The following is a 115,343-nucleotide window of genomic DNA, read 5'->3' as shown; positions in this document are numbered from 1 at the left end:
AAACTTTCACCCAGATTTGTTCGCGTCCTAAAAGCTCACTGGAGAAGGCGGGACTGGCTGGCTCTAGGCCGCTTGGCGCACATGAAGTCCTGGGAGCCAAGCGACCTAGGACTTCAGTAGACAGGCGAGTGGTAATCTCCTTGCCGGCTGCGGCGACCACCGCAGACCGACAAGAGATGAAGACGTGCCCCAGCCAGTCCAGGCACCGCCTTCGCAAGCGAGCCCGCGCCACCCAACAACACCTCAACAACACCCCACCCCTCAAAAAATAAGCTACCAAACTTCTTACAAGACAGCATCATAAGGCTACCAAACTTCTTACAAGACAGCATCATAAGGCTACCAAACTTCTTACAAGACAGCATCATAAGGCTAGCAAACTTGACTTTTTGTGGTATGCTTATTGATACGAAAAACTGATGGAATGGAATGAGGAACGCCTATGAAGCAAGAAGCTAAACGTAATACGACCCACTTGTCGCGCTATGTGCCAGACCTTGAGCCGGAAGCACTCCAGGCTCAATTGAAGATTGACCATGCGCCGGTTCGTCTATCGATGAATGAAAATGTCTACGGCCCATCGCCCAAAGTGGCTGAAGCCATCCAGGCATGGACGGGCGCCCATGCCCACCGTTACCCGGATACGCGCTTGACTCAACTGCGCGAGGCGCTGGCGACTTATCACGGCGTAGATCCAGATGCTCTGGTGTTCACCAACGGCTTGGACGAGATGATTCAAATCTTGCCGCGTACTTATATAGAACCGGGCGATGAAGTTCTGGTCCATACGCCAACTTTCCCGGAATATGCCAGCCAAGCGCGCGTCGATGGCGCAAGCATTATCGAGGTGCCGGACAAGCAACTTGCGGTAGATTGGCCGGGCATGAAGGCTGCCATTAGTGAGCGCACCAAGTTAATTTACTTATGTAACCCGAATAATCCGACCGGTAATATGGAGCCCTTGGACCAAATTGAAGCCTTTCTGGATCAAGTTCCAGCCAACATCCTGGTCGTTCTGGACGAGGCTTACTTCCAATATAGTGGTCTAGCGGAGAGTCAGTCGGGCGTGTCACTTTTTCCTGACTACCCGAATCTGATGATTATGCGCACCTTCTCGAAAGCCTATGGCCTGGCGAATATTCGCTGTGGTTATACGGTTTTACATCCGCAGGCGGCTGAAATTGTTGATGCCACGCGCACACCCTTCAACGTGTCGGGCTTAACTGAAATTGCAGCTCTCGCTGGTTTCCAGGACCATGATTATCTTGCGGAAATTGTCGAGGCGAACCGCCAGGAGCGTGAGTTGTGGCTGGCTTTCTTTGAGGAGCTGGGCCTGACTCATTATCCAAGTTATACGAACTTTGTGATGTTTGAAGTCGACGACGCAACTACTTTAATCAGAATATTCCGTCAAGCCGGTTATATGGTCAGCACCCATAGCTTCCCGAACTGGATTCGTCTAACGATTCCAGAAGCAGGCGATGGTGCCCGCCTACGGACACTGATGCGACAAGCCCTCTCGTAAGCGAGGGTTTTTTGTGTTAGAATAATGAACGAGAAAATATTCCCATAAGTTGTGTTGAAATATTTTGTGAGGATGTTGAAAAAAGATTTGGGCGTTAGCTACAAGTCACAAGAAATAGGTGAAGAGATTGAAATATTTGGCGATCGATAGTTCCACAAAGGCTTTGAGTTTGGCCTTGCTTGAGGACTCTGAAGTTGTTGCTGAAAATACGTTGCTAGCGGCGCAACAACACGGCGTCCTATTAGTACCAGCGGTGGCTCAATTGATGGAACAATTAAATTGGAAAACGAGTGACCTGGACGGCTTGATTACCGGGATTGGACCAGGCTCTTATACAGGTTTACGTGTAGGAGTGACTTTCGCGAAAACATGGGCGAACTCTAAAAAGCTGCCATTATATACCGTGTCTTCGCTCGCCTTGATGGCAGCGGCGGCGATTGATACGCAAGTCGACACACTGATACCGGTAATGGATGCAAGACGTTTGTCAGCCTACACGGCGGTTTACACGGCACGTGAGGGGCAACTGGAAGTCGTTGTGCCGGATGCTCATGTTGATTGGCGTGAGTGGTTACATGAGGTTGGAGAACAGCTGGGTGAGCATGTTGTCTTGGTGGGTGATGCCATCGATGAGTTTGTTGAAGCCTTTTTGGAGGAATTTCCTGACAAGAAGGTTCAAAAGTTAGATGATTGGTCTACTTGGCCACATGCTAGTAAGGCCCTATTGTGTCCGTGGTCTCGTGTGAGTGAGGCGACGTTGTTGGCGCCGAATTATGCGCATGCGACGTTGGCGGAGCGTGAGTGGGCGCAGAAAAATAATACGACTATTGCGAGTGAAGGCGATCATGAAGAATTTATTGAACATTTTACGTAATCAGGAAGTTTATCAAATGGCGACACAGGCGGTGCATTCTTTGAATTATGAGTTGACGGGTGAGGCGGCGCGTAAGGCGTCTGATGGTGTGAAGCATCCTGTTATGGCGCGGATTGCGGCTAAGTTGGAGGGTGAGTCGGATGTGCGTCTGGCGCGTGAGGGTGAGTCGGATTATGTGATTCATTTGCGTGTGGCGACGGCGGCCGATATTGAGGCGATTACTGCTTTGGAGTTGGTCGGTTATGATGGTTATTTGGCTTGGGAGCAGGAGGATTTTGAGCGTGATTGGCGGACGAATCCTTATGCGGTCTATTTGTTGTTGGAGCATCATTCGGTAAATGATGAGGATGTGGCTTTGGTTGGTATGGTCACTGGGCGTTTTCTGGCCAAGAAGGCGCATGTGTCGCATTTGATTGTGCATCCTGATTTTCAAGGGCATGGTCTGGGCAGTTATTTATTGAACCAGTGGTTGACTTTGGCCAAGGACGAGAAGATTCGTCAGGCGAGTTTAGAGGTGCGTGAGTCGAATTTGACGGCGCAGATGTTGTATATGAAGCATGGTTTCACGGTGTCGCAGAAGAAGTATAATTATTATTACAATAATAACGAGACGGCGCTGTTGATGGTCAGGCCATTGAATTAGCGAGTGTGTGCTTGGAATGTTGAAGGAGAGGGGGCTGAGGAAATGAGTGGAACAGAACGTAATCGTGGTCGTGACCTGGAGCGTGAGGCGCTGGAGGAGACGGTATTGAATGTGAAGGTGGTTCCTTTTAGGGGAATCGAGTTGCCGCAAGTCCTGCGCTCACAGATAATTGTGGCCAATGAGGCGACGTTTGCTTGGTCAACGGCGATGAGTGAGGCGGATTTCGCCAACGCGCAGTCTGAGTATTATGTGATGGTGCGTGATCGTGATGAGCTGCTGGCTTATGTCAGCCTCCATCATATTCTGGATGAGGCCACGATTAACACGGTCTTTGTTGAGCCGTCTTGGCGTCAATTGGGACTGGGGCTGCATTTGTTTAACTTTGTCTTGGACCAGTTGGCGGCGCGCGACATTTTAAATTTATTTTTGGAAGTGCGGGCGAAGAATGTGCCAGCGCGTGCCTTGTACAGGGCGGCTGGTTTTGAAGAATTGGTCGTACGTCAAGGCTACTACGAGGACCCGGCCGATGATGCGGTGATTATGCAGAAGCATTTGGCGGGTGCTGGTCAGGGTGCTGGTGCGGGTGTTGTGGAGAGCGACGAAGGCCTAGAGGGCGTGAAGCAAAATCAAGAAAGAGGTGCTGGCGATGAGTCAGATTCTAGCGATTGAATCGAGCTGTGACGAAACGAGTGTCGCAGTCATTGAAAATGGTTCGCTCATAAAATCGAATATTGTGGCGTCACAAATAAAGAGCCACATGCGTTTTGGGGGCGTTGTGCCGGAAGTGGCTAGTCGTCACCACGTTGAACAAATCACGCAAGTCATCGACAAGGCCCTGGTCGGAGCTGGCTTGACCAGTGTGGACGATGTCGACGCGATTGCGGTGACGCAAGGGCCAGGACTTGTGGGGGCTTTATTGGTCGGCTTGACGGCTGCCAAAACTTTGGCTTTTGTCCACGACAAACCCTTGATTCCCGTCAACCACCTGGCTGGTCATATTTACGCAAGCCAGCTGATTCAGCCACTGAAGTTTCCTTTGCTGGCGCTGATTGCTAGCGGTGGACATACGGAACTGGTTTACATGCCGGAGGATGGCGTCTTCGAAGTCATCGGCGAGACCCAAGATGATGCGGTCGGTGAAGCTTATGACAAAATAGGGCGCATGTTGGATCTGCCTTATCCAGCGGGGAAACACATGGATCAACTAGCTCAAGAAGGTAGTGAAAGCTATCAGATCCCACGCGCAATGTTGCATGAAGATAACTTGGACTTTAGCTTTTCAGGAATGAAGAGTGCAGTCATGAACCTGATCCATAACGCTCGCCAACGTGGCGAAACAGTGGTACCAAAGGACTTGGCGACTTCATTCCAGAACGCTGTTGTGGAAGTATTAGTCGAAAAGACGGTTCGTGCGTTGAAGGAATACGGTGGGGATGTTGCTGGTGAATCTGCTAGTTCTGCTGGTTCTGCTGGTTCTGCTGGTTCTGCTGGTTCTGATAGAGGTTCGGGCGTGCTGCCTGTGCGTCAGTTCGTTCTAGCGGGCGGCGTGGCGGCCAATTCAGGTTTACGCGAAGGCTTGACCTCGCGTCTAGCCGCTGACTTTCCTGAACTAGAAGTGTTGATTCCACCTTTATCACTGTGTGGCGACAACGCCGCTATGATTGGAGCAGCCTCTCACCATCTATATAAAGAGAAAAAGTTTAGTGATTTAATGATTAACGCCAAACCAGGCCTGATGTTATAAAAAAGACTGTAGAAGCCGCCCTTGGGCGGCTTTTTATATTTGGGAAGGTGAGGTGAGTATGGCGAAAGAAAAAGGCGTCCGACCTGGGTGGCCGGACGATTAGGGGTGACGGTGTCCGACCTGAGCGGCTGGACGATTAGGGGTGACGGTGTCCGACTTGTGCGGCCGGACGATTAGAGGGAAGGCGTCGGATTTAGGTTGCTGGATGATGTGAGGGGGCCGACTTGTCCGGCTGGCCGATTTGAGGTGAGGGTGCTTTTGTATAATCGTCACGAAACGTAGTGAAGTGACACCTTTATGTTTTGTGGGCGCTGTATTTACTTCTATAGGGGGTTTGTTTGGAACAACCTCTTGCTTGAAGAGATAAAGGCGTCCGACCTAGTCGGCCGGACGATTATAAGAAAGATCTTTGCTTTTGTATAATCGTCACGAAACGTAGTGAAGTGACACCTTTATGTTTTTCTAGATGAAATGAATTTACACTTAGCCAAGTGGTGGCTACTAACCATTCTAATTGTTCCACTTAGACTTTGAGTGGTCACGTTAAAGGTTTAATTGTCCCACTCAGACTTTGAGTGGTCACGTTAATGGTTTAATTATCCCACTCATATCTCGAGTGGGACAATTAAATCTAAAACATCACCTAATAGGTGTAATATCAAGAGGGATTATCAAGAACATTACCTTAATTCCAGACATTCCCATCATATTTCTCCCGAAACCATTCTAATTGTCCCACTCAGAGTTTGAGTGGGCACGTTAAAGTTTTAATTGTTCCACTCACATCTCGAGTGGAACAATTAAACCTAAAACATCACCTAATAGGTGTGTCATCAAGAGGCATCATTAAGGAAATCACCTGAATTCCAGACATTTCCATCATATTTCCCCCCAAAACCATTCTAATTGTTCCACTCAAACTTTGAGTGGGCACGTTAAAGTTTTAATTGTTCCACTCACATCTCGAGTGGAACAATTAAACCTAAAACATCACCTAATAGGTGTGTCATCAAGAGGCATCATTAAGGAAATCACCTGAATTCCAGACATTTCCATCATATTTCCCCCAAAAACCATTCTAATTGTTCCACTCATATCTCGAGTGGTCACGTTAAAGGTTTAATTATCCCACTCATATCTCGAGTGGTCACGTTAAAGGTTTAATTATCCCACTCATATCTCGAGTGGGACAATTAAACTTAAAACATCACCTAATAGGTGTAATATCAAGAGGGATTATCAAGAACATTACCTGAATTCCAGACATTCCCATCATATTTCTCCCGAAACCCTTCTAATTGTTCCACTCAGACTTTGAGTGGTCACGTTAAAGGTTTAATTGTCCCACTCATATCTCGAGTGGGATAATTAAACCTAAAACATCACCTAATAGGTGTGTCATCAAGAGGCATCATTAAAGAAATCACCTGAATTCCAGACATTTCCCTCATGTTTCCCCCAAAAACCATTCTAATTGTCCCACTCAGACTTTGAGTGGTCACGTTAAACGTTTAATTGTCCCACTCAGATCTCGAGTGGGACAATTAAAACGACACGAACCCTAATACAAGAATGATAACTAACACAAGACCATTATTTTCCTCTACGAGGTGCTCGAATAGGCACGGTTCCATAAGGCTGACGGAAATATGGATTGATGTAGGCTGCATACTTCCCGCGGCTACTCATCTTGTAGCGGGCACCTAGAATTTGGCGAATGGTTTTACGAGGCACCTGTCCAGCCAAAAACCACTCGATGTCTGCGACCGTCACGACAGGAGCATCGTGGAATATCTTGCAATAATCCTCGACCGCGTGCCAGATGGCCTCTCCCTTACTAAACCGATAACGCCCACATGGACACTCGAGCGACCGTTGGGTCACCAGCAGGTGGCAGCCGCCACACTCTGGACACAACAGACCTGTTTCGAGCCGCGCCAAATGGGCATCCTCAACACGCGGGGCCCAATACTTGCTCTGACTCTCCAAAGTCAGCAAGCGACTGGCCGCCCACTGAGCCCCGACACTCCCCCGGCCGTGACGACTGCCATAGGCAGCCGCTGATTCTTTCTGCAAGTCTTGCAAGGTTCGCATCACATGCGCGCGAGGGATGCAGCCAAAAGCAGCTGTATCGTCCACCGATACCAACTGATCCGAATTCATGAACATCAACATACCTTCCACAGGCAGATCCAAACCTACCCGCTTGGTCAAAGCGCGCAGACGATCCATCGAAGACTGGAAGGCCGCCAACGGATTACTCTTGGCCTCGTTCCCGCCAAAGTATGCACGCCCTTGAGCATAAGAGAAATCCACCCGATAATACTTCGCATTCAAATTATAAATGCGGTGATGCGTAATTAATAGCACATCACACTCGACCTGCTGGTCCAGCCAAACATTACGCCCGACCCAAGCCTCCTCACCAAACGCTGACTTCACCATCTCCAATAACTCAGCCTCGCCGCGCGCGCCACACTCTTCCAGACCCAACTTGAACAACTCGTCCTCACTCAAAGCCCCACGACGTGCCATCGCACGATACCAATACAAATTTCCGGTCATATATTGTCCTCCTTTTTACCATCTATCTATAAATACGTAAAAAGAGACCCAATCTCACTTTAAAAATTTATTAAATTTTGAAAATATTGCAAATACTTTTCCGGCCTGTTAAACTATTCATATGAATAATTAATCATAAGTAGGTGAAAACAATGGAGAAACTGCATAAAATCAAGGAGGCCAGCCGGATATTCAAAGTATTAGCCGACCCGACCCGCCTGGCGATCTTGCGATTACTTGAAGGCAAGGAGCTTAATGTGACGGCGATTTCCGAAGGACTCGAGATGGAACAATCCGCCATCTCCCATCAACTGAAAACACTCAAAGATGCCCGCCTGGTCAAAGCGCGCCGTGATGGCAAGAGTATGATTTATAGCCAACTCGATGGGCACGTCTACGAAATCCTGGCCCAAATGTTCACGCACGTAGAGGAGAAAGACTGCGACTAGACTAATAGCCACAGCCAATACCCACCCAAGACCTAACATGATATAATGCTGAGTGAAGATAAACAGAGGAGACAACCACATGATACTACTACAAGCTAACCAAGTGAGCCGACGTTTTGCAGACGCGACCCTCTATGAGAACGTGTCCTTTAGCATCCAAACGAATGACCGCATTGCGCTCGTTGGACGAAACGGTACCGGCAAATCTACCTTAATTAAACAAATCATGGGCGAGGAGCCCCTATCAGACGGCGCACTGTCACGCGCGAAAGGCCTCAAAGTCGGCTACCTAGAACAACACGTGGCCATCGACTCAGACCGGACCATCTGGGCGGAAATGTTAAACGTCTTTGATGACACACTGCGCCTAAGGGACCAGGCCCAGAAGGCGGCCGAACAATTGGCCCAAGAAGCTGAGAATACCGACTCGCCAGCTTACGAGGCGGCCTTGGAGCGCTATGACCAACTACAAGAGCGCCTTAAAGATAAGAATGCCTATGCGATCGAATCGGAAATCCGCACGGTTCTACATGGCTTCCGCTTCTATGAAGAAGATTATGAGCGTCCCGTTCAATCCCTATCGGGCGGCCAGAAGACCCGCCTGGCCTTAGCGCAAATCCTCTTAATGGATTATGACCTCTTGATATTAGACGAGCCGACCAACCACCTCGACATGGAAACGCTGGCTTGGCTAGAGACATACCTATTAGGTTACAAGGGTGCGCTCCTTATCGTATCGCATGACCGCTACTTCCTAGATAAGGTGGCTAAAGAAGTCATCGAGCTGCGCCATCATACACTACACATTTATAAAGGAAACTATTCCTATTATCTGAAAGAAAAAGAGGCCCGCTTGGAACAAGAATTCAAGCTTTATGCGCGTCAACAAGATGAAATTGCAAAACTTGAAGACTATGTCCGCCGCAATCTGGCCCGCGCCTCGACCACCAAGATGGCTCAAAGCCGCCGCAAGCGACTTGAGAAAATGGACCGCCTCGAGCGTCCTAAACAAGACGCCAAAGCGCCGCGCATCCAGTTCTCAGCCCGCAAGGATTCAGGCGAACGCGTGCTAGCTGCCGACCAACTAGCCATCGGTTATCCAAACGACAAGGCACCTATCGCGACAAACATCAACATGGACTTGCGTCGCCAAGAAGCGATCGCCATCGTTGGCCCAAACGGGGTTGGCAAGACGACCTTCCTCAAGACACTTCTGGGCCGCCTAGCTCCCAAAGCCGGCGATGTTACGACGGGCACCGGCGTCGAAGTCGGCTACTACGAGCAGAATGTGAACACACTGGACCCGACCCTGACGGTCTTGGAAACATTGTGGCAGGCCCACGATACGACTGATGAGTGGATTGTCAGGAGTATCCTTGGCAGCTTCTTGTTCAGTGGTGAAACTGTGGAGAAAAAAGTGTCCATGTTGAGTGGTGGCGAAAAAGCACGCTTGAGTTTGGCGCTGTTGGCGACTGAGCATGACAACACTCTGCTTTTGGACGAGCCGACCAACCATTTGGACATCGACAGCAAGGAGGTGCTCGAGGAAGCACTGATTGAGTACGACGGCACCTTGCTGTTTGTGTCGCATGACCGCTATTTTATCAACCGGATCGCGACGCAGGTGCTGGAAATCGCGCCCGATCAGGCCACCCTCTACCTCGGCGACTACGATTATTACCTGGCCAAAAAAGAGGAACTCGCGCAAATTGCCGAAATGACTCAGGGGACAAAAGGGCCTTCGCAAGCTGGCGACAAAGCCAGTGCAACTTCTGCCAGTGTTGACTCTTCCACAGGGGGCAAGGCGCAGTTGAGCTATGCCGCCACCAAGCAATTGGCGCGCGAACACCGAAAGCTAAGCCAAGCCGTGGACAAAGCTTGGGACGCCAACGAGCAACTGGATGCCCAGATTGCGAGCCTCCATCAGTCGCTTGCACAAGCGGCCGAGGCCAACGATCAAGTCCAACTGGCCGATCTCCACGATGACTTGAAGGCCGTCGAAGAAGACCAACTCCTCGCTTTAGATGCCTGGGAGAGCGCTTCCCTCGAGTTGGAAGCCTTCCTAGAAGACCACCCGGAGTTAGATAAATAAAAGTTTGATGATTTACCCTGCAAAAGCCCTCAAATCCAAGGATTCGAGGGCTTTTTGTCTAGTTAAGAATAAAGTGCTTATTTTAACGTGACGACTCACTGTTTGAGTTAGCACGTTAGATAGGTAACGAGTCGACCAACTGTTGGGTTAGCACGTTAGATAGGTTAACGAGTCGACCAACTGGCGAGTTGACACATTAAAGGATGATTACGAGAGGGCTTCTAGTAAAACATGATGTTTTGTAATCCCTCGATATAAAAGAAAATCTCTACCCACCAAAATATAAAGGAGTCACTCCATTGCATTTCGTGACAATCATAAAGCCACCGCTCTTAATCTAATCGTTCGACTCGCCAGAGTAGGACTCCTTTATCTCTTCTTGCAATCGCCGGCCTAACAAGTCGGCTTGGATCGTCTATCTCTCCTTTATCCTTTTCTTCTTGAAAGCTCTGTCTTAACAAGTAAGGTGGCTTATCAAGCCAATTAAAAAACAGCCTTTTTCTAAAGGTTGTGGGCGTTTCCCTACTAGATATAATGTTAATGGTTGTCGTCTTCATCGTAGCCGAGACGTTCGGAGGCGTCGTGGGCGGCTTCTTTCATAATTTTGATGAATTGTTCAAGCTTGCCTTTGTTGACGCGTGATAAGGGGCCGACAACTGTGATGGCACAAGCAATCTTGCCTGACATATCCCGGACTGGTACGGCAATCGAATAGTTATTCTTGGTGATTTCTTCGATACTCATCGCATAACCTTGACGGCGTACTTTTTCAAGTTCCTTCTTGAACTTGATGGGGTTAGTAATCGTGTGCTCGGTGTAAGCCTTGACACCATCTTCGAACATTTGATCAATCACCTCAGGGTCTGCCTCTGCCAAGATGACTTTTCCGGAGCTGGCTGCGTAAGCAGCATTATGGGCACCGACAGAAGTTAGAATGTTGGAATAGTAGGGGCCAGTGTTTTTGTTGAGATAGATAACATCTTGTCCCTCTAAAACCGCTACGTGTGCACTCTCACCGGTTTGAAGGACGATATTATTTAAAACGGGTGCGACTTCACGGTACAATTCGTTCGTGCTTGTCAAGGCGCCTCCTAAAGTTAAAACGGAGTAGCCGAGACGGTAGCCAGCCGTTTCAGTGTCTGGTGCTAGAAAGTCTTCTGATACTAAGGTGCTGATTAGGCGACTGACAGTTGATTTTGACACACCGAGCTCTTCGGCTAGATCACTGACTCGCTTAACTGGTTGTGTGGTTGTAAAGCTCTTCAAAATTTTTAGCGCATTTTTAACAGATGATAATTGACCCGACCTTTTTTCACTCATCTAAATTCCTCCTACGATCTAATTTACTAACCATACAGGCAAGACTTACAAGCGACATACTCAAGCGACTTACTCAAGTGACATATTATAGTAGCTTTACCTTCCACACGATCTTTACAAGTCATGCCCGAAAGCTAGCCGACCCCTCACTTTTCCTAGACTTTAGCGAGGTGCCAAGGTTGCGAGCTATGTGTTGGAGGGCGTATCTTGCTTCTAGCGAAACAAATGGGGAGCCCTATTTTGCCATGAAAGGAAGCGGTTTCTTTGTTAGAATACGCTTTCATGTTAACATTATTTGCGTATGTTGTAAATGTTATTTGTTTGTTGCGTCTATCGCAACAAATGGGTGCATCGGCTTTTGGGATGGGTTATTATGTAGTTGTAGCCAAGAGGTAACGCTTACAAGTTGTAAGTTGTGAAGGCCTCTGATTGAAAGGAGCATATCATGTCGAAAGTTTATGAACCTTATGTGGTTAAGTTGGCACATCACTTGTGTGAGGCCTTTAATCAGCAGGAGGGTGTGTCGCCAGTAGTTTCAGAGCATCCGGCTTTAACAGTCAAGGAGGCTTATGACATTCAATTATATAATATCAATGCTCAGCTAGCTGATGGAAAAACGATTGTTGGTAAAAAAATCGGTTTGACTTCTAAAGCGATGCAGGAGTCATTAGGCGTGGACGAGCCAGATTATGGTCACTTGTTAAATGATATGGTGATTACAAAAGAGTCGCCAGTTATTTATTCGGATCAAGTCTTACAACCTAGAGTTGAGGGTGAGTTAGCTTTTATCTTGAAGGAAGATTTAGTTGGACCTAACGTCACAGTTGAAGAGGTGCTTGCTGCTACTGAGAGTATTGTCGCAGCCATCGAGATTGTGGATAGTCGTGTCAAAGATTGGCAAATTACGTTACGTGATACAGTGGCTGACAATGGGTCATCTGCTTACTATATTCTAGGTGACAAGGCGTTTTCTCCGGCTGAGTTAGATCGTGTCGGCGTGAAGATGCAATTGTTCAAGAATGGCGCCTTCATTAACGAAGGGGATGGTTCAGCAGTTCTAGGCGATCCAGCTTACTGTGTGGCTTGGTTAGCTAACAAGTTACATCAATTTGATATTAGTCTTAAAAAAGGCGAAGTCATTCTAGCCGGTGCGTTATCAGCGGCAATCCCAGCAGAAATCGGGGATGAGTTTGAAGTTAAGTTTACAGAAGGTTTAGGTAACGTCAGCATTAAATTTGAAGAAAGGTAGAGTGAGTGAATTTGTCGAGAAAAGTTACAGCAGCAATTATCGGCCCTGGTAATATCGGTTCTGACTTAATGATGAAGTTGTTAAGATCAGATGTCATTCAACCTATCGCGATGATCGGCGTTTCAGATGATTCACGCGGTATGAAAATGGCCAGAGAAAATGGCCTAACGACAGTGCCAACTGGCATTGATGGTATTAAAGATTTAGAAGTGATTCCTGAATTAATATTCGATGCAACATCAGCTTATGCGCATGAGTATAATGCAGCGGTCGCAAAAGAATTAGGCAGTCGCATGTTTGACTTAACACCCGCCGCAATTGGTCCTTTCGTTTCACCAACGGTTAACCTTGAGGAACATATCGATGCAGAAAACGTCAACATGATTACATGTGGGGGGCAAGCAACGACACCAATCATCTCAGCAATTTCTGATGTGGCTCCGGTTGAATACGCTGAAATTGTCGCAACAATTTCAAGTAAATCAGCTGGTCCTGGAACGCGTGCTAACATTGATGAGTTTACTGAAACAACTGCTAAGGCGATTGAAGAAGTCGGTGGAGCTAAAAAAGGGAAAGCGATTATTATCTTGAACCCGGCTGAACCACCCATCTTAATGCGTGATACGATTTATACTTTGATCGAAGGCGAGTTCGAAGAAGCAGCCGTTATCGCTTCCGTAGAAAAACGCGCTAAAGAAATCCAAGCCATTGTACCGGGGTATCGTTTAAGAACAGCGCCAATTATTGATGGTCAATTGGTAACAGTCTTTGTTGAAGTAGAAGGCGCAGGCGATTACTTGCCAGTCTACTCAGGAAACTTAGATATCATGACTGCTTCTGCAGTGGGTGTTGCCGAACGTGTTGCTCGAGAAATATTAAAAAAAGAAGCATAGGAGGTGCACAAAAGAATGACTAAAAAAGTAACAGTACTAGAAGTTGCCTTACGTGATGGTTCCCATGCGGTGCGCCACCAATATACGCTCGATCAAGTAACATCGATTGTTAAAGGCCTAAATGATGCCAAAGTGCCTTACATTGAAGTCTCACATGGTGACGGTATCGGCGGATCATCTGTTCAATACGGTTTTTCACATACTTACGATATTGACTTAATTAAAGCGGCTAAAGAAGTTGCCGATTATTCCAAAATATCTGTACTCTTATTACCAGGTATTGGAACGGTTGAAGATTTGAAATTGGCGCGCGCAGCCGGTGCCGATATGGTCCGCGTTGCCACTCACTCAACGGAGGCAGATGTTTCAGCTCAACATATTAAGTACGCTAAAGAAGTACTTGGTATGGAAGTGGTTGGTTTTCTAATGATGGCTCATATGACAACGCCAGAGCGTTTAGTTGAAGAAGCCTTAAAAATGCAAAGTTATGGCGCGGACATTATTTATGTCACAGACTCAGCCGGTGCGATGTTACCTGGCGGTGTAACAGAACGTGTGACAGCTTTAGTTGCTGCACTAGATGTACCCGTTGGCTTCCATGCGCATAACAACTTGGGATTAGCGATCGGTAATACGTTAGCAGCGATTGATGCTGGTGCAAGTTTTGTCGATGGCAGTGTCAGAGCTTTAGGTGCAGGTGCAGGTAACACACAAACAGAAGTTTTAGTGGCGGCTTTAGATAAAGCTGGTATCGAAACAGGCGTAGATGTTTACGGCATTATGGATGTGGCAGAAGATTTAGTGGCACCTATTATGGAATCACCACAAATCGTTGACCGTGACAATATTGTCTTAGGTTATGCCGGCGTCTACTCAAGCTTTAGATTGTTCGCTCAAAGAGCAGGTAAGAAATACGATTTAGAGCCACGCGATATTCTGACTGAATTAGGCCGCATTGGTGTGGTCGGTGGCCAAGAAGATATGGTGGTGGATGTGGCAGCCAGAATGGCTGACGAACGCGACCAAGTTTAAAAGCTTGCCGTTCACCAAAAAGCTCGGTCATTAAAATGATTTGAGCATAGACAAGGCACGTCCTGTTGAAGAGGCAAGTTGCGTAAACTGGACGCGTCCTGTCAATTAGGATAGTTCCATAAACTAGGACTCGTCCCATAACCGGGACGCGACCCACCAAACCAGACGAGTCCACTCATCACAACGCCCATCAACAGGCGTCCGTCACACACCTCAAAATTTAATAGTCTAGAAATCGTCCCCGGGCGATTTCACTAAACTTAAGAATGAAAGCGGTCTTATCACCGCATTTAAACGAATGACTCACCGTATTTAAACGAATTTCCAGTTTAAAGGAGTTGATCAACGCTTCAAGCAAGGGTGTCAGTTGCTCAAGGTCTGTAATATCCTATTTTGTGAAAAAGGTTGCCCCCAATCAACCTGTAAAAAAATAAAAACTTATTTAAGAGGAGAAATTTAAAATGACAGAAACTTACGTAGAAAAATTCCGTGATGTCCATCAATTAGCCCATGCTGAGTTATACACACCGGTGATCGATAAGTCGGTAGAATTCTTTACTGAAATCTTAGGGATGACAGTGGTTCATGAGGAAAATGGTTCAGTTTACTTGCGTGCATACGAAGATACTTACAAATACTCTTTAATTTTAACACCTCACCATGAAGCAGGTATGAAACATACAGCTTTTCGTACATATTCACCACAAGCGTTAGAGCGTCGTGTTGAAGCTTTAGAAGCTGCTGGTGTAAAAGGTGAATGGATTGAAGAGAGCTATGGTCACGGCCGTGCTTACCAATTCGACGATTTAGATGGTCACCGTTTAGAATTATTCTGGGAAGTTGAGCGTTATGAAGCGCCTGAACATTTATCTTCTCAATTACGTAACCGTGCACAACGTCGTCCATTAAGAGGGGTACCAGTACGTCGTATTGACCACGTAAACTTCTTAACAAACGAAGCAAACGTTCCGAAGAACGCACAATTCTATGTAGACAAATTAGGCTTTAACATCCGTGAAGGCGTTAAGAAACCTGATGGCGACTTCTTTGCAACTTGGTTATCAGTTTCGCCATTAGTTCACGAAGTGGCATTGATGGGTGACGCGTTAAACGGTAGCGGTCGTTTCCACCACTTGGCATTCTGGTATGGTATGCCTCAACACTTAGATGACTTATCAGATGTATGTAAAGAGTACGGTATTCCAATTGAAGCTGGTCCGTTAAAACACGGTGTTTCTCAAGCTTTATGTATGTATGTGATTGAGCCAGGCGGAAACCGTATCGAGTTATTCGGTGACTCAGGTTACTTAATCTTGGATCCAGACAAACCAACGGTTGAATGGCCTGCAGAAGATACTGAATTAGCGATCATTTGGTACGGTGGTCGTTTACCTGAAACTTATTTCCGTCACGGAACGCCAGCGATCAAAGATGAAACAGATGACTTGAACGTTTACTTCGAGCCAGTATCAAACAAGATTTCTCAAGCCAAAGATGCTGAGCAAAAAGAGATGGTTGAGCGTATGACGCAAAGCTAATTTGAACACCCTGTACATATAAATGATTTGCTCTATTAAGCATCATTTAATGTGATGGCCCGAGTCTGAGCATTTGCTTGGACTTTTGGCCATTAAACCAACATATTAACACATCACTATAACAAAATAGGACAAATAATAAGACGGTGTTCCGCTAGACGGGAATCTCACTGAAACATTATAAGATGTCCCGTATAATGAATATATCAAGCCTTAAGGAGGAATTTTAATCATGAGTAGACCAGAAATTGGTAAAAGTGTTAAAACAGGTAAATTTACAACGAACTATCTAGAAGTTGGTGAAAACGTAGGTGGCGTTCCATTACTTTTCATTCACGGTTCAGGCCCAGGTGTTTCAGCTTACGCTAACTGGCGTTTAGTGTTGCCACTTGTTGAAGAAACAAACCATGCCTATGCCATGGACATGATTGGTTTCGGTTATTCTGACAAACCAACGGGTGACGAAGTGGATTACGGTATCGACTTATGGACACAACAAATCGTTGACTTCATCGATGCCATCGGTGCAGACAAAGTAAACTTAGTAGGGAACTCTTTCGGTGGATCATTAGCCTTCTCAGTGGCTTTGAAATACCCAGAAAAAGTTAACAAAATTATCACAATGGGTGCAATGGGTACCCAAGGCGATATCCCTTACGGTCTAAATGAAGTTTGGGGCTACCAAGGAACGAAAGAACATATGGGCGAGTTAATCGACTTGTTTACATTCGACAAGACATTTGCTTCGGAAGAATTAACACAAGTTCGTTACGAAGCTTCAATGGAACCAGGATTCCACGAAGCCTTCAGTTCAATGTTTCCACACCCTCGTCAAGCATCTGTGGATGATCTATCATTCCCAGACGAAGACTTCAAGACGATTCAACATAAGACCTTATTAGTTCACGGACGTGAAGATAAAGTCGTTCCCGTTGAAAACTCGTTACGTTTAATCCACTTAATTCCTAACGCAGAGTTACATATCTTTGGCGGCTGTGGACACTGGACTCAAATCGAGAAGTCACAAGAATTTGCTGACCTAGTAAACAACTTCGCAGGTCGCGAGTAATTTAAAAGATTATACGAGCAATAGTGGACCATCCTTCGGGATGGTCTTTTTGTTTTATCGTGGGGTGTTGGTAGATGAAGTTGTTTAGATGAAGTTGGATGGTAATGGGTGCTTGTTAGGGGGAGTTTGGTTAGAAGGTGTAAAAAGATGGGGTCACTGTAGAAGCCGGCCCGGGCAATGCGAGAGGCACGCCTTCATCTCTTTCATAGTCAGCCGTCTTACTTGGCTACTGAATTCCTAGGTCGCTGTGCTTTCAGGACCTCATGTGGGCCAAGTGGCCTGATACTCGTATTGCCCAAGCCGGCTTCTACAGTGACCTGCTACTATACGCCACTTAAAGAATGATGTTAGGATGGACGGTGCTAGTGGATGATTAAAATTGACGGTGTAATCTGTGTGTTGTTAGCTAGGCAGCTGCTTTAATCGATAGGTATGGATGATGGCAATAAGGGATACTAACTATATAGTAGGGATGGAAATTAGCGGCAGTGAAAGTAGGATAAATGTCAGCGTGCAGAAAAGCGCTGCTTGTATAAAGCGATATAAACCTCCGTCCGATTCGGCCGGACGATTATATAAGAGCCGGTGGTTTTGTAAAATCGGCATGTCACTAAATGGAAGGCTGTCTTAGCGCTTTAATCAGTGAAAGAGTCACTCTATCTTATAATAGAAAGAACATCTAATTGTGGCGCTCGGATTTCCAGTGGTCATGTTAAAACTCTCATTGGGCGATTCAACTCCTCAGTAGTCACCTTAAAAGCTAACCATCCTAGACAACTTCTGACTGAGACAATCATTACCACCATCCTCTCTACTGAAAATTTACTTATCCATCACAAAGAAAGCACCTTCAAAGTTTTAGTTGACACCCGTCATCTGCTTGGAAATAAAAAAACAAGTCCGTTTAAAAGAAATATTTTGTAAAAAAAATCATCGAAAACGCTATTAAAATAAACACTATAAAGTAAACTAATGAAAATTCGTGAAGACCGGCAACTGATTTTTTTAGTGGCTTGCTGCCAACGATTCAACTGAATTGCCCAAAAAATCTTAAAAAAGCGGTTAATGTTCGTCTTTCTGCCTAAGTAAGAAGCCAGGCTTAATCTCAATACGTCGATAATAGTCTCGAGTCCACTTGAAGTCTATAAGCTTGACTAATGCCATTATTAACATTCATTAAGTAGAAAAGTTTTTAGAATACTACTACAATGTACTTGTAAGCGTTTATCAAAGAAGTTTTTTGAGACTGTTTTAGTCAGAAGTGACTCCTTAATGACATGCTAATGATTCGTATCCACTAAAAGGCAACTCAAGTTGTCAGGGGGGATTCACTAGACTTTATTAAGGAAGCATGCAACCGATTGAAACTCATACATGATCTTTTGATCAACCCAAGTAAGACCCGTCGCACCGTTACTTTAGTTTTAGCATGAGACCGTGTCACCCGTGCCCCTAATCACGAGGTGAGACAGTAACCAGTGCTAAGAAGCAGTTTTTAGAGCGCCAGTTAGACTAACTTGCGTTTCATCTAGTTACACCACAAAAAATATATCAACATATAAGCTAAAGGAGCTAGAAAACATGTCAACGAAATCAGAATTAGTTCAAGAATTATACCCAGAAGATTTATTCCACTATGCAGAGTTATTATCTGAAGGTGAAGTAGAAGTATTAGCGGCAGCTCGTAAAGTAATCGAAGCTGAAATTAAACCAGTTATCAATGAGCACTGGGAAAAAGCAGACTTCCCATTTGAAGCATTCTACAAATTAGCTGATGTAGGCATCATGAACAACCCTAAATTATACGTTGGTCGTGAAGGCGAACGCAAACCAAGCGAAATTTATACAGCTTTCCTATACTTAGAATTAGCCCGTGCTGATGCGTCAATCGCAACCTTCTTCACAGTACATGGTGGTTTAGGATACAACACAATCTTACTAGGTGGAAACGAACGTCAAATCGAAGAGTTTGCTCCAAAAGTAGCTAACTTCGAATGGCAAACATGTTTCGGATTAACTGAACCTGATTCAGGATCTGATATCGCTGGTGGATTATCAACAACTGCAGAACGTAAAGGCGACACATGGGTATTAAACGGAGCGAAACGTTGGATCGGTGGAGCTGATACAGCTGACATTATCCCAATCTTTGCACGTGACGTTGAAGATAACCGCATCAAATGTTTCATGGTCCGTAAAGGAGCAGCAGGTTATCACGCTGAGCCAATCAAGCATAAAGCATCATTACGTGCGATCCGTAACGGCCATATCACTTTAGAAAACGTTGAAGTACCAGAAGCAGACCGCTTAGCAAACATCAACGGCTTTAAAGATGTAGCAAGAATCTTAGTATACACTCGTACAGACGTCGCACATATCGCTATGGGTATTACAAACGGTGCATTCATTGCAGCTTTAAACTACACGAAAGAGCGTACACAATTCGGACGCCCAATCGCCCAATTCCAAATCGTTCAAGAAAAATTAGCACGCATGCAAGCGAATGCCATTTCAACATTAGGCTACTCAGTACGCGTTGCTCAATTACAAGAAGAAGGCCGCGAATTAATGCTAAACTCTTCATTAGCTAAAATGCAAAACTCACTAATGATGCGTGAAACAGTCGCATTAGCACGTGAAGTAGTCGGAGGAAACGGAATTACACTGGAAACAGACGTAGCCCGCTTCTTCGCAGATGCTGAAGCAATCTACACATACGAAGGAACACACGAAGTTAACGCCCTAATCATCGGCCGCGAAATCACTGGCTTAGGCGCATTCGTATAAAATAATCGAACGTTAAACAATTTGCCGCAGACCTAACCGTCTGCGGTTTTTTTTGACAAGACTGTTAATCTTAAGGAAATAGACATCCTAATAACCTCCACAAAAACACCCCAAACAACCCAACCTCAAAAATATCACCTCATTGACACCATACAGTAAGCAAGACGAGAATAACAACATCCCCCAGTTTCCAACCTTCTAACATTAAAAGCCTGAAAAACATGACAATTCACTATTCCAACTGACTATACAGCAAAGATGTAGTATAATTACTCTGTATAAGGACTACTTAACGCAGGAGATAGATAATTTTATATAGGAATTGAAAGGAGCAATACTTCCATGTCAATGGATATCACCCAAATGAACTATTTGATCAATATTGTGGAATGCGGTTGTAACTTATCGCTGGCAGCCAAGAAAATCCACATCAGCCAATCAGCGCTGAGTCAATTTGTATCAAATTTTGAGAATAGCGAGGAAGTTTTGTTATTCAACCGTAAGAATGGTCGATTAGAGGGCCTAACGGAAAGTGGCGAAAGAATTTTTCGTTTCGCACAAGAGATTGTTAATAAGGCGCAAGAGATGGAAGAAATTATCCAAAGAGAGTCATCACGTCAAAAGGGGACCATCCGTATCGGTTTACCATCATTGATTCTGCGTGTGTATTTCTCAAACTTTTTCCCAAACTTTTCAATCGAGAACCCGGATATCTCACTTGAAGTAACAGAAGCCGGCAGTCAGGTATTAAGAACGCTCTTATTAAATGACGACATTGATTACGCGATTATTATCGAGCCAACCAACTTAGACTTGAAATCCTTTGAACAACATGTCATCCAATTAGATGAAATGGCCGCTTTTATGGATATCAATCACCCGCTAGCCAGTAAAGAACAACTCGAATGGAAAGATTTAGATGGCTATCAATTAGCTACCTTTAGTAAAACGTTTACTACCCATCAGATTATTTCGGAAAAAATTCAGAAAACGAAAACTAAATCCGACATTGTTTACACGTCGGATTCTTGGGACTACTTAATTGAATCGACTCGTGGCAACGAAGTTGTCACTATTTTGCCTAAACCAGTGGATCAATATATCGATCGCAATGAATTCAAAGTCCTACAATTTCGTGACTTTGTACCCTTTAACTTTACACTTGTGCGTCCACACAATAAGAAATATGGTTCCATGGAAACAGAAGTCTACGAAAGAATTCTGAGATACTTCTACGAACCGGTTCAATAAAAGAAACAGAGCTGACTCTCAAGGGTCAGCTTTTTTATAACATAACAACCGTTGTAAGCGCTATAAATAAGCTGGAAGTCAATCCTTTTATACAACGAAACTCTATTAACTTAACTTATAGAGGTGTTAATTAACAGCTATTTCTATTTCACCCCGATGTCCATTAAAATAAGGACTGTAAACGCTTCGCATAAAATTGAAAATTCGAATTGGAGGAAATTATTGTGACAGAAGTTGTCATCGTAGCAGCACGTCGTTCACCACTAGGTTCTTTTGGAGGATCACTTAAAGGTATTTCAGCAGTTGATTTAGGTGCAACTGTATTGAGAGAGACATTGAAGGATATTAACTTAGACCCTAAAGAAGTAAACGAAGTAATCTTGGGTAACGTTCTAAGCGCAGGCTTAGGTCAAAACGTTGCAAGACAAGTAAGTATCAATGCAGGTCTTCCACAAGAAGTCCCAGCATTAACAATCAATAAAGTATGTGGTTCAGGACTGAAAACAATTATGTTAGGTGCACAATCAATTATGACTGGCGACAACGAAGTCGTAGTCGTTGGTGGAACTGAAAACATGAGCCGTTCAGGTTTCGTATCGAACGACGCACGTTGGGGCGCTCGTATGGGTAACTCAGAAATGGTTGATACAATGCTTAAAGATGGTTTAACAGATGCATTCTCAGGAATCCACATGGGAATTACAGCTGAAAACATCGCTGAAAAATTTGGTTTCACTCGTGAACAACAAGATGAATTAGCAGCAGGCAGCCAACAAAAAGCTGAAGCAGCGGTTAAATCTGGTCGTTTCAAAGAAGAAATCGTTCCAATCGAAATTCCACAACGTCGTGGCGAGCCAGTTATCTTTGATACTGACGAATTCCCACGTTTTGGTACAACTGTCGATACATTAGGTAAATTACGTCCAGCTTTCAAAAAAGACGGTACAGTAACATCAGGTAACGCATCAGGAATCAACGATGGTGCGGCAATCTTAGTTTTAATGTCTAAAGAAAAAGCTGAAGCATTAAACATGACACCTATCGCAACAATCGCTTCTTATGCAAGTAGTGGTGTTGATCCTAAGATCATGGGTACTGGACCAATTCCTTCAACTAAAAAAGCTCTTGCTAAAGCAGGCATGACAGTTGACGACTTAGAATTAGTTGAAGCTAACGAAGCTTTCGCAGCTCAAGCTTTATCAGTGGTTCAAGAATTAGGCTTAAACATGGAAACAGTTAACGTTAACGGTGGCGCGATTGCCCTAGGACACCCAATCGGTGCATCTGGTGCGCGTGTTGCAGTCACATTATTACACGAAATGGTTAAACGCGATTCTAAAACTGGTCTAGCAACATTATGTATCGGTGGCGGACAAGGCGTATCATTAATCGTTAAACGTTAAGTTTAATTGGGTGGCATGACCATCCATTTGAAAAGCACTGGATGTCCAACCCTAACCCTCAGAAAGGAAGATTTATATGACGGCTGACTATCAAGCCCTCTTACAACAAGTACGTGATTATGCCAAAAGTGAACTTGCGGACGTTGCCCAATATTTTGACAGCACGGAAGAATTTCCACAAACACAGCTAGATAAATTTTTAGAACTTGATATCTTCCGTCTCCTTCTTAATGAGGAAGATCAGGGTGATAGTTTGCACGCTTTTATGGAAATTATTCGATTGGTTTCTAAGGAATTTGCAGCGATGGCAAGTATTCTTTTAACGCAAGGTACGTATGCGATTTGGCCATTGCATCGTTACGGAACGAAACGACAGAAAGACGCTTACTTAGAAAAACTCGTTTCAGGTGAGATACTTGGCGGTTTTGCAAAACACGAAGCACAAGACGAAGGTGACCTAAACTTAATGCAAACGACCGCGATTGAAACATCGAGTGGTTGGATCATCAATGGTGAAAAAGAAACAGTCTCGAACGCAACTCAAGCGTCCCTGATTTTTGTGGTCGCTAAAGCTCGCAAATTAAACGGCGATGAAAGCATCGGCCTTTTCCTTGTGGAAACCAATCAGCCGGGAGTCGAAATTGGCGCACCTACTGAGAAAATGGGGATTCGCGCGCTTCCAGTCGCACCTGTCGTTTTCAAAGACGTTAAAGTCGATAAAGACGCAGTCTTAGGTGGTTTATTAGCGGGTAAAGAGCAAGTCGAGAATATTTTTACAAAAATTAAATTAGCAATCGCTATGCAAGCCTTGGGAATTTCTCAAGGGGCTCTTGAAAAAGGGTTGCACTATGCGAGTTTAAACCGAAACTTCGGGAAGCGTCTGATTGACATTGAGAACACACAATTAATTTTAGCGGAAGCTAAAGCTAAGACATTCTCAAACTGTACGATGTTAGAACATGTGATTTTAAAGCATGCTGACGATCCGATTCAAGTCGCTATGGCTAAACTGGCTGCTTCAGAAACAGCGAGTGAAGTTACAGAGGCAATCATTTCTGTCACAGGTGGCTACGGCTACATGCGCAACAATGATATTGAACGGTTTGTCCGTGATGCAAAAGTGACTAGCATTTATGGTGGCTCATCAACCTCCCAGAAAAAATTAATTGCCAAACCTTGGCTTAACAACTATTAGGAGTGAATATTCGTGAGTATTAATAAAGTAATGGTTATCGGTTCAGGACAAATGGGTAGCGGAATCGCCCAAGTTCTAGCACAAGCTGGTTATACAGTCGTTTTAAACGACATCAAACAAGCTTTCGTTGAAGGCGGCTTAGGTAAAATTGTTAAGCAATTAGACCGTGCAGTAGAAAAAGGTCGTATGACTTCAGAAGACGCCCAAGCAACTAAAGCACGTATCTCAACATCTGTTGACTATGCAGATGCAAGCGACGTGGACTTAGTGATTGAAGCAGCAACTGAAAACCGTGATATCAAATTAAGCATTTTCAAACAATTAGATGACATCACACCTGCCCATGCTATCTTAGCTTCAAACACTTCATCATTATCAATTACAGAAATCGCTGCAGCGACGAACCGTCCAAACCAAGTCGTTGGTTTACACTTCTTCAACCCAGTACCTGTAATGAAATTGATTGAAATCAACGTTGGTTTAACAACTGATGAAGCGACTGTTGCAGCAATGCGCGAAGTTGGCGATAAATTAGGTAAAACTTTAGTAGAAGTTAAAGATGCCCCTGGATTTGTTGTTAACCGTATCTTAATTCCAATGATTAACGAAGCAATTATTGTGTTAAACGAAGGCATCTCAACAGCTGCTGAAATTGACGAAGCAATGAAAGCGGGAGCTAACCACCCAATGGGACCGCTAGCTTTAGCAGATTTAATCGGTTTAGACACTGTTTTAGCCATCATGAACGTATTATATGAAGGTTACAGCGATTCTAAATACCGTCCCGCTCAACTATTGAAGAAAAAAGTTGAAGCAGGTCACTTAGGCCGTAAAACAGGCCACGGTTTCTTCGAGTATTAATCACAGAAAAGGGAGACGATGATTATGACAGAATTTAATACAGTCTTACTAGAGAATAATGCAGGGATCGCGACTTTAACGATCAACCAACCAAAATCTTTAAACGCACTTAGCTCAGAAGTACTTTCAGATATTTCTGCAGCTGTTGATGCCGTCGCAGCTGACACATCAGCTCGCGTACTGGTTATCACCGGTGCTGGCGACAAAGCGTTCGTAGCGGGCGCTAACATCAAAGAAATGTTACCTTTATCTGCTGAAGAAGGCGAAGCCTTATCTAAGTTAGGTAACGATACTTTCTCAAAAATAGCCAACTTAGCCATCCCGTCAATCGCAGCAGTTAATGGCTTTGCTTTAGGTGGCGGTTCGGAATTAGCCTTATCAGCTGATATCCGTATCGGTTCAACAGCAGCTCGTTTAGGCCAACCAGAAGTTGGTTTAGGCATTATCCCAGGTTTCGGTGGTACACAACGTTTAAGCCGTATCGTAGGTATCGCTAAAGCTAAAGAACTTATCTACACAGGTAAAGTAATCAAAGCTGACGAAGCCTTAAGTATCGGTCTATTAAACCAAGTGGTTGAAGTGGAAGAATTAGCTGAAACAGTTGAGAAGCTGGCTAAAGCCATTATGAAACAAGCACCAAACTCAGTGGCAGCTTCAAAAGAAGCCATCGATAAAGGAATCGAAATGCCTTTAGCAGATGCGTTAACTTTAGAGGCCAAATACTTCGGTGAGCAATTCGCACACGAGAACCAAACAATTGGGATGACTGCTTTCGTAGAAAAAGGTAAACCAGAATTTAAATAAGAATCACACAGGCTGTGACATCCGGACAAATCCCTTGTCACAGCTATTTTTATGTCTTGTTTTAACTTCACTAACTATTTAATCCTATTTTGATAGGGTTGAAAAGATCTTGTGAAATATGCGTTATTTGAGCGTTTATCAAGGCACTTAAATGAAAGTGCTTACTAACTTATTGAGGTGAATATAAATGGAATTATTAGGATCAATCGGCGTTCTAGTCGGAATTTTCATGATCATCTTCCTTGCAGTTAAGGAAATGAACATTATTTTAGCAGCACCTTTGGCGACATTATTCGTCATCGCCTTCAACCAAATGGACCCCATTACAACTTTATTGGGCACTGAAAAATTACAATTTATGGGCGCATTAGGTAACTACGTGATGAGTTACTTCGCCGTCTTCTTACTCGGTTCAATTTTAGCTGAGTTAATGAAAGCCAGTGGAGCAACAGTTTCCATCGCGGACTACATCTTATCCAAAGTAGGCCATGATAATCCTTACCGTGTAATGGTCGCTATCTTTGCGATTGCTTCGATTCTAACTTACGGCGGAATCAGTTTATTCGTTGCCATGTTCGCGATTATTCCATTAGCGCGTGACCTATTTAAGAAATTAGATATTTCATGGAGCTTAATCCAAACACCTGTTTGGTTAGGAATCGCAACAATTACAATGACAATGTTACCAGGAACACCGGCTATTCAAAACGTTATTCCAATTCAATACTTAGGCACCTCTTTAACAGCAGCCGCTATTCCATCTATCTTGGGTGCGATCGCAACGACAATTTGGGGTCTATGGTATATGAAGTTCATCTTAAACCGTTCAATCGCCAAAGGTGAAACGTATGCAACGCATACAAATGAAGAAGAAGTCGTTGTATTAGACCGTGAGTTACCTTCATTTGCGGCTTCAATCACTCCTTTAGCAGTGTTAGTAACGATTGCCATTTTAGGTTCAGTGTTCGGTAACGCCTTCTGGAAAACAAACGTTATCTATTTCGCATTAATCGTAGGTATTCTATTAGCGATTGTTTTATTCCGTAACTTCGTTCCGAAAACAATGCAATCATTAAGCCTTGGTGCTCAAGGATCGATCGGACCACTATTCTCGACTGCTTCAGCGGTAGCGTTTGGTGCAGTTGTAATGGCAGCTCCAGGCTTCGTCTTATTCTCTGAATTATTATTAGGCATCCCTGGTGGACCAGAAGTACAATTAACAGTATTAACGGCAGCAATGTCAGGGATCACTGGGTCAACGTCAGGTGCTTTAGGAATCGTATTACCTACTTATGGTCAATACTTCGTAGACGCTGGGATGCATCCAGAAATGGTTCACCGGATTGCTTCAGTTGCCGCCAACATCTTAACAGACGTTCCTCACGGTGGTGCGGTTATTACGTTCTTAACTTTAACTAAATTAAACTACAAGAATGGTTTCAAAGACCTATTCACAGTGGTTACAATTGGTGCCATCATTTCAGTTATCGTGATCATCGCTTCAGGCGCTATCCTTTACTAAACAGTAGCACCCAACTAAACACCAAACGGACGGGGCGCATGCTCCGTCTGTTTTGGAATAAACGGCTGGGAGGACGGTGGGACAGTGAGATGGCGGTAGGTGGTAGGGTAATTAGTAGGTTTGGTGGTTTGGAGAGGGCTGGGAGGGTGTGTGAAGGCGGCGCAATGAGTTGAAGTGTAGTGGCTTGAAGTAAAGTGGATTGAAGGGGCGCGTAGAGGATGGGCCAATAGGTCTGTTGGTTCCTGGCTATAGGATATAATGGAGTCGCGGGCAGTGGCTTAGCTTTTTCGCTAGCCTGTAACCCTTGGCTAGATGCAAGCTACGCGTTTCATGTATTAAAGAGACAGGCGGAGTAGCGAGTTGTAACTCGCCACGATTTTAGGTCTTGTGGGTCTAATTTAATCGTCGTGAACTGCAGGGAACGACACCGCTAGGGTGTGTGGAAATCTATTATATAAGGAAGCTGTGCAAGTAAAGTCAGTATGCTTGTGCGTAAAAGTAAATTTGTAGGAGTTTAGTACGTGGCGAAGTGAGCGATGATGTGTAAGACCCTCTAACATTCGTCGGTCCCGGTGCCGTGATGTGACCGATGAAAGTCCAGAATAGACCGCTCACTTTTACGGGCTAGTTTGGCTAGTCGGTGGTTCATGACAATCGACAGGCGTAAGTGTCTTAATAATAGCTTGTCACGAAGGTTCGACTCGTTCAGTTGAATATTGAGCCGCTACTCACACCGGTTCATCTGGTGAAGACAGGCGCCTTAGCCACTCCTCACACCGACTCAGCTGTAAAAATAATAAACAGGCCAACATTATACCCACCAGAAAAACTTAAGTCATCATGTTACAATATAACCAGCAGAGTCGAAGGGTACAAGCTAAACTCTCAAATGAATCAGTACTATTTTGATCAAAAACTTAAAACTGAAAGGGGCAACTAATTTGCTACAATACATATTTCACGAGATGACACTTACTTGGTTGGAAGGGATGCGTTATAAGTTACAAGACGGAGGGACGTTATTTGGTCCAGTACCTAAGGCTGTTTGGCAACGATTTTTCCCGGTTAACGAACACAACCAAATTCCAGAAATCTTGGCGCCAATCTTGATTCAATATCAAGGTAAAAATTATTTGATTGATACCGGCTTAGGTACAGACAAATTAGATGACAAACAAAAGCGTAATCTAGGCGTTCATAGTGATAACAAAATAGAGGAATCACTCGCCCAACTTGGTTTAAAACTAACCGATATCCATGTCGTCTTGATGACCCATATGCATAATGATCATGCCGGTGGTTTAACCCGTTACAACGAAGCAGGCGACTTAGTTTCGACCTTCCCTAATGCGACCATCTACATGACCGGAACCGAGTGGCAAGAAGTTCGCCATCCTAATGACCGTACGAAAGGCACTTACTTGAAAGAAAACTGGCAAGCGGTGCAAGACCAAGTAACGACTTTTGGTGATAAGTTGCAAGTCGCACCTGGCATTACCATGATTCATACAGGTGGCCATTCAAACGGCTTAGCAATAATCAAGCTGGACCAAGCAGGCGAAACCATGATTCACATGTCTGACTTGATGTTGACGCATGCGCACAAGAATCCTTTATGGGTAGGTGCTGTCGATGATTATCCAATGGACTCTGTAGCGGCCAAGCAAGCCTTCTTACCGGAAGCTTTCAAGAACAATTGGAAGTTTTTCTTCTACCATGATCCTTACTATGCGGTGTTACAATACGATGAATCAGGTCAAAATATTGTGTATCACTTAGATCATGAAGTGGAGCCATTGACAACGTGGAGTGACTTGCAAGACAAGCGCATTCCTTTTGTAGACTAGAACGCCACTAATAAAAAATAAATAAAAAAAACAACATACTGAAGCCACTTGCTCATCACATGTGGCTTCAGTATGTGAATGTGTGAATGTAAGTGCCAGCATTCGATAAACACTTTAATTAAGGCTATAACTTTTACTTATCAATGAGTACATTATTGAGCAAACTATCAAGACACCTTGACGCAGCACTTAAAATTTGCAAGATGGCTTAATGTCATATTTTGTGAAGTGAAGTAAAATTAATCCGCTTTCGAGGCTAGACAAATAACCCTCATCAAGTTAAACTAATAGCAAGGATTGTGAAAAAATGCTATAATCTACTTGAAATGATTAAAAAATTTGTTAGTCTAGTTAACTTGTGAAAGAAGGAATAAATCATGCATAAAGATATACCCAGAGCGACAGCGAAACGTCTGCCGATTTATCACCGCTATTTAAGATTTCTGCACAATGCAGGAAAAAAAAGAATCTCATCAACTGAATTAAGTGATGCTGTTAAAGTCGATAGCGCGACAATCCGTCGTGACTTCTCATACTTTGGGGCGCTAGGAAAACGTGGCTACGGCTACGATGTGGATTACCTATTGGACTTTTTCAGCAAAACGCTGAACCAGGACCGTTTAACGTCGGTTGCCTTGGTTGGGGTCGGGCATTTAGGAAATGCGCTACTGAATTACAACTTCCGTAAAAACAACAACGTGCGTATCGGCGCAGGTTTTGATATTAACCCGGATATCGTGGGAACGATTCGCTCAGGCGTGCCAGTTTACCACATGGACGAATTGGAGGAGCAAATCCAACAACAAGCGATTGAAATTGTCATCTTGACCGTGCCACAAGCATCGGCTAACGACATCGTCGACCGTCTGATCGACTCAGGCATCAAAGGGATTCTAAACTTTACGCCACTGCGCTACGACGTACCCAAACACGTCCGCGTCCAAAACGTCGACTTAACGAATGAATTACAAACATTAATCTACTTCATCGACAGCAACTTGGACGAAAGCGACGACCTAGAGTCAGAATTTACTTAATTAGGGAAAATAAGCATAGTAGTAAGATAATGAAACAGGCCCCTCGGTAAAACGAGCGGCCTGTTTTTGTGTGGATTGAAAAGGGTTGGGTCATTGGGGCGGGAGTTACATTAGTGACAATAGGGGGCTAAGCGACCGACGAACTCTCGCACCTTTTGGGTGAGTGGGAGTGGAAAATAAGGAACAGGTTTGGGTGCTGACATGTCAAGACCTTTGAAGAATAGTTACCGCGCAGTCGGCACTAGCCACCTGTTATCCTGCCGACTCTATTGTAAGGTCGGCACTAGCCACGCGTAATCCTGCCGACTCTTATGTAAGGTCGGCACTAGCCACCTGTTATCCTGCCGACTCTTTTGTAAGGTCGGCACTATCCACGCGTAATCCTGCCGACTCTATTATAAGGTCGGCACTAGCCACCTGTTATCCTGCCGACTCTATTGTAAGGTCGGCACTAGACACGCGTAATCCTGCCGACTCTATTGTAAGGTCGGCACTATCCACGCGTAATCCTGCCGACTCTATTGTAAGGTCGGCACTATCCACGCGTAATCCTGCCGACTCTTATGTAAGGTCGGCACTAGCCACCTGTTATCCTGCCGACTCTTTTGTAAGGTCGGCACTATCCACGCGTAATCCTGCCGACTCTATTGTAAGGTCGGCACTATCCACGCGTAATCCTGCCGACTCTATTGTAAGGTCGGCACTATCCACGCGTAATCCTGCCGACTCTATTGTAAGGTCGGCACTAGCCACCTGTAATCCTGCCGACTCTATTGTAAGGTCGGCACTATCCACGCGTAATCCTGCCGAGTCTATTGTAAGGTCGGCACTATCCACGCGTAATCCTGCCGGCTCTATTGTAAGGTCGGCACTATCCACGCGTAATCCTGCCGAGTCTTTTGTAAGGTCGGCACTAGCCACCTGTAATCCTGCCGAGTCTATTGTAAGGTCGGCACTAGCCACCTGTTATCCTGCCGACTCTATTGTAAGGTCGGCACTAGCCACCTGTAATCCTGCCGAGTCTATTGTAAGGTCGGCACTATCCACGCGTAATCCTGCCGACTCTTTTGTAAGGTCGGCACTAGACACCTGTTATCCTGCCGACTCTTATGTAAGGTCGGCACAGAATTCACTATAAATAACATTATAAAGAAATAAGAAATTTTATGTTAGGAAATGGAAAAACATAGAAAATTAGAATTCCCAAAGTTTACTTTATGTATCTATTAATACTGGATGACATCTGATACAACGAGATTTACTACGCACTCATTTTTTATACAATTTCTTGTATCTTATTGTGTAAACTAGTGACTAATTCAGGTGTTTTTAAAAGGGTTATTTCTAGTAATTCAACCACCGGCTCATTAGTTTCTGAAACAGGGAAAATTGTAATGATATCACCATCAAAATCATTATCTAAAGATTTAGCAATTTCTGATGTTAACTCTATTCCACCAACATTCAACATTCACGATAGATCCCACTCGCTCAAATTGTACATCTTTCAATGAAAGACCTTGGTATTAAAAATTTCTAATGATACCCTTCTGATACAGTGAATTCTTTGTAAAGTGTCTATGTTTACTGACATTCACACTATCGTTAAATTTATATAAGCAATGATCCTCTATTGGATTAAAGTTAAAAGTTTGAATTAGTTGTAACAATAAGAAAATATCTGGATATTCTGTTTGCAAACTTGGGAAAGAATCTTTCATAAACTTATTGAAAGACTGTTCTTTTTTATGAGAAGTAGAGTTTACTTTTCTTTGAGCTTGTTTGATAGAACTTTCAGATTTATTTTTATTGATCATTTTAAGATACGTATAAATCATGAGCAATGTAATCTAGAGCCGATTCAATATCGGAAGAAACATACCGTATTGACTTACTTATTTCTAAATGGAGAAGTTGATTATTGGGTAAATGCTTCTCTATGGTAAGGATTTCGTCTACCTGTTCTTTGGCACTCTCTAATAGTAAAAAATAAGCTGCTATCATAATTTTATACCAGCTCTTTTATAAGGAGTATATCAAGGATAGTCGAATGCGCTAGTTAATAAAAATATTGTCACTTCTAAAATATACCCACCTAAATCACTAGGCGCCTGTTGTTTCATCTATAATTCATAAGCAATTTACTATATATCCGCCACACAAGCCTTGTACTCAAAAATGATAATTTATATAATGGATAGAAACACTCACACTAACAGACAAAACCAGTCTGTCAAAATTCCCACACATAACCCAAGAAAGGAGCATTCTGACATGATGCGCGCCTACATGTTACCAATCCTAACCGCCGTTTTCCTATTCCCAGTCCTAGCCGCACTGGCCGTTCTACCCTATGCAATCCATCAATACCGCAAGTTCGGCTCAATCTCTAAATTTAAAACATTCATAGTTTTTAGCTTTGGTTTTTATTTACTCTGCGCTTACTTTTTAGTCATTCTACCACTTCCTAGCATTGAAGAAGTCGCCCAAATGACTAGCCCGCGCACCTTGCTAGAACCACTGAGAGTCGTCCGCCAATTCAGACAATACTCAGTCCTAAACCTCACAGACCCAACAAGCTACATTCCAGCACTTAAACAACAAGTATTCCTACAACCCTTTTTCAACATTATGTTGACACTACCATTCGGCGTTTACTTACGTTATTTAACCAAAATCAACGCCAAACAGGCCCTCTTAGCGGGCTTGGCACTATCGCTCTTTTTCGAACTAACGCAATTATCCGGCCTGTATTTTATTTACCCAAGACCCTACCGACTCTTTGAAGTCGATGATCTGATTACCAACACTCTAGGGGCCGGCCTCGGTTATGCGGTAGAACCCCTGTTGTCGTTCGTCATACCGTCCGTCACCCAACTCAACCAAAGTGCCAGGACTACAAGCCAACACGTCAGTTTCACCCGCCGCCTAGCAGCTTACGCCCTTGACTGGCTAATACTAGCAACGACCGTCCAATTCCTTAGCATCGGCTGGCCAGCACTTACGCTCGCTAACTATACACATTATTTAATCGTTTCAACCAGCTATTTCGTCTTAATCCCAATCATTTGGCAAGGCTCGACGCCAGGCAAAGCCCTCGTCAAAATCCGCATCATCCACCAAGAAAGCGGCAGAGCGACAATCCCATCCCTGGCTATCCGTCAACTTTTACTCAACGCACTACTACTGGCCAACCCACTATTCTACATCCCCGCCACACTCGTCGCCACCCAAAGTCAAACAGGCACCGACATAATCCTACCACTCGGCGGCCTCCTGGTCACCAGCACCGCCCAACTCCTCTTCCTCCTCGACATCGGCTTTACCCTCATCGGCAAAAGCCACCAACTCTTCTACGAACGCCTCACCCATTTAAAACAAACAACCTACTAAAGTCAGGGAAAATAAGCAAATCATGGCCCCACGGGGCCTCTTTGTGCGTCAATAACAGTTAACCATTGTCTCCTAGAATGCTCACCAGTCACAAAAGAATGACCAAGAACAGCCTAAGCGAAGACCGAACACTCCCACTTAAAAACTATTCGTCAAAAATGATGGAAACGATTACAAAACCAAGCGGTTTAGCTTATAATAGAAGATGAATAAACAAATAAGGAGAGGTGGATTTTATGACCAGTGTACTGTTCAATGAGACAGTGTTACGGGATGCGCATCAAAGTTTGATGGCCACTCGCATGTCAACGGCCGATATGCTCCCCATTGTGGAGACAATGGATCAAGCAGGCTATTATGCCCTTGAATGTTGGGGTGGGGCGACTTATGATGCTGCCATACGTTTCTTAGATGAGGATCCCTGGGAAAGGCTGCGTGAAATACGTCAACGCACGCCTAATACCCAATTGATGATGTTACTAAGAGGGCAAAACCTCATTGGCTACCGACATTATGCGGATGATATTGTTGATAAGTTTGTCGAAAAAGCCGTTGAAAACGGCATTGATATCTTCCGGATATTTGATGCCTTGAATGACCCTCGTAATTTGGAGGCCTCGCTCAAAGCTGTCCACAAATACCAAGCTCATGCCCAACTGGCGATTTGTTATACGATTAGTGATGTGCATACGATCGATTATTATACAGACTTGGCCAAGCAATATTTGGCGATGGGTGCTGATTCCATTTGTATTAAAGATATGGCAGGCATTCTAACACCTGCTGTTGCTCGTCAATTAATCCCTGCGATCAAGGCGGTGATTGATGTTCCCCTTAACCTACATACGCATGCGACTAGTGGCATTTCTCAGATGACTTATCTCGTGGCAGTTGAACATGGCGTCGATATCATTGATACCGCCATATCTCCCTTTGCTGAAGGCACCAGCCAACCTCCAACCGAATCAATGGCTTTAACTTTTGAAGAACTCCAGATTGACACTCATTTAAACATAGATATTTTAGAAACTATTGCAGATTACTTTAAAGGCATTCGTGATAAGTACTTAGCGGACGATACATTAGATAGTAAGATGATGTTTGTCGACCCTAAAGCGTTGATTTACCAGGTGCCAGGTGGTATGTTATCGAATTTGTATTCGCAATTGCGCCAAGCCGGTTCGCTCAACAAATATGATGCAGTCTTGAACGAAGTGCCGTCGGTGCGGGCAGATATGGGCTTTCCACCACTGGTTACTCCGCTGAGCCAAATGGTAGGAACTCAGGCTGTTTTCAATGTTTTAACGGGCGAGCGTTATAAAGTCGTACCTAATGAAATCAAGGACTATTTGAAAGGGCACTACGGAAAATCTCCCGCTCCCATCGCTCCAGCTTTTAGGCAGTCGATTATCGGCGATGCGGCTGTGATGGAAAGTCGTCCTGCTGATCATTTAGAGTCAGAATTTGACAGTCTTAAGCTTGAATTAGGCGACCTGGCGAAAACCGATGAGGATATTTTGACCTATGCCTTATTCCCACAAGTGGGCAGGCAATATTTGGAGCGCAAGTATCAAGCGGAAGCAGTCATCAAAATTCATGCGCGCTACTCGAATGCACTATAAGCCATAGGCCAAGAAGGAGGAAATTCGATGGAAACAATCAGTATTATGGACGGCTTAGCCTTAACGGTCGTCTCGATGCTCGTTGTATTTGCAGTATTAACCGCACTCTGGGGCATTACCGAATGGACAGCCAAGTTGGTGGGTAAAGATACCCCGCCAGTGGCCGCTCCCCAAAAGAATCAGACACCTGTCGCAACTCAAGCCTCGCAGTTAGTGGCCAATCCCAAACATCAATTGGTTGCTGAACTGATGGCCTTGACATTAGCTTCGCAGGATCAGCCAAATAAAAAGTTGGAAATTCATGAATCAATTCGCATTAAATAATGGGAGGATGATCAGTATGAAAAAATATGAAATTGAAATAAACAATGAGGTTTACCGCGTGACGGTCAAAGAGTTACCAGCCGATACCGACATGACGACGCCAGCACCAGCCTCAGCACAAGCAACAGAACAAGCAACCCCAGCAGCCAAGCCGACTCCGGTAACTCAGCCAGCGCAGGCCACGTCTACTTCTGGTACCGAAGTTAAGGCACCAATGTCAGGGACGATTTATAAAGTCGTCGTGTCACCCGGCCAAGCAGTGTCCAAAGGGGATGTCTTAATAATTTTAGAAGCAATGAAAATGGAGAATGAAATCGTGGCGCCACGAGACGGTGTGGTCGGCGAGATTCATGTAAGCCCGAATGAAAGTGTTCAATCTGACCAATTACTACTGACCATTTAGGAAGGTGGATTAAAATGTTTGAAGCAATCAACGAATTGATCGCCAGTACAGGCTTGTTAAGTATCACCATTCAAGAAATTATTGTCATTACCCTGTCGCTCGTCTTAATCTATCTAGCCGTTGCCAAAAACTATGAACCTTATCTACTGATTCCGATTGCCTTTGGGATGTTGTTGGCCAATCTACCTTTAGCCGGTTTAATGAACTCACCGACCGCCACAGAAAACGGCGGACTGCTTTACTATATGTATCAAGGAGTCAGTCTCGGTATTTTCCCGCCTTTGATTTTCCTCTGCTTAGGAGCAGCCACGGACTTCGGCCCACTGATTGCCAATCCTAAGACCTTATTATTAGGTGGTGCCGCCCAATTTGGAATTTTTGCTGCTTTTTTCGGTGCGCTGGCGCTTGGCATGACTCCCAATGAATCGGCCGCCGTCGGCATTATTGGCGGAGCAGATGGTCCAACCGCCATTTACCTGTCGTCCAAACTGGCGGAACATATTCTGCCAACGATTGCGATTGCGGCCTACTCTTACATGGCCCTCGTTCCAATTATTCAGCCGCCGATTATGCGCGCTCTGACGACCAAAGAGGAGCGTGAGACCGTCATGACCCAGACGCGTCCCGTTTCCAAGAAAGAAAAAATTATTTTTCCGATTGTCGTAACTCTGTTTGTCAGCCTGCTGATTCCCTCGGCCACTTCCTTAATCGGGATGTTGATGCTCGGAAACCTGATTCGCGAGAGCGGTGTCGTGCCACTTTTGGCCAATACCCTGGAAAATTCCATGATGTACATCGTGACGATTCTCCTGGGCGTATCGGTCGGTGCATCCGCGGATGCGGCCACTTTATTGAGTCTCGATACGATCAAAATAGTCATCTTAGGTCTCTTTGCATTCATGGTAGGAACTGCTAGTGGTGTGTTGATGGGCAAGCTGATGTATAAGTTAACCGGTGGAAAAATTAATCCACTGATCGGATCAGCCGGCGTGTCCGCCGTCCCAATGGCTGCTCGCGTCTCACAAGTCGAAGGCATCAAAGCCAACCCGAATAACTACCTCCTGATGCACGCCATGGGACCTAACGTAGCGGGTGTGATCGGCTCAGCGATTGCCGCTGGAATTTTGTTGAGTTTCTTTGGTTAGTGAGTAGTGAAAGCAAAACCGGAGTTTGACTCCGGTTTTTTGTTTGGTGACTGGGTTTATCATGGGTCAATTTAATTGCTACCGGCTGTGTGAATGAGCCAGGACGTTCTGCTGGTAGAAGGGGAGGCTTGGCTGATGAATGCTTGAAGGGTGTGGTGCCATTTGTCCCCAGAGTGTTAATTTTTGGGTTTGTGTGTTAGGTTCTCGTAAATTGTGAGTTTCTGAATGGTGCCTGTACTACACTTGATTTAGTCAGATCTTTTCCAGCCAATCGTTCTGTGTCAATAATTGATCGCATTCTGAGGAGTGGTTTGCCATGTTCGCGTTAAATATTACACGACACACAAATTTTCATCCTTATTTTCTTTTGAGCATGGGCTTTTTATGTCTTCGTTTGACTGTCGCGAAGTTGTTGCTTTTTGTTTCCCTGCCTGTTGTCGGCGTCGTTAATTTAATATTCAATAGATTCTTGGTCGAACGTGACGTTGTTCGTTAGGTGCTCTATTTGTATCTCCAGTGCATTTTTATTTAATGACTTAGAAGAAGTAGTTGAATGAATAAAATAATGTGACACTTAAGTGATCGAAAAGGTGATGAAATCAGTGGCAATTTATTGATAGAGTTGTTGATTTCTTGAGTCTTTCATTCTATACGACAAAGGTAGGTGTTTTCAGATTGAGGATGAATGTTCAGTCTACTTATGACATTCCGCCCGACCTGCAAGTGGCTGGAGGTTGCTCTGATTTGTAGGAAATGAATCAATATCTCGGTTGACCTTTCCGTTAAAAGGTTTTGAGTCCCTCTTTGATGAAATGGGCTTTTTTATTGTGCGAGTATTTGTCTAATTTATTGAGACAAAGATTACGTCTGTTTGTTATAATATACGAAAGGTGTAATTCTGGATGGAGGTGTGGAAGCTGGATGAAATAATTTTTCTTGAAGATGACTTTTTCAATAAGTTAAATACAGAGGAGGCCTATCATTTAGAGGCGAAGCATTTCGATGATTTTTGGCAAGTGTTATCGCAACAAGTTAGCACGCAAGTGGTCAATCAATTTGGGATTGGTCGTTTACTAGATTTAGGTCGCTTGGGTGATTCGGATAGTTATTCAATAGGTGGTTCTGTTAGTACGGTACATAATGCTGAGAATGACGTGTTTGTTTCGAGTGAGTATAGTTCGCGCTACAATGCCAGTTATGATCGGAGAAATTATGAAGGAAGAAAGATAAGTGAGACGCTTGATACGCGGATGTCTGTTACTAGGAAAAAGGATTTTCAACAACAGCCTGAGATTTATGATGGCTATACTGGGAAGGTTTTGCCTAAAACTGGGCAGGCACATCTTGATCATGTTGTATCTGCCAAGCGGATTCATGACAATAAGAAGGCGCGGCTCTTTCTAAGTGATGATGAGCGTAATGATCTGGCAATGAATGAAAACAACTTAACCTATACACATAGTTCACTGAATCAATCAAAAGGTGCAGAAAGCTTGAGTGATTGGCGACAGACTACGCAAAAGAAGCAGGACAAAAATAATGAAGAACGTTTTGAGGTCAAGGCAGAGTTGGCGGACAAAGTTGAAGCCAGGGCTGAAAAATTTGTGAATGTGAGGATTAACCAAGCTCAATTGCAGGAATTAAGGCAGGCCAGTATAAAGCAAGGACTGACGCAAATGAAGCGTCAGTTGGCCGGTTTAGTTTTATACAAGTTAAGTGATGTGTTTATCGCTGAAATGCAAGCCTTGATCCAACAGTGGGACTCCTTTCGAACTATGGAAGATAGAATTGACTATTTTAAGAATCGAATGCAAGTCATTAAAGAGAATGTGTTGGAGAGTTTACATCATATAAAGGATGAGTTTATCGGAACCTCTCTTAGTGGTTTTACTAGCGGCGTTGTCGGGGTGTTGATAACTACTTTGATGAATAGTTTTGTGACGACGAGTGCCCGTTTAGGGCGGCTCATTCAAGAGGGAATATCTAGCATTATTAGTGGCTTTAAATTACTCGTGACGAATCCGGATAAATTAGAAAAATCAGTTTTGATAGAAGAAGTCATAAAATTGATTGGTGTGGGGATTTCTGTTTCAATTGGCTTAATTTTAACGGACTTAGTGGATAAGAAATTGAGTACTTTCTTACCGAAAGAAATCGCCAATCCAGTAGCAACGGTTATTGGGGCAATGTTTACGGGCAGTATGAGTGCTGTCATTATTCATTTAGTGGATAATTTTCATGAAGTCATCCGCGAGGTTAATGTCCACTGGCGAAACATTAATGCTCACTTCACCATTTCAAAGCCTGAAATTATTGAAACGTACAATGAAGCGATTGCTAAAATTGATCATGAATACCAAGGTCTACTTCAAACGATTGCGCTGAAGTATCAGGAATTAGATCGCCTATCGGACTTAGCCTTTGATATTGAGTCGATGGCCAATGTTCAGTTTGAGCACAGTATCCAATATGTCAAAAAAATGCAGGTCGAGCCGACTAAACTCTTACAAACGGAAGGTGACATTGAGTCCTTTTTCTTAAGCTAATGGTGGCGACTTTGGGTTATAGGCTTGGTGTCTGTGGGATGGATTTTGGGCCTGCGGATTGTGGCTGGTAGGTTTCGGTAGTCGTGCTGCAGATTATAGCTTGCAAGTTACCGACTAAAGAAAAAGATAAATGGTTACGAGGGGGGACGCAGCTAATGTTGAATAAAGGTTTAAAGGAAGAATATACTGAAAAGTTGCAGATTGAAATGGATACGTATAATGGTATTCAAGCCGTTTTAGTCCAAAGTTCTGAAAATTTATACAAGGAAAGAAAACGTTTAGTGCGCCAGTTGAATAAAGCTTACCAGTATATCAATCGCTTAAAACATACACCAGAAGAGATCAATATTCAGATAGAGAAAATCAAATTGAATTTAGATGACTTTGAGAATTTGCTTAGTTATGCTGAAAAACAAGTCAATCAAGTGAACTTAAAGCATGCCATTACTTCATCGACGAGTGTAGTAACTGGAGCAGGTGTCGCTGCTTTTGCCCCGACTGTGGCCATGAGTGTAGCGACCACTTTTGGAACAGCTTCGACGGGAACAGCTATATCTGCCTTATCAGGCGCAGCATCAACCAATGCGGCTTTGGCCTGGTTAGGTGGAGGCAGCATAGCCAGTAGTGGAGGAGGTATGGTTGCTGGGAAAGCATTGCTAGCCTTAGCAGGGCCAATTGGTTGGACTATTGGTGGCGTTGGCTTAATTGGTGGTGTCCTTTCGATTAGCGGTAATAATAAACAAGCGGCTGTGCATGCCATGTCTAACTCAGCGAAAATCAGAGGACAGTCTAAAGCTATGGCTGCGATTTCGGCTGAAATTAATAAGATGAGCGAATTAAGCCGGAAGAATAAACATGGTATTCGTGTCATGATTGATCAACTCAATGCCTTGGAAATTACTGACTATCTTTCGACAACACAAGATGAAAAATACTTACTGGGTAGCTTTGTAAATAATGTGTTTTCAACAACGGATCTATTAAATGGGATCATCGGAGAGAGTGGGAAATTTGTTAATAAAGAATTGCAGCCCTTAATCGAGGATGAAACTTCCAACCGGAAAGCAGCTGCTGTAGGGCCAGTTTTTGATCAAACGTTTTTGCTCGATCTAATCGAACGACACGCAACAGCTATTAAACAGCTGCATAATTTCGGTATGGTAAAGCCAAACGGCTTGGTTCAACATGCAATTAAGCACATGGCAGCAGATATCATTGAAGAAGATATCGTGCTACTCTACAATCAATCGCTGACTAATCGAATGGATAAAGGTTTTATTTTAACCAAAGAAGAATTAATTGTGAATCAGATGTTCGAAGCTCCCTATAGGCTAAGAATTAAAGAGATAGAAGATGTGCATCAAAATGAAACGATTTTGACAATGGTCACGAAAGATGCGAAGCCGCACACGCTAAAACTTAAGAAGAATGATGCGGACAACTTAGGTAAGCTTCTAAGTGATGTCATCGGTTATTTAAACTCAATCTGCTAAGCTAAGCCTCGGGGAACCGAGGTTTTTAGCTGTTTTAAGAGCAATTAGAAACAAACAAAAAAAGACCAGCCTCAGCCAGTCTACCTCACGAACCCACTATTCAACTTCTCCAAACCCACCTTATAAAAGTCAACCAACTCATCCACCGCCTTTTGCACATCCAACTCCGTATCTAAATAATATAACTTAAAAGTCACCGGATCAAACAAACGCAAACACCGCGCCGCCTCCCCGTAATTGGCCAACACCTTCTCATAAGGCATCACCGTCGCATCCACCACCATCCCACCGGCCGCCTCAACCGACCAATTCTCTAATTGCGACCGATAATCCCGGTAGAAATCCACATAGGCTTTCAGATGCAAATCACCCGACACACCGAAATAATGACGCAACTCCTTGGAATCCTTACACCAACCACGCACCTGGGCGCCAAACAAATCAGCCAACAAACCAGCCGCCAACACAAAATTCTGCGTATGCGACCAAAAAGACGTCAACCTTGCACCACCAGCCGCCGCTGACCCAGCCGACCCACTTAAATAACCATTCATCCCCTGAACCGCCTCAATCGCAAACTCACACTGACGCATCACCTCACGCACCTGCATCTGCAAAGAACCCACTTCCATCAAATTCACCTCAACTTTATAATAACAGTATACCAAATAATAGCCCTAAATAGACTAAATATGATACGATGAACTAAAAGAAAATGGAGGCGCCACCATGTTAATCAGCACACAAAACCAGCCACACTTTCCGGACAAGTTGCACGATAAATTTTCTCACATAAAAGCCCTTGGCTTTGGCGGCTACGAAATAGACGGCCAACTTCTCCTGGAGTCTCACGAAGAAGTTAAGCGAGCCATCGACTCATCCGGCCTCCTTGTCACAACCGCCTGTGGCGGCTACGAAGGACACATAGGCGACGCCGACGAAAGCCGCCGTCAGCGTGCCATCCAAGAAATTGCTGCGATTTTATCCGCCTTAAAAGAAGTTGGCGGTCGCGGACTGGTCGTTCCAGCTGGTTGGGGCTTACATGATCAAGCTGGCACAAGAACACCCGCAGAAGACTTTGGAATACTAAGTGATTCCTTGCGTAAATTAGATGCGATAGCTGAAGCAACGGGCACATACGTGTACTTAGAACCCTTGAATAAGCAAGAAGATCATCTACTAAATACGCTCGAGCAAGCCCGTCGCTTAATCACCGAGAATAATCTAAAGAACGTCAAAATTATCGCTGACTTTTATCATATGTACCAAGAAGAAGCAGACATCGAACAAGCCTTGCGTAAAACCGGCGCTTACCTGGGTCATATTCACCTAGCAGACCATCACCGCTACCAGCCTGGCACGGGTGAAATTGACTTTCCTCACTATCTAAGCGTCCTGAAGGAACTAGGCTATACGGGGGATCTGGCCTTCGAATGCAGCGTAGATGGTGTTGACCCAGACAAAGCCTTGAAAGACTCACTGACTTATCTAGGTTCTTAAGCAAAGACGTGCAGGGGCTTCCAACTGAAAAGCGAAAAGAAAACGCCCTTTAACAAGGGGCGTTTTCTTTTAATATAAAGGATAATCCATTAAAGGTTGAGCGACCAAACGATTGAATACTTGACGCTATTGTTAATTGTGGATTGACTGGACAACACGAGCCGCTTGTTCGTGAAAACTAGTTAGCTAGTATCGACTCTAGCCTCCGCGAGTGTCAGCTGTAATCCTTTCAATTGTACTAGCCAGGTCATAATTGCCGCTGGCTTGTGTCAATCCCCCTGGATCATGACGAATCATTCAGTATAGTCGTCTTGATAGTTTCGGTCAATTCAAGTTGACACATCTATAAATCGTTGTGAAATTCTAGCGAGCGACAGCTTTATCTTTCCTAAGAGAATAATCGCAGACATCGGCCTAAAGCATCTAAACCACACCTGCCAACAAATTCAGCAAAAAAACCGCGCGTCATAATCTAAGAAAGCCCGGTTGTTTTTGGTTATAGTATCGAGTTGCTAAGATTAATAGGCAGCTCTTTGTCTTTGTTTTGGATAGCTTCTACCGCTTCTTATGCCAGATGATTTGATCCGTGAGTGAAACGTCGTCGGCACGACTTGGCTCAAATCGACCGGATACTCAAGGAATACAAGTGAAGCATCTACTACAAATCTCGGCTTGTTTAGAGGGTTTTATATTCCTTCACTTGAATGAAAACTAGCCCAAACCGTGTCAAACAGACACTAATAAGCCGCGCGGGCTATCGTAGACCTCTACGGCAGTACCGTAAAGCGGGCTTAAGATTTCGGGCCGGATGATTTCTGAAGGGGGCCCGAAATGTTGAATCTGGCCAGCTTGCATGGCGCAAATATGGTCAGAGTAGCGAGCGGCAAAGTTTAGGTCGTGTAGCACCATTACAATGGTGCGGCCTAAAGAATCAACCGCCTGACGTAAGTGATTCATCATTTGGACAGAATGCGCAATATCAAGATTGTTCAAGGGTTCGTCTAACAAGATGTAGTCGGTTTCTTGACATAAAATCATTGCCACATAAGCACGTTGGCGCTGACCACCCGAAAGTTCATCCAAGTAATAGTCAGCAAAGGGCTCTAAATTGAAGAATTCGATGTAGCGCGAGATGGCCTGACGGTCAACATCTGTCAGGCGCCCAGCCGAATGGGGGAAGCGCCCGAAACCAATCAGTTGGCGAACGGTTAGGCGAGTGACCAAATGATTATCTTGGCGTAAGATGGCTAGAACGCGCGCCAAATCGTTAGAAGGGGCATCAACCACGTTAAAATTGGCAACGTGAATGGATCCAGCATCCATCTTCAACAAGCGTCCAATCATCAGTAACATCGTAGATTTTCCGGCACCGTTTGGACCAATCAGTGATGTTAAGCCGGCCTGGGGGATGTTGAGTGTTAACGGGCCGACGCCGCGCGACTTAGTATAATATTTGGATACGGTGTTTAATTCTATCATGCTTTACCTCTTTTCATTAGGAGTGCTAAGAAGGTGAGACCGCCAACAAGTTCGATGATGAGGCTCACGACGCCTTGAGCGTTGAAAACGTGATACATCATGAAATAGGCGCCAGTCAAGATGCAATAACTCAGCAAGATGACGACAGGGAATTGGTAGCGGTGGTCAAAGGTAGGGACAATTTGATAGCTTAAGCTGGCTGCCAGGAAGCCCAAGAAAGTGATAGGACCGAGCAAGGCAGTTGAGACGCTCATCAAAATCGCAACTATCACTAGAATCTTGATGACACAATATCGATACTTGATCCCCAGGTTGATAGCGATAGCTGGTCCGAGTCTCATGGTGTTCATGCAGTTGGATGATGACAAGAGCCAGCCAATGGCGGCGACAACTAAAACAATCGCAATTGGAAAGCTCTCTGGATCAGCATTGTTGACTGAACCGAACAAACGCGCTTGCAGAATGTCGAATTCAGCCGGATCCAATAAGCGGCGCATAAAGGTAGATAAACTGCGCAAGGCTGTACCTAGCACAATGCCAACTAACAATAATAATTGCAAATTTTGCCGTGCGCCACTCAAGAGACGACTATATAACACTAGCGACAGACCAATCATCAAGCCGACTTGCAGCAAGAAGGCGCCGTTGCCACTGAAAGCTAATAAAACTGGTAGGCCACCAAAGAACAAGAGCCCCGTTTAGATGAGCGAGTGGAGCGCCTCGAAACCGAGTAAGGATGGCGTGATGATGCGGTTGTTGGCGTCTGTTTGGAAAGCGAGCGTGGCCACCCCCTGGCAAACTGCCCCAATTCCCATCGCAATCAGCGCGTTCAAACGGCGCCGTTTGGAGTGGCGGAACGTTTATTTATGTGCCCAAAGGAGTGCGGTGTGATATTCCACTGCAGACTTATTTTAGAATTAATAATGAGGGATCGGGTCAATTTGAACGCACGCTGATTATTGTCGACGAGGGCGCGAGTATTCATTATGTCGAAGGCTGTACTGCGCCGACCTATACGACGGCTTCCCTACATGCGGCGATCGTCGAAATTATCGTGAATAAAGACGCTTATTGCCGCTACACCACTATTCAAAACTGGTCGAACAACGTTTATAACTTAGTGACCAAACGCGCTCATACCTATGCTGGCGGTGTCATGGAATGGGTGGATGGCAACCTTGGGGCGCAAGTCACCATGAAATATCCGAGTGTCTTCCTTAAAGGTGAGGGGGCGCGTGGCACCATGTTGTCGGTCGCCTTTGCAGGAGCTGGCCAAATTCAAGATACCGGCGCCAAGATGATCCATCAAGCGCCCAATACGTCAAGTTCGATCGTGTCTAAATCGATTGCCAAAGATGGTGGCGAAGTCAATTACCGCGGACAGGTTTATTTTGGTGAAAATTCACAAGGGTCCATCTCGCATATTGAATGTGATACGATTATTATGGATGAATTATCGAAATCGGATACGATTCCTTATAATGAGATTCATAATGGAAACATCTCACTCGAGCACGAAGCGAAAGTCTCGCGTATTTCAGAAGAGCAACTGTTCTACCTGATGAGCCGCGGGCTATCCGAAGAAGAAGCCACTGGTATGTTGGTGATGGGCTTTGTCGAACCTTTTACCAAAGAGTTGCCAATGGAGTATGCGGTCGAACTCAACCGATTGATAGCTTATTCAATGGAAGGTTCTGTCGGTTAATCGCTAAACGTCACCGATTACTCGCCTAATAAGCCAATAAACTAGGAAACGAATGACAGCCTGTCGCACTCTGAGGAATTCTCATGGTACGACAGGCTGTTTAATAACTGCTTAAAAAAACTAAGAGCAAATATTAAGAGAATGAGTGTGATCCTTGCTAGCTAATATTTGATAGAGAAAAGCTGCTAAACCTGTAAGCCACAAGAACTGTTCATGAATGTATAATGTGCGTTAAGAAGTGAGAAAAAAAAAGAATGTCAAAAAACGTCAAAGAAATACTTGCTTTTTTTGTCTGAGTAGACTAAAATAAACAATGTAGTTAGCACTCGCTCGAAAGGAGTGCTAACCAATCAAAAAAGAATTTGGAGGGAACGTAATGTTAAAACCTTTAGGAGAACGCGTTATCATTAAAGTTGCTGAAGTTGAAGAAAAATCAGCTGGAGGCTTAGTACTTCCGAGCTCAGCAAAAGAAAAGCAACAAATTGGTGAAGTCATTGCAGTCGGACCTAGCATCGAAGCAGAAGATGGTGTAGCTGTCGGTGATCAAGTTATCTTTAAATCTTACACAGGAACTGAAGTAACGGACCAAGGTGAAACGTATTTAATTATTGAATTAGATGACCTTTTAGCAGTCTTAGCATAAATCTCAATTATATAATGTATTAACAACTAGCACAGCTAGTCAAACCAAATTTTTTTCAAGGAGTGAACGAAAGATATGGCAAAAGAATTAAAATTCTCAGAAGACGCACGTGAAGCTTTATTAAAAGGTGTCGACATATTAGCGGATACAGTGAAAGTGACATTAGGCCCTAAAGGTCGTAACGTGGTATTAGACAAAACTTACGGTTCACCACAAATCACTAACGACGGTGTCACAATCGCTCGTGAGATTGAATTAGAAGACCGTTTTGAAAATATGGGTGCTCAATTAGTCATGGAAGTTGCCTCTAAAACAAACGACGTAGCCGGAGACGGAACAACGACAGCAACCGTCCTAACACAAGCCATTGCGCGTGAAGGAATGAAAAACGTGACGTCAGGTGCTAACCCAGTTGGCATTCGCCGCGGAATCGAAAAAGCAACTAAAGTAGCAGTAGATGCACTTAAAGCACTATCTGTACCTGTTTCATCTAAAGAATCGATTGCTCAAGTAGCCGCTGTTTCATCTGGTGACGAAGCAATCGGTGAATTGATTGCTGAAGCAATGGAAAAAGTGGGGAAAGATGGCGTCATTACCATCGAAGAATCGCAATCCATCGAAACTGAACTTTCAGTAGTAGAAGGGATGCAATTTGACCGTGGTTACTTATCACAGTACATGGTAACTGATAATGAAAAAATGGTAGCTGATTTAGATAATCCATTAATTTTGATTACAGACCGTAAAATCGTCAACATCCAAGATGTGTTACCTTTATTAGAAAACATCATGCAATCAGGCCGTCCACTATTGATTATTGCTGAAGACATTGAAGGTGAAGCATTACCAACTCTTGTCTTAAATAAACTACGCGGTACGTTAAATGTTGTGGCTGTTAAAGCACCAGGTTTCGGTGACCGTCGTAAAGCGATGCTAGAAGATATCGCGATTCTAACAGGTGCAACGGTTGTCTCTGAAGAACTAGGCTTTGAATTAAAAGACGCAACAGTTGAACACTTAGGCAATGCAGGTAAAGTAACAGTAACTAAAGACAATACAACGATTGTTGAAGGTGCTGGTGAAAAGAAAGCTATCGCAGACCGTGTCGCAATTATCCGTGCGCAAGCTGAAGAAACAACCTCTAGCTTTGACCGTGAAAAATTACAAGAACGCTTAGCTAAATTATCAGGCGGTGTGGCTGTCGTTAAAGTTGGAGCAGCTACTGAAACTGAGCAGAAAGAACGTAAATTACGTATCGAAGACGCACTAAACGCAACGCGTGCAGCAGTTGAAGAAGGGATCGTCTCTGGTGGTGGATCTGCTTTAATCGAAGTACAAGCAGCCGTTGCTGAAACTGAAACAAGTACTGATGATGAAGCAACAGGTGTGCGTATTGTTACACGTGCCCTTGAAGAGCCATTACGTCAAATCGCAATCAACGCCGGTAAAGAAGGCGCAGTCGTAGTGAACGAAGTCAAACGTTCTGAAAAAGGCATCGGCTACAACGCAATGACAGACGTATTCGAGAACTTAATCGACGCTGGAATCGTTGACCCAACTAAAGTCACTCGTTCAGCCTTACAAAACGCCGCTTCAGTAGCAGCATTATTATTAACAACTGAAGCAGTCGTCGCAGAAATTCCAGTTCCAGAAGATCCATCAGCAGGCGCAGCCGGCATGGGTGGCATGGGCGGCATGATGTAAGACATTTAGACAGAACATGATTAATTAACCTCCACCTAGAAATGGGTGGAGGTTTTTTGGATTGAACAAACATAAAAAATTTTGAAGTATAAGACTATTATCAACTAAATAACTAAAAGATGTCATAAACCAATATGTAGGAAAGCGCATTCATTTAGAGGTGAATGATTTTACGGCTATATTAATGAACAAATGAGGCTATATAAAGGATTTTTAGTGTTATTCCCGCATGCGCGGGGGTGATCCCAGCTGTTGTTTTAATTGTTGCTGTGTCACCCAGTTATTCCCGCATGCGCGGGGGATTGTCTATCCTGTGACCTAGCGGACATGCGACGATACCGTTCTTCCCGTATACGCGGGGGGATTGTCAGCCAAGCGACTAACGCCTTCAAAGTATCCCGCTGATTGAAACGTTTCCGGTTGGTCTTTGTGTTCGCTTTGAAACAGCTCAAAGAAATTTTATTCGCCATCCGCTGACCGGTGGCTTCATCTAATTTACCAATGCTTTTTTCGCCGGATATTAGGTTCTCTTAGGCATTGAGGTAGCTTCGAAGGGTATAAGACACATAGTTGTTGCCATTAGCTTCGTTTTTATATGGGATGTGTTTGTTAGGCCAGTCTACTAATTGTCTTGCTTTCATCCTGTCACCTCTTTTCATGTATCTTATCATTACAGTAGACCCGACAGCGAAAAACAAGCTCGTCTCGTGAGTATTTCACGAGAAAGGCTGATATCATCTGCTTCTATCAACTTGTATACTATGATATTCATGGAATTGCGGCTACACCGCCATGAGGTGTGCTTTGTAAATGAATCAATGTGGGGCATTGTGACAGTCAGCTTTAAAACGGATTAATAGATCCTATCAAGGGCGTCAAAATATACATACGTTCACAAATATGTTAAAATACTTATCAAGTGATAAATGTTAATGTGAGGAGTGAAGTAAATGGAACGCTATTTAAAACTTTTTCTAACGGCTGCTGGTTATTTTTTAATTTTTGATATGTTGTGGCTATTAGTCATTTCGAAAAGCTTTTATCAGAAACATCTAGGGGAATTGATGGGCCAAGCTCGGTTAATGCCAGCGGTCGTATTCTATCTGATATATGTCGTTGGCATGATCTTTTTTGTTGTCAATCCAGCACTATTGAAGGATAGTGCGATGTATGCTGCTTTAGCCGGCGCCTTTTTGGGTTTTCTGTGTTATGCCACGTATGACTTAACCAATTTAGCGACACTGAAGGATTGGCCAGTCATTGTGACAGTCGTCGATTTAGTCTGGGGGACCAGTGTGACGGCAGCTGTTTCATGGCTAACGGTGGTAACAGCGACGTATTTTAATTGGGGGTAAGTAGTTTGGATCAAGGACTTAATCATCAGGAATATCAGCGTTTTAAGATGGCTTTTCAAGTAGGTGCCGAGCAAGTGATTGCTCACAAAAAAGAGCTCAATGCGATTAATGTGTTTCCAGTGTCTGATGGGGATACGGGGAGCAACTTGGCTTCCTTGATGCAAACGATCGTGGAACAAACGGGAGAGCAGTTGCCGTCAACTTTGGCATTTTTTGAGCGAGTGGCAGACGCTTCTTTAATTGGGGCGCGTGGCAACTCTGGTATCATATTGGCTCAGTATTTTAATGGGCTGTATGTGAATTTAATGAAAGAATCTGAGAGTGACATTGTTCAAAACTTTGCTAAAAGCGCTAAACTTGCGATTAAGGATGCCTATCAAGCCATCGAAAAACCTGTCGAAGGCACGATGATCACGGTAATTCGCTTGTGGGGTGAGGCGCTTGAAAGCCAACAGGCTGAGACACCATTAGAAATCCGTCTGGCAAAGGCCTTAGAAGTGGCTAAAGACGCCTTAGATAAAACAACGGAACAGTTACAGATATTACGTAAAAATCAAGTGGTTGATTCTGGGGCTAAAGGCTTTTATCTGTTTATTAGAGGGTTTACCCAAAGCTTTAATCGTCAGGAAATCCCCGAGTTAATCGTAAGTGATGAACCTTCGATGACGCGTGAGTTTCATCAGCGTCAGCTAGTGAGCGAAGCACCTCAACAGCGCTACTGCACGGAAGTGTTATTGGATCAAGTCAAGGTCAGTAAAGAAGTCATTCAAAGTGCCTTATCTTCACTAGGCGATTCGATGGTGGTGGTGGTGAGTCGGGGCAAGGCGCGGGTACATATTCATTCCAATCAGCCTTCCAAAGTGTTAGACATTTTGTCTTCTTATGGTCAACCGATTCAACAAAAGGCCGATGATATGTTATTGCAATATCAGGTCAGAAAATCCCCGAAGGCTAAGATTGCCTTGGTGACGGATTCGATTGCGGATATTCCAGCAGACTATTTATTGAGCCAGCAAATTCATGTGTTGCCGATAATGATTTCAATCGGCGAGGGTAGCTATTTGGACCGTTTAACGATTCAAAACAAGCAGTTTTTCACCTTACAGCAGGAATTGGGTGAAAGAGGCTCCTCATCTCAACCCAGTCTGCATCAAACTGAAACCTTATTTAACTTTTTAGACAATCACTATGACCAGGTCGTGGTGGTGACCGTCTCTAAAGAATTAAGTGGCACTTATCAAAGTGTAAAACGACTCGCAGAAAAAATATTACCGAGCGACCGTGTTAAAGTGATCGATTCTCGTCAGAATTCCGCAGCTCAAGGGCTGATGGTCATGCGTGTGAACCAATGGATTCAAGAAGGGCTGTCCTTTGAGACCATTAGTCAGAAAGTCGATAATCTGTCTGAGCAAGTGGGTATCCTAGTCAGTGTGGATGATTTGGAACCAATGATTCAATCGGGGCGAGTGCCACAAGCGATTGGACGCATGGCACAAAAGCTCCAATTAAAACCTTTAGTGAGCTTGGAGCAAGGGCAAGGGAAGTTAAGTAATTTTTCCTTTAGCCAGGCAGGCAATGAGCGCAAGATGCTGAAGAAAATAAAGGCCTATCACAAGCAGAATCTGCTACTCAATTATGCGATTGTCTATGCGGGTTCGTCCGATCGCGCGGAACAATGGCAGGCAGAATTAACGACAAAATTAGGCTTCAAGCCCTCGTTCGTGATGCTGATTTCGACCGCCGTGGCACTCAGTGCTGGTGACGGATCCGTGGCCATTGGATTCGAATTTAAAGAAGGAGTGATGTTCAAATGATTATAGGTATCATAGCGAGTGTCGTGAGTATTTATTTCATCGGATGATTTGTTTTAGCTCAATATCTACAGGACAACTCGATTGTCGATATCGCTTGGGGCTTCGGTTTTGTGATTGTTGCCGTGACGGGCTATCTAGTCATGCCTGAAGTGACACGGGTGAGCCAATGGACTGTCTTGCTCGTGAGTATTTGGGGAATGCGTCTGGCCTTGCATTTAGCGAAACGTAATATAGGCAAAGGCGAAGATTTTCGCTATGTTAATATGCGTAAACGCTGGGGGACAGACTTTCCAAGATTAAAGGCTTTTCTAAACGTCTTTGTTTTACAAGGTGTCTTACTGATGATTGTATCGATGCCGATTCTCTTTGTCATGACGGGAACATCAAACCAGTTTTACTGGTGGAACGGTGTAGGAATTGCTTTTTGGTTGCTTGGCTTTGCTTATGAAGTCGTCGGTGATTATCAACTCGCCCAATTTAAGAAGAATCCTCAAAACAAAGGTAAATTACTGACAACGGGTCTATGGTCAACCACACGGCATCCAAATTATTTTGGTGAAGCCTGTCTTTGGTGGGGGATTTTCCTTGTCACATTGAATGAAGGACGAAATGCTTGGGGAATTATTGGGCCAATCGTGATTACTTTACTACTATTATTTGTATCCGGCGTGCCCCTACTAGAAAAGAAATACAAAGAGCGAGCTGATTTTAAAGATTATGCTGACCAAACAGCGCTATTTGTGCCATTTATCGGCAAAAAAGGACTCAAATAAGCGATTCTAGACTGAATAGCCAATGGATTTTTATTAAATACACCATCCAAAGTCAGGCGTCTGACTGGCGGTTGATGTCATCCTAAATAAATGAGTGTCAAGTAGGGCAGGTATCAAGCATACTAGCGCATTGTAGAGGGGCCAATGGCTTGTGTCTTTATGAAAGAATGAAGAGAACTTTGACACAGCTCTACCCTAAAGGATAGTCTGTCAAGCTTTTCTTTGAAGGAATAGGCATCACGCGACTAAGCCATTCGCATAGTCAGGATATTAGTGGTTAGCCAAGAATCACAATGAGGATAGTTTTAGAAATTGAATGCCTTGAATATCCTCGTAAGCAAGTTGGTAGAAGTAGATGATAATAAGCCTTTCTCGTGAAATACTCACGAGAAAGGCTTGTTTTTTCGCTGTCGCGCTTATTAAACATCGTGACAGGCGACTTTTTTTGGCATTCATGATCTATTTAAACGCAAATAACCGTCGCTCAAAACGCGAAGGTCGTGAAAAGTTAGAAGAAGAAAGCGCAGAAATTAATGGACTTATGATGCGTCACTGCTTAAAACACTCATAACATACTAACCATAAAGCCTTCGTAGTCAAGGGGAATAGTAAATTTTATGAAAATTTGCCATCTGCTCTTTGACGGTCGATTTCACTGTTGAGTTTCTCTCCCGGTGCAAACACACGTTCCCAATTATCAGGATTCAGTATTTTGGAAGTAAGGGGTCATAATGTACTTGCCCCTTTGGGAATAATTTACTCATATTGGCTCAAGATTAAGGCTTAATAGAGAAAAAAGAATCGTAAGTGACCTACAGTCAATCGATGAGTGCGTCACCTTATTGGACTAAAGGAGCTTAACAGGTCGTTACTGGGTGAGTGTTTAGTCTTTGGCTTTGTCAATGATTAGGCGTAAGCTACCGAAGAGGATATTTTTTTAAGAGAGTTTCTTAAGCGATAATCGCTTGCATGCTGTCCTATAAGAAGTCGACTTTGACAAGGAAGTTGCACACCGTACCTTAAATGCTGCAAAGCTGATTTATGCTTAGGAGACGAAAGTGAATACCTTTCTCGAGCCATTACCTTGACTGTAGCAGATACATAACGAGCGCAGCTGACTGAGTCAAACTCAAGGGTTGTGTTCTTTGTTTGTGGTGAGCTATAACAAGTTTACTCAGCAAGAAAATCAACCAACTAAAAAAAGTTAGCTTAATTGAGCTAAAAGTCATTAGAAGCATGGATGAACTTAGCGCTTTCTCCAGTAAAGCATCGCTGACAAGAACTATTAAGTGACATGTGTACGAAGCAATAAATTGTGAAGGAATAGTCAAGCAAAAAACTGGCGGTATTTTTTTAGTGCTTTTAGACTTGAAGCCCCCGCTAATCTAGGATACACTATATCTGTCAAGACACCTTTGCGATGAATTAATACCAATAGTGAGTCGATTGTCGATGAAATAAGAGAGTGATTTCTCTAGTAAAGTGAATTAATGAACAATCAGTGGCGCAATCAGGCAAGTCTTTGCAGAAGCCTCCTGGCGATGTGTCAGAGTGTTTGTCGCTGAGAGAATTTATTTACGCATACTGTACGGTTTTTGATTAAGCAATAGGGAGTAAAAATGATTGGGAGTGTGTAAAAATGAAGAAAAAATCTAAGTTGTACTTATCGTTAGTGTTGTTAGTAGGGGTGGTTGTAAATGCGGCAGGGGCGCTCACTCGTGTGCTGGCACAGACAGAAACGGATGCAACGACTGGAGCAAGTGAAGCGATGTATGACTATACTGATCCGGCCAGTTTAGAAACATCTTATGATGTGATCGTGATTGGAGCGGGTGGGGGTGGTATGGCCGCTGCCATCTCAGCCAAAGAAGCCGGAGCCAACGTGGTCATTTTTGAAAAGATGCCGATTGCCGGTGGGAACACGATGAAATCGTCAGCAGGTATGAATGCGTCTGGAACGAAGTTTCAAGAAGCAGAGGGCATTGAAGATTCAAATGACTTATTCTTCGAAGAAACCTTAGCGGGTGGTAAAGAAACAAATGACCAAGAGTTGTTACGCTTTTTCGTTGATCACTCTGCACCAGCGATTGATTGGCTCGATTCAATGGGAATTAGCCTGAGTAATTTAACCACAACCGGGGGCATGAGTGTTGAAAGAACCCACCGTCCTGCAGACGGCTCTGCTGTCGGACAATATTTGGTTGATGGCTTATTAAAGAATGTTTTTGATCATGAAATCCCTCTGTTTGTTAATGCAAATGTTCTAGAGATTCTGCAAACAGAAGGCGCAGCTTCCGGTGTATCAATTGAAATCAATGGTGAAACCGTGGAAGTTCAAGCCAAAGCCGTGATTGTAGCAACAGGTGGGTTTGGTGCTAATTTCGACATGGTGGTCGAATATAACCCTGACTTAGAAGGCTTTGTGACAACGAACCATGACGGCGCAACTGGTAGTGGAATCGCGATGGCGCAGCTATTAGGTGCTGCCGTTGTCGATATGAAAGAAATTCAAATTCATCCGACAGTCGAACAAGAAACATCCTACCTAATTACCGAAGCCGTTCGTGGTGAAGGCGGGATTTTGGTAAATCAAAGTGGTGAACGATTCTTTAACGAACTCGATACACGCGATAATGTATCGGCAGCGATTATCGCCTTGCCTGAGCAATATGCGTATGTCGTTGTGGACGAAGCCTTGAAAGAACGTGTCAAAGCTTTGAATCAATATGAGTCAATGGGCTTAGTCGTTAAAGGCGAGACCATCGAAGAACTAGCTGAACTAACTGGTATGCCCGCAGACGCCTTACAAGCAACACTGAGTCAGTGGAATGAAAGTGTCACAAATCAAAGTGATGAAGCCTTCGGTCGTACGACCGGTATGGCGATTGGTTTAGAACAAGCTCCTTTCTATGCAATCAAGATAGCCCCAGGCGTGCACCATACGATGGGCGGGTTGAAAATTAATACTAATGCTGAAATCTTGAATGAAGCCGGCGAAGTGATCCCTGGACTATATGCTTCTGGCGAAGCGACAGGTGGCCTACACGGGAAGAACCGTATTGGTGGAAACGCAGTAGCGGATATTATCATCTTCGGTCGTCAAGCCGGTCAAATGGCTGCAGAGTTTGTCCAAGAATAAGTCCTCTTCACTTTCCTTAGGAAGAGTCGATTGGATTAAAAGCAACATATAAGGATTATCTAACACAAGAAGCCTCTGTGGAAGGAACACGAATGCGTGTCTTCTACAGGGGTTTGTTGTTGTAAATTGTAGACAGGCGGGCGGTTCATGACTTGAACGATGGGGCGCTGTGACTAGCTTTCTTAGTTAAGCATCGCTATTTGGTAACGTTCTTGATAAGATAAATGTCTTCCTTTTCGTGAAATTGTTCTTGCGTCATGTGAATTCAGCCTTGTCGATTGAGAGTTGCCATAACGTCAATATAAGATGAAATTCACGTGGCGTTTTTTTTGACGTCTGTTTGAGCGGGCTAACTTTATTATAGAATCCCCCTTGCGTGATTGGGACAAATAGTTAAAATCTATCAGTCACTACAAAAGTGCGGAGGTTAACGTACAGTTGAAAGAAGCAGTCCTAAACAAGCGTCATTTGCTTGAATGAATGGGACGGGTTTTATTAGAATCAACCCACGAATTTAACTTAAAGCACGGATGAACAAGCGGATCTAATTAAATTTCCCTTCTCTTGTTTGCCGTTGAATCTCTTGCTTAATTTTCTCCTCGGGTGCATAGTCATGCTCCCAATGATCAGGCTTGAGTACTTTATGAGTGACCGGATCATAATGAGGTTCTCCATCCGGGAATAGCTTTCCCATATTCGCTTGGTGGATAACTTCCATTATTGGTTGAGGATTGACACCAAGTAATGAGAAGGAACCATACGTAAAGTACAGTAAGTCGCTCAGGGCATCGACTTGTTCCACTAAAGGATCGGTGACTGGACGATTTTGTGTTAGGATTTTCTCCTTAGACTTGTCAATGGCGACGTGCAAGCTATTGACAGCTGCTTCGAATGTGTCAGGATTATTCTCGCTGATGCTGTAAATAAACTCAACAATTTCTTCAATCTTAAATGAAGCCCGGTCTATCGTTTTCTTCTGGTTAAAGGCAGTCGGTTCGTCAGGGATTGTCGGGTCAAACGTCCGATGGAATTCTTCAGTCATGTCAAATGGATTCATTAATAGCGCCTCCTTAGATTATATAGCAATACTCTTTGATTATAGTGCTTCGTCCTTAAATTGGAAAGAATGATGGAGAATTTAGCACGATTGCGAGATGTTAGTAGCTTCCTCCACTGTTTCCAAATATGAACTGTCTATTAAACGGTGAATAAAAAGTATATAAAAGGTGTTAATTTATAAAGATTAAACCATTGATTTGTGCTTACCTGTAGCGATATCAAGTGTTGTCATAATGGCAAATAGATAGGAAGAAAAGCCATAATTAAGACAAGCAAGTGTCGCTAAAGTCATCCAAGTGGTCTATTACGACATCCAGCTAATTGAGAGTCATGAAAACGCGAGCGGATGAAAGCTTCTAATGTCACTAGCCTTTATAGAGATAAGCACTTCACCAAAGAAAAACCGCCCCAAAATCCCCCAGAACAACAGTTCTGGCTAAATACTCAAACAGAACTTTGAATTTTCTATGAAATTTACACGTGAAATAGATGACTATAATTGTTTTTAAAGGAGAATCATGTAGAATGATTACATAAACATATGAACTGAATATCGTTTAAAATGAATACCGTTTAAATAGGTTACTTGTGACGAAAGAAAGGCACAAGTAAAGCAGTTCGATGTCACTCATTTCTTTCATAGGAAGAACTCTAGAATAAAGCACACAAAAGTGAACGGGCTGACGCTAATTCGGCTCAAATAACTCAAGGAAGGTCTTGTAAGATGATGATGAAGAAATTAATAGGTGTAAGTCTGGCGCTAGTCGTTTTAGGTTTAACAGTGGGCCTGCTTGGCAAGCAGTATTATGCGGAGCGTTATTATTATAATACCGAATTTGCCTCGGTAGATATTAGTAACTTAACTCAAGCGGAGGCTAATGATAAAATCATAGAGAGTTTCTCGCAACAGGTCATCAATTTTAATGAAGCTGATAGACAGTGGGAGGCGCTGACTCCAAATGATTTAGGGCTGACCATTCAAGCGGAAGAAGCATTGGCCTTATTAATGTCTCAGCAGCATAAGCAGAACTGGCTCTTAGGTGCGCTAACGGATACACCGGTTGACGACGACCTTCAAGCTTTAATTAGCCTTGATGACGCCCGCCTTCAAGCAGTCCTAGAGGCCAATAACCAAGCCAATGGACCTAGAAGCCTGCCAGAGGATGCGAAACTTCGCTATTCAGAATCGCAAGGTTATTTAATTGAAGCAGCCCAAACAGGAACGCAAGTCGATATATCCAGCTTGAAAAAGCAAATCATCGAAGCGATGGTCCAACAAGACACAGTCGATGTCAGTCGAGCGTACCTTCAACCGACGATCACAGCCGACGATCCAACGCTTGTCTCAGAGCTAGAACAGATTCAAGCGTTAACTTCAATGGAAATTACTCTCACCCTTGCAGGTTACGAAGAAGTCATCACACCGGAAATGATTTATAGTTGGTTGCTTTTGGATGAGGACGGCGCTTACTCTTTCGACGAAGAGATGATTTACGACTATCTTGGCACGCTGAATGATGCTTATGCGACCTATGATGACTATCGCTACTTCAACAGTACGCTGCAGGGAGAAATACAATTAGAACCTGGCACATTAGGTTGGTCGATTGACCGTGAGGTGGAAACACAGGCTATTCTGGATGATTTAAAAGCGGGTGAATCGGTGACGAGAGAGCCAGCGATTGTCGGCATCGGTTATAATGGGTCGCTGGATGATATTGGTATTAGCTACATTGAAGTCGATATGACCTATCAAATGATGTACGTGTATATTGACGGGGTGGCGGTCATTTCGACGCCGATTGTGACCGGTCAGATTGGAACCAACACGGTGCCTGGTGCTTATGCGGTTTGGAATATGGAGTCACCTTCACAATTGACGGGTTATAATCCACGGACTGAAAAAGAGTATGTCCAACCGGTTGATTACTGGATTGCTTTTGATTATACCGGTCAAGGGGTACATGATGCGAATTGGCAACCAACGTTCGGAGGCGACGCCTACTTAACCAACGGTTCTCTAGGTTGTATCAACACGCCACCTGACGTAATGGCCCAACTCTACAACTACGCCTATAATGGCATGCCAGTGCTGGTTTTCCAATAGGTCAGAATATGCCTATTATTCATGTAGACAAGAAGGGGAGACATCCTCTTCTTTTTTTATGGAGAGTTTAACATGCTCATAATAAGTCCAGAAAGCAATCATCCGTGTGGGAGACACCCAAGACCTGGCGGGTCAAGTGGATTCGAATGAGGACATGGCGTTAATCAGTCAACAAGTGAGCTGACTGATGACGTAGGCCCTGTTTTTTATCGTTCATTTAGCGTGAGCTCTTTTAACTATGCATAGTTTTAAACAATTCAGTGCGGCATAAAAATAAGCTTGAGAGCTCTTTATACGTTTGATTGTCATGGAGATTAAGGACTCTATTCTCCCTGAAAAAAATGAATCCGCATACATAAATGTGTTGACGAAGCAAAATCTATAGGTTATAATCATTTACGTAAACGTTTAACAAGTTGATATGACAGCGTTCGTAACTCTGTCAGGAAAGGGGGATTAGATTGGCTACTACAATTAAAGATATTGCTAAACAGGCTAATGTATCGATCGCAACTGTTTCAAGAGTGATCAATCAACTAGGCGGCTACAGCCAAGAAGTAGAAGAGAATGTGTTAAAAATTGCTAAAGAGTTGAATTATCACAAGAACGAAAATGCAATCAGCTTAGTAAAAAATGTGTCGAATATTATTGGGATTATTATGCCAACGGTCGATTCTTTCTATTATTCAAATATTGTAAATGGGATTGAGGATGCCGCTAAGAAACACGGCTATAGTGTAATCCTTATGCATGCAGGTGTAGAAGGAGAGAATTTCAAAAGTTGTTTGAATCTAATGGCTGAGCGCCGAGTAGATGGCATCGTGGCATTCTCGATATTTGTTGAACAAGAGGGCGTTGCTTTAGTAAAATCGCTCAATATTCCGATTGTGCTTTTGTCAACCGAGGCAGTCGAAGACTCAATCCCCTATATAAAAGTGGATGACTATTCAGCAGCTTTTGAAGCGACAGACTATTTGGTAAGAAATGGCCATCAGCGAATTGGCTTGGCTGGGGTTAGCCCGATTGATCCAATTGCTGGAATTCCACGAATCAATGGTTACCGCGATGCTTTGAAGCAAAATGGGATACCAATTGAAGAAGAACTGATATATTTCGGTGACTATAACTTCACCTCTGGTAAAAAAGCCATGGAATACTATATTCAAAACGACATTGCTTTGACCGCAATATTTTGCGTGAGTGATGAGACGGCGCTAGGCGTCATTTCAGAATGCAATAAACAAAATATTATAGTGCCTGAGGATTTATCGGTGATAGGTTATGATAATTCAAAAATTTCATCAATGGTAACACCGACAATTACGACTATTTCACAACCGTTTTATGAAATGGGAAATCTTGGCTGCGAAAGTTTAATTCTTTCGATTCTTAAGAAAAAAGAAATTCTTTCCGAGATTGTACCTTTTACTTTGGTTGAACGTAATTCAGTAAAAAAGTTATTATAAAATAACTTTATTCGCATTACGTAAACGTTTAACCTGTTGAATATACAGCCTTCTTAAAAATTTTAAAAAGGCTATTCGTAAAGATTTATTCTGAAATCAAGTAAATTCATTATCATTAGTGAAATTACTTGATTTCAAAATGGAAATAGAAAAGGAAAGGAGAATATAAAGAGAAGCTTGAATTTATTATTCTGATTACGTAAACGTTTAACTAAAAGAAAGTAGGGGAAATGATGAAAAAATTATTAGTAGGTATGCTTTTAGGTTCAGCTGTTTTGTTAAGTGCATGTGGATCAGCAGAGGAGGCGCAGCGAACGGCAGAAGGTAACCTGATTGTAACTTTAGGTCAACAGACTCAGCAAAACTCAAAGTTACCGGAAGGCGATAGTTACGCCGATAATGCATACAGACGTCTCGTCAAAGAAAAACTAGGCGTTCAATTAGAAAGTGCCTTTGAAGCAAATGGCGACGAGTATACGCGCCAAGTTTCCTTAGCAATTGCGGCAGGTGAGATACCTGACATCATGGCTGTCAGCAGAGACGAGTTAGAAGAATTGGCAGAGAATGGTTTAATCGAAGACTTAACCGAAGTTTATGAAGAATATGCTAGCGATCACATCAAGTCAATTTATGACTCTTTCGATAATGTTCAGTTGAATGCTGCAACAATCGATGGACAATTAATGGCATTACCAGGAACAGCTAACGATTTCGGACCGAACATGGTTTGGATTCGTCAAGATTGGTTGGACGATTTAAATATTGAACTGGACGAGGATGGGAATAATGCAATTACTTTAGATGAGTTGGTCGAAACTGCGACGATATTCCAGGAAGAAGATGCTGGAGGAACTGGAAAAACCAAAGGCCTGGCATTAGCGTACTGGTTAACATCCGGAGACCACGGTGGTTCAGGCTATACAGCAACCGCCATATTCAACGCATTCGGAGCCTATCCAAAAACTTACCTAGAAGGCGAAGATGGAAATTTAGTGTACGGCTCTAATACAGAAGAAATGAAAGAAGGTCTAACCTTCTTGAATGAACTCTTTACGCAGGGCATTTTAGATCCACAATTCGGAACTCGTACTTACGATGATATTAATGCAATGATGGTCAACGGAGAAATCGGTATCGTACCCGGACCTTGGCATTTTCCAGACTGGGGCTTAGTTCAAGCAAAAACAGCAAACCCTGAAGCGGTTTTCACGCCATTTGCGATTGAAAACGAAGATGGCACTGTCAATGGAGTCAATAAACCAGGAGTTGGTAGTTTTGTAGTCGTTAGAAAAGATTTCGAAAGACCTGAATTAGCGATTGAAATGATTAATTTAATCTTTGATGAAGTCGCAAATTCTGAAGATATGGAAACAGAATTCCCTGAGATTTATGAATACGCCCAATTGGCGGTTGATGGATCTATCCGACCTGTAAATATTGAAATGTTCAAAAATCTAAGTGAGATTGATGATGCAGTCCTAGCATCGGATGCAGCCTTAGGTAACTCAAGTATCGAGGCTATTGATAGCTTTATCGTTCAGAATAATGCACTTAAGATTAAGGCGTTTCTAGATGACTCAGCAGCTTCTGATCCAACCGATTGGTCCGTGTATGCGTCACGCTTATTGGCTGTCAATAATGTCATGAATGGCGTACGACAAGCAGGCATTTACAATGAAGTGAATCCAGTTGCAATCTTTGAAACCATTGAAGCAAGCGAGCGTAACGGGGCTCAAATCAACAAATTGGAAGAAGAAACCTTCATCAAATTTGTGACGGGTGAAGAGACACTCGAAAACTTTGAGCAATATGTAGAAACGTGGGGCCAACAGGGGGGGACGGCGATTCTAGAAGAAATGCAGTCAATCAACAAAGAAAATAATTAATTGTAGACTAGAATAAAGCATTTCATTGTCAATGAAATGCTCTATTCTACAATTATAGGAGAAGGAGACAAAAATATGGAAAAGAGAAAAAGAAAAAATTGGTTCTCTAAGAATCAATGGCTCTTTTTAGCAATGGTCGCTCCAGGAATGATATTCTTACTAATTTTTTCTTATGCCCCTATGTTTGGGCTCGTGATGGCTTTTCAAGATTTTGTACCAGCAAAGGGCTTTTTAAATTCAGAATTTGTCTGGTTAGATAATTTTAAATATGTTTTCACGTTGCCTGATATTTGGCAAGTTACTTACAATACCATCTTTATCGCCTTAGGGAAAATTATTCTAAATACCATTATCCCAATTATTTTTGCAATTCTATTAAATGAAATTCGAGTAAAATGGTTTAAGAAATCTCTACAAACGATTGTCTATTTGCCACACTTTTTATCATGGGTAATTTTAGCTTCAGTAGTTGTGAACTTGTTTAGTTTAGACGGTACTGTCAACCAAATTCTGCAGAGTATTGGCCTGAATCCCATCAATTTTTTAGGGAGTAATAAGGTTTTTCCTCATCTGTTAATCTGGACGGATGTCTGGAAAGGCTTCGGCTATAGTTCAATTATATTCTTGGCCGCTATTACGTCGATTGACCCTGGAACTTATGAGGCTGCGAAGATGGATGGTGCTAGCTGGTTGCAACAAGTTAGACATGTGACGTTACCAGGTATGTTGCCCTATATTATTCTGATGACGATTCTCGCATTACCTGGAATTTTAAGTGCTGGCTTCGATCAAGTCTATAACTTATATTCACCACCAGTTTATGCAAGTGGTGATGTGTTAGATACCTACATTTATAGAATTGGACTTATTGGACGTGACTATAGTTTAGGTGCAGCAGTAGGTTTAATACGTTCCATTGTCGGTTTATTTCTAGTGTTTGGCTCTAACAAGGTAGCAGAAAAAACTACTAACCGGGTAATGTTTTAGTCTAGAAAGGAGTAATTTAGATGAAAGAAAAATTTGGCATTCGTCTATTCATTATATACACAATAGTGATTTTATTGACATTATCTTGTTTAATTCCACTGTTGAACGTTGTCTCGCTATCTTTAAGTAGCTCTCAGGCTGCGGCTGCTAACAGAGTCGGTCTCTGGCCGGTTGAGTTTACTTTCGCGGCATATGAAAGAATAATGAATGACTCTCAATTCTGGCGTTCTTTTGGAATTTCTGTTTTTAGAGTGGTAGCAGCCTTAATACTAAACCTACTTCTCATTATTACGCTCGCTTACCCATTGTCAAAATCTAAAGAAGTTTTCTATTCAAGAAAATTCTTCATGAACTTGATAATCTTTGCGATGTTATTCAATGGAGGGATGATTCCAACTTATTTGATTGTTCGTAACTTAGGGCTCATTAATAGCGTATGGTCACTTATTCTACCTGGCGCCGTACCATTAGGTAGCGTTATTTTAGTCATGAACTTTTTCCGTGGGGTGCCCAAATCATTAGAAGAGTCGGCCTTACTGGATGGAGCAAATTCATGGACTGTACTAACTAGAATTTATGTACCGATTTCTCTGCCTTCACTTGCGACGGTATCACTCTTTAGTATCGTCGGAAGCTGGAACGATTTTTTCGGCGGTTTGATTTACATGACTAAAGTCGAGAATTATCCATTGATGACCTACATCCAATCATTAAGTGTCAATATTGCGGAAACTTTACGAAATAGCGCAGGTATGTCATCAGAACAACTACAAAGCCTACTAGCCGTTTCAAATCGAAACCTCAATGCAGCCAAGATAGTTATCGCAATCATTCCGCTATTAGTGATTTACCCATTCTTACAAAAATATTTCGTGCAAGGAATTGTTGTGGGTGCAGTGAAGGAGTGATAAAGTATGCAAGAATTATTTAGACTTAACGGTACTTTCTACCGTATTATGATGAAGGTCTGGAGCTTGATGGTACTTAATTTATTGATGATTATTACCAGCCTGCCGATTGTGACAATCGGTGCGAGTCAAGCAGCTGCTTTTGCTGTCACAACGCGTATCATCACACAAGGTGAAACACGAATTGTCTCAACCTATTTGGAAGTGTTTAAGAAAAGGTTCAAGCAAAGCACGATTGCTTGGTTAGGTATCCTACTAATTTCAAGCATCTTGATTACTAACTGGCTATACCTGGCCACATTTAATCAGCTAGACAGTTGGATGACCATAGGCGTAGCGATCGTCACTCTTATTGTCATAAATTACATGCAGTTTATCTTTTACTACTTATCACGGTATGATGACTCGCTCAAGCAAGCGAGTTTAAACACCTTAAAGTTAGCAATCAACTATCCATTGACTAGTAGCTTGTTGATGCTAGCTTTCTGCCTCCCCTTTGTTTTGATGTTATTGTCAAATTATTTATTTGTTTTTGGCATCTATATAAGTATGTTCTTGGGACTCAGCTTTATTCATTTCTTAAGAACTTTTTTACTACTCGCTTTCTTTAAGCGCTTTGAAAATTCAACAATTAGTCACAATTAAACAATATAATTCGTAAATACGATAGGAGAATGAATATGTCGAAACATTGGTGGCAAGAAATTGTCGTTTACCAAATTTATCCAAGAAGTTTTAAAGATAGTAATGGAGATGGTATTGGAGACATTAGAGGGATAATTGAAAAGTTAGATTATTTACAGAATTTAGGAATTGGAGCCATTTGGTTATCGCCAGTTTACCAATCACCTAATGATGATAATGGCTATGATATCTCAGATTACGAAGCAATAATGGAAGAATTTGGCACGATGGAAGAAATGGAAGAGTTTCTGTTTGAAGCTAACAAACGCAATATAAAAATTGTCATGGATCTAGTAGTCAATCATACGTCAGATGAACATCAATGGTTTATTGAAGCCAAAAAGAGTAAAGAAAATCCATACCGTGATTACTATGTTTGGGCAGATCCTACTTCTGACGGGAGCGTACCAAACGATCTTAAATCAACTTTTTCTGGCCCTGCCTGGAAATTTGACGAAGCAAGCGGTCAATACTACCTGCATTTGTTTAGTCAAAAACAGCCTGATTTGAATTGGGAAAATCAAAAGGTTCGCCAAGCTATCTACGATATGATGAATTTTTGGATTGATAAAGGAATAGGTGGTTTCCGAATGGATGTTATCGACTTGGTCGGTAAAAAACCTTTAGAGGGTATCACGGGAAATGGACCTAAATTACATGATTATCTTCAAGAAATGAATCAAGCAACCTTTGGTAAACACGATTTACTAACGGTTGGTGAAACTTGGGGTGCCACACCAGAAATTGCCAAGCTGTATTCTAACCCTGAGCGTCAAGAACTGTCCATGGTCTTTCAATTCGAACATATTGGCTTAGATCAGCAAGAAGGCAAAGAAAAATGGGATTTAAGGCCCATTAAAATGTCAGAACTCAAAGAAGTTCTGACTAAATGGCAAACTGAGTTAGGTGACGAAGGGTGGAACTCATTATTCTGGAACAATCACGATTTACCTCGCATAATTTCACGCTGGGGCAATGATCAAGAGTATCGAATTCAGAGTGCAAAATCATTTGCCATTCTCCTACATATGATGAAAGGTACACCTTATATATACCAAGGCGAAGAAATTGGCATGACTAATACTGCCATTAAGGATATTCGCGAAGCAGCTGATATTGAAACAGTCAACATGTACAGTGAACGTCTAGCAAATGGCTTTAATAAGGCAGAAATCATTGAGTCAATCAATGCGAAAGGCCGAGACAATGCTCGCCGTCCGATTGCTTGGGATATGAGTGAAAATGGAGGATTTACTACAGGTAAACCTTGGCTTGCATTAAATGAAAATTTTCGAGATATCAACGTTGAAGCCGCTTTAAAGGATCCGAACTCTATTTTTTATACTTACAAAGACTTGATTCAATTGCGGAAAGATCATCCCATCATCGTTTGGGGGAGCTTTAAATTGTTGGATACAGCAGATAATGTGTTTAGTTATTACCGTGAGTATGAGGGTGAAAGATGGCTAGTAGTAGCGAACTTATCTGATGAACCGAATGAATTTTCTTCAGAAGATTCTATTGATCATATAATTATCCAGAACTCGGAAGATGAGATTAACTCGCTTGGGAATATTATACTGAAACCTTGGCAAGCATTTGTTGTGAAAACCAAATAATATCCATTGAAAAGTGTCAGTTGGCTAAAGCTTACTGACATTTTTTTTGTGGTTATTTTAATTTAAGAGGGCTGTTAAGTCACGCTTACTGACCGAAAAACACGATTTTTACTGGCGAATAAAATTGATAAAAAGGTTGCGACCTACGCGCGTGATTCAGTCATTAATTTACTAGCTGCTCTACCGAATAGTAAAAGAAAATCCATTACTCCAGACCGTGGAAAAGAATTTTCAAAACATCGAGAAGTCACTCAATATTTAGATAACATCCCTTTTTACTTCGCAGACCCTCATGCCCCTTGGCAAAGAAGAACAAATGAAAATACAAATGGACTACTAAGAGAGTACTTTCCAAAAAAGAAAATCTAACAAGCTGTTTAACAGATTACATCAATACTTGTATTGAAAAACTAAATAAACGTTCGCGTAAGTGCTTAGGTTGGAAAACACCTTATGAGCTCTTCTTTGACAACGTGTTGCACTTAATTTGACAATTCAAGATAAAAAAATAAACCATATATTAACAAGAAATCCTATTCAAATTTACCTTCTCTTGTTTGGCGCTGAATCTCTTGTTTAATTTTCTCCTCGGGCGCATAGTCATGTTCCCAATTATTGGGTTTTAAAACTTTATGAGTGATTGGATCGTAAAGCGGCTGCCCATCCGGGAATAGTTTACCCATATTCGCTTGGCGAATGATTGTCAGGATTGACACCAAGTAAAGAGAAAGAACCGTAAGTGAAGTACAGCAAATCACTTAGCGCATCGATTTGTTCGACTAAAGGATCCGTGACCTGACGATTTTGTGTCAGTATTCTGTCCTTGGCTTTGTCGATGGCTTCGTGCAAGCTGTCGACAGCTGCTTCGAACGTATCAGGGTTATTGTAACTGATGCTGTAGGCAAACTCAACGATCTCTTCGACCTTAAAAGCAGTGGGTTCGCTGGGAATCGTAGGTCAAAGGTATGGTGAAATTCTTCGGTCATTTCAAATGGATTCATAGTAGCTCCTTGTAAGTTCTGTCATAGTGTCATTATAATAGGTTGGACTTAATTTACAAAGGTGGGATGAGGGGGAAGTCTTGGGGGATCGGACAAGCTAAGCAAATTATCTTAAGCGAGGGGCTTTGTCTTGGTTTTCATGCCTATGGTATAATGGAGGAGTGAATAAGGGGGTGTTGAGGATGAGTTACGATAATCGAATGGGCTTTAACCAAGAGCAGAGTCAAAAGCAGACACAGCAGTTAAGTTTTGAGCAGCAGCAGTCTTTGCAGATATTGCAAGTGGTGCGAGAGGATTTAGGTCAGATGTTGTTGGATATGGCCTTGGAAAATCCTTTAATGAAGGTCGAGGACACGCGACATATGTTGACAATCGATCCAATGGATGGGGTGCTGGCTACGGATAGTGTCACGCAAAATTCGCTGGACTATATCAATCCAACGCCTTATGACCGAGAAGATAGTCATCAGGCGATGATTAGCCAGCTTAGAGATGAAAGTCGGGATTCTTTGCAGACATTTTTATTAGACCAAATTATGTGTTACCGTCAGACTCGTTTGAGAGATTTAATGGTGGCCTTATTGGATGAATTGGATGAGCAAGGTTTTCTGACTCAGTCGCAGGAGTTGCTTCAGGAGAAACTGGCTTGTACGGCCATTGAACTAGTGGACGCTATCACCTTGCTGCAGCAGCTTGATCCGGTAGGTGTCGCTTCGGCTGATCTCAGGGAATACTGGATGTTGCAGACAGAAAATGATGATGCGGCCCCAAATATTGCATATGTTATATTAGAAAGTTATTTTTCGGAGTTGGTTCAGCGGGAATTTCAGTTAATAGCTGATGCACTTGAGGTGTCTTTGGCTGAAGTGCAAGAGACAGTCGCCTATTATCAAGTGTTGTCACGTGCTCCGATGTCGCATTTTAGTGAAGGGTACACTCAGTTTATAGAGCCGGATGTCTATGTTCGGCGCACGCAAGCGGGTTTTGAAGCGAGTTACAATTTGAAGAATTTGCCAGAAGTGACTTTCGATAGTGCTTATTTTCAGGAGTTGTCTGAGGTCGAAAATCAGGAGCTTCAGGAGTATATCCAGGCTAAAAAACAGGAGGCTTTGGCTGTAATGAATAGTCTGAAGCGTCGTGAGCAAACTTTACTGCAAGTATCGCAGGTGATGTTTAATGCACAGTCAGGCTTTTTTCAGTCAAAGGGCCATCAGGTGGAGCCTTTGACTATGTCGCAGGTTGCCCAAGCCTGTGGTTTTAGTCCATCGACGATTAGCCGAACCATTCAGGGGAAATATTTTTATACCGATTTTGGGACTTTTCCTTTCAGTCAGCTGATTAATACGGCCGCCATTCAGACCAGTGATGGCGCTAGCGTTAGTCAGCATGATATCCATCAGAAAATTCGTGACTTGATTGACCAGGAGGACAAGCGTCAACCGCTGTCTGATCAACAATTAGCTGACCTGCTGAAAGAGAGTGGGCTTCCGCTTGCACGGCGCACGCTCAGTAAATACCGCCAGCAACTGGATATCATGCCTGCCCGTCAGCGTAAAATCAAGTAAATTGAAGAGCCTACAGGCAAAATAGGACTAATAATTTTCTCGCGCTTGTTGGCTAGTTAGCCCAGGGAGTCATCACCTCCTCGTTAGTTGTTCGAGGGAGTCATCACCTCCTCGTTAGTTGTTCGAGGGAGTCATCACCTCCTCGCTAGTTGTTCGAGGGAGTCATCACCTCCTCGCAAGTTGACCGAGGGAGTCATCACTTCCTCGCTAGTTTGTCGAGGGAGTAATCGCTCCTTCGCTTACCGGACGAGGGGCTTGTTCCCACTAGCCAGTGGCAGCTTTCGGCAAATCGAGGAGTCTTTGTGACTAGTATGTTTGAGTCATCCCAAGATACGTATAGCAAACGCTAGGCTATCCTCGTTTCCTTTTCGAGAAGCCATCGCAATAACCTCTTATCTTGATATGCCTCGCACAATAGTCCGTTGGACTTCCTATGTAGGTTATTCAAAACACTTGATAAATGTTTTTGGGAACGCTTTCTTTATGTGTCAAGACAGGATATAATGTTCTTGAGAGGTGATTTAATTTGAATGAGTTGCTATGGAAAGAATATGTGATAAAAAAAGTAATTAAGACTAACGAATTGCCAGATAAAATAGCAAATTCTTGGGAAGTATGCCGTAAGGAACAATTAAACCCTTATCAAATGAACAGTCAGACAATCTTACAAATGGATGAACTATCCTCAAAGCAAGTGATCAATCATCAGTTAATTGAACTGGTCAAAGAAGAAGCTCACAGAATCTCAAATTATCTTATGCAAAGTGAGTCCCTATTTATTTTGACAGATCCGGAAGGATATATTTTGTGGCGTCAAGGGAACCCTCGTGCAATCACTCACGCAAATAGTATTGGCTTTTTTGAAGGGAGCCGTTGGAATGAGTTAGACGTTGGGACAAATGCCATTTCACTGACACTTAAATCAAAGAATAGTCAGATGGTATCGCGCTATGAACACTATGCGGTTGCTTCTCATAATTGGAGTTGCTTTGCCTGCCCGATATTTGATGAAGATCAACTTGTTGGCGTCCTTGACATGTCGACTTATATGCAAGAAGATGTCGGACAACAAGCGCTTGTGCAACTGATTGTTGAACGCGTCAGCAACCGCCTATTAAGGTATCGACTGGACCAAAATCAAGCCTTGTTGACTTATGTTGTCGGTAACGATAACAAAAGTGTGTTGTGTAATGAAAAAGATCAGCTTGTATTTCTACCCGAAGAACTAACGCGCTATGAGGAATTATTTGTTGGGATGGACATTCGAGAATTTGTGAAACAGTTTAATGGTTTAGTTAACAAAGAAAAGATCCATCATGACAGCCATTTGATAGGTTATAAATATACCTTCTACCCCAAAAAAACACCTGAAAATAAGTACTACCCAGGTGTACCTAGCTTGAATAAGGGATATCAAACATTTTTACAGCAAGTTTTTCAAGCAGCTGACAGCGTTGTGCCCATTCATATTAAAGGCGAGTCAGGTAGTGGAAAAGAAATTATCGCGGAAACGATTCACTACAATAGTCCATACAAAGACGGTCCACTAATCAGTGTCAACTGTGGTTCATTGAGTGAAAACTTGTTAGAAAGTGAGCTCTTTGGTTATGCTGCCGGGGCCTTTACGGGGGCCAGCAAAGAGGGTTATCTTGGAAAGATTCGCCTAGCTGAGGGGGGTACGCTATTTCTTGATGAGGTAGATAGTATGTCCCTAAAGATGCAAGCGACGCTACTACGTGCGCTGGAGCAAAAATTGGTGACGCCCATTGGGAGCACACAATCATACCATGTAGATTTCCGCATCGTTACAGCGAGCAATCAGGATCTCAAACAAGCTGTGGGCAGCAAGCAGTTTCGTGAAGATTTGTACTACCGCCTGTTCGTGTGCCCGCTCCAGATTCCACCTTTGCGGCTCAGAACGGAGGATTTATTACCGCTGATTGACCGCTTTTGTGAGCAGAATGCCTGGCAGTTAAGTTGGAAGGATAAACTTTATCAAGTGTCCGTAAACTATCCTTGGTATGGTAACGTACGAGAGTTCAATAACTTTTTACAGCGTCTCTACGTCTTTTACCCGGATCAGGAACCCACGGAACAAGCAATTATCGATCTGATTGAATTAACGTCACTTCAGCCAGACTCTGAGGAGCCAAACAAGGAGCCGGAAAATTCGGAGGCACAGCTAATCATGAAGACTTTGAAACAACACAATTACCATAAATCGAAAACCGCCACCGCCCTGAATATTTCTCGGACCACCTTGTACCGAAAAATCAAGCAATATCAACTAAAGATCGATTAATTTAATACTAGAATAAGACGTCCGCTCAGCCGCAAGCCGCTGAGCGGATTTTTTGGGTGCAACTATTTTTATAGCCTAATAAGCAGTCAGCGAGGCGTGATTTAGTGGAAGCCAGTAAGGTTGGCAAAGCAATTTGCTCCCCACCTAAGCCTGACCATTAAAACTAGATTATCAATAAACCGGCCAAGCTATTGACCAGCCATTGCTCTTCACCGGACACTAGCTAGTATTTCACTGCAGCCACCCTTTACTTCATCCGCTTCCTCACTAACATCAAACCCACTAAAAAATCCAGCCGCATCTTCAAAATCAGTTACCAAAATGTATCGAGGTGTAACAGAGTGTAAACCTAAATGTGACAAAATGTTGCATAATGAAACAGAACCAGCTTGTTCAACACTACACAATACGTCTAGACAAGCTTTTTGATAATTGGCACGCTTCTTGCTTCTAACTTTAGTAGACGGTAACGACAATGGATTACCAGATTCATCCAATACTTACTTATTGTCCAATCGGTCAATAGGTGTGTCGTGACCTAGCAAATGAGCTATCACAAATTGATACCGCTATCAAAGGAGGAGCACTTGAATGACAGTTTATACAAACCAAGTCCAAGACGCATTAGCCAAAGCCAAGGAACTCGCCCAAGAAAATCAGCAAATTCAAGTAGACATTCCTCATTTATGGAACGTTTTACTACAGCCTCAACACTATGCGCTAGATTTCTATGAGTCCTTTGAGTTAGATATCAACGAATTTATACAAGTCATTCAGAAGGAGCTTGAGAAATTACCTGTCAGTCGCTCCAAAGAGATCCAACACGCGCAACAAAACACGCCGCGCTATGATCGCTTGCTTGAGCAAGCTCAAGAGGAAGCCAACAAATTACGAGATGAAGTTTGCAGTACGGAACACTTGCTGCTGGCTATTATGAAGCAAAGTTATAACCCGATCACGGTCTACCTCACGACGAATCAAGTTGATTATGAGCGTTTATTAACTCAACTGACTAAAAACCGTAAAGGCAAAAGAGCGACCCAAACCAATCAGGAGTCCATCTATCAAGCCTTGGACCAGTATTCAGAAAATTTGAATAAAAAGTATCGTGAAGGCAAGCTTGACCGAATTATTGGTCGACACCGTGAGATTGAAGAAGTGATTCGCGTGCTCTCGCGTAAGACCAAGAATAATGCCATCCTAATCGGGCTACCCGGTGTTGGGAAAACTGCGATTGTTGAAGGTCTGGTACAAAAGATTGAACAAGCACAAGTACCAGATAACCTGCTTGATAAGGAAGTCTATAATTTAGACATGAGCTCATTAATTGCAGGGGCTAAATATCGTGGAGAGTTTGAAGAGCGATTGAAAGCCGTCTTGAATGATGTGCGCGATTCTAAAGGAAAAATCATTCTATTTATTGATGAAATTCATACGATTGTTGGCGCCGGCAAGACAGAAGGCTCGATGGATGCGGGCAATATCTTAAAACCTATGTTGGCACGAGGCGAACTTCGTTGTATCGGCGCAACGACGCAAGACGAATATCGCGAGAATATTGAAAAAGACAAAGCCCTCGAACGTCGTTTCCAAAGAATTATCGTCTCAGAACCAGGCATCGATGAAGCAACTGAAATTCTAAGTGGTATCAAAGAAAGCTATGAACTTTATCATGGTGTGACAATTTCAGAAGCCGCTGTAAAGGCTGCCGTGACCTTGTCAAATCGCTATATTACGGATCGCTTTCTGCCAGATAAAGCCATTGATCTGATGGACGAAGCCAGTGCTGTCCGCCGAATTCAAATGAAAAGTCTGCCAGAACAAATCCAGCAAATTAAAGATGAGATTATTCGTCTGACGATTGAACAAATCAAACGCTCTGATTCAGCGCACTCCGATAAGCCAGAAGCGGTAGCAAGTCGTCAAGCACTCGAACAGCTTAAAGACGAACTCGTTGAAAAACAAGACCAATGGCAAAAGGAGCAGGCACTGATATCGCAACTGCAGACGTTAGCCGAAGACCAAGCGGCTCAGTTTAAGCAAGCCCAAGAGGCACTCAGAATGGGACAGTTGGAAGAATTTGTTGAACTGACTGAGATTAGTTTAGCAGCCATCCAACAAGAAATAGCTGCAATTGAAGCCGAAAGACGACAGAGTACGCCAGAAGCCCTCGTTTTAATTCGCAATCAAGTTGAAGAAGCGGACATTGCGGAAGTTGTTGAGCGGCAAACAGGCATCAAAGTTCAAGGCGTCATGGCTAATGAAAGACAAAGGCTGTTGAAGCTTGATGAAATTATCAAGGAGACTGTCATTGGCCAAGATGAGCCGGTAGAGAAAGTGGCTCAAGCAATCATTCGTTCTCGTGCCGGTGTGCAAAATCCTAATCATCCGATTGGCTCCTTCTTATTCTTAGGGCCGACCGGCGTTGGGAAAACTCAATTGGCTAAGAGTTTAGCAGCCGTTCTGTTTGGTAGTGAACTTGAGATGATTCGACTAGACATGTCTGAGTATATGGAGAAACACGCGGTTGCTAAATTAGTCGGTTCACCACCGGGGTATGTGGGGTATGAAGAAGGGGGTCACTTGACAGAAGCCGTTCGTCACCGACTCTATTCAGTTGTTTTATTGGATGAAATTGAGAAGGCGCATCCAGATGTCTTTAATATTCTACTACAAGTCTTGGACGAAGGGCGGCTGACTGATTCAAAAGGTCGCACCATCGACTTTAAGAATACTATTTTGATTATGACGAGTAATATTGGCTCTTTGCAGTTGCTTGAAAGTCTGGAAACGAACCATGAAGTGACTGAAGCGACTAAAACGGCCGTTCTTGAGCAGTTGAAGCAGCATTTTAGACCGGAGTTTCTCAATCGCATTGACAGCATTCAGCTATTTAATCCGCTCACTCTGAACAATATGTACAATATCGTGGAACTGATGCTGCAAGATTTAGGCCAGCGACTCAAGCGTCACCGCATTGATTTAGTCGTTTCAGCCGAAGCTAAGCGGTGGCTTGCCGATAAGGGCTATGATCCGACCTTAGGGGCACGTCCTTTACAACGTTTTATTATCGAGCAGTTGGAAACGCCACTTGCCCAAGAATTGATTCGTCAGGATATTCAGTCGGATACTTGGGCCCATGTTCAATTAAATCACGATCGACTGACATTTAGCTATACACCGAAACAGTCTTAAAACTTAAACTAAACCCTATAAGGAGGTTATTACACAAGCAGAAAGTCCATTAGAACCGTTAAGCAGCTATATATTATCGATTGTTACCCATTCGACTAGACAAAAGGGAGGAGAACAAAGCAAGTGAATCATTTTGATGTTTTAGTTATTGGTGCTGGGCCTGGGGGCTATATTGCAGCTGAAGAGGCGGCGCGCCATGGAAAAAGTGTTGCGGTGATCGAACGCCAAGCGATTGGTGGGACCTGTTTAAATGTTGGCTGTATCCCAAGTAAAGCTTATTTGGAACACGCCCATTGGGTCCATAGTTTAAAGAAAGCGCAAGGTCACGGAATGGATGTGGCTTTTAAGGGGGTCGACTACGCCAAACTCAAAAATAGGAAAGATAAGGTAGTCTCTAGCTTGCAAGGAGGGATTCATGCAACGTTTAAATCGCTAGATATTCATTTTATTAATGGGGAAGCGGCGTCTATTTCACCCAATACTTTCAAAGTAAATGATCAAACCATCACAGCCACCGATGTCATTTTAGCAACTGGAAGCCGTCCGTTTGTCCCAGAAATTCCTGGGCTGGCAGAAGTTGAGTATTTAACGACAGATACGATTTTTGAACTTAATGACTTACCGAGGCAGTTAGTGATTATAGGTGGGGGTGTGATTGCCGTTGAACTTGCCTTTGCACTTGAGGCGATTGGCTCGCAAGTCACGATTTTAGAAGTGGCCCCAGATATTCTATTGACCGAGGATGAAGCGGCAAGAAAAATTATTAAACAATCGCTATCGAAGACTATGACATTGGAAACACAGGCGAAAATCAAGCATGTTCATCCAGATGCCGTCGAATTAGAAGGGGGTCAAAAGTATCCTTTTGATCAATTGTTAGTGGCAACTGGTCGTCGTCCAAATGTTGCCTTGGCACAGGATATGCAACTGGAATTTGATGAACATAAGCGTTGGCCTAAAGTTGACGATTATTATCAAACGTCACAGCCTCATGTCTATGCAATTGGTGATTTGATTGGTGGCTATACATTAGCGCACGCTGCCAGTGCCGAGGGCATCAAAGCTGTTAAAGCGATTGTTGGTCAAAAAGAAAGGCCAGTTCGAGATCGCCAAGTGCCACGTTCGCTCTTTACTAGTCCTGAAGTCGCAAGTTTTGGCTTGAGTGAAGCGGACGCTAAAGCAGCAGGTTACGACCTAGTGGTCGAACAAAAGCCATTCGCCTTTAATGGGCGGGCAATTGCTGTGGATCAAACCGAAGGATTCATAAAGTTAGTGGTTGATCGTCGTTACGGAGAAATTTTAGGCGCAGTCATTTGTGGACCAGAAGCAACAGAGATCTTACATCAAATCCTCACCTTATGTGAGGCTGAAGGAACGGTGCATGAGTTAGCAGCAACTGTTTTCTCTCATCCTACCGTATCAGAACTGTTACAAGATGTTGCCAAAGCCGTAGTTAGAAAAATTTAAGGAGGAAAAACATTATGGTTAGAGAAAAAGCAATTCCACAGTTAGAAGGTCGCAGTGAAACAGCCGTCAAAGAACTAGTCAATTTACAGATTCAAACGTCTACGAAAGCAGCTGCCGAGTCAGTCACAGTAGATAAGGCGAAGGACATGTATAAAACAATGGAAGATATTCGAAATTTTGAGGATAACGTCAAACGTTTCTTCTCTCAAGGGTTAATTCCAGGTTTCGTCCACTTGTATGCCGGTGAAGAAGCCATCGCAACAGGAATTTGCGCGCACTTAACTGATGACGACTATATCACGTCTACTCACCGTGGGCATGGGCATTGTATTGCTAAAGGTGGCGATTTAAATGGAATGATGGCAGAAATTTTCGGAAAAGCCACTGGACTTAACAAAGGTAAAGGTGGTTCCATGCATATCGCGGATGTTGATAAAGGTATTCTCGGTGCGAATGGGATGGTCGGTGCAGGCTTTGGTTTAGCAACAGGTGCCGGAATGAAGATCAAATACAAAAAAGAAGATAACGTTGCAGTGTGTTTCTTTGGTGATGGTGCATCAAATGAGGGCTTATTCCACGAATGTCTAAACATGGCGTCTATCTGGAAACTGCCTATCATCTTTGTTTGTGAAAATAACTTTTTTGCTGAATCAACCCCACAGTGGTATGCCTCAGCTTCTGACACGATTGCTGAAAGAGCACAAGCATATGATATGCCAGGTGTGCGTGTAGACGGTAAAGACTTAATGGCCGTTTATGAAGTATCTGCCGAATATATTGAACGTGCCCGTCGCGGGGAAGGTCCTGCCCTAATTGAATGTGTGACTTATCGTAATTATGGTCACTTTGAAGGGGACGAGCAGAAATATAAAAATAAAGAAGAGGGCCTAGAAAAAAACTTAGCTGACAGCGATCCATTGGATGTGTTCAGAGAATATGCCATTGAACATGGTTTGTTAAGCGAAGAAGAATTAGATGAGATTCGTGCGCAGTCAGAAGCAGATATTGAAGTTGCCGTTGAGTTTGCAAAAACAAGCCCTGAACCAAGTCCAGAAGCATTGTATGAAGATATTTTTGCTGACTAATCACAAAACTGAAAGGAGAAAAAATCATGACTAGAAAATTAAATTTTATGGGTGCTATTAATGAAGCCTTAGATCAAGCAATGGAAAAAGATGAAAATGTTATCCTCTTAGGAGAAGATATTGCTGGTGGACGCGACATCGGTCACTTAGAGGAACAAAACGAAGATGCTTGGGGTGGAGTATTTGGTGTGACAAAAGGTTTGGGACCAAAACATGGCCTTGACCGTGTGATTGATACGCCATTATCAGAAATGGGCTATATGGGAGCTTCAGTCGGCATGGCTGCGACAGGACTACGACCAGTCCCAGAGTTAATGTTTAACGACTTTATTGGTTTTGCTTTCGACTCATTACTCGGTCAAGCCTCAAAAATGCGCTATATGTTTGGAGGAAAAGCTACCATTCCAATGACTGTGCGGACTTGTCACGGTGCAGGAGCTTCAGCTGCCGCACAACATTCAGGCTCATACTATGGCATGATTGGTTCAATCCCAGGAATTAAAGTGGTCGTACCAGCCACAGCCTATGATGCCAAAGGATTATTGTTAGCTTCCATCGAGGATAATAACACGGTCGTTTACTTTGAAGATAAAACACTTTATGGCCTCAAAGGTGAAGTGCCCGAGGAATACTACACGATTGAAATTGGGAAAGCCAATGTAGTGCGTGAAGGTAGCGACTTAACGATTGTTACGATTGGTAAAATGCTATATGTTGCTTTAGAGGTAGCTGAGACGCTAGAAAAAGATGGCGTATCCGTTGAAGTCATTGACTTAAGAACAGTTGCTCCTTGGGATGAAGAAACTGTTTTGGAATCAGTGAAAAAGACACATCGATTAATTGTCATTGATGAAGCCAACCCTCACAATAACGTAGCGACGGATATTGCTTCAGTTGTCGGCCAAAAGGCATTCGACTATTTGGATGGACCGATCAGAACTATTTGTGCTCCGAATACGCCAGCTCCGTTTGCAGCGAGTTTAGAAGCACTTTATTTACCAAATGCTGAAAAAGTCCTCACCGAAGCGGCAGAATTAATCGACGATCTCAAAGTTAAAGCATAGGAGGTGATGTAAATGGCAACAACAATTGTAATGCCCACGTTAGGTTTAACAATGACAGAAGGTAGTATCGAAAGTTGGTATGTTCAAGTCGGTGATACTGTCAATAAAGGAGATGTCGTTGCAGACATCGGCTCTGAAAAATTAACTGGACCTGTTGAATCACCAGTTGATGGGGTCGTCTTGAAATTATTCGCTAAAGAAGGCGACGTCCTTCCGATTAAAGAGGCCATGCTAATTATCGGTGAAGCTGGCGAGAGCATAGAAGATGAAGCTGCTGAAACTGGTACTGACGTTGGTGAGGGTACTGGTTCTGAGGCCGCGCAAGAAACGGGAGAGGCATCAACTGGAGCAAGCGGTCCTTCAACCAACGTATCTACTACAGGTACACCAAGACCTGAAGGTGAAAGAATCTTTGCGACACCTTTAGCTCGTAAAATGGCTAGTGAACGTGGCATTGATTTAAGCGATGTAAACGGTACTGGTGGCAATCAGCGAATTACACGATTAGATATTGAACGCTATGTACCGAGCCCAGCCGTACAAGCAAGCAGTCCAGTTTCTCAAAGCGTTGATGCTGCTGCTTGGGGAGAAGGCTTAAGCGGTATGCGTAAGACAATTGCCCAACGAATGATGCGTAGTGTCCAAACAACCGCACAAGTTACGAACCAGAGAAAAGTAGATGTGACTCGCCTCATGACCTTCCGCCAAGAAATTAAAGCACAAGTTGGCGAACCATTAACTAAAGGTGAAATTTCGATCAATACATTGGTGACAAAAGCGGTTATATTGGCACTTAAAGAACATCCAAGTCTCAATGCTTGGTATCACAATGGTGTTCATGAAGTCCAAGAAGCCGTCCATATCGGAATGGCGACTGACGTAGAAAATGGCCTAGTGGTTCCAGTCGTAATGGATGCCGACAAGCTATCACTTGCTCGCTTAGGCCAAACGATTACAGATGTGGCTTCGCAAGCTCGCCAAGGTACGCTGGCTGGTAACCTCTACTCAGGGTCAACCTTTACGATTACAAACTTGGGTGGCTCAAATATCGAATACTTCACACCAATTATCAACTTGCCTGAAGTAGCGATTCTAGGTGTCGGCACCCTAATGGATGAATTAGTATTAGATAGTGACGGCGACGTAGTGACTCGCAAGCAACTACCACTCAGTCTGACCTATGATCATCAAATCATCGATGGGGCTCCGGCAGCCAAATTCCTAGAGACACTCTCAGACTTACTCAACAATCCATACAAGCTCATTCTATAAACACAGTCCTCTCAATAGTCAGTAAGTGATAACTTGCTGGCTATTTCTCTCTTAGAGCCAGCCGAAGAAATTGTGATTAATGACTTTATAGCGGAGTATCACTTCACTCAGTTTCCGGTGCGCATTGGTCGCATTGAACTAGAAGAAGCTTTAATTAGACATTACCACCCCAAATTAAATAAAAAACGAGTCAAAAAATGACCCGAAATACTCTAGCAGAAAATTAGATAAAATTTGTAACAACGACAGTGCGGGTGTTAACTTATAATCGAAAGAACCAGTCCCTAAACAAGCGTCTTTTGCTTGAATGAAGGACTGGTTTATTAGTGTTAAAGAATCAAACCACGAATTTAATTTAAACCATATATTAACAAGAAATCCTATTCAAATTTACCTTCTCTTGTTTGGCGCTGAATTTCTTGCTTTATTTTCTCCTCGGGCGCATAGTCATGCTCCCAATTATCAGGTTTCAAGACTTTATGTGTAACCGGATGGTAATGAGGCTGACCGTCAGGAAACAGCTTGCCCATGTTGGCTTCGTGGATAATGTTCATTATCGGACCAGGATTAACCCCTAATAAAGAAAAGGAACCATAAGTGAAGTACAATAAATCGCTCAAAGCGTCGACTTGGTCGATTAAAGGGTCGGTCACAATGTGCTCTTTGGAAAGAATCTTGGCTTTGGCGGTATCGATGGCAGCGTGCAAGCTGTCGATGGCTTGGTCAAATGTTGCGGGATTATTGTCGCTGACACTGTAGGCAAATTCAACGATTTCCTCAATTTTAAAAGCCGCGCGATCCAGCGTTTTCTTGGAATCAAAAGCAGTCGGCTCGGCAGGAATCGTTGGGTCAAAGATATGATGGAATTCTTCAGTCATGTCAAAATGATTCATTGTTAGCTCCTTTTGGTAGTATTACGATTCATTATAAGCGTTCGTCTGATAAATGGAAATAAAAGTAATTAAGAAAGCGGTTTCGCTTGTGTTGGGGAATTGATATAATGGAAGGGAAGTTGGGTAGCACTGCTGAAAGCGTATCGGCATGGAAATCCTATAAACATCAATAATAACAAGTGAGGGTAAAATATGATATTAGACGTAATCAGCAACTTAGAAAACTACAGACAATTATTCCCAAGATTTGCAGACTTTAAAGAGTATTTAATAACATTAAATGAACTAGCCGAATGCAAATAAGACCTGGGAGAAGGCGAATTCTGTTCAATCCTGTCAGACGAAAGCAGAGAGTTGGAGAGTAATCCAAACGAGTCTCACCAAACATACATGATTTGCAAATGATGTTAGAAGGGAAGGGATATATGCAGTGGCAAAATTTAGATAAAGTAGACCAGCTCAATTTTGATGCGGCGTTAGACATTGGCTTAGGGACTGTATCAGGTGCGTTGCTTGAAATTCTCAAAGGAAGCTTTTATATTGTCTACCCGCAAGATGCGCATATGCCTGGCTTGCATGTGGAAGAGCCTATGCAATTTAAAAAGGCAGTGTTTAAGGTGAAAGTGAAGTAGATGTAAATAACGTTATTAAGAAAGGATAATTTAGATGGGTGCCAAAGAAAAGAGACTAGGGCAGATTTTAGATAAATATTATGTTAGATCAAATAGTAAAGTAGTCATAAAAGATATATTGAACTCAAATTATCAATCTGAAATCTTGGATGTTTATACTCAATTGGATGGTGTTCGAGAAAATTATAATTTTAGAGGAAAATGGGATTTTGTGTTTAAAGACTTTATACTTGAGCTGGATGAAGAAGCTCATTTTAATCGATATAGAGCATTAACTTTAACTTCAAGCCTCTATGATGAAATTTCTTATTTTCCTATTAATAAATATAAAGACTTTTGTAAGACATATGAAGATAAATGTTTAAAAAAAGGATATGGTAAATATTGGGCAAGTACCAGCACTGAAAAAATGTTTGGACCTTCTGATTTACCCAAGTCATTTGTGAGGTATGGCAGTTCACGTTGGAAACAAAGAGCTTTTTATGATTATGTAAAGGACGTATCGTATCTTTATACAGGAATACCTGTTGTAAGATTATCAATTTATGATCAATTTCAAATTAATGGTAAAGAACTCTCGCTTGAACAGTTATTAGTGAAAAATAATCTTTCGGATGAATATATTTTCACTCAACTAACTAGTTTAATTGCAGAAAGAAAACCACTTTAAACTATTTCAATCAAATATACTTTGATGTGAGTTTGTAGGTACTATTTGTGTATTGTGGAAAAAACTAAAACCTCCACAGTATTTCGATACTTGTAGAGTTCTTTATTATATAGTTTTCTATAAAGATAATAATTTGTGAAGGATGTTAGCTATGAAAGAAAAATAGGTAGTTTATATTTTGAGAATGAGGCGAAAATCTATTTAGGAAAAAATATTAAGAATATCCCAAGAGGGCTAGAGCTAGTAAAATCCAGTCAAAATAAAAACAATTAACTATCTGAACATACTTTTAAAGAGCATTACACGATAGAAGAGATTGCGGGAGGGATTGGACGGATGAATTAAGTGAGATTGAGGATGAATTGGTTTGAAAGAAAGCGTTAAGGAGCATAATTACCAATGTACTATTCCACTTAATCTGGTAGAATACTATACTAACAGTACGAGGCGCTTTTGATTCGCCGTACGATCCAGAAAGGTGGACCGCCTATGCAGAATAAACACAAAAACCTAATTCGATTGCTATGGAAAGAGGGCATCCTTTTCTTCTTATCACTTCTAGTCATATACCAGATCGCAACCAATCTATCAGTCATTGGAGATCATATCAGTAATTTTTTTAGGATTATTTCGCCGTTTTTAGTAGGTGCTATCATGGCCTATTTCTTAAGTCGGCCAACCACTAAAATCGAAAGACAAATTAAGAAAGCACCTCAAGCATTTTTACGGAATAATTCCAGAGGATTCTCAGTTTTAACAATCGTGCTGATTATTACGATGATTATTACGATGATTTTCAATATGTTGATGCCGATTGTGGTGGAGAATATCATTGATTTCACAAGTCAACTCGGTTTATATTCTAGAAGTGTAATCGATTGGGGGAATACACTGATTGTGGACTTAGAACAAGATAATAGTTGGGTTTTAACGATTATTCCTAAAGAAGATTTGATGAACACCTTCACCAATATTTTCTCTGTTCAGGGCATTTTATCGCAAGTCGGTGCGCATGCGGCGTCTGTTGTGACTTATATCATGGCACTATCCTCAAGCATCCTTAATGCGGTGATTAGTCTAATTATCTGCCTATATAGTTTGATTTCTAAAGATAGTATCTTGTTATTTTTCAACCGTGTCGCGAATGCTTTTATTTCCAATAGAAAACTCGATAAAGTTAAATTCTATTTATTACGTTCCAATGAATTTTTCTACAAGTTTATCGTCGCTCAATTTCTAGATGCCTGCATATTAGGAACATTAGCGACGATTATCCTAACAATCCTTGGAGTAGAATACGCAGTGATGCTTGGTGTCATGCTAGGAATCTGTAATATGATTCCATACTTTGGATCGTTGATTGGCTCTGGTGTGACAGCGATTATCACTATCTTTACAGGCGGACTGCAGCTCGCGCTTATTACAGCGCTCAGTTTGTTGATTCTGCAACAAATCGATGGTAATTTTATTGGCCCGCGCATTATGGGGGATGCTCTTAAGCTAAATCCGATGTTAATCATTATTTCTATTACGATCGGAGGCGCCTATTTCGGTATCCTCGGCATGTTCCTGTCGGTACCAGCAGCTGCCATGTTGAAGCTGTTTGTGAATGACATACTCTCTTGGCGCGAAGCTAAACTTGCTGAAAAGATTTAAACCCACACTGACAGAATACTAACTAAAATAAAGAATCGCCTCTTTGCTGATGAACAGTCAGGAGGCGATTTGTTTTGTTTAATGGCTTATGAAACTGAATAGGAAAAAGCGAAAATCAATCATCTGATAGCAGAGAAAAGCCGCTATTGAATAAGGCTCAATTTCACTCAAGCCCATCTATGAATATTCTATGAAATTTATAAGCCAAATACATGATTTCCATTACAGGCAAAATAAAATCATGTAGAATAAACACATGAGCCGTATTTCATTTGAAAAACGGTGCGCTAACAATCTATTTTATAATAAAGGCTATAATAATTGAGCTGGCAATTTAAATGGAACAGGTTTCGCTAGAAAGCCATCTCAACTATTAAAGGAAGGTATGATAAGAGGATGAGGAAAACTTTAGTGGGTGTTGTGGTGGTCGTGGTGCTGGGACTGGTGGGCTACCTAATGGGGAGTCAGTATTATGCGGAGCGATATTATTTGAATACTGAATTTGCGGCGGTGGATATTAGTAACTTAACGCAGGCGGAAGCGGCGGACAAATTGAAAGAAAGCTTTTCGCAACAAAGCATCAATTTTAATGAAGCGGATCGAGCATGGGAGCCACTTAATGCAAGTGACTTAGGCATAACCATTCAAGCAGATGAGGCATTAGCAAGCTTAATGTCAGAACAACATAAGCAGAATTGGCTAGTTGGGGCGGTGACGGATACACAAATTGCTTATGCACCGCAAGCGTTAATCACGATTGATGACAAGCAATTACAAGAAGCGTTAACCGCCAATAATCAGGCGAATGGGGAGCGGTACTTGCCAACGGATGCGAAAATTAGCTATTCTGAAACGGAAGGCTATCTAATTGAAGCGGGCCAAACGGGAACGGAGCTCGACAATTCGGTCTTAAAAGATCAAATCATTCAAGCTGTCATCAATCAAGAGGTGGTTGAGGTGAGTCAAGCTTACTTGCAACCGAGTGTCACGGCCGATAGTCCATCCCTCATTCAGGAATTGGAACAGATTCAAGCTTTGACTTCAATGCAGATTACGTTAACGATTGCAGGTTATGAAGAAGTGATTACACCTGAAATGATTTATAGTTGGTTGATTTTGGATGAGAATGGTGAGTATTATTTTGACCAGGAGATGATTTACGACTATCTTGGCACGCTGAATGATGCTTATGCGACCTATGATGACTATCGCTACTTCAACAGTACGCTGCAGGGAGAAATACAATTAGAACCTGGCACACTAGGTTGGTCGATTGACCGTGAGGTGGAAACACAGGCTATTCTGGATGATTTAGAAGCGGGTGAATCGGTGACGAGAGAGCCAGCTATTGTCGGCATCGGTTATAATGGCTCACTGGATGATATTGGTAGTAGCTACATTGAAGTCGATATGACCTATCAAATGATGTACGTGTATATTGACGGGGTGGCGGTCATTTCGACGCCGATTGTGACCGGTCAGATTGGAACTAACACAGTTCCTGGTGCTTATGCTGTTTGGAACATGGAAACCCCTTCACAGCTAACAGGCTATAATCCACGGACTGAGAAAGAATATGTTCAGCCGGTCGATTACTGGATTGCGTTTGATTATACTGGTCAAGGGGTCCATGATGCGAATTGGCAACCAACTTTCGGCGGTGACGCCTACCTAACCAACGGTTCTCTGGGCTGTATTAACACGCCGCCTGAGATTATGGCACAAGTTTTTAACTACGCTTATAATGGCATGCCGGTGCTGGTTTACCAATAAGCCAAAATATAACTTTATATCACATAGTGAAAAGGGGAGAAATCCTCTTTTTTTTTGTCAAAAAATATAATGATTTATAAGAAGCCTGAAACTACTAAAAATATTGACTTGTTCGACTAAAGGATCAGTAAGAGGACTGTTCTGTATGAGTGTTTCGCCTTTGGATTCAATTTCTACGTGTAAACGATCAATAGCCATTAGTAAACTTTGAATAAATAGAATACAATCAATGTAAGCGCTTGATAAGACGAGCTTACATTAATGGATTAAAGTGAAAAAGAGGGATACGATGATTTTAGACTACATGACGAATTTAGAAAATTACGAAAAACTATTACCAAAAATGGATATTTATCAAGAACATATTAGTAAATTACATGAATTACCAGTCGGTAGATATGAATTGGGAGAAGGTGAATTTTTCTCAATTCAAGAAGGAACGACCCGTCCACTGGAAGGTGCCCAGTTTGAATTTCATGAGCAATACATTGATTTGCAAATCATGCTGGAGGGTTCTGAACAAATGAAGTGGCAGCACTTAAATCAAGTGGAGAAGCTTAAGTTTGATAAAGATTCAGATGTTGGTTTTGCGACAGGTGAAGGGACGTTAATGGATATTCAACCAGGCATGTTTTATCTCGTATACCCGCATGATGCCCATATGCCCGGGCTTTATGTGGCGGAAGAGAATTACTTTAAAAAGGCTGTTTTTAAGCTGAAAAGTTAGTATTAAAGATAAAATGACGAACAATAATAGTTGCTGATAATTCTGCGGCCTTTGTTGTAGTGATAGGATAAGCTTTGGGGGGAAAGATTTTAAGGTAAAACCAATGTGAAGAGTAGGATGTTTTCTAAAGTGAATATTTCTGTGGATTTTATTAGAGGGATTAGCTCTACAATAGGGATCTTTAAGTGTCCTTCCCGCAAGCGCGGGGGTGATCCCGATTATTGTCCCAATCATTCAAAGAAAGTTCCCCTATTAAGTAACACAAACACGCCCCTACTAATTAAAGTACGGGCGTGTTTTTTTGAAGAAAAATATGATGCTGACCAATATATGGCCGTGAATAATAAGGTGATTTTGTTTATGAAGAGAGGGTAGAAGGTAAGATTATGTGCCAACTGCGCGGTGGTACCGAAAATATCGAACTATGAAACACATATTAGAAAATCCAAAGAGCCTTGCCTGCTTTCAACAGAATGCAGGCAAGGCTCTTTTTAATTGTTAATTCTCTTCTTTGTTGTGCTTACCTTGGATGACTAAGCCGAATCCGGCAAGTAGACTAATAGCACCGACGGTCAACCAAATCTGTTGACCTTTCTCACCAGTTGCCGGCAATATACTTGCGGCATTGACTGGTATACCGGAATTAATTGGTTCCAGAGGACCTTGATCAGTCACAGGATTATCATTGCTTCCTTCAGGAATTGCAGTGGTATCCTCATCAATTTTGTCTGGAGTCTTTGGATTGGATTCATTATCATCAACATCGCTACCAGATTCTTTCCCATCTGATTCTTCTGTGTCCTTACCATCAGCATCAGACCCAGTATCTTCCGGTTCAGCAGGATTTAGTTCCTCTGATTTTTCACTCTCAGCTCCTGGTTTTACTTCCTCCGTTTTATCACCATCTAAATCAGGTTTTGGCAACTCTGGGATTATGACTTCATCCTCAACAACTAACGTTCCTACTTCTACAACGCGATCAACGGCCTCTGTTAATCGTCTAGTTTCAACTACCTTACCATTTAAATCATAGTAGACGCGGTTCGAACCATCAGCACCCTTAACCAATACATTTGCTTTACCTACAGCCAATGATGGGTTCTCATTAGTGATTTGTTTGTAACCAACACTCTCATCAGCATAACGATATAATTGAACAGCAGTGACTGCCTCTGTTACAGTTTCTTCTCGCCCATCAGAATAGATATATCGGGTACCATTCTGACCCGTGTGAACCTTAGAATCATCAGTTGTATAAGTAGTTTCAAAGGGAGTCAATACCAGTGTCTGCTTGTTCGCACCCCTTTGTTCAATTCTGCTGACTGGAGCAGATAGGATTAAGCTATCAACCACCTTGCCATCAGCGTCAAAGAAGACTACGCGACGACCAATGATTCCGTCCTGAATCACTCGGCTTTCGCCAAAAGCTAAATCAGAGGATTCAACCTCCACTGTCGTAAAATCAAATTCTTCAACTTTATTCTTGTATAAAGCAACTGCAGCAACGGGAGCAGTAATAACTCGTTCTTCTCCATTACTAAAGACCTGTTTAGACCCTTTAATGCCAGCGTGAACTTGATGCACATAAATTGTATACTCTGTTTCTGGATCAATTTCAACGACTTCGTTGTCATAGAGTTCGATTGCAGAGATTGGTTCAGTCAAGATGACTTCAGAACCGTCTGAATAAACCCATTTAGAACCGTTTAGACCATCTCGGACTAAAGCTTCATCTGTTGTAAATACGGTGTCGAAAAGTACGGATTCAACGCCTAGGAACACAGTGTCAGTCGTTTGGAAGCCAACTTGGAAAGGCTCATCGATGATATTGTAAGTAAGTTCTTTAGAGTTAAACTCTACATCAGTTCTGAACTCAGAAAAATTACCGTAAATATCTTTAGCTCTTAGGTTATCAAAAGTAAAATTGCTGTTCTTGGCATAGTCAAAGATAGAAACTAGGACCTTAGCAGTGAACTCACCATATTATAAACGATGTCATCAGTATTCAGTTTTCCAGCAACGTAGTGCATCTTCATTTTAGACCAATCGCTAAAATCGATAGTGAGTTCTTTAAGGGCGGACTTACTACGGCCGGTTATTGTGACTTCGACAGTTTCATCAACAGCATACTTATCCCGGTCAACAGTAATGGAATCAACAACTACTGCATCCTTTAATTCCGTTTCAACCCAAATAACTTTATTGATGGGAGCTTCAACAATTCGCTCACTGCCATCGGAATAAAGATACTTCGTTCCATTTTGGCCTTCACGAACCTCAGTAAGGTTATTAGTATAATCAGTCGCAAATTCAGCATCTCTTAAATCTTTTGAAAGTCTTTCACGCACAAAAATATCGATATCGAAATTGTCTATAATCTTATGTCTGACAACTACTTTGTCAAAATAGTACAATGATTCGTCTAGTAAACTTAGACTGTTTTTTATAATAGTTTCTATTTCATTATAATCATAGTCAAAGGATAATAATTGGTTTGAGTTATTGTCAAAAAGATTAACCTGACCGTATCCATAATTATTATTATCATAATCAAGAGTTCGGTCTGGAACTAAAGCAAATTCATGGTCACGTAAATCCACATTATCTAAGTTTTTTACATAGAACTTTGTGGAACGTTGATCGATGTATTTTCCATTCAGAATATCGACTTTCTCTTCGTAATTAATAAACTCTTGATGCTCTAATGAAAGTGAAGTTTTGAATTGGTTATTGAACTTTGTAATGAATTCTTGCATTCGATGGTAATAGGAATCGCCATTAAAATTAACTTGAGTTACCTCAAATCCAGTATCAATATCTACGATACTAATATCGTTTCTAATATATTTCGATGCATTATATTTTTCATTTTCTGCATCTTTAGACACTCCATATTCAATAACATGATTGGTGGAATACTTGATGTATTTATAACTGAACTCTTCACCAAGTTCATTATAGAATCGTCTCGTAATTCCATTTTCTCCATTTTTTAAGATATTTGTTAAACCAGGGGCTAATTGATAATTAGGCTTATATTCCGTGAGAAACATTATTGGTTCATCAATATAGTCATATGATTTAACTTCATTTGCTGATTGGCTAATATATTGGGTGCCATCTGTATAATAATAAATAGCGCCATCCTTACCATCTTGAATCGATTCCTCATCGGTCGTATATATAGTTTCAAAAGGAATGTTCTCAAAATTAGCTTTTACTAGATCTTGTTCTTCGAATTGTTTGTAAAAGAAACTGGAATTCACTATTGTTCCGTCATCGTAAAAAACATTACCATCTTCAGTGTGCAAGCTAAGATAGTTTAAGTTAAATTGTCCGGGAGCGAAAGAGTAATAATTTGAGTTAATTTGTTCGCCCAAAATGAAATCAATTATGAAGTTTCCAGATTCATCTTTTGTAATACGACCTTTCGGATCGTAGTCAAACAAGTTTGATTCTAAGTAAGTAATGTCACTTTTGTTCGGGTAATGATATTCATGGGCTGTGGTGTTGCCAAAATTAATATAAGCTCCTGTTATTTCTTTATCATTTTTTACAGTAAGTGTCGCTTTAATTTGTTCATTACCTACATAAATATCTTTTCCAAGTTGAAAATTTATATATTCTGTTGACATACTTAAATTCTCAGCATCTTCCATTTCAGAAGCTATTGGTGAAGTGAGTTCTTGCACAGGGATATTTTCTTCAATGATAGTATTATTATCAAAAGGAATATTTTCTGGAATAAGTTCAACAGGAGTACTTTCTTCTTCTTTTATCACATCAACAGGGATATAAACTTCTAAAACTTCCTCATCAGAATCTAAAAGATTGGGATTTTCCAAAGGTGATACAATTATTTCTTCGACTATTCTTGAATCATCGCTAGATGATTCAAGGATAGCTAATTCTTGAGATTGTATATCTAGGTTAGTGGTTTCAGAGTTTAAACTATAGGCACTATCAGTGATGGTGTTTGTAAAATCATCAGCTACAGATTTCAGGCTTTTTATTTGAACAAAACTTGAATTATTCAATTCATCTACATCTTCATCATCAACTGAGTTTTCACTAACAATTAACTCATCTTCATTTAAGATTTCAATTAAAGCACTATCTTGTACTAAAGCAACGTCACTTTCAGTAATAACTTCTTCAGCATTAACAGTATTCACACCTAAACTAAGTAGACTACCAACAGCAACAGAAACAACACCGACACTCAACTTTTTAATCGCATACTGTGGTCTACGAGTAGCAGACTGTCGAAGGAGCGCGGCCTTATTATTCTTACCAACCATTTAGATTACCTAGTTTCTATATTATTAATCACAAACGTTATAATGATTATATCATCAGATGGACGTTTCAGCCATCTCTTCTAAGTAAACATGGCATACAATCCTTGAATTGAAACAACCACAGCTCTTTAAAAATTCAATTTATTAAGAATTCTTTCAGTGTTATTTAGTTCTAGTTTATATCGTTAAAAAGTGATATAATGAACAAAAAATTATGATACGAGGAGAAACCAGATGAAACAGAATATAAAGCGTTTTGTGGTCTTAATGTTGCTACTAACGTTCACAATAAATGTAGTCAATTCACCCGAAAGAATCAATGCTCAAGAAAGTAGAAGCTCTAAGTCAATCCTCTTACTGGGAGTCGATACAGGCGACTTGGGACGGTCCGATCATGGTCGTTCTGATGTCATGATGTTATTAACGGTTAATTCTACCACAGAATTAATTACAGTCACTAGTATTCCGCGGGATGCTTATGTGATGATTCCAGGCTATTATATGGATAAAATTAACCATGCCTATGCTTTTGGTGGTCCAGAATTGTCGATGCAGTCCGTTGAACAATGGTTTGATATAGAAATTGACAACTATATCGCCGTCAATATGGCAGGGCTAAAAGAAGTGATTGATGCAGTTGGAGGCATTGATGTGGTCTCACCAACTAGTTTCAGTATCTCCGGTTATGATTTTTCAGCTGGAGAAGCTATCACCTTAGATGGAGACAAAGCCTTAGCTTATGTCCGTGAGCGTTATACTTCTGGAGGCGATTATGGCCGTCAAGAAAGACAAAGACAGGTCGTACAAGGTCTCATTAGTAAAATGGCCAGCTTTGATTCAATTCTTAATTTCCAGAGTGTTTACTCCACTATGTCAAGTAACATTGAAACAGACTTAGGCTTTTTAAACTTAGTACAATTATTCGCAGATTATAGACAACTGGCTAATAGTGTGGAATTCTACCAATTATCAGGTGGAGGTACGATGATTGATGGAATTTACTATGATTTAATTTATGATGACTCTTATAATGAAGTAATGGCTAATTTAAGTTCGCAATTAAATTAATAGGTCTCTCTCATATAATTAGAACCCCCTAATTGTATGAGAGTTTTTATATAGACTTAGTTGACTTAAGAGCGTATTACCTTTACTATTTATTTTTAGAGATTAAACTTAACAAGAAATTATAGTTAAATATTGGAGAATAGTATATGAAAAAGATATTAATCACCGGAGTGAATAGTTTCATTGGCAATTCATTAGAGGCATGGTTAGCGAAGCATCCTGATGCATTCGCTATTGAAAAAATATCCTTAAAAAATGATGACTGGAAGCGTAAGGTTTTTAGTCAATATGATTCCATTGTTCATGTAGCCGGAATAGCTCATGTCTCATCCGATGAGAACTTAAAAGAAGAGTATTATCGCGTCAATCGAGATTTAACGATTGATCTAGCAAAAAAAGCCAAAGCAGATGGAGTTAAACAATTCATTTTTATGAGTAGCATCATCATTTACGGTGCCAGCGACATTCAGAATGGGATTATAACGCGTGAGACGGTGCCTAAAGCCAAAGACTTCTATGGGGACAGTAAAATTCAAGCAGAAGCTGGTTTGAATAAACTAGAATCTCCAAATTTCAGAATTGCTATCATTAGACCCCCGATGAGTTATGGTAAAGGATCGAAAGGTAACTACCCTAAACTAGCAAAGCTAGCGACTAAAATCCCCTTCTTCCCAAACCTTGACAATAAACGCAGTATGATTCATGTCGATAATCTATCCGAATTCATTAGATTACTGATAGTGAATGAAGAAGAGGGAGTGTTCTTTCCCCAGAATCAAGAGTATGTGCAAACAAGTCAATTAGTCAGATTGATTGCGCAGGTTCATGGCAAACGCAACTTCCAAACTAAGTTGTTCAATCCGATTATCAAACGGTTGTTGAGAATAAACACCATTCAGAAGATATTTGGAGATTATGTCTACGATCAATCGATGAGTGATTATCATAAAGGGCTGTACCAAGTCTATAATTTAAAAGAATCCATCGAATTAACAGAAAAGTAATCATAAAGAAAACTCACTGTAATCTATTTAATAAGGCCTGTATTGCAGAGGGTGATTCTGTGTGTTTATAATGAAAAGACCTCTATTAAGCATAATAACCACAAATAATTACATTTAAAACGCATTCTTTTTAAATACATTGATAAAACACATTGTAATCATTTAAAATTATACTATAATTGAAATATTGAATATCTCCCAAACGGTTTCTGGATAACAATAGTTATCCAGAAATATCAAGTCTGGTTGAAATATATTCGAATTACCGTTAAAGTTAGAGTGAAATCATTTGTATATAAAACGGAGCGAGTAAGTCCACCCATAGGTCACTTACTCGATAACTCAAATAGAAAGAACGTGAAGAATATAATGAATGCCCATCAAGGAATATCCATGCATATTGTCGAATATGTACAAAAGTTAAATAAGGCACAGAAACGGCTCATATGGATGTTTACAGACTTAAGCATCTATATACTCGCTGGTCTCTTGTCTTATTTATTTTTTTTGACTTTAATTGATGTCCCATTTCTCAATTATGTCGTCTACACCACTTCGTCATTTATCGTTTACTTGGTTTTATCGCATGTGTTTCAAGTGAGTACACGAATCAATCGGTATAGCGGATTAATCGACATTATTTTATTATTTATCATCTCAATGCTTAGTGGTGCGATAGGAGGACTTCTGTGTACTATAGCGTTGGATGTGTTCTCGTTTCGCTACACTGTACTATCAATGATTGTAGCGGCCTTAGGTGTTGTGGGAATCAGAACTATATGGCAGATGATTTATCTATCCAAGTATCGAAACGGTATCGTTCAAGATGAAACTCGAAATATCGTGCTGATTGGTGCAGGAGATGGCGGCTCCTTATTTATGGATAGTTATCGTCGTAACAAAGGGAATATGAATGTCGTCGCCATACTCGACAATAACCCAGAGAAGAAAGGCCAGAATATTGGTGGGATACCCGTTATTGGGGATTCCAGTATGATGCCAGAGTTAGCTAGTCAGTACAATAACTTAGAAGCCATAGTGGCGATTCCATCTTTGTCTCCAACTGATTATGAGAGAATCCTTCAATTATGTAATGAGAATCATGTGACTGTCTATAAGATGCCTAAAGTTGAGGATGTCATCCTAGGGATCCATCAAACAAAAGATACGATGACTAAAGTTAATATCTCAGATTTATTAGGTAGAAAAGAAATTGAATTAGATGAAACGAAGCTCCGTAGTGAACTTGAAGGCAAAACCATCTTGATTACTGGCGCTGGTGGATCAATCGGTTCTGAAATTTCTAGACAAGTGAGTCGTTTCAATCCTAAGAGAGTTTTATTGTTGGGACACGGGGAAAATTCGATTTACCTAATCTATCATGAGTTACTCAAAAGAAAAGGCTTCACAGAATACGTGCCTGTGATTGCGGACGTACAAGATTATGAACGAATACTGGATATATTTAAGAAAGAGCAACCAGATATTGTCTATCATGCAGCTGCCCATAAACATGTACCTTTAATGGAGAGTAATCCAGTCGAAGCATTTAAAAACAATATTCTAGGGACTTATAATATCGCCAAAGCAGTCGATGCAGCTAAAATACCGAAGATGGTGATGATTTCTACGGATAAAGCCGTAAACCCGCCGAATGTGATGGGAGCAACGAAACGCGTAGCCGAATTGATTGTGACGGGCATGAACCAAAAAAGTGAATCCAACTACTGTGCCGTACGATTTGGTAATGTACTAGGCAGCCGTGGGAGTGTCATTCCAGTCTTTGAAAAACAAATTGCTGAAGGCGGACCGATCACTGTGACTGATTTCAGAATGACACGTTATTTCATGACAATACCTGAAGCCAGTCGTTTGGTAATTTATGCAGGAGCGAATGCTGCTGGTGGAGAAGTGTTTATCTTAGACATGGGCGAACCAGTTAAGATAGTAGACTTAGCTAAGAAAATGATATTACTCAGCGGGCATAAAGAAGAAGACATTAATATAGTAGAATCTGGCATACGTCCTGGCGAAAAACTATATGAAGAGTTATTAACTTCATCTGAGCTAGTTGGAAATCAACTAAATGAGAAAATATTTATCGGTAAAGTAGCACAGATGCCAATTGATGAAATTGATTCATTTATTCAAGTGTTACACCAGAATATTGAAGATAGTCGGAAATTAAAAGAAAAAATAATTACATTCGCAAATGAAAGTGCGAATTAATATCGGAGGATAATATGGAAGAAGAAATTAGCTTAAAGGAACTATATAAGATTGTAAAAAAACATTTTTTTACAATTTTAATCGCAATTGTTTCAGGAGTAATTATTGCGGTTCTAGCAATGATGTTCTTAGTAACACCCAAATATAATTCAGAAGCACAACTACTAGTTAATCAGGAATCAAGTCAACAGAATATTCAAGTGAGTGAGATTCAATCGAATATTCAAATGATTAATACGTATCGTGACATTATAACGGGCCACTCATTATTAAGCAGCGTGAATGAGAGGCTTGGCAACAGATATACAATTGGTGAATTAAGTGATGCAATTAATGTGGAACAAGGCCAAGCGTCACAAGCCTTTAAGATATCAGCTACAATGGGAACAGCAGAAGAAGCAAAAACGGTTTTAAATGAATTAATTGCAATTTTCGAGAATACAATCGATGAATTTTATGGAGATGCAGGTGCAACTATCTTTGTATTGTCTCCTGCAACTTACAATCCAAATCGAGTATCACCAAGATTGCTTATCTTTATATTAATTGGTGCAGTAATTGGTTTTGCTTTTAGCGTTTTAATAATTATAATTGTTGAATTGATGGATACAACTGTAAAAGAGGACGATTCCTTAGTTCAGCTAGGACTAATAAACCTTGGGCATGTATACGAATTATCGACTAAAGAATTAAAACAGACAAGACTATCTTCTGAAAAAGAAAAAAGTCGAGTAAGGGAGAGAGTCTAGATATGTTTAATAAAAGAAAAAAAACTGAGCAACGTTTACAAAAACAACAAATGCAAGGGACTTCATTAATTGCGTATGTGGATCCAAAATCTTTAAATGCCGAGCAATTTAGAACGATACGTACAAATATTGAATTTGCTCAACTTGATAAACCAATGAAGAACTTACTGGTGTCTTCAAGTATACCAGCAGAAGGAAAATCGACTGTTGCCTCTAATTTAGCTTATGTAATTGCGCAAACAGATAAAAAAGTATTATTAGTTGATGCAGATTTACGTAAGCCAACTGTACATAGAACCTTTAAACTAAATAATGAACAAGGATTGACAACTTTACTAACTAACGCTGACTTGAAATTTAATCAAGTGGTTCAACATAGCCGGGATTTAAATCTATACTTCTTACCTTCAGGTCCTATTCCGCCAAATCCTTCTGAAATCCTAGGGTCTGGTAGAATGACACTTTTAATGCAAGAATTGGGTCAGTATTTCGATATTGTAATTTATGACGCTCCTCCAATTACTGCTGTAACTGACCCACAAATTTTAGCAACTAAAGTTGACGGAGTAGTCATGGTCGTTCGACAAGGTTACACTCGTAAAGAAGAAGTGAAAAAGGCAAAAGAGGCTCTAGACAATGTTAATGCGAATATATTAGGCTATGTCCTGAATGGCAAGGAATTAAGTGATTCTGCTGGTTATTACGCTTATTATGGCTATGAAGATAAAGAGTAGTAACTATGAATATATTTAAAAAGTTAGTCACAGACCATTATTTTTAAATACAGTGGATTTAAATATTATATTTGTTAATTTATTATAAAGTATAAGGGGATAGACAAGTAGTCTTATCCTCCAATTGTCGTTCTTGAATAAATCAATTGATAAACCTATTGTTTGTTTAATACTGGTCTTAAGTTCAACTACTAAATTGGCTTTTATGCTTTCTTATATCATGCTTTTATGAATTAAAGGGGCTTTTGGTGTGTTTGGTGAGTTCACATCAAGCATGCAGGATATTTTTACTGTTGAAAATTAAATGTGAGAATGTGACATGTAATACTAAGATTTGGACACGATAATAGCTAATTCACATTGTTTAAAATTAAATATATTTAATTTTAAACAATGTATAGTTGATATTTGATATAGATGGAAATGATAATGTTTTATTTTAAATTAATATATATTCCATTTTTGATTTTTGTAATGATAAGAATTTAGAAGCAATCAATTATTAATAAAGAGTTCCCTTAAATTATATTGAATATTTCCAAAGAAAACATTGTATATGGTATGAGATAGATTACCTTGTGAAAAAAACAGAAAATGAGAAATGGTGTGGTTGACCGTGAGGTTATTGAGATTTATATTTTCTATAGGGTTATTATCTGTGATATTTCCTGTAGGGAATTATGAGGTTTTAAATTTGATAATTGTATCAATAGGATTGTTTATTATTCTTTTAAATATTTATATAAATAAAAAAATTCCGAGAGGTTTATTTAATAGCTATACATTGTTAACATTTATTTGGTTGATGTGGGGATTGCTATCATACTTTTGGGTAGTAGATTATTCTGCATGGACAAGGTATAACAACTATATTTATTTAGGATTTTCCTATACGATTCTTACTTCATACGTTTTAAGTGAAAAAGAAAATCTCAGAGGTATATTCAATATTATCATTTTCTCTTTAATAATTCATAATATAATAGGATTCTTTGAAATTATTACTGGGAAATATATTTTCACATCGAATGACAGTATTTCTAGTTTATATTCATTATTAGGGTATCCAACTTCATTCTTTTATAATACGAATGATTTTGCTACGTATTTGTTGTTAGGTATAGTAGTTTTAGTATATTACGAACCAAATGAAAATTTAAGCAAGGTAAAGTTAAAAGCTTTCAACTTTATTAGAATAACTTTAATAGCAACTTCATTATATTTAACATTTGCTTCAAGAATAATAGTACTTACAAGTCTTGGAGTTATTATATTAGCTGCATATTTAAATTTTAATAATAAGAATTTTAAAGCAATACTCATTCCAATTATAATTGTGATGTTTTCATATCTTATTTATCTATTTACTTCAAATATAGACTTATTAGCCAGGTCTTTGAGAGAAGATCCCTCTGGTAACACCCGATTAATATTAATTAAAAACGGAATTGATTTATTAAAAATTACAAACTTTAGAGGTGTTGGATCAGGAAACTTAGAATATTATTTATCTTCTTATCAACAATATGGTGTTGCGACCATCAACGTATTACATAATTGGTGGATTGAAGTATTAGCTACTTATGGAGCTGTTTTTTTCTTTTATTACATTGCTTTTATACTGAGAAAAATTTTAATTGCATACAGAATTGTGTTGAATACAAAAAATCCTTCAGCCAAATTCTGCTTGACTTGGCTGTTAGCTATTATTCCTGGGGCAATGGTTTCTAGTTCAATTTTTGATGAAGTTTGGTTCTGGGTTATCAATGCAATTGTATTCGTTTTGCTTAGTAACTCATTTCAACGTTTAACAAAAAGTAGTGAAAGTAGTGTGGAAGAGCTATGATAAAGATTTGTTTTATTACAAATAATATTTCCTCAATTGGTGGACAGCAGAGAGTCGTTGCTTCAGTAGCAAATAAGTTGAGCGAAAATGAGAAACTTGATGTTTCCATTCTGTTTACTTCTTCTAGAGAAGTTGCATTAACTCATGAATATAAATTGAATGAAAACATAAATTTGTTGTGGGATGAGAGTTTGGTAAGAACCAAATATAAATATTTACCTCAAAAATTATTTATAAAGTTATACCAGTATATCTATAAGATAAAAAACCATGAAAAAGCGATAAGTAAGCTGTTTTCAAAGAAAGAGATCGAGACGTATGAAGTTTTCTTTAACGAAAATAAGTTTGATATCCTCATTGGAGTTGCACCGTTTCCATCAGCAATTATTTCCATGATTAATACCCCAGGAAAAAAAATTGGTTGGTTACAAAGTACATATGAAAGGTATTTTGAAACTAAGCATGACTATATGTGGAATGAAGGAGAAATTTATTCTTATATGTTTTCTAAACTTGATAAACTAATAGTTTTAACTAATAGTGCTCAACGTAAGTATTCTTCATCAATTGGAAAACAGGCAGTCAGAATATATAATCCACTTAGTTTTGAACATGACGAAAGAGGTAAACTGTTAAAAAATAAGATAGTATTTATTGGACGACTCGTATATTCACCAAAAGGATTAAAACACCTGATCGACATTTTAACTAGTCTTAATGAAACTGGAATTGAGTTCGAAGTGGACATTCTTGGTGATGGTAAAGACAAACAGAAATTCATGGAAGAAATATCTCTGCTAAATTTGGATTCTAAAGTAACATTTCACGGGGCTATTAAAGATGTAAAAAAATTTCTCCTAGATAGCTCCATTTGTGTTGTACCATCTATAATTGAAGGTTTTGGCTTAGTTGTTACTGAGGCAATGGAGTGTGGTATTCCCGTGATTTCATTCGACACAGAAGGACCAAAGGAAATAATTAATGATGGGGTAGATGGTTTTATAATTGAGAAGTTTAATATAGAACAATTTGTAGAAAAAATTGTATTTCTTCTTGAAAATAAAGAGGAGAGAGAAAAAATGGGAGAAGCAGCGAAGAATAGGGCAAAGGATTTTTCTGCTGAAAACATATCTGAACAATGGTATGCGTTGTTTCTAAGCTTAATTAACAATTAGAATTCAAACTTAAAGAGTGGAGAAAGTCATGAAAAAGAACATACTAAAGCAATTTACAATAATAGGAACTGGAACTTTTATTTCCATGTTACTTGGACTTTTCAATGCTCCTATAATTACAAGGTTAGTTAGTCCTGAATCATATGGACAATATTCTACTTTCTTAATGTATGGTAACCTTGCTGGGTCAATACTTTATTTGGGTCTTGATCAGTCTTTAATTAGGTACTTTTATGAATCAAAAGAAACAAACTATATAAGAAAACTATTGTATAAATGTATAAAAACACCATTGATATTGATTTCTATTTTATCATTAATTTTAATAGGATTAGAAGTGACAGGGGTAATTACATTTGAACTTGGGACAATGGCATTATTTTTATTAGTAATTTATGTGTTTATAATTACTTTAAACAGATTTTCAAATTTATTAGTTAGATTACAATTTAAAAGTAAAATGTTTGCAAGTTTAAATATAATCCAAAAATTGACTTACTTGATGATTGTACTTTCTTTAGTTTACTTTAAAGTTACCACTGACACACAAGCATTAATAATTGCGACTGTTTTATCCTATTTAATTATTATGCTTGTAAGTGTTATTTCTGAAAGGAAGTTTTGGAAATTTAATGCAATCAAGACATATGAGATAGACATAACTAATAAACAATTATTAAGTTACTCTCTTCCTTTTGTTTTATCAATGGGAATAACATCATTATTTAATGCTAATGATAAATTATTTTTAAATTATTTCTGGGATTATAAAGAACTCGGAATATATACTTCAGCAGTTTCTCTAATTTCCATTTTCAGTATAATTCAGACCACATTTAATACGATTTGGGCCCCAGCATCTATTGAACATTTTAAGAGGGATCATACTGATACAACTTTTTATCAGCAAGGAAATAAAATTATTACAGTACTCATGTTTACTGCGGGATTAACAGTTGTTTTACTAAAAGATGTTTTTGCTATATTACTGGGTTCCCAGTATAGAGAGGCGGCAAATGTACTTCCTCTGTTAATATTTGGACCAATATTGTATACCATCTCTGAAACAACCGTTGTGGGAATTGTTTTTAAAGAAAAAAGTAAATATCAAGTCATTGTAGCTGTTGGAGCATTTCTAGTTGACATAGTAGGGAAATTTATACTGGTTCCATCATTAGGTGGTAAAGGAGCAGCTATTTCAAGTGCAATATCTTATGTAGTCTTTTTTAGTTTACGAACTTATTTTTCTAATAAATTATTTTATATAGACTTTAGTCTACATAAAATTTACACGCTAATATTTATAACAGCTATATTTAGCGTATATAGTATGTTTGTTCCATTTAATATTATTACAGTTTGTGGTTATATCTTCGCATTAATATGTGTTGTAATTATATATAAAAATACATTTAAGTTTATGGTAGATTATATTGTATCGCTAATTAAGAAAAAACAACAAAAAATATAGTAAGGAAGGTGTTCTAGCTGGAGCCGTTAATCAGTGTAATTATACCAACATATAAGAGAGATATATCAATTGTTCAGAGAAGTGTTCAAAGTGCGCTTAATCAAACTTATAAAAAAATTGAAGTTATTTTAGTGGATGATAGTCCGGATGATTTTATCGGACGGAATACAATTATGAATCATTATTCAAATAATGAAGATAAAAGAGTAAAGTATATACAACATAAGGTGAATTTAGGTGCAAATGCTGCCAGGAATACGGGGATGTCCAATGCTGTAGGTGAATATTATGCATTCTTAGATGATGATGATATTTGGTTAAATACAAAATTAGAAACTCAAATTAAGTACTTTGATGACCCACAAGTAGGCTTGGTATATTGTAAAGCCGTTAGATATAATGAAACAGTAGGTGAGTTTTCATCTGATAAATTAGAGAAGTATAACGGCTATGTTTTTGACAAGCTAATGTATTCAAATTTTATAGGAAGTAATTCGTTTGTTATGATATCAAGAATTAGTGTTGAAAAAGTTGGACAATTTGATAACAACTTATTATCCAGTCAAGATTGGGAACTTTTCTTAAGAATTGCTAAAGAGTATAAAGTAGCAATTTCGGAAGAGGTCCTAGTAATTTACATTATTCACGAAGGTGAGAGAATAACCAGTGATCCTAGTAAACAATTACAGGGTTGGGAATATATTATGACCATTCACAAAGACTACTTGAAACATCATCCTAAAATTTTAAATTATTGGCGCTATAGAATGATTCCACTCTATATGAGAAATGGACAATTTTTTAAAAGCTTTACTGTATTCCTTAAAACAATACTAAACTCACCGATTGGAACGATTAAAAATCTGAAAACAACAATATTTAAAGAAAAGAAGAGTATCATAATGAAAAATCCCAAAACCGAATGGCGTATTGCTATGAGAAATACTGAGAAATAGAGGATTAAATGTGAGGACTAAAATCAAAATATGCTTAATATCATCATCTGGTGGTCATTATGAGCAATTAAAAATGTTGAAAAAGCTTGAAGAAAAGTATGATGTTTTTTGGGTAACAGAACAAACAAAATTTAAATCCCAAGCAGATTATTACTTGCTCCAAACCGGATTAAAAGATAAAAAATATCCATTTAAAATGGCGATGAATTTTTTCAAATCATTGAAAATTTGGTACATTGAGAAACCAGATTTAATTATTACAACCGGCACGATGGTTGCTTTACCGTTAGCAATAATTAGCAAAGTTTTTCGGAAAAAAGTTATTTATATAGAAACGTTTGCAAGAATTAATGATGGCACTAAATCAGGAAAATTGATGTATAAAATTGTTGATCTATTTATTATCCAATGGGAAACATTGAAAGATATTTATCCTGAGGCTGTTTTTGGGGGGAGTATATATTGATTTTTATTTGTGTAGGGTCACGAGAATATCAGTTTGATAGATTATTGAAGCAAATTGATTTGCTTGTGGGAAATGGAATTTTCACAGAAAAAGTTTTTGCTCAAATTGGTCAATCTGAATATATACCTAAGAATTATGAATACGAACGTTTTTTATCTGTTGATAAATTTAAAGAATATCAAAAAGAAGCTGAATTTATTATTTCTCATGCTGGTACGGGAGCTTTAATTGGTGCTTTAAAAGAAAACAAACAGGTAATCGCTGTACCAAGGTTGTTTAAGTTTAAAGAACATACTGATGACCATCAAATACAAGTTGCAACCATGTTAGATGAACTAGGGTACTTGCGTATGGTTCTAGAAATTGATGAGTTAGAAAAAGTATATAAATGCATGAAGCGTAAACCAATTGTTAAGAGATATAATAGACCTTCAATGGTTTATAAAACGATCACTGATTTTATTGAAAAGACATTTGAAGATACAATTTAAACATTCAGTAGAATAAGGTAAAGTGTCTCCTTATATTGTAGTAATGCCTTAGTATAAATATTTAAAGCAATTAATGAATTATAGAGATAAAGCAAACATATCAAGAAACTGAGGGATGAAATGAAAGTTTTAGTAATCGCGACAACGTCAATAGGATTCGACGGAATTACAAGTGTAATAATGAATAATTATTTAAACATGGAAAAATCGGATGTGGAATTTTCCTTCATATTTCCCAATACACCCCCGACTCATATAACTGAGATTCTAATGAAAGATAATGTTGAAATGTTTATAGTGCCAGGAAGAAGTAGTAATACATTATCTTATATGCATGCGGTTCATAAGATAATGCGACAAAAACACTACGATATAGTACATGTACATGGAAACAGCAATACGTTAGCAATCGAATTGTTTTTAGGGAAAATTAATAACATACAAGTTAGAATGCCCCATTCTCATAATACATTTACAAAGTTTAAAAACCTAAATAAAATTTTGAACATACCCTTCAATCTTCTTTACACGCACGGCTTAGCTTGTGGGAATGAAGCTGGTAAATGGCTATATAAAGAAAAGAATTTTGTTGTAATAGAGAATGGCATACTTACGGAGAATTATAAGTTTTCCGCAAATGACAGAAAACAATTACGATTAGAGTTAGGTTTTACAAAAAGGGATAAAATATTAGGCCATGTTGGGCATTTCACTTATCAGAAAAATCAGGAATACTTGATAGATCTCTTTATTAAATCATCAAATTTTAAAAATAAATACAAATTAATTCTTGTTGGAGATGGACCATTAAGAGAAAGTTTAGAGAATAAAGTGAAGCAGTTTAATTTAGAAGATATAATTAAATTTGTAGGGAAAAGAACAGATGTTAATAGATACTATTCCTTATTTGACGCATTGGTTATGCCTTCTCGTTTTGAAGGACTTCCGTTAGCTCTTGTAGAGGCTCAATCCGCTGACCTAAAGTGTTTCGTTTCAGAAAACATAACTAAAGAAGTCAATATAACAGGTTCTGTTGAATTTTTCAAAATAGAAAACGACCAGACTGATTTAATTGAAAAAATTAATAAGTACTTTACAAAAGAAATTATACGTGAGGACTTCAAAGGGAATAAAATTATGGAGAAATCGAATTTTAATATTATCCAATCGGCCAACAAGCTTAAAAACATTTATAGTAATAGCATAAAAAATTCATGAAAATAATTGTTTAAATTTGAAGGATGGTAATAACAATGAAAGACTCACGGTTATTAAAAGACCTTAAAAACTATTCAAATGGCTCTTTTTTTAAAATGATTTATACTGTATTATTAAATCCCAATTTTCATGCGGTGATGAACTATAGAGTGGCAAACTATCTAAAAAAATGGACTGTTTTTTTACCAATAGTAAAATTGATTATGTATTTAAATAGAGTGCTATTTTCAGTTGATATAGATTATAGGGCCAACTTAGCTGGAGGTTTTGTATTAATACATGGTATGGGTGTCGTTATAGGTAAAGATGTTATTACAGAGAGTAACGTTAAAGTTTACCAAAGCGTAACTTTAGGCGGTAATGGTAAAAAAAGAGAATATAATAGTTTAATACTAACTCAACCATTAATTAGGAAAAATGTGATAATTTATAGTAATTCCACTATAGTAGGACCGTGTATTATAGGAGAAAATTCTATTGTCGGAGCTAACTCTTTAATACTTAAAGATGTAAAAAACAACACCACAGTTTATACTAAATCTGTCCTGAGTGAAATTACTAAATAGGTAGTTGATATTACTCGATTTTTACCAAATATAAATATGGAAATAGTTTAGATGATTTACTCGCAATTTCATTCGTGGAAAACTTTATAAATTAATCAGAAATTTTGATTATTAAGGAGCTCATAATGATTAAAAAAATTTTTAAGAAAATCCAAATGCACGGAAGTAGTTTGTTGAAATCTTTTTCATTCGAAATTGGGTCCCGATGTCAATTTGAGAAAGTTAAATTTCTAGCTGAAAAAAACACTATAAAAATAGGCGAAAAAGTCATAATTTTTAGAAAAACCGAACTTTGTGCAACAGAAAAATTTCCAGTTAAAATTGGAAGTAATGTCTTTATTAATCAACAATGTTTAATTAGACCTGGTACAACGATTGGGGACAATGTAGCAATTGGCCCTAAATGTAACCTGATAACTGATGGCCATGAAATAGGTAGTCCCTTAAGAAGAGCTGGAAATGCTACGTATAGTCCTATAGAAATTGGAAATGGCTGTTGGATTGGCGCTGGAGTAACGATACTAGGAGGAGTAAAAATTGGGAATGGTACTGTTGTTGGCGCAGGTTCTTTAGTTAATTCGAACCTTGAACCTAATACTTTATATGCTGGAGTACCGGCAAAAAGAATACGTGATTTGGTTGTTGAGAGTTAACATGAGAAAAGATGTCATAGTTAATTTTTAAAAAGTATCTCGTGCGAAAAAATATTGGTGACAAGTAAAGGTGTCTAAAAATGAAAGCTATCTTAATTATTAAAATTATATTATCACTCCCTAAAACTATTTATTTTAACTTCAAAGTGTTTCCACTCAAACATGCAATTAAATTGCCATTTCTAATCTCCTACGATGTTCAATTAAAAAAACTTTATAAAAATTCTATTGAAATAAATTGTTCTAAAATTTCGACTTTCATGATTAAATTAAATTTTACGACTGGTTCATCTGGAGTGAACATAGGATATAAAAGTAAAGGTTATTTTGATGTAGATGAACACGGTAAAATTATATTTCATGGAAAAGCAAATTTTAGTCAAGGAATATCTTTAAGAGTTAGTGGAGGTAGATTAGAGTTTGGTGATAAATTCCAATGTAATAAAAACTGTTTTATTTCATGTTCAAATAGAATCACAGTCGGTAATGATGTTCTATTTGGTTGGGAAGTAAACATTAGAGACTCAGATGGTCATCAAATAATCGACTTAACTTCAAATACAATACAAACATCTTCAAAACCAGTAACTATAGGAGATAGGGTTTGGGTAGGAGCTAATGTTGATATTTTAAAAGGTGTAATTATTGGTTCTGAAAATATAATTGGCTATAGGAGTGTAGTAACTAAAAAATTTGAAGAACAAAATGTTATTATATCAGGTTATCCAGCCAAGATTATTAAAAAAGATGTGCAGTGGAATGGTTAAAAAAAAGAGTAATGATAATTTACTAATTTTAAACCGTTTAGAGAAGAAATATTATTATCGGGAGTTGTAATTAGACTATAAATAAAGGAGTAAATTAATGGCAGACAATATATTAAAAGTTGGAAAAGAAAATGTAATTAACAAAGTCAGAAAGTATTTAACATTAATCTCCCCAGAATTAAATACTAAGGTGAGTTATTTTATCATTAAAAAGAAAAAAATCAATTTACAAGAACCAGAAACACTAGACGAAAAAATATCATGGCTAAAATTAAATAATTATAACGAAAATCAATTGGTAATTGATTGTGCTAATAAAGTTTCTGTAAGGAATTATGTAGAAAGTTTAGATTTAACATATATTTTACCGAAATTATATGGCATTTATAGTTCCGTAAACGAGATTGATTTTAATAAATTACCAAACCAATTTGCTTTAAAATGGAATACTGGTTCTGGCGGAAATCTTATTTGCTTAGATAAAGAAAAAGATTTAGGGAGAAATATCAGTAGGTTTAAAAAGTGGGGCGATAATTGGAAAAGAAATAAACCATATCTAATTAGGGCTGAAATGCAATATAAGTACGCAGATCTTAAAATCATTTGTGAAGAGTATTTGGGAAATGAACACACACCCTTACCTGATGATTACAAATTCTATTGTTTTAATGGTGAAGCAAAATTAGTAATGATTTGTGTTGATAGAGAAAAAAATAAACCTAGATTTTATTTTTTTAATAGAAACTGGGAATTACAAAGAATAAATAAAGATGGAATTTCAGCACCTGAAAATTTCAAATTAGAAAAACCAGCTATAATAGAAGAAATGTTTTTATGTGCGGACAAACTATCAAGTCCATTTCCATTTGTTAGAACAGACTTATATAATATTGATAATAGAATTGTTTTTGGAGAACTTACATTTACTCCGTCTGGAGGAATAGATTCCAACCTTCCTTATGAGGCAGATTTATTGTTGGGTAGCATGTTGAAATTGTAAGAATGGAGAATATTTATGAAAACTATGGGGTTTCCTATTTCAAAGAAAAAAAATGAGCAGAGAATAGCACTTTTTCCACAACACATTCATAACGTTAAGCACCCTGAATATCTTTATTTTGAAAAAAATTATGGCATTAATTTAGGTTTCAGCGATCAAGATTATATTGATGCAGGAGCAAACATTGTCCCTCGTGAAGAAGTGTTAACGATGGATATAATTTGTGATCCTAAAATAGGAGATGCTGATTATTTAAATGAATTAAATAACCAGATTATTTTTGGCTGGGTTCACGCAGTTCAAAATAGAGATATTACTGACAGTCTCATTAAAAGAAAATTGACAGCCTTCGCTTGGGAAGATATGAATTACAACGGTAGACATATATTTTACAGAAATAATGAGCTTGCGGGAGAAGCTGCACTGATTCACGCGTTACCATATTACGGTGAGATGTTATATAATTCAAGAGTTGCTATAATTGGTAATGGTAACGTTGCAAAAGGAGCTTATAAAATTCTTGCCATGTTGGGCGCAGAAATTACATCTTTTAATAGAAGAACGGAAAGTTTATTGAGAGAAGAAATTTCAAAGTTTGATATAGTGGTTAATGCAATTTTATGGGATGTTAATAGGAAAGATCATATTATTTATAAAGATGATCTTTCTAAAATGAAGCGAGGCTCCTTAATCATTGATATAAGTTGTGATAGGAATGGCGCGATTGAAACTAGTATTCCTACTACAATATCTGAGCCCACCTATACAGTTGATGGTATATTACATTACGTTGTAGATCATACACCTTCAATTTTCTTTAAGACTTCATCAGAGAGTATTTCTGCGGCAATTCAAGTTTATATTAATGAATTAATCAACGGCGTTTATTCCAAATCATTAGTAGATTCATTAATTATTGATAGAGGAATAATAATGGATGAAAGAATTAATATGTATCAAAATAGATAAAGTGGTGTTTACGGGTTGATGGATAAGAATTCGTATAAATACTGATGATTTTCAATGGTGTTTTAAAGAGTATACTAGGAGGTTTTTTATGAAAATTACAGTTGCAGGGACAGGCTACGTTGGATTGTCCAACGCAGTTTTATTAGCCCAGAACAATGAAGTTGTCGCATTAGACATTATTCAAGAGAAAGTGGAGTTAATTAACAATAAAATTTCTCCAATTCAAGACACTGAGATAGAAGAATATCTAAAAAACAAAGATTTGAATTTAACAGCTACTACAAATGTTGAAAATGCATACATTGGAGCTGATTTTGTCATAATATCAACTCCTACCAATTATGACCCTAACGAGAACTATTTCGATACAAGTAGTGTTGAAGCAGTGATTGAAGATGTATTACGTATTAATCCAACCGCAACGATGATTGTGAAATCGACAGTCCCAGTGGGCTATACTGCTGAGATGCGTGAGAAGTATAACACTGAGAATATTATCTTTTCACCAGAATTCTTACGTGAGGGGCGGGCGCTTTATGATAACTTGCATCCTTCGAGAATTGTGGTTGGGGAGAAATCTGAGCGTGCGAAGACTTTTGCTAATCTGTTAGCTGAGGGTGCCATTGATCAAGAGATTCCGATGCTATTCACTGACTCAACTGAGGCAGAAGCGATTAAATTATTCGCCAATACGTACCTTGCTTTACGCGTTGCTTACTTTAATGAGTTGGATTCTTATGCTGAGGTGCGTGGTTTAGCAAGTAAGGATATTATCGAAGGGGTGGGGCTTGATCCTAGGATTGGCTCACACTATAATAATCCTTCCTTTGGTTATGGGGGCTATTGTTTACCGAAAGATACGAAGCAGTTACTAGCTAATTACCAAGATGTGCCGCAGAATATTATGTCGGCGGTAGTGGATGCGAACAGAACCCGTAAGGATCATATCTCGGATATGATTTTAAGCAAAAAACCGAGTGTTGTAGGGATTCACCGTCTTACGATGAAAGAAGGGTCTGATAACTTCAGACAGTCAGCAATTCAGGGCATTATGAAACGAATTAAAGCTAAGGGTGTTGAAGTCGTTGTTTTTGAACCAGCTTTAGCTGCCGATGAGTTCTTTAGTTCTCGTGTGATTAAAGACTTTGATGAATTCAAACAGATTTCTGATGTGATTGTTGCGAATCGTTTATCAAACGATTTAAAAGATGTTGAAGAAAAAGTTTATACTCGGGATGTATTTAACCGGGACTAGATGATTTTCATTTATATTTTGCATATTCAGTAAATAGGAGGGTTTGCTTTGCGTAAGATAAAGAAAGCGGTGATTCCGGCGGCGGGCTATGGGACGGGCTTCTTGCCGGCGACCAAAGCCACGGCCAAAGAAATGTTGCCGATCGTGGATAAGCCAATTATTCAATTTATTGTCGAAGAAGCGTTAGCATCGGGCATCGAGGAAATCTTGATTATTACCGGGCGACACAAGCGTCCGATTGAGGATCACTTCGATTCAAACGTTGAGTTAGAACAGAACTTGGCAGAAAAGGGCAAATGGGAGTTGTTGGAGCTGGTTAAATCAACGACCAAAGCCGATTTATTCTTCGTACGTCAAGCCTATCCCAAGGGTTTGGGCGATGCGATTTCTCAGGCCAAATCCTTTATTGGTGATGAAGCATTTGTGGTGATGTTGGGAGATAACATTCTCGAGAGTGATGTGCCGGTTACGAAACAGTTGCTTGATTTGTATGAGGTCAATGGGGCTGCGAACATTGCGGTGATTGATATGCTTCAGGCCGAGACAGACCAGTATGGCATCATTGAAATTGACCAGGCGGTCGATGGCTTTGACGGTGACGTCTTTAGTCTCTTGGGGCTGGTTGAGAAACCGAGTCCGGCCGAGGCACCGAGTCAGTTAGGGATTGCGGGCCGTTATGTCTTAACACCGCAAATTTTCGATATCTTAGAAAATCTTGCACCGGGTAAAGACGGTGAAGTTCAGTTAACCGATGCGATTGCGACTTTGAATCAGACGCAAAGAGTCTTTGCGAAACGGATTGAAGGCAAACTCTATGATGTGGGCAACCGGATGGGCTATGTCGATTTAAGTTTACAGTATGGTTTAAAGCATCCGGAGATTGGTGCGGGCTTAAGAGAGTACTTAATTCAAATGAGTCAGGCGCTGCGAGCGCAAGATAACTAATGTTCATTAAAGTAGTCAAGGTGTTTACGCACTTTGGCTACTTTTTCTCTATTTGTCTGGCGATAAATATGGTAATATATGAGTATTTCGCGTAATCAGTCCATGCGATATCCATTTGAGACCATCCTGATTCACACATTAGACTACCCTAAAAAAACATGAATTCGCAGTTGAGTTGAGACCAATGAGTATTGCGGATAAATAGAGCCACTTGAGCGGAGATTAGAGCCACCTGATGCATGAAACAGAGCTACCCAGTGCGGAAGGTGAGCCAGTAAATACAGAGATGCCCCTAGCCATTGAGATAAGCTAGGGGTATTTGCTTGATCATAAATCATTTTAACAACTAATTTTTTAAATATTGATTGCTGTTGATTTGTCTTTATAATCTATTTCTTTTTTTATAGTTAGCTCCTAATCCCATGACGTTCACGCATCGATACGTCGCCATCTATCAAAATTTTATAGGAATCATGGACAATCCGGTCTAAAATCGCGTCTGCTAATTGAAGGTTTTCAATTTTCGTATGCCATCCTTCCGGTGCGAATTGAGAACAAAAGATGGTGGATGCATTCTTTAACCGAGCCTCAATTATTTCAAACACATGTAAAGAGTCTTCTGCGGATAATGAAGACAATAACCATTCATCCAAAATCAGGACCTTAAACTTCCGATACTTTGTCACGAGTTTTCGATAGCTACCATCTGCTTCATATTTGGCCGCTTTAAGTTCATCGATTAATTCGGGTAGTCGAATATATTTAACACTATGAAACTGACGACAAGCTTGTACACCTAACGCATTAGATAACCAAGTCTTACCGTTGCCAGAGGCTCCCATCAAGATGATATTATGATGATCGAGAACATACTGTCCCGTTGAAAGGCGAGTTAGTAATTCTTTATCTAAGTGACGGTCTGGGTGATATTCAATATCCTCCATACAGGCTGAAGGTTCTTTGAAGTCAGCTTTTTTAATGAGTGCTGCTAATTTGTTAGACTGGCGACGCGCGTATTCATAATCAACCAGTAATTTAAATCGTTCTTCAAACGATAGGTTTTGATAGTCTTTAGACTGACTTTGTTCTTCATAACAGGCGGCCATACCACTTAAACGTAATTGCTTCAGTTTTTCTAAGGTTGCTTCGTTTCTCATTTATTTCCCTCCAAAGTATGTGGCACCACGGACAAACCCGTGGCTATCATCAACCAAATGGTTGGTTGTAGTTGCTTTTTTATCAAGACGTTTCTTTTGTCTCGTGAGTATTGATTTAAAAGTCGATAGTGTGGGTTGTTCGGTGATTGTCAGAAGAATTTCACAACTCGTTTCAATTAAGGATAGTGGGTGCTTCTTTGTCAGATTTTGAAAGTTTAATAAGACTTTCAGCGCTTGTTTTTCAACATTATTACTGAGGATTTTTTCAACAAAAGATAACGTAAAAGGACCAATGTCTTCTGCCCACTCCCTCGCACTGTCCGGAGTATGTTCCATGTATAAACGGTGGTGATCGGGCATATGATCGACCAATGTGCTATATTGTCCAATCAAAGCTAACTGCCTTTTATGAGATGCAATTCGGCTTTGTTTAAAGTAAACTTCAATTAAGTTCTCTGTCAATCGGACTTCAACCGAACATTGAACATATTCATACGGGACGGAGTAATAGTTTCGGTCAACTTGAATGTGGTAGTTTAATTGTACTTTAGCTATTCTCCAGTCCGTTATTTGAAAGGCAGGATAACGAAGTGGTTGTAAATAAGGTTCTTCCTCTTCTTCAAATACACTGCGTCTTGAACCTTTCTTCTTTTGAAAAGGTGCGTTGTTTACTTCCGTGAGTTTCTCCCAGATGAGCTCGTTTAATTCATCTAAATAAAAACACTGGATGTTTCTTAGGGCAGCGATGATTTGACGCGATACTAAGCCAACTGATCCTTCTACACTAGCTTTGTCTTTAGGTTTGACCACACGAGTAGGCACAATGACTGTCCGATAATAATCGGCCAATTCACGGTAAGCTTCATTTAAAATCGGTTCTACTCCATTAGGTTTAATGACACCAGTTTTTAAATTATCAGGTACTAACGTTTCTGTAACCCCTTCAAAGTATTCAAACGCGTGAACATGCGCTCGAATCCAGTTGCTAGATTTCATATCTAAAAACCCCTCAACATAACTAAGTTTGCTGTGACTTAAGGTAGCTACAAAAATATACACATCAATTTTTTCTCCAGATTCCCGATCGATTAAATGTAATTTACTCCCAGCCCAATCGACCTCCATAATCTCACCAGGCTTTCGCTTAACGGGCATTGTAAGCTTGTGTTTAGCGGCATAGGTGCCGTAATGTTCACAATATGTTCGATAAGCATAAGGAATCTTATGAGCTGTTCTAGCACGTTGCTCGTATTCAGTATGAAGCAATTTAAGCGTCATGTTCTTTTTCAATAATTCTTTATGAATATACTCCCAATCTTCATTGAAATACCCTTTAACCGTAGGTGTCTTCTCAGGAAAAAGCATCGCTTCCAATGAATAGTCAGTCATTTCTTTCTTTAATTCTGTCCATCCAAGCACCTCAGCACGATCTATAATAGACTTAATTGTATTACGAGAACTTCCAACCATTGTGCTGATGGTTCGCTGAGAAGAACCGTTAAAATAAAGTTCTAAAACCTTACGATATTGAATCAACCAAAAAACCTCCTATATAATTATTCATACCATTTGGTATGTTCAATAATTATACAAGAGGTTGTAATAAATAAGTTGATTTATCTGGCTCACCTTCCGCACTGGGTGGCTGTATTTCATGCATTGAGTGGCTCTAATCTCCGCCGAAGTGGCTCTATTTGAATGCAATAACCAACCAACGAATACTGGAATCAGACCACCTTGATTATTGCATCCCTAGCTGTCCACTAGTGCGCGCGAGACGTCCACTGAATGCGGACAATAAGTCCACCGAGTGCGGAGAGAAGTCCAAATAGATGACAACCTTCTATATACTTAGTTTGTATACCTTCGGGTATATAGATTAACTATATATGAAGCAGAGAACTTAGGCTATCATAGTCAAATAATTAAATCAGGGCGTGAGATCAATGATGGCATGGGTGAATTTATAGCCGATAAAATTATTAAAGGCTTAATCAAAACAGGCAAAAAAGTCATTGAGGCGAAAGTGGTGGTATTGGGTTTAACCTTTAAAGAAAATACTCCAGATACGCGTAACTCTAAAGTAGGCGATATACTCAAACGATTAGCGGAGTATGACATCAAACCTGAAATTGTCGATCCATGGGCGTCTGAAACAGATGCATTAAAAGAATATGGCGTGACGTTGTCTAAGTATGAAGACATTCAAGATGCAGACTGTGTGGTCTTAGCCGTAGGTCATGAAGCGTTTAAAGTATTGTCAATCGAGGAGATTGAAGCATTATATAACCCCAAATTAACAAACGAAGAGCGCGTGTTGATTGATATTAAGAGTATCTTAGATCATGAACACTTTACTTCAAAAGGCTATGCTTATTGGAGACTCTGATTAACAAACTAATCTAGAAAAAATATCGTGATTCGAACTATTAAGGGATATAAGGGTTGAACTATACGATTACACTAGGCAAATCTAGTCCAGTTATGCAATTTGAAGAGACTTCTGTCGATACTTACCAATGCGGGAATTTTCGTGAAGACTTATACCGTTTAAGCGCTAGAGAAGAACCAAAAAGTTGAATAGGGGCTGGGCAATAAGTCCCTCGTTCTCTGATTCTTTTTTGGATTCATAGTAGTAGGTACTTTTAGCGATTCCAAGAACTTCGCACATTGCTGATACCGAGTATTTGTGAGCGTTATTACGGATTACATCTACTTTCGTCCCATGATCAGCGCGGCTTGCTTTAAAATATCATTCTCCATCATTAGACGTTGATTTTCTTTGCGAAGCTTGATTAATTCCTCTTCTTCAGGGGTACGATTATCCTTTTCTTTGAAAGAGCCAGAAGCTTGGCTTTGTTTCACCCATTTATCAAATGCAGACGCTGTAAGATCATATTCACGTATAATGTCTGCACGTGGTTTTCCGCTTTCATAAAGTCGTACTACTTAGCTTTTAAATTCTGGCGTAAACGTTCTGCGTACTCTTTTTTCAGTCATGGTAGATTCTCTCCGTTTCAGGTTCTTTTATTTCATTCTACTAGACCTTAATTTTACTGTCTAACTTAGTGTAGCCTATTCATTAGCCATATGCTAAGAGACGAAAGTTAACTAAAAAATGACGAACGAGTCAATGTGATTTTTCACGTTGGCTTATTTTGTATGTTCTTATATAGAAAAAAATGATATAATAGAGCTGTCGTCTAAAATTAAAAATAAATGAAATGATTAATAGGGTTTGTTAAGATTTAATTTTTTTGTTGTTAAGATAATGAATGAGGTTATTTGATTAGCCTAAGGTACCAAAGCCTATCTCCAATTATATAAGTTAGAACTATGTGTACGAATCACCCAATCGATAAATCTATCTATTAGGTGATTCTATTATAAAAGTTGTGGAATTCTTATAAAAACAAACTCTGATGAATTATCACAGATTTTTAAGATTCGAAGGATGAAATGTCTATTATTAAAACAAGGCTTGTCTTTTTGAATTGACGTGAGATGTTTTGTAGTAACAATAACCAGAATGACCAGATTATTAAGATGTGAGGTTATTTTTGAGAGGACTAATAATAGATTAAATAACAGTGGATTCTTCTAAACGATTTTATGACTATACGTAAAGAAAATATAAGTGAAAAAAAATATTGAGTGCACAGTCAAGATACATGTGCATGAATAGTATTGAATGGAACAAATATAAATTGTGATATGAGACACTGCAATTCTTTAATTAAAATAGCGTTGTTGATTGAATGAGTATAACGTCGTGAGTATCTTAAAAGAATGAAAACGCAATATGTTGTGGGTCAAAAATATTTGACTACCATATATTGCGTGAATTACATTCTTTTACCATAACCGCGTCGACGTGAGTATCTTAGAAGAATGAAAACGCAATATGTTGTGGGTCAAAAATATTTGACTACCATATGTTGCATAAAACACATCCTTTCAGCATAATCGGGCGCGACGTGAGTATGGTGAAAGGATAAACAAGTTGTAAGTCAGTAATATAAGGGGTTTCAACAGAAAACCAAAAATGTACATTTTAAAAGATCAACTTAAATACATAAATTATGCAATTAAGGTTCTCAACTCAAGAGAACTTGTACTTAATATAAGAAATTCCATTACATGAAGTGAGGTATGAAAGATGAATTATTTAGTAGTAGTAGCACATCCAGATGATGAAGTTTTAGGTGCAGGAGCCACTATGTATAAATTGGCACAGGAAGGACATACAGTGAATGTATGTATCATGTCTGGAGAAGTTAATGCAAGAAATCATAGACCAGAAACAGAAGAACTTCATGAGGATGTTAATAACTCATTAAGCTTATTAGGCGTTAAAAGAGTCATTAAAGGCGAATTCCCAAATATCGAATTCAATACAGTACCTCATCTCAAACTGGTTCAATTTATAGAAAAAGCAATTGAGGAGACTGGATCTCAAGTAGTTTTCACACATCATCCAGCAGATTTAAATAATGATCACTTACATACGTCTCTTGCATGTCAAGCTGCAGTGAGACTTTTTCAACGAAGACCAGAAGTTAGTCCATTAAAAGAACTGCTCTTTATGGAAGTACCTTCTGCTACTGAGTGGGCATTAAATAAATCTATGAATCAGTTCAATCCGAATACCTTTGTCGAAGTAGGCGAAGAAGCTGTAGATAAGAAGATAGAAGCTCTTTCTATGTATAGAGGAGTGATGAGACCATATCCACACCCAAGAAGTAATGAAGCTTTAAAAGGCCTTGCAGCATACAGAGGTGGGCAGGCTGGTATGGTTTATGCTGAAAGCTTTGAAAGTGTATTTAGAAGAGGGTTTTAATTTCTAGCAAACTCAGCATTAATTGGAGAGGAATCGAAATTATGAAGAAGAAAATTGCATTTACAACTTGTGTCCAGTTGGGCTTAAGTTGCATTGAAGAAATATATAGAATTGGTGGCAAACTAGATCTTCTTATCACATTGAAAGATGAAAAGGCTAAGAATAAATCTGGAAGAATCTACCTTGATGAAATAGCAGAAAGAGAGAATACGCCATTACTTAAAATCAATAACATCAACAATCCAGAAGTTATTGAAGCTTTAAAAGAAAATGAGATTGATTGGCTTTTCATTATCGGTTGGTCACAGATTGCAAAGAAAGAAGTTTTAACAACGCCGACTAATGGTTGCATAGGAATGCATCCAACACTTCTTCCGGTAGGTAGAGGTAGGGCAGCTATTCCATGGGCTATCATCAAAGGACTAGATAAGACTGGCGTTACCATGTTCAAACTTGATGAAGGCGTAGATACGGGTGATATTATCGGTCAAGGTGTTATTGATATTAATGAGACTACTACAGCAACTGATTTATATAAAAAGGTTGATGAGATGCATGTAGAGCTTATCTCAAAATACTGGGATGACATTGTTAATGACAGAGTCGTATTGACAATGCAAGACGAGTCTAAAGCTACTGAGTGGACAGGTAGAAAACCAGAAGATGGAGAGCTACTAAGTTCAATGACAATGGATGAAGCAGATAAACTGGTTAGAGCAGTTACACA

At 40.6% G+C, this 115,343-nt stretch carries 89 protein-coding genes and 6 pseudogenes; 80 read left to right on the top strand and 15 right to left on the bottom strand.

The genetic code is table 11. From position 1 onward, the window contains the following. The first annotated feature begins 442 nt into the window (after nt 1-442). From hisC to tsaD, 5 genes are all read left to right on the top strand, one after another. Nucleotides 443-1,525 carry a histidinol-phosphate transaminase gene (gene hisC, locus ACTQ5J_RS04595; protein WP_441750959.1) on the top strand — a complete coding sequence of 361 codons (1,083 nt, stop codon included), beginning with the start codon at nt 443-445 and terminating at the stop codon, nt 1,523-1,525. A 127-nt stretch (nt 1,526-1,652) separates the two neighbouring features. Continuing rightward, nucleotides 1,653-2,399: a tRNA (adenosine(37)-N6)-threonylcarbamoyltransferase complex dimerization subunit type 1 TsaB gene (gene tsaB / locus ACTQ5J_RS04590; protein ID WP_441750957.1), complete on the top strand. Its 747-nt coding sequence runs from the start codon at nt 1,653-1,655 to the stop codon at nt 2,397-2,399. Next, nucleotides 2,371-3,042, top strand: coding sequence for a ribosomal protein S18-alanine N-acetyltransferase (gene rimI, locus ACTQ5J_RS04585; RefSeq protein ID WP_441750955.1), 672 nt, complete (start codon nt 2,371-2,373; stop codon nt 3,040-3,042). The genes tsaB and rimI (ACTQ5J_RS04585) overlap by 29 nt, the downstream gene beginning before the upstream one ends. 42 nt (nt 3,043-3,084) lie before the next feature. Next, complete coding sequence (gene rimI, locus ACTQ5J_RS04580; RefSeq protein ID WP_441750953.1) at nt 3,085-3,711, top strand: ribosomal protein S18-alanine N-acetyltransferase; 627 nt, start codon at nt 3,085-3,087, stop codon at nt 3,709-3,711. Continuing rightward, a complete protein-coding gene (tsaD, locus tag ACTQ5J_RS04575; RefSeq protein WP_441751320.1) occupies nt 3,683-4,786 on the top strand; it encodes a tRNA (adenosine(37)-N6)-threonylcarbamoyltransferase complex transferase subunit TsaD in 1,104 nt (367 codons plus the stop codon). The genes rimI (ACTQ5J_RS04580) and tsaD overlap by 29 nt, the downstream gene beginning before the upstream one ends. Nucleotides 4,787-6,379: 1,593 nt before the next feature. Here the strand turns inward: tsaD and ACTQ5J_RS04570 are convergent. Further along, nucleotides 6,380-7,351 (bottom strand): nuclease-related domain-containing protein, encoded by a 972-nt coding sequence (locus tag ACTQ5J_RS04570; RefSeq protein WP_441750951.1) that lies wholly within the window; start codon nt 7,349-7,351, stop codon nt 6,380-6,382. A 152-nt stretch (nt 7,352-7,503) separates the two neighbouring features. Here ACTQ5J_RS04570 and ACTQ5J_RS04565 point away from each other — a divergent pair, with 152 nt between their 5' ends. Both ACTQ5J_RS04565 and ACTQ5J_RS04560 read left to right on the top strand, forming a co-directional pair. After that, entirely contained in the window at nt 7,504-7,800 is a 297-nt protein-coding gene (locus tag ACTQ5J_RS04565) for an ArsR/SmtB family transcription factor (protein ID WP_441750949.1), read from the top strand. A gap of 79 nt (nt 7,801-7,879) precedes the next feature. Further along, the gene (locus ACTQ5J_RS04560; RefSeq protein ID WP_441750947.1) at nt 7,880-9,892 is read left to right on the top strand and encodes an ATP-binding cassette domain-containing protein; all 2,013 of its coding nucleotides are present in this window, start codon (nt 7,880-7,882) and stop codon (nt 9,890-9,892) included. Nucleotides 9,893-10,429: 537 nt separating this feature from the next. Here the strand turns inward: ACTQ5J_RS04560 and ACTQ5J_RS04555 are convergent. Continuing rightward, nucleotides 10,430-11,212, bottom strand: a complete 783-nt coding sequence (locus ACTQ5J_RS04555) for an IclR family transcriptional regulator (RefSeq protein ID WP_441750945.1) — start codon at nt 11,210-11,212, stop codon at nt 10,430-10,432. 264 nt (nt 11,213-11,476) lie between these two features. On the opposite strand from ACTQ5J_RS04555, the gene ACTQ5J_RS04550 reads away from it, so the two are divergent. From ACTQ5J_RS04550 to ACTQ5J_RS04480, 15 genes are all read left to right on the top strand, one after another. Then, entirely contained in the window at nt 11,477-11,608 is a 132-nt protein-coding gene (locus ACTQ5J_RS04550) for a hypothetical protein (RefSeq protein ID WP_441750943.1), read from the top strand. A 49-nt stretch (nt 11,609-11,657) separates the two neighbouring features. Next, entirely contained in the window at nt 11,658-12,461 is an 804-nt protein-coding gene (locus tag ACTQ5J_RS04545) for a 2-keto-4-pentenoate hydratase (protein WP_441750941.1), read from the top strand. Between the two features lie 11 nt (nt 12,462-12,472). Further along, nucleotides 12,473-13,354 (top strand): acetaldehyde dehydrogenase (acetylating), encoded by an 882-nt coding sequence (locus ACTQ5J_RS04540; RefSeq protein WP_441750939.1) that lies wholly within the window; start codon nt 12,473-12,475, stop codon nt 13,352-13,354. 15 nt (nt 13,355-13,369) lie between these two features. Beyond that, nucleotides 13,370-14,386, top strand: coding sequence for a 4-hydroxy-2-oxovalerate aldolase (gene dmpG, locus ACTQ5J_RS04535; protein WP_441750937.1), 1,017 nt, complete (start codon nt 13,370-13,372; stop codon nt 14,384-14,386). Between the two features lie 461 nt (nt 14,387-14,847). Then, nucleotides 14,848-15,924: a VOC family protein gene (locus ACTQ5J_RS04530; RefSeq protein ID WP_441750935.1), complete on the top strand. Its 1,077-nt coding sequence runs from the start codon at nt 14,848-14,850 to the stop codon at nt 15,922-15,924. 232 nt (nt 15,925-16,156) lie between these two features. Further along, nucleotides 16,157-16,993: an alpha/beta fold hydrolase gene (locus ACTQ5J_RS04525; RefSeq protein WP_441750933.1), complete on the top strand. Its 837-nt coding sequence runs from the start codon at nt 16,157-16,159 to the stop codon at nt 16,991-16,993. 1,581 nt (nt 16,994-18,574) lie between these two features. Beyond that, nucleotides 18,575-19,780, top strand: coding sequence for an acyl-CoA dehydrogenase FadE (gene fadE / locus ACTQ5J_RS04520; protein ID WP_441750931.1), 1,206 nt, complete (start codon nt 18,575-18,577; stop codon nt 19,778-19,780). 348 nt (nt 19,781-20,128) lie between these two features. Next, nucleotides 20,129-21,031: a LysR family transcriptional regulator gene (locus tag ACTQ5J_RS04515; protein ID WP_441751318.1), complete on the top strand. Its 903-nt coding sequence runs from the start codon at nt 20,129-20,131 to the stop codon at nt 21,029-21,031. Nucleotides 21,032-21,255: 224 nt separating this feature from the next. Beyond that, complete coding sequence (locus ACTQ5J_RS04510; RefSeq protein ID WP_441750929.1) at nt 21,256-22,434, top strand: acetyl-CoA C-acetyltransferase; 1,179 nt, start codon at nt 21,256-21,258, stop codon at nt 22,432-22,434. Nucleotides 22,435-22,510: 76 nt separating this feature from the next. Beyond that, the gene (locus tag ACTQ5J_RS04505) at nt 22,511-23,629 is read left to right on the top strand and encodes an acyl-CoA dehydrogenase family protein (protein ID WP_441750927.1); all 1,119 of its coding nucleotides are present in this window, start codon (nt 22,511-22,513) and stop codon (nt 23,627-23,629) included. 12 nt (nt 23,630-23,641) lie between these two features. After that, nucleotides 23,642-24,490, top strand: coding sequence for a 3-hydroxybutyryl-CoA dehydrogenase (locus tag ACTQ5J_RS04500; protein ID WP_441750925.1), 849 nt, complete (start codon nt 23,642-23,644; stop codon nt 24,488-24,490). Between the two features lie 24 nt (nt 24,491-24,514). Then, complete coding sequence (locus ACTQ5J_RS04495; RefSeq protein WP_441750923.1) at nt 24,515-25,294, top strand: enoyl-CoA hydratase-related protein; 780 nt, start codon at nt 24,515-24,517, stop codon at nt 25,292-25,294. A gap of 187 nt (nt 25,295-25,481) precedes the next feature. After that, nucleotides 25,482-26,816: a GntP family permease gene (locus tag ACTQ5J_RS04490; RefSeq protein ID WP_441750921.1), complete on the top strand. Its 1,335-nt coding sequence runs from the start codon at nt 25,482-25,484 to the stop codon at nt 26,814-26,816. 965 nt (nt 26,817-27,781) lie between these two features. Beyond that, the gene (locus ACTQ5J_RS04485) at nt 27,782-28,663 is read left to right on the top strand and encodes an MBL fold metallo-hydrolase (RefSeq protein ID WP_441751316.1); all 882 of its coding nucleotides are present in this window, start codon (nt 27,782-27,784) and stop codon (nt 28,661-28,663) included. A 377-nt stretch (nt 28,664-29,040) separates the two neighbouring features. Next, a complete protein-coding gene (locus ACTQ5J_RS04480; RefSeq protein WP_441750919.1) occupies nt 29,041-29,700 on the top strand; it encodes a redox-sensing transcriptional repressor Rex in 660 nt (219 codons plus the stop codon). A gap of 1,276 nt (nt 29,701-30,976) precedes the next feature. On the opposite strand, the gene ACTQ5J_RS04475 is transcribed toward ACTQ5J_RS04480, so the two are convergent. Further along, nucleotides 30,977-31,171 carry a hypothetical protein gene (locus tag ACTQ5J_RS04475; RefSeq protein WP_441750917.1) on the bottom strand — a complete coding sequence of 65 codons (195 nt, stop codon included), beginning with the start codon at nt 31,169-31,171 and terminating at the stop codon, nt 30,977-30,979. Nucleotides 31,172-31,974: 803 nt separating this feature from the next. Here ACTQ5J_RS04475 and ACTQ5J_RS04470 point away from each other — a divergent pair. From ACTQ5J_RS04470 to ACTQ5J_RS04440, 7 genes and pseudogenes are all read left to right on the top strand, one after another. Next, nucleotides 31,975-33,093: a VanZ family protein gene (locus ACTQ5J_RS04470; protein WP_441750915.1), complete on the top strand. Its 1,119-nt coding sequence runs from the start codon at nt 31,975-31,977 to the stop codon at nt 33,091-33,093. Between the two features lie 236 nt (nt 33,094-33,329). After that, on the top strand, nt 33,330-34,715 hold the full coding sequence (locus ACTQ5J_RS04465) for an oxaloacetate decarboxylase subunit alpha (RefSeq protein ID WP_441750913.1): 1,386 nt from the start codon (nt 33,330-33,332) through the stop codon (nt 34,713-34,715). Nucleotides 34,716-34,742: 27 nt separating this feature from the next. Continuing rightward, nucleotides 34,743-35,039 (top strand): OadG family protein, encoded by a 297-nt coding sequence (locus ACTQ5J_RS04460; protein WP_441750911.1) that lies wholly within the window; start codon nt 34,743-34,745, stop codon nt 35,037-35,039. A gap of 16 nt (nt 35,040-35,055) precedes the next feature. Then, nucleotides 35,056-35,442, top strand: coding sequence for a biotin/lipoyl-containing protein (locus ACTQ5J_RS04455; protein WP_441750909.1), 387 nt, complete (start codon nt 35,056-35,058; stop codon nt 35,440-35,442). A 14-nt stretch (nt 35,443-35,456) separates the two neighbouring features. Next, nucleotides 35,457-36,587 (top strand): sodium ion-translocating decarboxylase subunit beta, encoded by a 1,131-nt coding sequence (locus tag ACTQ5J_RS04450; RefSeq protein ID WP_441750907.1) that lies wholly within the window; start codon nt 35,457-35,459, stop codon nt 36,585-36,587. Between the two features lie 902 nt (nt 36,588-37,489). Beyond that, a complete protein-coding gene (locus ACTQ5J_RS04445; RefSeq protein ID WP_441750905.1) occupies nt 37,490-39,133 on the top strand; it encodes a hypothetical protein in 1,644 nt (547 codons plus the stop codon). 479 nt (nt 39,134-39,612) lie between these two features. Beyond that, nucleotides 39,613-39,837, top strand: a pseudogene (locus ACTQ5J_RS04440) (hypothetical protein); the annotation flags it as partial. An 869-nt stretch (nt 39,838-40,706) separates the two neighbouring features. On the opposite strand, the gene ACTQ5J_RS04435 reads toward ACTQ5J_RS04440, so the two are convergent. Continuing rightward, a complete protein-coding gene (locus ACTQ5J_RS04435) occupies nt 40,707-41,258 on the bottom strand; it encodes a hypothetical protein (RefSeq protein WP_441750904.1) in 552 nt (183 codons plus the stop codon). A 97-nt stretch (nt 41,259-41,355) separates the two neighbouring features. On the opposite strand from ACTQ5J_RS04435, the gene ACTQ5J_RS04430 reads away from it, so the two are divergent. Next, nucleotides 41,356-42,126, top strand: a complete 771-nt coding sequence (locus ACTQ5J_RS04430; protein WP_441750902.1) for a sugar phosphate isomerase/epimerase family protein — start codon at nt 41,356-41,358, stop codon at nt 42,124-42,126. A 726-nt stretch (nt 42,127-42,852) separates the two neighbouring features. Here ACTQ5J_RS04430 and ACTQ5J_RS04425 read toward each other — a convergent pair. Both ACTQ5J_RS04425 and ACTQ5J_RS04420 read right to left on the bottom strand, forming a co-directional pair. Continuing rightward, complete coding sequence (locus ACTQ5J_RS04425; protein ID WP_441750900.1) at nt 42,853-43,605, bottom strand: iron ABC transporter ATP-binding protein; 753 nt, start codon at nt 43,603-43,605, stop codon at nt 42,853-42,855. Then, the gene (locus ACTQ5J_RS04420) at nt 43,602-44,294 is read right to left on the bottom strand and encodes an iron chelate uptake ABC transporter family permease subunit (protein WP_441750898.1); all 693 of its coding nucleotides are present in this window, start codon (nt 44,292-44,294) and stop codon (nt 43,602-43,604) included. Before ACTQ5J_RS04420 ends, ACTQ5J_RS04425 begins: the two co-directional genes overlap by 4 nt. Nucleotides 44,295-44,434: 140 nt before the next feature. On the opposite strand from ACTQ5J_RS04420, the pseudogene sufB reads away from it, so the two are divergent. The 8 genes and pseudogenes from sufB to ACTQ5J_RS04380 form a co-directional block, all read left to right on the top strand. Continuing rightward, nucleotides 44,435-45,310: pseudogene (gene sufB / locus ACTQ5J_RS04415) on the top strand (Fe-S cluster assembly protein SufB); the annotation flags it as partial. A gap of 376 nt (nt 45,311-45,686) precedes the next feature. Continuing rightward, on the top strand, nt 45,687-45,953 hold the full coding sequence (locus ACTQ5J_RS04410) for a co-chaperone GroES (RefSeq protein WP_441750896.1): 267 nt from the start codon (nt 45,687-45,689) through the stop codon (nt 45,951-45,953). A gap of 75 nt (nt 45,954-46,028) precedes the next feature. Next, nucleotides 46,029-47,657: a chaperonin GroEL gene (groL, locus tag ACTQ5J_RS04405; protein ID WP_441750894.1), complete on the top strand. Its 1,629-nt coding sequence runs from the start codon at nt 46,029-46,031 to the stop codon at nt 47,655-47,657. Nucleotides 47,658-48,607: 950 nt separating this feature from the next. Further along, a complete protein-coding gene (locus tag ACTQ5J_RS04400; RefSeq protein WP_441750892.1) occupies nt 48,608-49,012 on the top strand; it encodes a DUF2177 family protein in 405 nt (134 codons plus the stop codon). 5 nt (nt 49,013-49,017) lie between these two features. Further along, nucleotides 49,018-50,826 (top strand): DAK2 domain-containing protein, encoded by a 1,809-nt coding sequence (locus ACTQ5J_RS04395; protein ID WP_441750891.1) that lies wholly within the window; start codon nt 49,018-49,020, stop codon nt 50,824-50,826. Beyond that, nucleotides 50,823-51,599: pseudogene (locus ACTQ5J_RS04390) on the top strand (DUF1295 domain-containing protein). Before ACTQ5J_RS04395 ends, ACTQ5J_RS04390 begins: the two are co-directional and overlap by 4 nt. Before the next feature lie 445 nt (nt 51,600-52,044). Continuing rightward, a complete protein-coding gene (locus tag ACTQ5J_RS04385; protein ID WP_441750889.1) occupies nt 52,045-52,170 on the top strand; it encodes a hypothetical protein in 126 nt (41 codons plus the stop codon). Nucleotides 52,171-53,238: 1,068 nt separating this feature from the next. Then, on the top strand, nt 53,239-54,738 hold the full coding sequence (locus ACTQ5J_RS04380; protein ID WP_441750887.1) for a flavocytochrome c: 1,500 nt from the start codon (nt 53,239-53,241) through the stop codon (nt 54,736-54,738). Nucleotides 54,739-55,282: 544 nt separating this feature from the next. Here ACTQ5J_RS04380 and ACTQ5J_RS04375 read toward each other — a convergent pair. Further along, on the bottom strand, nt 55,283-55,795 hold the full coding sequence (locus ACTQ5J_RS04375) for an HAD family hydrolase (protein WP_441750885.1): 513 nt from the start codon (nt 55,793-55,795) through the stop codon (nt 55,283-55,285). 726 nt (nt 55,796-56,521) lie between these two features. Between ACTQ5J_RS04375 and ACTQ5J_RS04370 the strand changes: the two genes are divergently transcribed. The 8 genes and pseudogenes from ACTQ5J_RS04370 to ACTQ5J_RS04335 all read left to right on the top strand — a co-directional run. Further along, nucleotides 56,522-57,904 (top strand): L,D-transpeptidase family protein, encoded by a 1,383-nt coding sequence (locus ACTQ5J_RS04370; protein WP_441750883.1) that lies wholly within the window; start codon nt 56,522-56,524, stop codon nt 57,902-57,904. A 461-nt stretch (nt 57,905-58,365) separates the two neighbouring features. Further along, on the top strand, nt 58,366-59,370 hold the full coding sequence (locus ACTQ5J_RS04365) for a LacI family DNA-binding transcriptional regulator (RefSeq protein WP_441750881.1): 1,005 nt from the start codon (nt 58,366-58,368) through the stop codon (nt 59,368-59,370). A gap of 233 nt (nt 59,371-59,603) precedes the next feature. Then, entirely contained in the window at nt 59,604-61,256 is a 1,653-nt protein-coding gene (locus ACTQ5J_RS04360) for an extracellular solute-binding protein (protein ID WP_441750879.1), read from the top strand. Nucleotides 61,257-61,331: 75 nt separating this feature from the next. Continuing rightward, nucleotides 61,332-62,243: an ABC transporter permease gene (locus ACTQ5J_RS04355; protein ID WP_441750877.1), complete on the top strand. Its 912-nt coding sequence runs from the start codon at nt 61,332-61,334 to the stop codon at nt 62,241-62,243. 20 nt (nt 62,244-62,263) lie between these two features. After that, nucleotides 62,264-63,151: a carbohydrate ABC transporter permease gene (locus ACTQ5J_RS04350; protein WP_441750875.1), complete on the top strand. Its 888-nt coding sequence runs from the start codon at nt 62,264-62,266 to the stop codon at nt 63,149-63,151. Between the two features lie 6 nt (nt 63,152-63,157). Further along, a complete protein-coding gene (locus ACTQ5J_RS04345; protein WP_441750873.1) occupies nt 63,158-63,796 on the top strand; it encodes a DUF624 domain-containing protein in 639 nt (212 codons plus the stop codon). Nucleotides 63,797-63,831: 35 nt separating this feature from the next. Then, the gene (locus tag ACTQ5J_RS04340; protein WP_441750872.1) at nt 63,832-65,454 is read left to right on the top strand and encodes a glycoside hydrolase family 13 protein; all 1,623 of its coding nucleotides are present in this window, start codon (nt 63,832-63,834) and stop codon (nt 65,452-65,454) included. A gap of 90 nt (nt 65,455-65,544) precedes the next feature. Continuing rightward, nucleotides 65,545-65,823, top strand: a pseudogene (locus ACTQ5J_RS04335) (IS30 family transposase); the annotation flags it as partial. 164 nt (nt 65,824-65,987) lie between these two features. Here ACTQ5J_RS04335 and ACTQ5J_RS04330 read toward each other — a convergent pair. Further along, a pseudogene (locus ACTQ5J_RS04330) lies at nt 65,988-66,455 on the bottom strand (HAD family hydrolase). A 182-nt stretch (nt 66,456-66,637) separates the two neighbouring features. Here ACTQ5J_RS04330 and rpoN point away from each other — a divergent pair. Both rpoN and ACTQ5J_RS04320 read left to right on the top strand, forming a co-directional pair. After that, nucleotides 66,638-68,020, top strand: a complete 1,383-nt coding sequence (gene rpoN, locus ACTQ5J_RS04325; RefSeq protein ID WP_441750870.1) for an RNA polymerase factor sigma-54 — start codon at nt 66,638-66,640, stop codon at nt 68,018-68,020. A 526-nt stretch (nt 68,021-68,546) separates the two neighbouring features. Beyond that, nucleotides 68,547-70,322, top strand: a complete 1,776-nt coding sequence (locus ACTQ5J_RS04320; RefSeq protein WP_441750868.1) for a sigma-54-dependent Fis family transcriptional regulator — start codon at nt 68,547-68,549, stop codon at nt 70,320-70,322. A 209-nt stretch (nt 70,323-70,531) separates the two neighbouring features. Here ACTQ5J_RS04320 and ACTQ5J_RS04315 read toward each other — a convergent pair whose 3' ends face one another. Then, on the bottom strand, nt 70,532-70,819 hold the full coding sequence (locus tag ACTQ5J_RS04315) for a hypothetical protein (protein WP_441750866.1): 288 nt from the start codon (nt 70,817-70,819) through the stop codon (nt 70,532-70,534). Between the two features lie 94 nt (nt 70,820-70,913). Here ACTQ5J_RS04315 and ACTQ5J_RS04310 point away from each other — a divergent pair, with 94 nt between their 5' ends. The 5 genes from ACTQ5J_RS04310 (at nt 70,914) to ACTQ5J_RS04290 (ending at nt 78,405) form a co-directional block, all read left to right on the top strand. Beyond that, nucleotides 70,914-73,517, top strand: coding sequence for an ATP-dependent Clp protease ATP-binding subunit (locus tag ACTQ5J_RS04310; protein WP_441750865.1), 2,604 nt, complete (start codon nt 70,914-70,916; stop codon nt 73,515-73,517). A 123-nt stretch (nt 73,518-73,640) separates the two neighbouring features. Further along, nucleotides 73,641-74,984 carry a dihydrolipoyl dehydrogenase gene (gene lpdA / locus ACTQ5J_RS04305; RefSeq protein WP_441750864.1) on the top strand — a complete coding sequence of 448 codons (1,344 nt, stop codon included), beginning with the start codon at nt 73,641-73,643 and terminating at the stop codon, nt 74,982-74,984. Between the two features lie 14 nt (nt 74,985-74,998). Continuing rightward, a complete protein-coding gene (locus tag ACTQ5J_RS04300) occupies nt 74,999-76,069 on the top strand; it encodes a thiamine pyrophosphate-dependent dehydrogenase E1 component subunit alpha (RefSeq protein WP_441750862.1) in 1,071 nt (356 codons plus the stop codon). 26 nt (nt 76,070-76,095) lie between these two features. Next, the gene (locus tag ACTQ5J_RS04295) at nt 76,096-77,133 is read left to right on the top strand and encodes an alpha-ketoacid dehydrogenase subunit beta (protein ID WP_153863027.1); all 1,038 of its coding nucleotides are present in this window, start codon (nt 76,096-76,098) and stop codon (nt 77,131-77,133) included. Between the two features lie 12 nt (nt 77,134-77,145). Next, nucleotides 77,146-78,405 (top strand): dihydrolipoamide acetyltransferase family protein, encoded by a 1,260-nt coding sequence (locus ACTQ5J_RS04290; protein ID WP_441750860.1) that lies wholly within the window; start codon nt 77,146-77,148, stop codon nt 78,403-78,405. A gap of 380 nt (nt 78,406-78,785) precedes the next feature. Here the strand turns inward: ACTQ5J_RS04290 and ACTQ5J_RS04285 are convergent, their stop codons facing one another. After that, nucleotides 78,786-79,298 (bottom strand): HAD family hydrolase, encoded by a 513-nt coding sequence (locus ACTQ5J_RS04285; protein WP_441750858.1) that lies wholly within the window; start codon nt 79,296-79,298, stop codon nt 78,786-78,788. A gap of 395 nt (nt 79,299-79,693) precedes the next feature. On the opposite strand from ACTQ5J_RS04285, the gene ACTQ5J_RS04280 reads away from it, so the two are divergent. The 5 genes from ACTQ5J_RS04280 (at nt 79,694) to ACTQ5J_RS04260 (ending at nt 84,756) form a co-directional block, all read left to right on the top strand. Then, the gene (locus tag ACTQ5J_RS04280) at nt 79,694-79,930 is read left to right on the top strand and encodes a YhcH/YjgK/YiaL family protein (RefSeq protein WP_441750856.1); all 237 of its coding nucleotides are present in this window, start codon (nt 79,694-79,696) and stop codon (nt 79,928-79,930) included. Between the two features lie 34 nt (nt 79,931-79,964). Next, nucleotides 79,965-80,600 carry a DUF7255 family protein gene (locus tag ACTQ5J_RS04275; protein ID WP_441750854.1) on the top strand — a complete coding sequence of 212 codons (636 nt, stop codon included), beginning with the start codon at nt 79,965-79,967 and terminating at the stop codon, nt 80,598-80,600. Between the two features lie 489 nt (nt 80,601-81,089). Then, nucleotides 81,090-82,256 carry an AI-2E family transporter gene (locus ACTQ5J_RS04270; protein WP_441750852.1) on the top strand — a complete coding sequence of 389 codons (1,167 nt, stop codon included), beginning with the start codon at nt 81,090-81,092 and terminating at the stop codon, nt 82,254-82,256. Between the two features lie 396 nt (nt 82,257-82,652). Continuing rightward, complete coding sequence (locus tag ACTQ5J_RS04265; RefSeq protein WP_441750850.1) at nt 82,653-84,029, top strand: L,D-transpeptidase family protein; 1,377 nt, start codon at nt 82,653-82,655, stop codon at nt 84,027-84,029. 289 nt (nt 84,030-84,318) lie between these two features. Continuing rightward, nucleotides 84,319-84,756, top strand: a complete 438-nt coding sequence (locus tag ACTQ5J_RS04260; RefSeq protein ID WP_441750848.1) for a YhcH/YjgK/YiaL family protein — start codon at nt 84,319-84,321, stop codon at nt 84,754-84,756. A 498-nt stretch (nt 84,757-85,254) separates the two neighbouring features. Here ACTQ5J_RS04260 and ACTQ5J_RS04255 read toward each other — a convergent pair whose 3' ends face one another. Both ACTQ5J_RS04255 and ACTQ5J_RS04250 read right to left on the bottom strand, forming a co-directional pair. After that, nucleotides 85,255-86,538: a G5 domain-containing protein gene (locus ACTQ5J_RS04255; protein ID WP_441750846.1), complete on the bottom strand. Its 1,284-nt coding sequence runs from the start codon at nt 86,536-86,538 to the stop codon at nt 85,255-85,257. Nucleotides 86,539-86,711: 173 nt separating this feature from the next. Beyond that, nucleotides 86,712-89,057: a YSIRK-type signal peptide-containing protein gene (locus tag ACTQ5J_RS04250; RefSeq protein ID WP_441750844.1), complete on the bottom strand. Its 2,346-nt coding sequence runs from the start codon at nt 89,055-89,057 to the stop codon at nt 86,712-86,714. A 234-nt stretch (nt 89,058-89,291) separates the two neighbouring features. On the opposite strand from ACTQ5J_RS04250, the gene ACTQ5J_RS04245 reads away from it, so the two are divergent. The 19 genes from ACTQ5J_RS04245 to galU all read left to right on the top strand — a co-directional run bounded on the left by ACTQ5J_RS04245 (nt 89,292) and on the right by galU (nt 108,619). Beyond that, nucleotides 89,292-90,125, top strand: a complete 834-nt coding sequence (locus tag ACTQ5J_RS04245; RefSeq protein WP_441750842.1) for an LCP family protein — start codon at nt 89,292-89,294, stop codon at nt 90,123-90,125. A 146-nt stretch (nt 90,126-90,271) separates the two neighbouring features. Next, nucleotides 90,272-91,129, top strand: coding sequence for an NAD-dependent epimerase/dehydratase family protein (locus tag ACTQ5J_RS04240; protein ID WP_441750840.1), 858 nt, complete (start codon nt 90,272-90,274; stop codon nt 91,127-91,129). A 393-nt stretch (nt 91,130-91,522) separates the two neighbouring features. Beyond that, complete coding sequence (locus ACTQ5J_RS04235; RefSeq protein WP_441750838.1) at nt 91,523-93,358, top strand: polysaccharide biosynthesis protein; 1,836 nt, start codon at nt 91,523-91,525, stop codon at nt 93,356-93,358. Between the two features lie 14 nt (nt 93,359-93,372). Next, entirely contained in the window at nt 93,373-94,107 is a 735-nt protein-coding gene (locus ACTQ5J_RS04230) for a YveK family protein (protein ID WP_441750836.1), read from the top strand. A 2-nt stretch (nt 94,108-94,109) separates the two neighbouring features. After that, complete coding sequence (locus ACTQ5J_RS04225; RefSeq protein WP_441750834.1) at nt 94,110-94,841, top strand: CpsD/CapB family tyrosine-protein kinase; 732 nt, start codon at nt 94,110-94,112, stop codon at nt 94,839-94,841. 694 nt (nt 94,842-95,535) lie between these two features. Continuing rightward, entirely contained in the window at nt 95,536-96,687 is a 1,152-nt protein-coding gene (locus ACTQ5J_RS04220) for an O-antigen ligase family protein (protein ID WP_441750832.1), read from the top strand. Beyond that, nucleotides 96,684-97,862, top strand: coding sequence for a glycosyltransferase (locus tag ACTQ5J_RS04215; protein WP_441750830.1), 1,179 nt, complete (start codon nt 96,684-96,686; stop codon nt 97,860-97,862). The genes ACTQ5J_RS04220 and ACTQ5J_RS04215 overlap by 4 nt, the downstream gene beginning before the upstream one ends. Before the next feature lie 28 nt (nt 97,863-97,890). After that, a complete protein-coding gene (locus tag ACTQ5J_RS04210; protein ID WP_441750828.1) occupies nt 97,891-99,333 on the top strand; it encodes a lipopolysaccharide biosynthesis protein in 1,443 nt (480 codons plus the stop codon). 17 nt (nt 99,334-99,350) lie between these two features. Further along, entirely contained in the window at nt 99,351-100,289 is a 939-nt protein-coding gene (locus ACTQ5J_RS04205) for a glycosyltransferase family 2 protein (RefSeq protein WP_441751314.1), read from the top strand. A 10-nt stretch (nt 100,290-100,299) separates the two neighbouring features. Further along, nucleotides 100,300-100,755: a PssD/Cps14F family polysaccharide biosynthesis glycosyltransferase gene (gene pssD / locus ACTQ5J_RS04200; protein WP_441750826.1), complete on the top strand. Its 456-nt coding sequence runs from the start codon at nt 100,300-100,302 to the stop codon at nt 100,753-100,755. Next, entirely contained in the window at nt 100,752-101,246 is a 495-nt protein-coding gene (pssE, locus tag ACTQ5J_RS04195; protein ID WP_441750824.1) for a PssE/Cps14G family polysaccharide biosynthesis glycosyltransferase, read from the top strand. Before pssD ends, pssE begins: the two co-directional genes overlap by 4 nt. A 120-nt stretch (nt 101,247-101,366) precedes the next feature. After that, nucleotides 101,367-102,464 (top strand): glycosyltransferase, encoded by a 1,098-nt coding sequence (locus ACTQ5J_RS04190; RefSeq protein ID WP_441750822.1) that lies wholly within the window; start codon nt 101,367-101,369, stop codon nt 102,462-102,464. A gap of 35 nt (nt 102,465-102,499) precedes the next feature. After that, on the top strand, nt 102,500-103,030 hold the full coding sequence (locus tag ACTQ5J_RS04185) for a serine O-acetyltransferase (protein WP_441750820.1): 531 nt from the start codon (nt 102,500-102,502) through the stop codon (nt 103,028-103,030). A gap of 125 nt (nt 103,031-103,155) precedes the next feature. Further along, complete coding sequence (locus ACTQ5J_RS04180) at nt 103,156-103,683, top strand: acyltransferase (protein WP_441750818.1); 528 nt, start codon at nt 103,156-103,158, stop codon at nt 103,681-103,683. Nucleotides 103,684-103,763: 80 nt separating this feature from the next. Further along, nucleotides 103,764-104,450: an acyltransferase gene (locus tag ACTQ5J_RS04175; RefSeq protein WP_441750816.1), complete on the top strand. Its 687-nt coding sequence runs from the start codon at nt 103,764-103,766 to the stop codon at nt 104,448-104,450. 97 nt (nt 104,451-104,547) lie between these two features. Further along, nucleotides 104,548-105,450 carry an ATP-grasp fold amidoligase family protein gene (locus tag ACTQ5J_RS04170; protein ID WP_441750814.1) on the top strand — a complete coding sequence of 301 codons (903 nt, stop codon included), beginning with the start codon at nt 104,548-104,550 and terminating at the stop codon, nt 105,448-105,450. A 15-nt stretch (nt 105,451-105,465) separates the two neighbouring features. Beyond that, nucleotides 105,466-106,419, top strand: coding sequence for a N(5)-(carboxyethyl)ornithine synthase (locus ACTQ5J_RS04165; RefSeq protein WP_441750812.1), 954 nt, complete (start codon nt 105,466-105,468; stop codon nt 106,417-106,419). Nucleotides 106,420-106,507: 88 nt separating this feature from the next. Next, on the top strand, nt 106,508-107,674 hold the full coding sequence (locus tag ACTQ5J_RS04160; RefSeq protein ID WP_441750810.1) for a nucleotide sugar dehydrogenase: 1,167 nt from the start codon (nt 106,508-106,510) through the stop codon (nt 107,672-107,674). A gap of 48 nt (nt 107,675-107,722) precedes the next feature. Then, on the top strand, nt 107,723-108,619 hold the full coding sequence (gene galU, locus ACTQ5J_RS04155) for a UTP--glucose-1-phosphate uridylyltransferase GalU (protein ID WP_441750808.1): 897 nt from the start codon (nt 107,723-107,725) through the stop codon (nt 108,617-108,619). A 407-nt stretch (nt 108,620-109,026) separates the two neighbouring features. Here the strand turns inward: galU and istB are convergent, their stop codons facing one another. Together istB and istA are read right to left on the bottom strand one after the other, a co-directional pair. Further along, on the bottom strand, nt 109,027-109,776 hold the full coding sequence (gene istB, locus ACTQ5J_RS04150; RefSeq protein WP_153861282.1) for an IS21-like element helper ATPase IstB: 750 nt from the start codon (nt 109,774-109,776) through the stop codon (nt 109,027-109,029). Further along, entirely contained in the window at nt 109,777-111,312 is a 1,536-nt protein-coding gene (istA, locus tag ACTQ5J_RS04145; RefSeq protein ID WP_441750806.1) for an IS21 family transposase, read from the bottom strand. A 418-nt stretch (nt 111,313-111,730) separates the two neighbouring features. Here istA and ACTQ5J_RS04140 point away from each other — a divergent pair, with 418 nt between their 5' ends. Beyond that, complete coding sequence (locus ACTQ5J_RS04140) at nt 111,731-112,165, top strand: UDP binding domain-containing protein (protein WP_441750804.1); 435 nt, start codon at nt 111,731-111,733, stop codon at nt 112,163-112,165. 198 nt (nt 112,166-112,363) lie between these two features. Here the strand turns inward: ACTQ5J_RS04140 and ACTQ5J_RS04135 are convergent. Further along, nucleotides 112,364-112,776, bottom strand: a pseudogene (locus ACTQ5J_RS04135) (transposase); the annotation flags it as partial. A gap of 1,159 nt (nt 112,777-113,935) precedes the next feature. Between ACTQ5J_RS04135 and ACTQ5J_RS04130 the strand changes: the two are divergent. Both ACTQ5J_RS04130 and ACTQ5J_RS04125 read left to right on the top strand, forming a co-directional pair. After that, entirely contained in the window at nt 113,936-114,616 is a 681-nt protein-coding gene (locus tag ACTQ5J_RS04130) for a PIG-L deacetylase family protein (protein ID WP_441750802.1), read from the top strand. Between the two features lie 41 nt (nt 114,617-114,657). Beyond that, a partial coding sequence (locus ACTQ5J_RS04125) for a formyltransferase family protein (RefSeq protein WP_441750800.1) occupies nt 114,658-115,343 on the top strand: 686 nt, incomplete at its 3' end.

Source organism: Fundicoccus sp. Sow4_F4 (assembly GCF_052116145.1).
Classification (GTDB): Bacteria; Bacillota; Bacilli; order Lactobacillales; family Aerococcaceae; genus Fundicoccus.
Note: the sequence above shows the minus strand (reverse complement) of the source record. Positions and strands in the feature narration are given on the sequence as shown.

What these genes read in the sequence shown, in the direction of transcription:
- hisC (WP_441750959.1), top strand. Translation starts at nt 443, where the DNA reads ATGAAGCAAGAAGCTAAACGTAATACGACCCACTTGTCGCGCTATGTG.
- rimI (WP_441750955.1), top strand. Translation starts at nt 2,371, where the DNA reads ATGAAGAATTTATTGAACATTTTACGTAATCAGGAAGTTTATCAAATG.
- rimI (WP_441750953.1), top strand. Translation starts at nt 3,085, where the DNA reads ATGAGTGGAACAGAACGTAATCGTGGTCGTGACCTGGAGCGTGAGGCG.
- ACTQ5J_RS04570 (WP_441750951.1), bottom strand. Translation starts at nt 7,351, where the DNA reads ATGACCGGAAATTTGTATTGGTATCGTGCGATGGCACGTCGTGGGGCT.
- ACTQ5J_RS04565 (WP_441750949.1), top strand. Translation starts at nt 7,504, where the DNA reads ATGGAGAAACTGCATAAAATCAAGGAGGCCAGCCGGATATTCAAAGTA.
- ACTQ5J_RS04560 (WP_441750947.1), top strand. Translation starts at nt 7,880, where the DNA reads ATGATACTACTACAAGCTAACCAAGTGAGCCGACGTTTTGCAGACGCG.
- ACTQ5J_RS04555 (WP_441750945.1), bottom strand. Translation starts at nt 11,212, where the DNA reads ATGAGTGAAAAAAGGTCGGGTCAATTATCATCTGTTAAAAATGCGCTA.
- ACTQ5J_RS04545 (WP_441750941.1), top strand. Translation starts at nt 11,658, where the DNA reads ATGTCGAAAGTTTATGAACCTTATGTGGTTAAGTTGGCACATCACTTG.
- dmpG (WP_441750937.1), top strand. Translation starts at nt 13,370, where the DNA reads ATGACTAAAAAAGTAACAGTACTAGAAGTTGCCTTACGTGATGGTTCC.
- ACTQ5J_RS04530 (WP_441750935.1), top strand. Translation starts at nt 14,848, where the DNA reads ATGACAGAAACTTACGTAGAAAAATTCCGTGATGTCCATCAATTAGCC.
- ACTQ5J_RS04525 (WP_441750933.1), top strand. Translation starts at nt 16,157, where the DNA reads ATGAGTAGACCAGAAATTGGTAAAAGTGTTAAAACAGGTAAATTTACA.
- fadE (WP_441750931.1), top strand. Translation starts at nt 18,575, where the DNA reads ATGTCAACGAAATCAGAATTAGTTCAAGAATTATACCCAGAAGATTTA.
- ACTQ5J_RS04515 (WP_441751318.1), top strand. Translation starts at nt 20,129, where the DNA reads ATGGATATCACCCAAATGAACTATTTGATCAATATTGTGGAATGCGGT.
- ACTQ5J_RS04505 (WP_441750927.1), top strand. Translation starts at nt 22,511, where the DNA reads ATGACGGCTGACTATCAAGCCCTCTTACAACAAGTACGTGATTATGCC.
- ACTQ5J_RS04495 (WP_441750923.1), top strand. Translation starts at nt 24,515, where the DNA reads ATGACAGAATTTAATACAGTCTTACTAGAGAATAATGCAGGGATCGCG.
- ACTQ5J_RS04490 (WP_441750921.1), top strand. Translation starts at nt 25,482, where the DNA reads ATGGAATTATTAGGATCAATCGGCGTTCTAGTCGGAATTTTCATGATC.
- ACTQ5J_RS04485 (WP_441751316.1), top strand. Translation starts at nt 27,782, where the DNA reads ATGACACTTACTTGGTTGGAAGGGATGCGTTATAAGTTACAAGACGGA.
- ACTQ5J_RS04480 (WP_441750919.1), top strand. Translation starts at nt 29,041, where the DNA reads ATGCATAAAGATATACCCAGAGCGACAGCGAAACGTCTGCCGATTTAT.
- ACTQ5J_RS04475 (WP_441750917.1), bottom strand. Translation starts at nt 31,171, where the DNA reads ATGTTGAATGTTGGTGGAATAGAGTTAACATCAGAAATTGCTAAATCT.
- ACTQ5J_RS04470 (WP_441750915.1), top strand. Translation starts at nt 31,975, where the DNA reads ATGATGCGCGCCTACATGTTACCAATCCTAACCGCCGTTTTCCTATTC.
- ACTQ5J_RS04465 (WP_441750913.1), top strand. Translation starts at nt 33,330, where the DNA reads ATGACCAGTGTACTGTTCAATGAGACAGTGTTACGGGATGCGCATCAA.
- ACTQ5J_RS04460 (WP_441750911.1), top strand. Translation starts at nt 34,743, where the DNA reads ATGGAAACAATCAGTATTATGGACGGCTTAGCCTTAACGGTCGTCTCG.
- ACTQ5J_RS04455 (WP_441750909.1), top strand. Translation starts at nt 35,056, where the DNA reads ATGAAAAAATATGAAATTGAAATAAACAATGAGGTTTACCGCGTGACG.
- ACTQ5J_RS04450 (WP_441750907.1), top strand. Translation starts at nt 35,457, where the DNA reads ATGTTTGAAGCAATCAACGAATTGATCGCCAGTACAGGCTTGTTAAGT.
- ACTQ5J_RS04445 (WP_441750905.1), top strand. Translation starts at nt 37,490, where the DNA reads ATGGAGGTGTGGAAGCTGGATGAAATAATTTTTCTTGAAGATGACTTT.
- ACTQ5J_RS04435 (WP_441750904.1), bottom strand. Translation starts at nt 41,258, where the DNA reads ATGGAAGTGGGTTCTTTGCAGATGCAGGTGCGTGAGGTGATGCGTCAG.
- ACTQ5J_RS04430 (WP_441750902.1), top strand. Translation starts at nt 41,356, where the DNA reads ATGTTAATCAGCACACAAAACCAGCCACACTTTCCGGACAAGTTGCAC.
- ACTQ5J_RS04425 (WP_441750900.1), bottom strand. Translation starts at nt 43,605, where the DNA reads ATGATAGAATTAAACACCGTATCCAAATATTATACTAAGTCGCGCGGC.
- ACTQ5J_RS04410 (WP_441750896.1), top strand. Translation starts at nt 45,687, where the DNA reads ATGTTAAAACCTTTAGGAGAACGCGTTATCATTAAAGTTGCTGAAGTT.
- groL (WP_441750894.1), top strand. Translation starts at nt 46,029, where the DNA reads ATGGCAAAAGAATTAAAATTCTCAGAAGACGCACGTGAAGCTTTATTA.
- ACTQ5J_RS04400 (WP_441750892.1), top strand. Translation starts at nt 48,608, where the DNA reads ATGGAACGCTATTTAAAACTTTTTCTAACGGCTGCTGGTTATTTTTTA.
- ACTQ5J_RS04380 (WP_441750887.1), top strand. Translation starts at nt 53,239, where the DNA reads ATGAAGAAAAAATCTAAGTTGTACTTATCGTTAGTGTTGTTAGTAGGG.
- ACTQ5J_RS04375 (WP_441750885.1), bottom strand. Translation starts at nt 55,795, where the DNA reads ATGAATCCATTTGACATGACTGAAGAATTCCATCGGACGTTTGACCCG.
- ACTQ5J_RS04370 (WP_441750883.1), top strand. Translation starts at nt 56,522, where the DNA reads ATGATGATGAAGAAATTAATAGGTGTAAGTCTGGCGCTAGTCGTTTTA.
- ACTQ5J_RS04360 (WP_441750879.1), top strand. Translation starts at nt 59,604, where the DNA reads ATGAAAAAATTATTAGTAGGTATGCTTTTAGGTTCAGCTGTTTTGTTA.
- ACTQ5J_RS04355 (WP_441750877.1), top strand. Translation starts at nt 61,332, where the DNA reads ATGGAAAAGAGAAAAAGAAAAAATTGGTTCTCTAAGAATCAATGGCTC.
- ACTQ5J_RS04350 (WP_441750875.1), top strand. Translation starts at nt 62,264, where the DNA reads ATGAAAGAAAAATTTGGCATTCGTCTATTCATTATATACACAATAGTG.
- ACTQ5J_RS04345 (WP_441750873.1), top strand. Translation starts at nt 63,158, where the DNA reads ATGCAAGAATTATTTAGACTTAACGGTACTTTCTACCGTATTATGATG.
- ACTQ5J_RS04340 (WP_441750872.1), top strand. Translation starts at nt 63,832, where the DNA reads ATGTCGAAACATTGGTGGCAAGAAATTGTCGTTTACCAAATTTATCCA.
- rpoN (WP_441750870.1), top strand. Translation starts at nt 66,638, where the DNA reads ATGAGTTACGATAATCGAATGGGCTTTAACCAAGAGCAGAGTCAAAAG.
- ACTQ5J_RS04310 (WP_441750865.1), top strand. Translation starts at nt 70,914, where the DNA reads ATGACAGTTTATACAAACCAAGTCCAAGACGCATTAGCCAAAGCCAAG.
- ACTQ5J_RS04300 (WP_441750862.1), top strand. Translation starts at nt 74,999, where the DNA reads ATGGTTAGAGAAAAAGCAATTCCACAGTTAGAAGGTCGCAGTGAAACA.
- ACTQ5J_RS04295 (WP_153863027.1), top strand. Translation starts at nt 76,096, where the DNA reads ATGACTAGAAAATTAAATTTTATGGGTGCTATTAATGAAGCCTTAGAT.
- ACTQ5J_RS04290 (WP_441750860.1), top strand. Translation starts at nt 77,146, where the DNA reads ATGGCAACAACAATTGTAATGCCCACGTTAGGTTTAACAATGACAGAA.
- ACTQ5J_RS04285 (WP_441750858.1), bottom strand. Translation starts at nt 79,298, where the DNA reads ATGAATCATTTTGACATGACTGAAGAATTCCATCATATCTTTGACCCA.
- ACTQ5J_RS04275 (WP_441750854.1), top strand. Translation starts at nt 79,965, where the DNA reads ATGGGTGCCAAAGAAAAGAGACTAGGGCAGATTTTAGATAAATATTAT.
- ACTQ5J_RS04270 (WP_441750852.1), top strand. Translation starts at nt 81,090, where the DNA reads ATGCAGAATAAACACAAAAACCTAATTCGATTGCTATGGAAAGAGGGC.
- ACTQ5J_RS04265 (WP_441750850.1), top strand. Translation starts at nt 82,653, where the DNA reads ATGAGGAAAACTTTAGTGGGTGTTGTGGTGGTCGTGGTGCTGGGACTG.
- ACTQ5J_RS04260 (WP_441750848.1), top strand. Translation starts at nt 84,319, where the DNA reads ATGATTTTAGACTACATGACGAATTTAGAAAATTACGAAAAACTATTA.
- ACTQ5J_RS04250 (WP_441750844.1), bottom strand. Translation starts at nt 89,057, where the DNA reads ATGGTTGGTAAGAATAATAAGGCCGCGCTCCTTCGACAGTCTGCTACT.
- ACTQ5J_RS04245 (WP_441750842.1), top strand. Translation starts at nt 89,292, where the DNA reads ATGAAACAGAATATAAAGCGTTTTGTGGTCTTAATGTTGCTACTAACG.
- ACTQ5J_RS04240 (WP_441750840.1), top strand. Translation starts at nt 90,272, where the DNA reads ATGAAAAAGATATTAATCACCGGAGTGAATAGTTTCATTGGCAATTCA.
- ACTQ5J_RS04235 (WP_441750838.1), top strand. Translation starts at nt 91,523, where the DNA reads ATGCATATTGTCGAATATGTACAAAAGTTAAATAAGGCACAGAAACGG.
- ACTQ5J_RS04230 (WP_441750836.1), top strand. Translation starts at nt 93,373, where the DNA reads ATGGAAGAAGAAATTAGCTTAAAGGAACTATATAAGATTGTAAAAAAA.
- ACTQ5J_RS04225 (WP_441750834.1), top strand. Translation starts at nt 94,110, where the DNA reads ATGTTTAATAAAAGAAAAAAAACTGAGCAACGTTTACAAAAACAACAA.
- ACTQ5J_RS04215 (WP_441750830.1), top strand. Translation starts at nt 96,684, where the DNA reads ATGATAAAGATTTGTTTTATTACAAATAATATTTCCTCAATTGGTGGA.
- ACTQ5J_RS04210 (WP_441750828.1), top strand. Translation starts at nt 97,891, where the DNA reads ATGAAAAAGAACATACTAAAGCAATTTACAATAATAGGAACTGGAACT.
- ACTQ5J_RS04190 (WP_441750822.1), top strand. Translation starts at nt 101,367, where the DNA reads ATGAAAGTTTTAGTAATCGCGACAACGTCAATAGGATTCGACGGAATT.
- ACTQ5J_RS04185 (WP_441750820.1), top strand. Translation starts at nt 102,500, where the DNA reads ATGAAAGACTCACGGTTATTAAAAGACCTTAAAAACTATTCAAATGGC.
- ACTQ5J_RS04180 (WP_441750818.1), top strand. Translation starts at nt 103,156, where the DNA reads ATGATTAAAAAAATTTTTAAGAAAATCCAAATGCACGGAAGTAGTTTG.
- ACTQ5J_RS04175 (WP_441750816.1), top strand. Translation starts at nt 103,764, where the DNA reads ATGAAAGCTATCTTAATTATTAAAATTATATTATCACTCCCTAAAACT.
- ACTQ5J_RS04170 (WP_441750814.1), top strand. Translation starts at nt 104,548, where the DNA reads ATGGCAGACAATATATTAAAAGTTGGAAAAGAAAATGTAATTAACAAA.
- ACTQ5J_RS04165 (WP_441750812.1), top strand. Translation starts at nt 105,466, where the DNA reads ATGAAAACTATGGGGTTTCCTATTTCAAAGAAAAAAAATGAGCAGAGA.
- ACTQ5J_RS04160 (WP_441750810.1), top strand. Translation starts at nt 106,508, where the DNA reads ATGAAAATTACAGTTGCAGGGACAGGCTACGTTGGATTGTCCAACGCA.
- istB (WP_153861282.1), bottom strand. Translation starts at nt 109,776, where the DNA reads ATGAGAAACGAAGCAACCTTAGAAAAACTGAAGCAATTACGTTTAAGT.
- ACTQ5J_RS04140 (WP_441750804.1), top strand. Translation starts at nt 111,731, where the DNA reads ATGGGTGAATTTATAGCCGATAAAATTATTAAAGGCTTAATCAAAACA.
- ACTQ5J_RS04130 (WP_441750802.1), top strand. Translation starts at nt 113,936, where the DNA reads ATGAATTATTTAGTAGTAGTAGCACATCCAGATGATGAAGTTTTAGGT.